The organism is Enterobacter sp. 302C9 (assembly GCF_034106085.1).
GTDB classification, from domain to species: Bacteria; Pseudomonadota; Gammaproteobacteria; order Enterobacterales; family Enterobacteriaceae; genus Enterobacter; species Enterobacter asburiae_B.
Genome location: NZ_JAWNBW010000015.1, coordinates 1 through 101,609 on the forward strand (window position 1 = coordinate 1; position 101,609 = coordinate 101,609).

Annotated in this window: 97 protein-coding genes, 1 pseudogene and 1 other annotated feature; of the genes and pseudogenes, 60 read left to right on the forward strand and 38 right to left on the reverse strand. The window is 56.5% G+C overall.

What is annotated here, in order from left to right; all coding sequences use genetic code 11:
• Positions 1 to 302: 302 nt before the first annotated feature.
• Positions 303 to 1,010 carry a FadR/GntR family transcriptional regulator gene (locus UR289_RS19930; RefSeq protein WP_143347729.1) on the forward strand — a complete coding sequence of 236 codons (708 nt, stop codon included), beginning with the start codon at positions 303 to 305 and terminating at the stop codon, positions 1,008 to 1,010.
• Positions 1,007 to 2,440, forward strand: a complete 1,434-nt coding sequence (mdtD, locus tag UR289_RS19935; RefSeq protein WP_320711398.1) for a multidrug transporter subunit MdtD — start codon at positions 1,007 to 1,009, stop codon at positions 2,438 to 2,440. The genes UR289_RS19930 and mdtD overlap by 4 nt, the downstream gene beginning before the upstream one ends.
• Here mdtD and rbsR read toward each other — a convergent pair.
• From rbsR to kup, 7 genes are all read right to left on the reverse strand, one after another.
• Complete coding sequence (rbsR, locus tag UR289_RS19940) at positions 2,406 to 3,398, reverse strand: ribose operon transcriptional repressor RbsR (RefSeq protein ID WP_320711399.1); 993 nt, start codon at positions 3,396 to 3,398, stop codon at positions 2,406 to 2,408. The two genes, mdtD and rbsR, sit on opposite strands and share 35 nt — an antisense overlap.
• Before the next feature lie 3 nt (positions 3,399 to 3,401).
• Positions 3,402 to 4,331, reverse strand: coding sequence for a ribokinase (gene rbsK, locus UR289_RS19945; RefSeq protein ID WP_196355202.1), 930 nt, complete (start codon positions 4,329 to 4,331; stop codon positions 3,402 to 3,404).
• A 106-nt stretch (positions 4,332 to 4,437) separates the two neighbouring features.
• Positions 4,438 to 5,328 carry a ribose ABC transporter substrate-binding protein RbsB gene (gene rbsB, locus UR289_RS19950; RefSeq protein ID WP_010426610.1) on the reverse strand — a complete coding sequence of 297 codons (891 nt, stop codon included), beginning with the start codon at positions 5,326 to 5,328 and terminating at the stop codon, positions 4,438 to 4,440.
• 27 nt (positions 5,329 to 5,355) lie between these two features.
• Positions 5,356 to 6,321: a ribose ABC transporter permease gene (gene rbsC, locus UR289_RS19955; protein ID WP_006808742.1), complete on the reverse strand. Its 966-nt coding sequence runs from the start codon at positions 6,319 to 6,321 to the stop codon at positions 5,356 to 5,358.
• Positions 6,322 to 6,325: 4 nt separating this feature from the next.
• Positions 6,326 to 7,831, reverse strand: a complete 1,506-nt coding sequence (rbsA, locus tag UR289_RS19960) for a ribose ABC transporter ATP-binding protein RbsA (protein WP_023309779.1) — start codon at positions 7,829 to 7,831, stop codon at positions 6,326 to 6,328.
• Positions 7,832 to 7,838: 7 nt separating this feature from the next.
• Positions 7,839 to 8,258 carry a D-ribose pyranase gene (gene rbsD / locus UR289_RS19965; protein ID WP_003862392.1) on the reverse strand — a complete coding sequence of 140 codons (420 nt, stop codon included), beginning with the start codon at positions 8,256 to 8,258 and terminating at the stop codon, positions 7,839 to 7,841.
• A gap of 197 nt (positions 8,259 to 8,455) precedes the next feature.
• Positions 8,456 to 10,324 carry a low affinity potassium transporter Kup gene (gene kup, locus UR289_RS19970; protein WP_023309781.1) on the reverse strand — a complete coding sequence of 623 codons (1,869 nt, stop codon included), beginning with the start codon at positions 10,322 to 10,324 and terminating at the stop codon, positions 8,456 to 8,458.
• A 222-nt stretch (positions 10,325 to 10,546) separates the two neighbouring features.
• Here kup and ravA point away from each other — a divergent pair, with 222 nt between their 5' ends.
• Positions 10,547 to 12,043 carry an ATPase RavA gene (ravA, locus tag UR289_RS19975; protein WP_318592675.1) on the forward strand — a complete coding sequence of 499 codons (1,497 nt, stop codon included), beginning with the start codon at positions 10,547 to 10,549 and terminating at the stop codon, positions 12,041 to 12,043.
• Positions 12,037 to 13,488: an ATPase RavA stimulator ViaA gene (gene viaA, locus UR289_RS19980; protein WP_320711402.1), complete on the forward strand. Its 1,452-nt coding sequence runs from the start codon at positions 12,037 to 12,039 to the stop codon at positions 13,486 to 13,488. Before ravA ends, viaA begins: the two co-directional genes overlap by 7 nt.
• Here the strand turns inward: viaA and asnA are convergent, their stop codons facing one another.
• Entirely contained in the window at positions 13,489 to 14,481 is a 993-nt protein-coding gene (gene asnA, locus UR289_RS19985; RefSeq protein WP_047646767.1) for an aspartate--ammonia ligase, read from the reverse strand. It lies immediately after the preceding gene.
• Between the two features lie 151 nt (positions 14,482 to 14,632).
• Here asnA and asnC point away from each other — a divergent pair, with 151 nt between their 5' ends.
• The 20 genes from asnC to phoU all read left to right on the forward strand — a co-directional run bounded on the left by asnC (position 14,633) and on the right by phoU (position 34,739).
• Positions 14,633 to 15,091, forward strand: coding sequence for a transcriptional regulator AsnC (gene asnC, locus UR289_RS19990; protein WP_023333916.1), 459 nt, complete (start codon positions 14,633 to 14,635; stop codon positions 15,089 to 15,091).
• Between the two features lie 90 nt (positions 15,092 to 15,181).
• The gene (mioC, locus tag UR289_RS19995; protein ID WP_023309786.1) at positions 15,182 to 15,631 is read left to right on the forward strand and encodes an FMN-binding protein MioC; all 450 of its coding nucleotides are present in this window, start codon (positions 15,182 to 15,184) and stop codon (positions 15,629 to 15,631) included.
• 374 nt (positions 15,632 to 16,005) lie between these two features.
• Positions 16,006 to 17,895, forward strand: coding sequence for a tRNA uridine-5-carboxymethylaminomethyl(34) synthesis enzyme MnmG (mnmG, locus tag UR289_RS20000; protein ID WP_320711403.1), 1,890 nt, complete (start codon positions 16,006 to 16,008; stop codon positions 17,893 to 17,895).
• Positions 17,896 to 18,001: 106 nt separating this feature from the next.
• Positions 18,002 to 18,625, forward strand: a complete 624-nt coding sequence (gene rsmG / locus UR289_RS20005; RefSeq protein WP_023309787.1) for a 16S rRNA (guanine(527)-N(7))-methyltransferase RsmG — start codon at positions 18,002 to 18,004, stop codon at positions 18,623 to 18,625.
• A gap of 616 nt (positions 18,626 to 19,241) precedes the next feature.
• Positions 19,242 to 19,622: a F0F1 ATP synthase subunit I gene (gene atpI, locus UR289_RS20010; RefSeq protein ID WP_008500194.1), complete on the forward strand. Its 381-nt coding sequence runs from the start codon at positions 19,242 to 19,244 to the stop codon at positions 19,620 to 19,622.
• 8 nt (positions 19,623 to 19,630) lie between these two features.
• Positions 19,631 to 20,446 carry a F0F1 ATP synthase subunit A gene (gene atpB / locus UR289_RS20015; RefSeq protein WP_023309789.1) on the forward strand — a complete coding sequence of 272 codons (816 nt, stop codon included), beginning with the start codon at positions 19,631 to 19,633 and terminating at the stop codon, positions 20,444 to 20,446.
• 49 nt (positions 20,447 to 20,495) lie between these two features.
• On the forward strand, positions 20,496 to 20,735 hold the full coding sequence (atpE, locus tag UR289_RS20020) for a F0F1 ATP synthase subunit C (RefSeq protein WP_000429386.1): 240 nt from the start codon (positions 20,496 to 20,498) through the stop codon (positions 20,733 to 20,735).
• A gap of 48 nt (positions 20,736 to 20,783) precedes the next feature.
• Positions 20,784 to 21,254 carry a F0F1 ATP synthase subunit B gene (gene atpF, locus UR289_RS20025; RefSeq protein WP_014072436.1) on the forward strand — a complete coding sequence of 157 codons (471 nt, stop codon included), beginning with the start codon at positions 20,784 to 20,786 and terminating at the stop codon, positions 21,252 to 21,254.
• 14 nt (positions 21,255 to 21,268) lie between these two features.
• Entirely contained in the window at positions 21,269 to 21,802 is a 534-nt protein-coding gene (atpH, locus tag UR289_RS20030; protein ID WP_023309790.1) for a F0F1 ATP synthase subunit delta, read from the forward strand.
• A gap of 12 nt (positions 21,803 to 21,814) precedes the next feature.
• On the forward strand, positions 21,815 to 23,356 hold the full coding sequence (atpA, locus tag UR289_RS20035) for a F0F1 ATP synthase subunit alpha (RefSeq protein WP_006808751.1): 1,542 nt from the start codon (positions 21,815 to 21,817) through the stop codon (positions 23,354 to 23,356).
• Positions 23,357 to 23,407: 51 nt separating this feature from the next.
• Positions 23,408 to 24,271, forward strand: a complete 864-nt coding sequence (atpG, locus tag UR289_RS20040) for a F0F1 ATP synthase subunit gamma (RefSeq protein ID WP_008500191.1) — start codon at positions 23,408 to 23,410, stop codon at positions 24,269 to 24,271.
• 31 nt (positions 24,272 to 24,302) lie between these two features.
• Positions 24,303 to 25,685 (forward strand): F0F1 ATP synthase subunit beta, encoded by a 1,383-nt coding sequence (gene atpD, locus UR289_RS20045; RefSeq protein WP_006177559.1) that lies wholly within the window; start codon positions 24,303 to 24,305, stop codon positions 25,683 to 25,685.
• 20 nt (positions 25,686 to 25,705) lie between these two features.
• Positions 25,706 to 26,125: a F0F1 ATP synthase subunit epsilon gene (locus UR289_RS20050; RefSeq protein WP_006177560.1), complete on the forward strand. Its 420-nt coding sequence runs from the start codon at positions 25,706 to 25,708 to the stop codon at positions 26,123 to 26,125.
• Positions 26,126 to 26,263: 138 nt separating this feature from the next.
• Positions 26,264 to 27,634 (forward strand): bifunctional UDP-N-acetylglucosamine diphosphorylase/glucosamine-1-phosphate N-acetyltransferase GlmU, encoded by a 1,371-nt coding sequence (gene glmU, locus UR289_RS20055; RefSeq protein WP_033144363.1) that lies wholly within the window; start codon positions 26,264 to 26,266, stop codon positions 27,632 to 27,634.
• 362 nt (positions 27,635 to 27,996) lie between these two features.
• Entirely contained in the window at positions 27,997 to 29,826 is a 1,830-nt protein-coding gene (gene glmS, locus UR289_RS20060) for a glutamine--fructose-6-phosphate transaminase (isomerizing) (protein ID WP_023309792.1), read from the forward strand.
• A 321-nt stretch (positions 29,827 to 30,147) separates the two neighbouring features.
• Entirely contained in the window at positions 30,148 to 31,188 is a 1,041-nt protein-coding gene (pstS, locus tag UR289_RS20065) for a phosphate ABC transporter substrate-binding protein PstS (RefSeq protein ID WP_008500186.1), read from the forward strand.
• 128 nt (positions 31,189 to 31,316) lie between these two features.
• Entirely contained in the window at positions 31,317 to 32,276 is a 960-nt protein-coding gene (pstC, locus tag UR289_RS20070) for a phosphate ABC transporter permease PstC (protein ID WP_023309793.1), read from the forward strand.
• On the forward strand, positions 32,276 to 33,166 hold the full coding sequence (pstA, locus tag UR289_RS20075) for a phosphate ABC transporter permease PstA (protein WP_023309794.1): 891 nt from the start codon (positions 32,276 to 32,278) through the stop codon (positions 33,164 to 33,166). The genes pstC and pstA overlap by 1 nt, the downstream gene beginning before the upstream one ends.
• 47 nt (positions 33,167 to 33,213) lie before the next feature.
• The gene (gene pstB, locus UR289_RS20080) at positions 33,214 to 33,987 is read left to right on the forward strand and encodes a phosphate ABC transporter ATP-binding protein PstB (RefSeq protein ID WP_010426574.1); all 774 of its coding nucleotides are present in this window, start codon (positions 33,214 to 33,216) and stop codon (positions 33,985 to 33,987) included.
• Between the two features lie 26 nt (positions 33,988 to 34,013).
• Positions 34,014 to 34,739, forward strand: coding sequence for a phosphate signaling complex protein PhoU (gene phoU / locus UR289_RS20085; RefSeq protein WP_008500182.1), 726 nt, complete (start codon positions 34,014 to 34,016; stop codon positions 34,737 to 34,739).
• 94 nt (positions 34,740 to 34,833) lie between these two features.
• Here the strand turns inward: phoU and yieH are convergent, their stop codons facing one another.
• Positions 34,834 to 35,499, reverse strand: a complete 666-nt coding sequence (gene yieH / locus UR289_RS20090) for a 6-phosphogluconate phosphatase (RefSeq protein ID WP_320711407.1) — start codon at positions 35,497 to 35,499, stop codon at positions 34,834 to 34,836.
• Between the two features lie 164 nt (positions 35,500 to 35,663).
• On the opposite strand from yieH, the gene adeP reads away from it, so the two are divergent.
• Positions 35,664 to 37,001: an adenine permease AdeP gene (gene adeP, locus UR289_RS20095; RefSeq protein WP_147429993.1), complete on the forward strand. Its 1,338-nt coding sequence runs from the start codon at positions 35,664 to 35,666 to the stop codon at positions 36,999 to 37,001.
• A 103-nt stretch (positions 37,002 to 37,104) separates the two neighbouring features.
• Here adeP and UR289_RS20100 read toward each other — a convergent pair whose 3' ends face one another.
• The 9 genes from UR289_RS20100 to rpmH form a co-directional block, all read right to left on the reverse strand.
• The gene (locus tag UR289_RS20100; RefSeq protein WP_023309798.1) at positions 37,105 to 37,671 is read right to left on the reverse strand and encodes an NADPH-dependent FMN reductase; all 567 of its coding nucleotides are present in this window, start codon (positions 37,669 to 37,671) and stop codon (positions 37,105 to 37,107) included.
• A gap of 36 nt (positions 37,672 to 37,707) precedes the next feature.
• Positions 37,708 to 38,454 (reverse strand): 4'-phosphopantetheinyl transferase family protein, encoded by a 747-nt coding sequence (locus UR289_RS20105; RefSeq protein WP_248235625.1) that lies wholly within the window; start codon positions 38,452 to 38,454, stop codon positions 37,708 to 37,710.
• Positions 38,455 to 38,576: 122 nt separating this feature from the next.
• Positions 38,577 to 39,548: an HTH-type transcriptional regulator YidZ gene (gene yidZ / locus UR289_RS20110; protein WP_029741480.1), complete on the reverse strand. Its 972-nt coding sequence runs from the start codon at positions 39,546 to 39,548 to the stop codon at positions 38,577 to 38,579.
• The gene (locus UR289_RS20115) at positions 39,517 to 40,692 is read right to left on the reverse strand and encodes an MFS transporter (RefSeq protein ID WP_320711409.1); all 1,176 of its coding nucleotides are present in this window, start codon (positions 40,690 to 40,692) and stop codon (positions 39,517 to 39,519) included. The genes yidZ and UR289_RS20115 overlap by 32 nt, the downstream gene beginning before the upstream one ends.
• 109 nt (positions 40,693 to 40,801) lie before the next feature.
• Positions 40,802 to 42,166, reverse strand: a complete 1,365-nt coding sequence (mnmE, locus tag UR289_RS20120) for a tRNA uridine-5-carboxymethylaminomethyl(34) synthesis GTPase MnmE (protein WP_182931361.1) — start codon at positions 42,164 to 42,166, stop codon at positions 40,802 to 40,804.
• A gap of 72 nt (positions 42,167 to 42,238) precedes the next feature.
• Positions 42,239 to 43,882, reverse strand: coding sequence for a membrane protein insertase YidC (yidC, locus tag UR289_RS20125; protein ID WP_033144356.1), 1,644 nt, complete (start codon positions 43,880 to 43,882; stop codon positions 42,239 to 42,241).
• 2 nt (positions 43,883 to 43,884) lie between these two features.
• On the reverse strand, positions 43,885 to 44,142 hold the full coding sequence (gene yidD / locus UR289_RS20130) for a membrane protein insertion efficiency factor YidD (protein WP_001307474.1): 258 nt from the start codon (positions 44,140 to 44,142) through the stop codon (positions 43,885 to 43,887).
• Positions 44,106 to 44,465, reverse strand: a complete 360-nt coding sequence (gene rnpA, locus UR289_RS20135) for a ribonuclease P protein component (protein WP_032640303.1) — start codon at positions 44,463 to 44,465, stop codon at positions 44,106 to 44,108. Before rnpA ends, yidD begins: the two co-directional genes overlap by 37 nt.
• A gap of 16 nt (positions 44,466 to 44,481) precedes the next feature.
• Complete coding sequence (gene rpmH / locus UR289_RS20140) at positions 44,482 to 44,622, reverse strand: 50S ribosomal protein L34 (protein WP_000831330.1); 141 nt, start codon at positions 44,620 to 44,622, stop codon at positions 44,482 to 44,484.
• 724 nt (positions 44,623 to 45,346) lie between these two features.
• Between rpmH and dnaA the strand changes: the two genes are divergently transcribed.
• Genes dnaA through gyrB form a run of 4 tightly spaced genes read left to right on the forward strand, consistent with a single transcriptional unit; the run spans position 45,347 to position 51,359 of the window.
• Complete coding sequence (dnaA, locus tag UR289_RS20145; RefSeq protein ID WP_010426558.1) at positions 45,347 to 46,741, forward strand: chromosomal replication initiator protein DnaA; 1,395 nt, start codon at positions 45,347 to 45,349, stop codon at positions 46,739 to 46,741.
• A gap of 4 nt (positions 46,742 to 46,745) precedes the next feature.
• The gene (dnaN, locus tag UR289_RS20150; RefSeq protein WP_014830028.1) at positions 46,746 to 47,846 is read left to right on the forward strand and encodes a DNA polymerase III subunit beta; all 1,101 of its coding nucleotides are present in this window, start codon (positions 46,746 to 46,748) and stop codon (positions 47,844 to 47,846) included.
• Positions 47,846 to 48,919 (forward strand): DNA replication/repair protein RecF, encoded by a 1,074-nt coding sequence (gene recF, locus UR289_RS20155; RefSeq protein WP_023309805.1) that lies wholly within the window; start codon positions 47,846 to 47,848, stop codon positions 48,917 to 48,919. The genes dnaN and recF overlap by 1 nt, the downstream gene beginning before the upstream one ends.
• A 28-nt stretch (positions 48,920 to 48,947) precedes the next feature.
• Positions 48,948 to 51,359, forward strand: a complete 2,412-nt coding sequence (gene gyrB / locus UR289_RS20160; RefSeq protein WP_029741443.1) for a DNA topoisomerase (ATP-hydrolyzing) subunit B — start codon at positions 48,948 to 48,950, stop codon at positions 51,357 to 51,359.
• A 34-nt stretch (positions 51,360 to 51,393) separates the two neighbouring features.
• Here gyrB and UR289_RS20165 read toward each other — a convergent pair whose 3' ends face one another.
• Positions 51,394 to 52,329 carry a LysR family transcriptional regulator gene (locus tag UR289_RS20165; protein ID WP_320711412.1) on the reverse strand — a complete coding sequence of 312 codons (936 nt, stop codon included), beginning with the start codon at positions 52,327 to 52,329 and terminating at the stop codon, positions 51,394 to 51,396.
• Between the two features lie 110 nt (positions 52,330 to 52,439).
• Between UR289_RS20165 and UR289_RS20170 the strand changes: the two genes are divergently transcribed.
• The 3 genes from UR289_RS20170 (at position 52,440) to UR289_RS20180 (ending at position 55,673) form a co-directional block, all read left to right on the forward strand.
• Complete coding sequence (locus UR289_RS20170) at positions 52,440 to 53,465, forward strand: NAD(P)-dependent alcohol dehydrogenase (protein WP_320711413.1); 1,026 nt, start codon at positions 52,440 to 52,442, stop codon at positions 53,463 to 53,465.
• A 115-nt stretch (positions 53,466 to 53,580) separates the two neighbouring features.
• A complete protein-coding gene (yidA, locus tag UR289_RS20175; protein ID WP_094935443.1) occupies positions 53,581 to 54,393 on the forward strand; it encodes a sugar-phosphatase in 813 nt (270 codons plus the stop codon).
• Positions 54,394 to 54,443: 50 nt separating this feature from the next.
• Positions 54,444 to 55,673 (forward strand): DUF3748 domain-containing protein, encoded by a 1,230-nt coding sequence (locus UR289_RS20180; protein ID WP_320711416.1) that lies wholly within the window; start codon positions 54,444 to 54,446, stop codon positions 55,671 to 55,673.
• Here the strand turns inward: UR289_RS20180 and UR289_RS20185 are convergent.
• Entirely contained in the window at positions 55,670 to 56,002 is a 333-nt protein-coding gene (locus tag UR289_RS20185) for a YceK/YidQ family lipoprotein (RefSeq protein WP_039260364.1), read from the reverse strand. The genes UR289_RS20180 and UR289_RS20185 overlap by 4 nt on opposite strands.
• A 248-nt stretch (positions 56,003 to 56,250) precedes the next feature.
• Positions 56,251 to 56,322, forward strand: a sequence feature (ROSE (Repression Of Heat Shock gene Expression) occurs in the 5'-region of heat shock genes and acts as an RNA thermometer to modulate expression.).
• Here UR289_RS20185 and ibpA point away from each other — a divergent pair.
• The 3 genes from ibpA to UR289_RS20200 all read left to right on the forward strand — a co-directional run bounded on the left by ibpA (position 56,316) and on the right by UR289_RS20200 (position 59,118).
• On the forward strand, positions 56,316 to 56,726 hold the full coding sequence (ibpA, locus tag UR289_RS20190) for a small heat shock chaperone IbpA (RefSeq protein WP_008500162.1): 411 nt from the start codon (positions 56,316 to 56,318) through the stop codon (positions 56,724 to 56,726). Its footprint overlaps the feature before it by 7 nt.
• Positions 56,727 to 56,862: 136 nt before the next feature.
• Positions 56,863 to 57,291, forward strand: a complete 429-nt coding sequence (gene ibpB / locus UR289_RS20195; protein ID WP_032662053.1) for a small heat shock chaperone IbpB — start codon at positions 56,863 to 56,865, stop codon at positions 57,289 to 57,291.
• A 165-nt stretch (positions 57,292 to 57,456) separates the two neighbouring features.
• Positions 57,457 to 59,118: a putative transporter gene (locus tag UR289_RS20200; protein ID WP_032662051.1), complete on the forward strand. Its 1,662-nt coding sequence runs from the start codon at positions 57,457 to 57,459 to the stop codon at positions 59,116 to 59,118.
• Here UR289_RS20200 and UR289_RS20205 read toward each other — a convergent pair.
• Positions 59,086 to 59,832, reverse strand: coding sequence for a GntR family transcriptional regulator (locus UR289_RS20205; protein WP_033144348.1), 747 nt, complete (start codon positions 59,830 to 59,832; stop codon positions 59,086 to 59,088). The genes UR289_RS20200 and UR289_RS20205 overlap by 33 nt on opposite strands.
• A 221-nt stretch (positions 59,833 to 60,053) precedes the next feature.
• Here UR289_RS20205 and UR289_RS20210 point away from each other — a divergent pair, with 221 nt between their 5' ends.
• The 4 genes from UR289_RS20210 to UR289_RS20225 all read left to right on the forward strand — a co-directional run bounded on the left by UR289_RS20210 (position 60,054) and on the right by UR289_RS20225 (position 63,772).
• Positions 60,054 to 61,676: an alpha-glucoside-specific PTS transporter subunit IIBC gene (locus tag UR289_RS20210; protein ID WP_045888265.1), complete on the forward strand. Its 1,623-nt coding sequence runs from the start codon at positions 60,054 to 60,056 to the stop codon at positions 61,674 to 61,676.
• Positions 61,673 to 62,995, forward strand: coding sequence for a 6-phospho-alpha-glucosidase (locus tag UR289_RS20215; protein ID WP_320711420.1), 1,323 nt, complete (start codon positions 61,673 to 61,675; stop codon positions 62,993 to 62,995). Before UR289_RS20210 ends, UR289_RS20215 begins: the two co-directional genes overlap by 4 nt.
• A 92-nt stretch (positions 62,996 to 63,087) precedes the next feature.
• Positions 63,088 to 63,435: a YidH family protein gene (locus tag UR289_RS20220; RefSeq protein ID WP_094935447.1), complete on the forward strand. Its 348-nt coding sequence runs from the start codon at positions 63,088 to 63,090 to the stop codon at positions 63,433 to 63,435.
• Positions 63,425 to 63,772: a DUF202 domain-containing protein gene (locus UR289_RS20225; RefSeq protein ID WP_096150940.1), complete on the forward strand. Its 348-nt coding sequence runs from the start codon at positions 63,425 to 63,427 to the stop codon at positions 63,770 to 63,772. The genes UR289_RS20220 and UR289_RS20225 overlap by 11 nt, the downstream gene beginning before the upstream one ends.
• A 34-nt stretch (positions 63,773 to 63,806) precedes the next feature.
• Here UR289_RS20225 and dsdA read toward each other — a convergent pair whose 3' ends face one another.
• Positions 63,807 to 65,093, reverse strand: a complete 1,287-nt coding sequence (dsdA, locus tag UR289_RS20230) for a D-serine ammonia-lyase (protein WP_320711422.1) — start codon at positions 65,091 to 65,093, stop codon at positions 63,807 to 63,809.
• 17 nt (positions 65,094 to 65,110) lie between these two features.
• Entirely contained in the window at positions 65,111 to 66,448 is a 1,338-nt protein-coding gene (gene dsdX / locus UR289_RS20235; RefSeq protein WP_320711424.1) for a D-serine transporter DsdX, read from the reverse strand.
• 204 nt (positions 66,449 to 66,652) lie between these two features.
• Between dsdX and dsdC the strand changes: the two genes are divergently transcribed.
• Together dsdC and UR289_RS20245 are read left to right on the forward strand one after the other, a co-directional pair.
• The gene (gene dsdC, locus UR289_RS20240; protein ID WP_069303447.1) at positions 66,653 to 67,579 is read left to right on the forward strand and encodes a DNA-binding transcriptional regulator DsdC; all 927 of its coding nucleotides are present in this window, start codon (positions 66,653 to 66,655) and stop codon (positions 67,577 to 67,579) included.
• An 84-nt stretch (positions 67,580 to 67,663) separates the two neighbouring features.
• Entirely contained in the window at positions 67,664 to 68,752 is a 1,089-nt protein-coding gene (locus UR289_RS20245) for a cellulase family glycosylhydrolase (RefSeq protein WP_320711427.1), read from the forward strand.
• On the opposite strand, the gene emrD is transcribed toward UR289_RS20245, so the two are convergent.
• From emrD to tisB, 4 genes are all read right to left on the reverse strand, one after another.
• A complete protein-coding gene (gene emrD, locus UR289_RS20250; protein ID WP_029741426.1) occupies positions 68,655 to 69,839 on the reverse strand; it encodes a multidrug efflux MFS transporter EmrD in 1,185 nt (394 codons plus the stop codon). The genes UR289_RS20245 and emrD overlap by 98 nt on opposite strands.
• 175 nt (positions 69,840 to 70,014) lie before the next feature.
• On the reverse strand, positions 70,015 to 70,848 hold the full coding sequence (locus UR289_RS20255) for an EamA family transporter (RefSeq protein WP_320711429.1): 834 nt from the start codon (positions 70,846 to 70,848) through the stop codon (positions 70,015 to 70,017).
• A 62-nt stretch (positions 70,849 to 70,910) separates the two neighbouring features.
• Positions 70,911 to 71,357 carry a GNAT family N-acetyltransferase gene (locus UR289_RS20260; RefSeq protein ID WP_033144339.1) on the reverse strand — a complete coding sequence of 149 codons (447 nt, stop codon included), beginning with the start codon at positions 71,355 to 71,357 and terminating at the stop codon, positions 70,911 to 70,913.
• 64 nt (positions 71,358 to 71,421) lie between these two features.
• Entirely contained in the window at positions 71,422 to 71,511 is a 90-nt protein-coding gene (gene tisB, locus UR289_RS20265; protein ID WP_023309830.1) for a type I toxin-antitoxin system toxin TisB, read from the reverse strand.
• Positions 71,512 to 72,230: 719 nt separating this feature from the next.
• On the opposite strand from tisB, the gene UR289_RS20270 reads away from it, so the two are divergent.
• The 11 genes from UR289_RS20270 to nepI all read left to right on the forward strand — a co-directional run bounded on the left by UR289_RS20270 (position 72,231) and on the right by nepI (position 82,806).
• Entirely contained in the window at positions 72,231 to 72,944 is a 714-nt protein-coding gene (locus UR289_RS20270) for a hypothetical protein (protein WP_232939021.1), read from the forward strand.
• A gap of 196 nt (positions 72,945 to 73,140) precedes the next feature.
• Positions 73,141 to 73,620 (forward strand): Hcp family type VI secretion system effector, encoded by a 480-nt coding sequence (locus UR289_RS20275; RefSeq protein ID WP_033144336.1) that lies wholly within the window; start codon positions 73,141 to 73,143, stop codon positions 73,618 to 73,620.
• 107 nt (positions 73,621 to 73,727) lie between these two features.
• Positions 73,728 to 73,826, forward strand: coding sequence for an ilvB operon leader peptide IvbL (ivbL, locus tag UR289_RS20280; RefSeq protein ID WP_057979964.1), 99 nt, complete (start codon positions 73,728 to 73,730; stop codon positions 73,824 to 73,826).
• Between the two features lie 106 nt (positions 73,827 to 73,932).
• Positions 73,933 to 75,621, forward strand: a complete 1,689-nt coding sequence (ilvB, locus tag UR289_RS20285; protein ID WP_039260372.1) for an acetolactate synthase large subunit — start codon at positions 73,933 to 73,935, stop codon at positions 75,619 to 75,621.
• A gap of 3 nt (positions 75,622 to 75,624) precedes the next feature.
• A complete protein-coding gene (ilvN, locus tag UR289_RS20290) occupies positions 75,625 to 75,912 on the forward strand; it encodes an acetolactate synthase small subunit (RefSeq protein WP_033144334.1) in 288 nt (95 codons plus the stop codon).
• Between the two features lie 98 nt (positions 75,913 to 76,010).
• Positions 76,011 to 76,604 carry a transcriptional regulator UhpA gene (gene uhpA / locus UR289_RS20295; protein WP_022646555.1) on the forward strand — a complete coding sequence of 198 codons (594 nt, stop codon included), beginning with the start codon at positions 76,011 to 76,013 and terminating at the stop codon, positions 76,602 to 76,604.
• Positions 76,601 to 78,106: a signal transduction histidine-protein kinase/phosphatase UhpB gene (gene uhpB, locus UR289_RS20300; protein WP_210867606.1), complete on the forward strand. Its 1,506-nt coding sequence runs from the start codon at positions 76,601 to 76,603 to the stop codon at positions 78,104 to 78,106. The genes uhpA and uhpB overlap by 4 nt, the downstream gene beginning before the upstream one ends.
• On the forward strand, positions 78,099 to 79,418 hold the full coding sequence (locus UR289_RS20305) for an MFS transporter (protein ID WP_033144332.1): 1,320 nt from the start codon (positions 78,099 to 78,101) through the stop codon (positions 79,416 to 79,418). Before uhpB ends, UR289_RS20305 begins: the two co-directional genes overlap by 8 nt.
• Positions 79,419 to 79,558: 140 nt before the next feature.
• Positions 79,559 to 80,950 (forward strand): hexose-6-phosphate:phosphate antiporter, encoded by a 1,392-nt coding sequence (uhpT, locus tag UR289_RS20310; protein WP_023333957.1) that lies wholly within the window; start codon positions 79,559 to 79,561, stop codon positions 80,948 to 80,950.
• Positions 80,951 to 81,060: 110 nt separating this feature from the next.
• The gene (locus tag UR289_RS20315) at positions 81,061 to 81,513 is read left to right on the forward strand and encodes a DUF1198 domain-containing protein (RefSeq protein WP_014830062.1); all 453 of its coding nucleotides are present in this window, start codon (positions 81,061 to 81,063) and stop codon (positions 81,511 to 81,513) included.
• A 102-nt stretch (positions 81,514 to 81,615) separates the two neighbouring features.
• Complete coding sequence (gene nepI, locus UR289_RS20320; protein ID WP_039260374.1) at positions 81,616 to 82,806, forward strand: purine ribonucleoside efflux pump NepI; 1,191 nt, start codon at positions 81,616 to 81,618, stop codon at positions 82,804 to 82,806.
• A gap of 48 nt (positions 82,807 to 82,854) precedes the next feature.
• On the opposite strand, the gene UR289_RS20325 is transcribed toward nepI, so the two are convergent.
• From UR289_RS20325 to UR289_RS20350, 6 genes are all read right to left on the reverse strand, one after another.
• The gene (locus tag UR289_RS20325; protein WP_320711435.1) at positions 82,855 to 83,760 is read right to left on the reverse strand and encodes a DMT family transporter; all 906 of its coding nucleotides are present in this window, start codon (positions 83,758 to 83,760) and stop codon (positions 82,855 to 82,857) included.
• Between the two features lie 148 nt (positions 83,761 to 83,908).
• Positions 83,909 to 85,288: a carbohydrate porin gene (locus UR289_RS20330; protein WP_033144328.1), complete on the reverse strand. Its 1,380-nt coding sequence runs from the start codon at positions 85,286 to 85,288 to the stop codon at positions 83,909 to 83,911.
• Between the two features lie 136 nt (positions 85,289 to 85,424).
• Positions 85,425 to 85,727, reverse strand: a complete 303-nt coding sequence (locus UR289_RS20335; protein WP_029741865.1) for a PTS lactose/cellobiose transporter subunit IIA — start codon at positions 85,725 to 85,727, stop codon at positions 85,425 to 85,427.
• Between the two features lie 5 nt (positions 85,728 to 85,732).
• Positions 85,733 to 87,109 carry a glycoside hydrolase family 1 protein gene (locus tag UR289_RS20340; protein WP_320711436.1) on the reverse strand — a complete coding sequence of 459 codons (1,377 nt, stop codon included), beginning with the start codon at positions 87,107 to 87,109 and terminating at the stop codon, positions 85,733 to 85,735.
• Positions 87,110 to 87,126: 17 nt separating this feature from the next.
• The gene (locus UR289_RS20345) at positions 87,127 to 88,452 is read right to left on the reverse strand and encodes a PTS sugar transporter subunit IIC (protein WP_023309840.1); all 1,326 of its coding nucleotides are present in this window, start codon (positions 88,450 to 88,452) and stop codon (positions 87,127 to 87,129) included.
• Between the two features lie 11 nt (positions 88,453 to 88,463).
• The gene (locus UR289_RS20350; RefSeq protein ID WP_039260376.1) at positions 88,464 to 88,778 is read right to left on the reverse strand and encodes a PTS sugar transporter subunit IIB; all 315 of its coding nucleotides are present in this window, start codon (positions 88,776 to 88,778) and stop codon (positions 88,464 to 88,466) included.
• A gap of 293 nt (positions 88,779 to 89,071) precedes the next feature.
• Between UR289_RS20350 and UR289_RS20355 the strand changes: the two genes are divergently transcribed.
• Positions 89,072 to 90,022: a LacI family DNA-binding transcriptional regulator gene (locus UR289_RS20355; protein WP_063438949.1), complete on the forward strand. Its 951-nt coding sequence runs from the start codon at positions 89,072 to 89,074 to the stop codon at positions 90,020 to 90,022.
• 61 nt (positions 90,023 to 90,083) lie between these two features.
• Here the strand turns inward: UR289_RS20355 and UR289_RS20360 are convergent, their stop codons facing one another.
• The 5 genes from UR289_RS20360 to UR289_RS20380 all read right to left on the reverse strand — a co-directional run bounded on the left by UR289_RS20360 (position 90,084) and on the right by UR289_RS20380 (position 96,815).
• Positions 90,084 to 90,380 carry a YicS family protein gene (locus UR289_RS20360; RefSeq protein ID WP_023309843.1) on the reverse strand — a complete coding sequence of 99 codons (297 nt, stop codon included), beginning with the start codon at positions 90,378 to 90,380 and terminating at the stop codon, positions 90,084 to 90,086.
• A 121-nt stretch (positions 90,381 to 90,501) separates the two neighbouring features.
• A complete protein-coding gene (locus tag UR289_RS20365) occupies positions 90,502 to 91,866 on the reverse strand; it encodes an efflux transporter outer membrane subunit (RefSeq protein WP_320711439.1) in 1,365 nt (454 codons plus the stop codon).
• Entirely contained in the window at positions 91,866 to 94,976 is a 3,111-nt protein-coding gene (locus UR289_RS20370) for an efflux RND transporter permease subunit (protein ID WP_320711440.1), read from the reverse strand. Before UR289_RS20370 ends, UR289_RS20365 begins: the two co-directional genes overlap by 1 nt.
• Positions 94,976 to 96,097 carry an efflux RND transporter periplasmic adaptor subunit gene (locus tag UR289_RS20375; protein WP_320711442.1) on the reverse strand — a complete coding sequence of 374 codons (1,122 nt, stop codon included), beginning with the start codon at positions 96,095 to 96,097 and terminating at the stop codon, positions 94,976 to 94,978. Before UR289_RS20375 ends, UR289_RS20370 begins: the two co-directional genes overlap by 1 nt.
• 148 nt (positions 96,098 to 96,245) lie before the next feature.
• Entirely contained in the window at positions 96,246 to 96,815 is a 570-nt protein-coding gene (locus UR289_RS20380) for a helix-turn-helix domain-containing protein (protein ID WP_320711444.1), read from the reverse strand.
• 186 nt (positions 96,816 to 97,001) lie between these two features.
• On the opposite strand from UR289_RS20380, the gene UR289_RS20385 reads away from it, so the two are divergent.
• The 7 genes and pseudogenes from UR289_RS20385 to UR289_RS20415 form a co-directional block, all read left to right on the forward strand.
• Positions 97,002 to 97,421 (forward strand): GNAT family N-acetyltransferase, encoded by a 420-nt coding sequence (locus tag UR289_RS20385; protein ID WP_320711446.1) that lies wholly within the window; start codon positions 97,002 to 97,004, stop codon positions 97,419 to 97,421.
• Between the two features lie 129 nt (positions 97,422 to 97,550).
• On the forward strand, positions 97,551 to 97,811 hold the full coding sequence (locus tag UR289_RS20390; RefSeq protein WP_320711447.1) for an AbrB/MazE/SpoVT family DNA-binding domain-containing protein: 261 nt from the start codon (positions 97,551 to 97,553) through the stop codon (positions 97,809 to 97,811).
• An 18-nt stretch (positions 97,812 to 97,829) separates the two neighbouring features.
• Positions 97,830 to 98,018: pseudogene (locus UR289_RS20395) on the forward strand (PIN domain-containing protein); the annotation flags it as partial.
• A 140-nt stretch (positions 98,019 to 98,158) separates the two neighbouring features.
• Positions 98,159 to 98,959 (forward strand): lipoprotein NlpA, encoded by an 801-nt coding sequence (nlpA, locus tag UR289_RS20400; RefSeq protein ID WP_126330384.1) that lies wholly within the window; start codon positions 98,159 to 98,161, stop codon positions 98,957 to 98,959.
• Between the two features lie 122 nt (positions 98,960 to 99,081).
• Positions 99,082 to 99,861: an MBL fold metallo-hydrolase gene (locus tag UR289_RS20405; RefSeq protein WP_033144319.1), complete on the forward strand. Its 780-nt coding sequence runs from the start codon at positions 99,082 to 99,084 to the stop codon at positions 99,859 to 99,861.
• A gap of 26 nt (positions 99,862 to 99,887) precedes the next feature.
• Positions 99,888 to 100,841 (forward strand): GlxA family transcriptional regulator, encoded by a 954-nt coding sequence (locus UR289_RS20410; RefSeq protein WP_320711450.1) that lies wholly within the window; start codon positions 99,888 to 99,890, stop codon positions 100,839 to 100,841.
• Positions 100,842 to 101,024: 183 nt separating this feature from the next.
• The coding region (locus UR289_RS20415; RefSeq protein ID WP_320711452.1) for a POTRA domain-containing protein at positions 101,025 to 101,609 on the forward strand (585 nt) is incomplete at its 3' end.

Genomic DNA, 101,609 nt, shown 5'->3' on the forward strand with positions numbered 1-101,609 from the left:
TCGCTTTTCGCAGCGGCGCGGGGTGTGCATATTACGCTTTCCCGCTTCAGAGTCAAGTGATTAATTTCGCTTTTCTCTGCTGACCCGGCGGCGTGTGTGCCGTTGTTCCGTGTCAGTGGAGGCGCATTATAGGGAGTTATTCCGACGTGACAAGAGGAAATTTAAAAAAAGATACCGTCCGCGTTTTTTTTCACCAACAGAGGTGAAATCAAGCTACAAATTGTTCTATTTGATGTATCTGCAACCACAATCACATTCGAGGTGGCATAATTATCAGCATGAATCTTTAAGGAATAAAAGCGATGCCATTAAGCGCACAACAGCTGGCCGCCCAAAAAAACCTGTCGTACGTGCTGGCAGAAAAGCTGGCTCAGCGGATTTTAGCGGGAAAATATGCCCCAGGTAGCATTCTGCCCGGTGAAATGGAGCTGGGTGAGCAGTTTGGGGTGAGCCGTACCGCCGTGCGCGAAGCGGTGAAAACCCTGACGGCAAAAGGTATGGTGCTTCCACGTCCTCGTATTGGCACACGCGTGATGCCACAGAGTAACTGGAATTTTCTCGATCAGGAGCTGCTCTCCTGGTGGATGACGGAAGATAACTTTCATCAGGTCGTCGATCACTTTCTGGTGATGCGCAGCAGCCTTGAACCTCAGGCATGTCTGCTTGCCGCCACGCTAGGAACAGCAGAGCAGAAAGCGCAGCTTAACGCGCTGATGGAAGAGATGGTGTTCCTGAAAAAAAACTTCAACCGCGAACGCTGGGTTGAGGTCGATATGGCCTGGCATGAACACATCTATATGATGAGCGCCAATCCGTTCCTCACCTCTTTTGCCTCTTTATTTCATTCGGTGTATCACACCTACTTTACCTCTATTACACAAAACGAAGTGGTAAAACTGGATTTGCACCAGGCGATAGTTGATGCCATCCAGGAAAGCGACGGGCAGCGAGCCCTGAGTGCGTGCCAGGCATTGCTGGCCGCGCCAACCCACCAGCAGGTAAATAAATGACAACGAAAAAAGCGCGCAGCATGGCCGGATTGCCGTGGATTGCAGCCATGGCGTTTTTTATGCAGGCACTGGATGCCACCATCCTCAACACAGCGCTTCCCGCTATAGCGCAAAGCCTTAACCGCTCCCCGCTGGCGATGCAGTCCGCCATCATCAGCTATACCCTGACGGTCGCAATGTTAATTCCGGTCAGCGGCTGGCTGGCCGACCGCTTTGGCACCCGCAAAGTTTTCATGCTGGCCGTCACGCTCTTTACGCTCGGTTCGCTGGCCTGTGCGCTCTCCTCATCCTTAACGGAGCTGGTTATCTTCCGCGTATTGCAGGGCATTGGCGGTGCGATGATGATGCCGGTGGCGCGCCTTGCCTTGCTGCGGGCCTACCCCAGGAGCGAACTGCTTCCCGTGCTCAACTTCGTCACCATGCCGGGCCTGGTTGGTCCGATTCTTGGCCCGGTACTCGGTGGCGTGTTTGTCACCTGGGCAAGCTGGCACTGGATCTTCCTGATTAATATTCCAATTGGCGTTGCGGGGCTGCTGTATGCCCGCAAATATATGCCGAACTTCACCACGCCAAGGCGCAGCTTCGATATGGGCGGCTTTTTCCTGTTTGGCCTGAGCCTGGTGTTATTCTCCAGCGGGATGGAGCTGTTTGGCGAGAAGATCGTCGCGACGTGGTTAGCGCTCGCCGTGATCCTCGGCGGTATTCTGTTATTCCTTCTTTATATACGTCACGCGCGCCGTCACCCGACGCCGTTAATCTCCCTGGGGCTCTTTAACACCCGAACGTTTTCCGTTGGGATTGCAGGGAACATTGCGTCTCGTCTGGGGACGGGTTGTGTACCGTTCCTGATGCCATTGATGCTGCAGGTGGGTTTCGGCTACCCGGCCCTGATTGCTGGCTGCATGATGGCGCCCACGGCGATGGGCTCGATTCTGGCAAAATCAACCGTTACACAGGTGCTGCGCTGGTTTGGCTATCGTAAGACGCTGGTTGGCGTGACGGTCTTTATCGGTCTGATGATTGCGCAGTTCTCGCTGCAATCCGCCGCGTTACCCGTCTGGATGCTGATCCTGCCGCTGTTTGTGTTGGGCATGGCGATGTCGACGCAGTTCACGTCGATGAACACCATCACCCTCGCCGACCTGACTGACGAGAACGCCAGCAGCGGCAACAGCGTGCTGGCGGTAACGCAACAGCTGTCGATCAGTTTAGGGGTTGCCGTGAGTGCAGCGGTGCTGAGGTTTTATGAGGGTTTTGACAGCGCGAATACCGTTGAGCAGTTCCACTATACCTTTATCACCATGGGCGCACTTACCGTGGTATCGGCGCTGGTCTTTATGCTGTTAAAACCAAAAGACGGCCGAAACCTGATTAAAGAGCGTCACAAAGAGAAAGCTAAACCGAACCGCGTTCCATCAGAACAGGAGTAAGCTGCAGCCGTTGCTGTTGCAGCGTGGGCTGCGCCATACGGTGGATCAACACATCGATGGCCAGCTCGCCCAGTTCATCCTTCGGCTGATGAATAGTGGTCAGCGGCGGCGTCATGTAGCTGGCCAGCTCGATATCGTCATAGCCAATCACCGCCATATCGTCCGGCACGCGTAGCCCCGCCTGATACAACGCCTGGTAGGCACCAAACGCCATCGCGTCGTTACCAATAAAGACCGCATGCGGACGCGGCTTTTGCGCCAGCAGTTTCTGCATCGCCTCGAAGCCGCCGTTAAATTCAAAGTCGCCGGTGATCCGGTAACCATCAGGAATGGCAAGCCCTGCTCGCTCCATGGCGGAGAGATACCCTTCCAGACGCAAACGCGCCGGCGTTTTATCCAGCGGCCCCGTAATACAGGCAATGCGAGTGTGTCCTTTATCAATCAGGTACTGAGTCGCCATATCACCGCCCAGCAGGGAGTTATCCTGAATGAGATCGCTGGTTCCGTCGAACGGCGCCCAGTCCATCATCACGGTGGGAATCGAAGGATAGCGCTGGATGATCTCTTTCGAGGGCTGGTGCGTTTCGGTGCAGAGCAGCAGTAGCCCGTCGACGCGTTTTTGCATCAGCGTTTCCAGGTTACGATTCATGCGCTGCTCGTCACCCTCGGTATTGCACAGCACCAGGCTGTAGCCACGCTCGAAGCAGCTGCGCTCCACGCCGCGAACCAGTTCTGAATAAAAGGGGTTGGTACTCGCGGTGATCAGCATACCGATGGTGCGCGTCTGGTTGAGCTTAAGGCTGCGCGCCAGCGCAGACGGCGCATAGTTGAGTTCTTTTACCGCAGCTTCGACTTTCTCACGAATCGCCTCGCTGACGAAGCGATCGTTGTTTATAACGTGGGAGACCGTCGAGGTAGAAACGCCCGCCATGCGGGCGACATCTTTCATTGTGGCCAAGCGTTACCCCTGCTGACTTAAGAATTCATCGATCTCTTTACGCCACGGAACGGAAGGCTGGGCGCCTTTGCGCGTCACCGCAATCGCGGCAGCAGCGTGTGCGAAGCGAATAGCCTCATCCATTCTCTTGCCTTCCAGCAGCGCGGTGACCAGTGCACCGTTGAAGGTATCTCCCGCTGCGATGGTATCAATCGCTTTGACCTTAAAGCCCGGCACGCGACGGCCTTCGCCATTGACGCTTGCCCACACCCCACGGCTACCAAGGGTGATAATCACGGTACCGATGCCCTTATCATGCAGTGCACGGGCGGCTCGCGCGGCATCGTCATCATTTTCTACGCGGATGCCCGTCAGCTTTTCGGCTTCGGTTTCGTTCGGCGTAATGATGTCCACCAGCGCCAGCAGCTCGTCTGATAATACACGGGCCGGGGCCGGGTTAAGTACGACAGTGGTATGATTTTCATGCGCAATTTTCGCGGCAGCCAGCACGCTTTCAACCGGTGACTCCAGTTGCATGAGCAGGGCTTCCGCTCCGGCGATGATGGCACGTTGCGCTTCCACGCGCTCCGTCGTCAGCGCAGCGTTAGCACCCGCATGAATACCGATGACATTCTCACCTTCAGCGTTGACGAAAATCAGCGCCACGCCGGTCGATTCCCCTGCAACCACGCTGACCGGTGCGACATCAATGTTGTCGCTCGCCAGCTGTTTGCGTACGCGCTCACCGGTATCGTCATCACCCGTGCAGGCGATAAACGCAATATTCGCCCCGCTGCGACCGGCGGCGACGGCCTGGTTGGCACCTTTACCGCCAAATGCCACCTGATACTGGTTACCCGTGACGGTTTCGCCCGGTGCAGGGAACGATTCAAGGTTAAGAATGTGATCGGCATTGATACTGCCAAGGACGACGAGGTTGCCTGCGGTTTTCATGGTTGGGTTGTCCATCTGAGAGCGCCACCGGTGTTACCCGGTGGCGTATGCCACACTTTTCTTTATTGGTGTCCCTCAGGCAGCCAGCGACTGCCTGATTCGCCTTTTACTGCTTGATGACCAGCTTCAGGTCAACTGGGTATTTAGCCTGAACTTTTTCGCCCTTCAGCACTTTGTCGGCAGTTTCAACGCCAGTGGCGCCAATCTGCTCAGGCAGCTGAGCGATGGTCGCAGCCAGTTTGCCATCGTTTACTGCTTTTTCACCATCCGGCGTGCCGTCAAATCCGACAACCATCACATCAGATTTACCTGCGGTCTGCAGGGCACGCAGCGCGCCGAGCGCCATTTCGTCGTTCTGCGCGAATACCGCCTGCACGTCAGGGTGCGCTGTCAGCAGGTTCTGCATAACGTTCAGACCTTTAGTACGGTCAAAGTCGGCTGGCTGGCTCGCCAGCACGTTAAATTTGTGCGCAGCCACAGCCTGCTGGAAGCCTTCACCACGCTCGCGGGCTGCAGACGTACCGGCAATCCCCTGCAGTTCGATAACTTTCGCGCCTTCACCGGCTTTCTTCGCGATGTAATCACCCGCGATTTTGCCGCCCAGCACGTTATCAGACGCAATGTGGCTAACAACTTCGCCTTTCGTTGCCTGGCGGTCCAGAGTAATCACCGGAATTTTCGCCTGGTTTGCCATTTTAACGGCGTTACCGACGGCGTCAGAATCGGTTGGGTTGATCAGCAGAATTTTGGTGCCGCGAACGGTTAAGTCCTGAACGTTAGCCAGCTCTTTCGCCGGGTTGTTCTGTGAATCCAGCACCACCAGGTTGTAGCCCAGTTTGTCCGCTTCTTTCTGCGCACCGTCCTTCAGGGAGACGAAGAACGGGTTGTTCAGGGTAGAGACAACCAGCGCGATGGTATCTTTCGCCATGGCGTTAGCACTTACGGTTGCGCTCAGCGCGACAGCAGAAACCAGGGTAGCCAGTTTTTTCATGTTCATATCTAAGATGTCCTGTAGTGTCGTCAGTTACTGTTTTTTGTTGTCTACCAGTACCGCCAGCAAAATTACCACTGCCTTAACGATCATCTGGTAATAGGAGGAAACACCTAACAAATTCAAACCATTATTCAGGAAACCGAGAATCAGTGCGCCGATCAATGTCCCAACAATGCGACCTTTACCGCCCGCAAGACTCGTACCGCCCAGAACCACTGCTGCGATAGCATCCAGCTCATACCCCGTACCCGCCGTCGGCTGCGCAGAAGAGAGGCGCGCCACTTCGATGATACCTGCCAGCGATGCCAGCAGACCGCACAGGGAGTAAACGATAATTTTGACTTTATTAACGCTGATACCGGACAGGCGCGTTGCCGCTTCGTTACCGCCCAGCGCGTAAATATAACGGCCCAGACGGGTGTGGTGCAGCATGTACCACGCCGCCAGGAAGACGATAGCCATGATCCAGACCGGGGTCGGAACACCCAGCGGGCGACCGATACCGAACCAGCCAAACAGATCCGCGTTATCGGTAAAGCCGGTATTAACCGGGCTACCGTTGGTGTATACCATGGTCACACCGCGCAGCAGCAGCATCATCACCAGCGTGGCGATAAACGCCTGAACGCGGCCCTTTGCCACAATCACGCCGGTTACGGCACCAATCGCCGCGCCTGCCGCCAGGGCAGCGGCCACGGCCACCAGCGCGTTGACTTCAATGCCGACAATCGAAGCGGCGATCGCGCCGGTGAGCGCCAGCAGGGAACCGACGGACAGATCGATACCTGAGGTCAAAATCACCAGCGTCATGCCGACCGCCATAATGGCGTTCACCGATGTTTGCTGCAGAATGTTGAACAGGTTATTAACGGTGAAAAAGTTCGGGCTCATGGTCGATACAATCGCGATCAGCACCAGCAGGGCAATCAGCGATTTTTGTTCCATCAGCCATGCCTTTGTGAAATAGCGGCGACCAGAAACAGCCTGGGTAGTCATCTTCTTACTCCTGATTCACGCGATTAAGCTTGCCCACAGCGGCAGCCATCAGAACTTCCTGGGTGGCCTGCTCGCGAGTGAATTCACCGCCGAGATGCCCTTCATGCATGACGATAATGCGATCGCTCATGCCTAATACTTCTGGCATCTCGGAAGAGACCAGAATGATGCTCAGACCGTCGGCCTTGAACTGGTTAATCAGCTGATAGATCTCTTTCTTCGCGCCCACGTCTACGCCGCGGGTTGGCTCGTCGAGGATTAACACTTTCGGGCGCGTCATCAGCCCGCGCGCAATCGCCACTTTCTGCTGATTACCGCCGGACAACAGGCCAATCGCCTGCTCCATCGACGGGGTTTTGACGTTAAAGAGACGGATAAAATCGCTGACCGCCTGCTGCTCATCTTTATGCTTCAGGCTACCGCCGCTATGGCTGAAATAGCGCAGCGCGGTCAGGGACATGTTCTCTTTAACCGACATCCCCAGCACCAGGCCGTCGCGTTTGCGGTCTTCGGATATATAAACGATGCCGTTCGCCAGACCATCCTGCGGAGAACGGGTGACCACTTCATGACCGTCGAGGGTGACATAACCGCTGGTGCGCGGCAGTGCGCCGTACAACACTTTCATCAGCTCGGTACGTCCGGCCCCCATCAGGCCCGCCACGCCCAGGATCTCGCCCTGGCGCAGGGTAAAGGTCACGTCGTTCACACCCGGACCGCAGAGGTTGTCCACCTTCAGGCGGATCTCACCCGGCGCTTTCTCCAGATGCGGATACTGATCTTCGAGCTTGCGTCCCACCATCATTTCGATGAGCGTATCTTCGGTCAGCGTGGCGACTTCGCGCTCGGCAATAAACTGCCCGTCGCGGAAGACGGTAACGTCATCGCAGATTTCGAAGATCTCTTTCATGCGGTGAGAGATATAGACAATCCCGCGCCCCTGCGATTTCAGCTCGCGGATCACGCGGAACAGGGATTCCGTTTCGGTATCGGTCAGGGCGTCGGTCGGTTCATCCATAATGATGACCTTCGACTCAAAGCTCAGCACCTTCGCGATTTCCACCATCTGCTGATCGCCAATGGACAGATCGCCGACCAGGCGATCGCTCTTAAAGCGCAGGTTCAGCTTCGCCAGCAGCTTGTCCGCTTCGGCGTACATGGTTTTCCAGTCGATTTTGCCGAACCGGTTAACAAACTCGCGGCCGAGGAAGATGTTTTCCGCAATGGTAAGCTGAGGAATGAGGTTCAGCTCCTGGTGAATAATACCGATACCCGCTTCCTGAGAAGATTTTGGGCCATTGAAGGTAGTCTCTTTACCCAGCCAGACGAGTGAACCGGCATCGCGTTGATAGATACCGGTCAGCACTTTCATCATGGTGGATTTGCCGGCACCGTTTTCGCCCACCAGCGCCATCACGCGCCCGGGGTAGACGTTCAGCGCCGCGCCGGAGAGGGCTTTTACGCCCGGGAACGACTTATCGATCCCTTTGAGTTGCAGTAATGCGTCCATGATGGCCTCAGAAGGTGACGCCAGCACAGAGAATGATATTCGCATACGGGGAACACTCCCCGCTGCGAATCACCGCCTGACTGTCTGCGGTTTGTTGTTTGAACTGTTCGTGCGTCGTGTAACGAATTTCTATGGTGTTTCCCTGGTGTTGTTGCAGTTGCTCAATATGACTGAGCAACGTTTCGTGGAGTTGCGGATTATGTTGTTTGATTTCCGCCGCGAGAATGGCCGCCTCAACCTGCATCTCCGCCGTCACAACTTCCAGTACCTGCATAAACGAGGGTACACCCTGCGTTAACGCCATATCGATACGGGTTGTGCTGCGCGGAACCGGTAAGCCTGCATCGCAAACCACCAGCGTATCGGTATGCCCAAGACGGGAAATAACCGATGAGATTTCTGAGTTGAGTACCGTGCCTTTCTTCATTTTCTTGCTCCACTAGCGAAACGTTTCGCTGACATCAGTTTAATCTCAAGAATGTTCAGAAAACCATCATGACGTAACAGATTTGTGATCGACGTCGAAACGTTTCGCTAAGTGAAATGCAGAGACAATTATTGTGGGTTGGCGGGGGGTTTGGTAGGCCGGGTAAGCGAAGCGCCACCCGGCATTTTCAGAAGGGATTAGATCTCGACCTGCGTCCCCAGCTCAATCACGCGGTTAGGCGGGATCTCAAACTGGTCAGGCGCGCGCAGGGCGTTACGCTGCAGGATGAGGTACAGCTTGCCGCGCAGGCGCAGATACCACGGGCGCTTGCCGATGATCAGCGACTCGTGCGACATAAAGAACGACGTCTCCATCATCCGGCAGCTCAGTCCTTCCAGGCCGCAGCGGTGGAACACCTCTTCCACGTTTGGCGTTTCGCGCCAGCCGTAGCTTGCCACCACGCGCCAGAAGGTCGGCGACAGCTGCTCAATCTGCACGCGACGGACGTTATGAACATACGGCGCATCTTCCGTGCGCAGCGTCAGCAGGATCACCCGCTCGTGCAGCACCTTGTTGTGCTTGAGGTTATGCATCAGCGCGAACGGAATGACGTTCAGCGCGCGTGACATATATACCGCAGTACCCGGCACGCGGACCGGCGGGGATTTCTCCAGAGAAGCGATCATCGCCTCCAGAGAGTTCCCGTGCTCGTGCATGCGGCGCAGCAGGCGGAAACGCTCGCTTTTCCATGTGGTCATGACGATGAACATCACCAGACCCAGCGTCAGCGGCAGCCAGCCACCGGAGACAATTTTATCGAGGTTCGCTGAGAACAGCGGTACGTCGATACACAGGAAGCCCACCAGAATCATCGCCACGAGGAATTTATTCCAGTGCCAGTTTCGGTACGCCACCGTGGTGGAGAGAAGCGATGTCAGCACCATCGTACCGGTTACCGCAATACCGTACGCCGCCGCCAGGTTACTGGAGTGCTCGAAGCTGACGATAACAATAACAACAGCGAAATAGAGGAGCCAGTTAACGAACGGGATGTAGATTTGGCCTGACTCCATCTCTGAGGTATGGATGATGCGCATCGGTGACAGATACCCCAGACGCACGGCCTGGCGCGTCAGAGAAAACACGCCGGAAATCACCGCCTGGGAGGCAATGACGGTCGCCAGCGTCGCCAGGATCAGCATCGGCACCAGCGCCCAGTCGGGCGCCAGCAGGAAGAACGGGTTCTTGATCGCTTCCGGGTTTTTAAGCAACAGCGCGCCCTGACCGAAATAGTTCAGCACCAGCGACGGCAGCACCACAATAAACCATGCCACGCGGATAGGCAGTTTCCCGAAGTGGCCCATGTCAGCATACAGCGCTTCCACACCGGTGATGGAGAGCACGACGGCCCCCAGCGCCACGAAGGAAACCACTTTGTATTCAAGGAAGAAATGCACCGCCCAGTAAGGGTTCAGCGCATGCAGCACTTCCGGGTTCGCAATAATGCTGCGCAAGCCAAGCGCCGCCAGGATCAGGAACCAGGCCAGCATAATCGGCGCGAACAGTTTGCCCACCAGCCCTGTACCGTGCTTCTGGATCATGAACAGCAGCGTCAGGACAATAATGGCCAGCGGAACCACCCATGAATCGAGCTGCGGAGCGATAATCTCCAGCCCCTCAATCGCCGACAGCACCGAGATAGCCGGCGTTATCACCACTTCCCCGTAGAAGAAACTGCCGCCAATCAGGCCGATAATGACCAGCACAGAGGTCATCCTGGCCGAGGTATTACGCCCGGCAAGAGACATCAGGGTCAGGATCCCACCTTCACCTGCGTTATCAGCACGCATAACGAAGGAGAGATATTTAACGGAAACCACCAGGATCAGCAGCCAGAAAATGAGGGACAGGAAGCCAAACACGGCATCGCGTTCAACACCAAAACCAAACTGGCCGGACAGACATTCACGAAGCGTATAAAGCGGGCTGGTGCCGATATCACCGTAGACAACCCCGATCGCCGCAAGCGTTATTGCGGGTAATGATTGCTTATTATCAGTGCTCATAGACTAGTCTTTTCGTTTAAATAACAAATGTGTTCCCGGTCCCTTGGCCCACAAAAAGCGCACAGTATGCACGATTCATTGCAAAATCGTACCCCTAAATGCAACCGCATTAATGTAGCGCAAAGAAAATTGCGCCGCACTTCAGTCTATTACCAGCCCTGACTGAAACGTCTATACTCGCTTCAATTGGCCGCCACGACGGCGAAAGGATGCAAAACTATTATGGCTCACTCACATTTATTAGCAGAAAGAATTTCCCGCCTCAGCAGCGCGCTGGAAAAAGGCCTTTACGAGCGTAGCCACGCCATCCGCCTCTGCTTACTGGCGGCGTTGAGCGGTGAGAGCGTGTTTTTGCTGGGACCGCCGGGCATTGCCAAAAGCCTGATTGCCCGCAGGCTGAAATTTGCTTTTCAGAACGCCCGCGCCTTCGAATATCTCATGACCCGGTTTTCCACCCCAGAAGAAGTTTTTGGTCCGCTCTCCATTCAGGCATTGAAAGATGAGGGGCGCTATCAGCGTCTGACAGAAGGGTATCTTCCGGAGGCTGAGATTGTTTTTCTCGATGAGATCTGGAAAGCGGGGCCGGCTATTCTGAACACCCTGCTCACGGCGATAAACGAACGTCGGTTCCGTAACGGCGCCAGTGAAGAGAAAATCCCGATGCGCCTGCTGGTGGCCGCCTCTAACGAACTGCCTGAAGCCGACAGCAGTCTGGAAGCGCTGTATGACCGTATGCTTATCCGCCTGTGGCTGGACAAAGTGCAGGATAAATCCAACTTCCGCTCCATGCTGGTCAGCCAGCAGGATGAAAGTGAAAACCCGGTATCCGCTTCGCTGCAGGTAACGGATGAGGAGTATCACCAGTGGCAGCAGGATATCGGCAAAATCAAACTGCCAGACGCCGTCTTCGAGCTGATCTATCTCCTGCGCCAGCAGCTTGATCTCATTCCTTCAGCGCCCTATGTCTCCGATCGCCGGTGGAAAAAAGCAATCCGCCTGCTGCAGGCCAGCGCCCTGTTCAGCGGGCGTGACGCCGTTGCGCCAATTGACCTGATCCTGCTCAAAGACTGCCTCTGGCACGATGCAGAAGGCATGAACCTGATGCAGCAGCAGCTTGACGTTTTGATGACCGGGCACGCCTGGGGACAGCAGGCAATGCTCAACCAGCTGGGGGCGATTGCCCAGCGGCGCATCCAGCTCCAGCAGCAGCAAAGTGATAAAACCGCGCTGAAAGTGAATCGCCTTGGGGGCATGTTCGCCCGCAAACCGCACTACGAGCTTCCCGCGGATCTGACCGGCGCAACGCTAACGTTGCTGCTCCAGCAGCCGCTTAAACTGCATGATATGCAGGTGGTGCACATTACGATTGAGCGCGAGGCGCTGGCGCAGTGGCTGGATAAGGGCGGAGAGATCCGAGGAAAACTCAACGGCATTGGTTTCGCGCAGCCGCTGAATATGGAAGTGGACAGCAGCCAGCACCTGGTGATCCGCGACGTCAGCCTCCAGGGATCGCGTCTTGCGCTTCCGGGCACCGCCTCTGACAGCGTCCCCGAAGAGATTAAGCAGCAGCTGGAAGCGCTGGATACCGAATGGCATCAGCAGCACACCCGCTTTAGCGAGCAGCAAAAATGCCTCTTTATTCATAGCGACTGGTTAGGCCGCATCGAAGCCAGCCTGCAGGACGTCAGCGCGCAGATCAAACAGGCGCGTCAATGCTAACGCTGGATACGCTTAACGTCATGCTGGCCGTCAGCGAGGAGGGGTTGATCGAAGAAGTGGTCATTACCCTTCTGGCGTCGCCGCAGCTGGCGGCGTTTTTTGAAAAATTTCCAAAGCTTAAAAAGGCGATGACGGACGATCTTCCGCGCTGGCGGGAAAATTTGCGTCAGCGGTTCAGGGAGACCGAAGTTCCGCCTGAGTTAACGGAAGAGGTGGCCTGCTATCAGCAGTGCCAGCGGCTCTCCACGTCGCAGTTTATCGTCCAGCTCCCGCAAACCCAGACGTTGCTCGATAACGTCCACTCTCCGTTTGCCAGCCAGGCCCGGGCGCTGGTCACGGATAACGCCACCTTTACCCCCGCACTGCATACCCTCTTCTTACAGCGCTGGCGCCTCAGCCTGGTGGTTCAGGCCACAACGCTGAACCAGCAGCTGCTGGACGAAGAGCGTGAACAGCTGCTCAGTGAAGTTCAGGAACGGATGACGCTGAGCGGCCAGCTAGAACAGGTGCTGGTGGAGAATGAAAACGCCGCAGGGCGTCTGTGGGATATGAGCGCCGGCCAGCTCCGGCGCGGGGATTATCAGCTGATCGTCAAATACGGCGATTTTCTGGCGCAGCAGCCCGAGCTGATGAAGCTTGCAGAACAGCTGGGTCGCTCAAGGGAGGCAAAGTCGGTCCCAAAGAAAGATGCCCCGATGGAAACCTTCCGCACCCTGGTGCGCGAACCGGCTACCGTGCCGGAGCAGGTCGACGGGCTCCAGCAGAGCGATGACATTTTACGCCTGCTGCCCACGGAACTGAGCACGCTGGGGATGACCGAGCTGGAGTATGAGTTCTATCGTCGGCTGGTGGAAAAACAGCTTCTCACCTACCGACTGCACGGCGAAGCCTGGCGCGAGAAAGTCAGCCAACGGCCGGTCGTCCATCAGGATTTTGATGAACAGCCGCGCGGGCCATTCATTGTTTGCGTGGATACGTCCGGTTCGATGGGCGGGTTTAACGAGCAGTGCGCGAAGGCGTTCTGTCTGGCACTGATGCGCGTGGCGCTGGCCGATCGTCGTCGCTGCTTCATCATGCTCTTCTCCAGCGAGGTGGTGGGCTATGAGCTGACGAATCAGCAGGGTATCGAGCAGGCAATCCGCTTCCTGAGCCAGCGCTTTCGCGGCGGCACGGATCTGGCCAGCTGCTTTCGCAGCATTGTGGAGCGTATGCAGGGAGGCGACTGGTACGACGCTGACGCGGTGGTGATTTCCGATTTTATTGCCCAGCGGCTGCCGGATGACGTAGTGAATAAGGTAAAGGAGTTACAGCGGGTACACCAGCACCGATTTCATGCGGTGGCGATGTCAGCCCATGGAAAACCCGGCATCATGCGCATCTTCGATCATATCTGGCGCTTTGATACCGGGCTGCGTAGCCGCCTGCTCAGACGCTGGCAGCGTTAATTACAGAAGAGAACCGACGCTTTCACGTACCTGCTGCGGCCAGACGCCACACTGAACCTGACCGATATGGGGTAATTGCAGCAGCAGCATGGTCAGACGGGACTGGCCGATACCGCCGCCGATCGTCTGAGGCATTTCACCGCGCAGCAGCGCCTGGTGCCACTCGAGTTTGAGACGATCTTCATCGCCGGTGACCGCCAGCTGGCGCTTCAGCGCGTCAGCATCCACGCGGATCCCCATAGAAGAGAGCTCGAATGCGTCTTCCAGTACCGGGTTCCACACCAGAATATCGCCGTTCAGCCCGGCAAATTCGCCCTCACCCGCAGTGCTCCAGTCATCATAATCCGGCGCGCGAACGTCGTGGCGTTTGCCATCAGACAGCTTGCCGCCGATACCGATCAGGAATACTGCACCTAATTCTTTTGCGATCGCACGCTCCCGGCCTTTAGCATCGAGATCCGGAAAGCGGCTCAGCAATTCCTGACTGTGAACAAAGTGGATCGTATCCGGCAGGAACGGTGCCAGACCAAACTCTTTGCTCACGGCCGCTTCGGTCGCTTTGATCCCGGCGTAGATCGCTTCAACGGTAGATTTCAGCGTGCCGACGTGACGTTCACCATCACCCATTACGCGCTCCCAGTCCCACTGGTCAACGTAAACGGAATGAATCGGAGAAAGGCGGTCTTCATCGGGACGAAGGGCTTTCATGTGCGTGTAAAGCCCTTCGCCCGCGCTGAAGTCGTGCTGTCCCAGGGTTTGACGCTTCCACTTCGCCAGGGAATGAACCACTTCGAACTGAGCGTCTGGCAGTGTTTTCACTTTCACCTGTACCGCTTTTTCGCATCCAGAGAGGTTATCCTGCGTCCCGTCACCCACGCGGCTCAGAATCGGCGCCTGAACTTCAATAAGGCCAAGCTTCTCTTCCAGCTGGCGGGAAAAATGGGATTTTACGAAACTGATCTGGCGTTGTTTTGCGATGTAAGCGGTTTTCATTATTTATACTCCTGCGTCCTGTTGATATTGATTAAGCAACAGAAATGGCATCATATTCAATAACTCATCAACAAAAAGCCACCTTCACTTTTGATTCGATAAAATTAAACGCTAGAATAGAGTGATTCATTAATCTTCATAAGAAAAAGCTATGGAAAATTATCAGATCGACAATCTCGACCGCGGCATTCTGGAGGCGTTAATGGCCAATGCCCGCACCGCCTACGCCGAACTGGCGAAACAGTTTGGCGTCAGCCCCGGGACCATTCACGTTCGCGTAGAGAAGATGAAACAGGCGGGGATCATTACCGGCGCACGCATTGACGTCAGTCCTAAACATCTGGGTTACGACGTATGCTGCTTCATCGGCATCATTCTTAAAAGCGCCAAAGACTACCCTTCCGCTCTGGCGAAGCTGAACGCGCTGGATGAAGTCACCGAGGCGTATTACACCACCGGGCATTACAGCATCTTTATTAAAGTCATGTGCCGATCCATCGACGCCCTCCAGCAGGTACTTATCAACAAGATCCAAACAATCGATGAAATTCAGTCCACCGAGACGCTGATCTCCCTGCAAAACCCGATCATGCGTACCATCCGCCCGTGATCGGGCAAATTCATTCCCACATTTTCCACAGGTAGATCCCAGCTCGTTCACAGCGTACAATGGCCGTCTCTTTATCTGGGCGAGCGATCAATGGCGGACATTACCCTTATCAGCGGCAGCACCCTTGGTGGTGCGGAATACGTAGCGGAACACCTGGCTGAAAAGCTGGAAGATGCGGGCTTTTCTACTGAAACCCTGCACGGTCCGTTGCTTGAAGATCTCCCGACTGACGGGGTCTGGCTGCTGATCACCTCCACGCACGGCGCGGGCGATCTGCCGGATAACCTGCAACCTTTATATGACGAACTGCTGGAACAGCAGCCCGACCTGTCAAACGTCCGTTTTGGCGCGGTGGGGATCGGCAGTCGTGAATATGACACCTTTTGCGGGGCAATAGAGAAAGTTGAAGCCGCTGTTACCTCTTGTGGAGCAAAACAGCTGGGTGAAACGCTCAAGATCAACATCCTCGATCATGACATTCCGGAGGATCCAGCTGAGATCTGGCTCGCGGAATGGAAAAATTTACTCAAAAACGATTAAAGATCGCGCGAACAGATGTGGATAACTCTGGTTAAAAGCTCGTATTAACCCGTAGTTATCCAAAGAGCAACTGTTGTATCGTTTTTGACCTGTGCATAAAGTCGCGATCTGATCCCAGCTTATACTGTCCAGGATCACCGATCATTCACAGCAAACGATCCTTTCTAACTGCATGATCTTCTTTGTGAGATCGGACTTATCCACACAGGTTCGCGATCCTAATAAGAGATCACAATAGAACAGATCTCTAAATAAGAAGATCTTCTTTTTAATAGCCCAGGATCCCAATGCTTTCTCGAAAGACTAAAGTTGAGTAGAATCCACGGCCCGGGCTTCAATCCATTTTCATACCGCTTTACGCGAGGCAGACCACCATGTTTTATCAGGATCCTTTTGACGTCATCATCATTGGCGGGGGTCATGCAGGCACTGAGGCCGCAATGGCCGCAGCGCGTATGGGTCAGCAGACCCTGCTTTTGACACACAATATCGACACGCTGGGACAAATGTCCTGTAATCCGGCGATTGGCGGCATTGGGAAAGGACACCTGGTAAAAGAAGTGGATGCACTTGGCGGCCTGATGGCGAAAGCGATCGATCATGCTGGCATCCAGTTTAGGATACTAAACGCGAGTAAAGGTCCCGCTGTGCGTGCGACCCGTGCCCAGGCAGACCGCGTGCTTTACCGTCAGGCTGTGCGTACCACGCTGGAGAACCAGCCGAACCTGATGATCTTCCAGCAGGCGGTTGAAGATCTTATCGTTGAGAACGATCGCGTTGTGGGCGCCGTGACCCAGATGGGCCTCAAATTCCGCGCGAAAGCCGTGGTGCTGACCGTGGGCACCTTCCTGGACGGTAAAATTCATATCGGTCTGGATAACTACAGCGGTGGCCGTGCCGGCGATCTGCCGTCTATTCCACTGTCTCGCCGTCTGCGTGAACTGCCGCTGCGCGTCAGCCGCCTTAAAACCGGTACTCCGCCGCGTATTGATGCGCGCACCATTGATTTCAGCGTGCTGGCGCAACAGCACGGTGATAACCCCATGCCGGTTTTCTCGTTCATGGGCAATGCGGCACAGCATCCTCAGCAGGTACCGTGCTACATCACGCATACCAACGAGAAAACCCATGACGTGATCCGCAATAACCTCGATCGCAGCCCTATGTATGCCGGCGTGATCGAAGGGATCGGCCCACGCTACTGTCCGTCGATCGAAGATAAAGTGATGCGCTTCGCCGATCGTAACCAGCACCAGATCTTCCTGGAGCCGGAAGGACTAACCTCAAACGAAATTTACCCGAACGGCATCTCCACCAGCCTGCCGTTCGATGTACAGATGCAAATTGTTCGCTCAATGCAGGGGATGGAGAATGCGAAAATCGTTCGTCCCGGCTACGCTATTGAGTACGATTTCTTCGATCCGCGCGACCTGAAGCCAACCCTGGAAAGCAAATTCATCCACGGTCTGTTCTTCGCGGGGCAGATTAACGGCACTACCGGCTACGAAGAAGCGGCTGCACAGGGCCTGCTTGCCGGTCTGAACGCCGCGCGCTTCTCCGCTGAGAAAGAGGGCTGGGCACCAGGCCGTTCTCAGGCGTATCTGGGCGTGCTGGTTGACGATCTCTGCACGCTGGGTACCAAAGAGCCGTACCGTATGTTTACCTCTCGCGCGGAATATCGCCTGATGCTGCGTGAAGATAACGCCGACCTGCGCCTGACCGAAATGGGCCGCGAGCTGGGTCTTGTCGATGACGAGCGCTGGGCGCGCTTCAACGAAAAGCTGGAGCGCATTGAACAGGAACGTCAGCGCCTGAAAACCACCTGGGTGAATCCGCAGGCGGAAACCGCTGCCGAAGTAAACGCTCACTTAACAGCGCCGCTGTCGCGTGAAGCCAGCGGGGAAGATCTGCTGCGCCGTCCTGAAGTCACCTACGAGAATCTGGTCAAACTGACCGCGTTTGCGCCTGGCCTGGAAGACGCTGAAGCGGCAGAGCAGGTTGAGATCCAGGTGAAGTACGAAGGTTACATCGCGCGTCAGCAGGATGAGATCGAAAAACAGCAGCGTAACGAAAACACGCTGCTGCCGGAAATGCTGGACTACCGCCAGGTGACGGGCCTTTCCAACGAAGTGATCGCCAAGCTGAACGATCACAAACCGGTATCGATCGGCCAGGCATCCCGTATCTCCGGCGTCACGCCTGCGGCGATTTCCATTCTCCTGGTCTGGCTGAAAAAGCAGGGCATGCTGCGCCGCAGCGCATAATGCCAGAACATTGTCCGGTGGCGCTGCGCTTACCGGGCCTGATGAACCCGTAGGGCGGGTAAGCGAAGCGCCACCCGCCATCTAAGTTTTCCAACAGGTATTCACCGTGCTCAACAAACTCTCTCGTCTGCTGGATCAGGCAGGTATTTCGCTCACCGATCACCAGAAAAATCAGCTGGTGGCCTATGTCGATATGCTGAACAAATGGAACAAAGCGTACAACCTGACCTCAGTACGTGACCCCAACGAGATGCTGGTACGCCATATTCTCGATAGCATCGTGGTTGCCCCCTGGCTGAAAGGTGAGCGTTTTATCGACGTGGGGACGGGACCGGGTTTACCGGGCGTTCCGCTGTCGATTGTTCGCCCTGAGAGCCACTTCACGCTACTGGACAGCCTTGGCAAGCGCGTGCGCTTTTTACGTCAGGTACAGCATGAGCTGAAGCTTGAAAACATCACGCCCGTGCAGAGCAGGGTAGAGGAGTTCCCGGCAGAGCCGCCGTTTGACGGGGTTATCAGCCGCGCGTTTGCTTCACTCAATGACATGGTGAGCTGGTGTAAGCACTTGCCTGCAGAGAATGGCCGCTTTTATGCGCTGAAAGGGCAGTTGCCAGGCGATGAAATTGAACAGCTCCCGGACGGTTTTGCTGTTGAATCCATCGAGAAATTACACATTCCTCAGCTCGATGGGGAGCGTCATCTGGTGATAATTAAGCCAAACAATTTTTAAAAAATTAATAAAAAATGTGGAATTTGTGCTGTTCTTCGCATGTTAAAAAACAGCACAAAGACAGAGGATTTACCGTCGGGCTTTTAACCTCTTTTTCACTAAGGTTTTTCTTATGGTTAACCTGGCGACTTTTATTCACCGAGAAGATAGTCATCTGTGAAAATATAAGTCTGCTAAAAGTGGAAGGCAGTAACCAGAACGCAATGTTAATTATTTATTAAGAATGTCAATAAAACGTTTTTATTGTGTACTGGGCTGTTTTGAAAATAGTTACGACATTTTGCGTTTAATTTCATAAAGATAAATTTGCGCGATTTGCGCCTTTGATAAATACAACCTTATCGCAAATGTGTGTTTTGTGATCTCGTGCACGCTTTATCGCCAACGTTTTCGCGCTGTTTGCAGTTTTGGTCGAAGGTTGACGCTTTCAGCGAAAGTTAAAAAATAGCGGTGGGGAAAAATATTTAAACATTTATTCACCTTTTCGCTACTTAATGTTTGAAATCACGGGTGCGCACCGTATAATTTGACCGCTTTTTGATGCTTGACTCTGAGCCTTAAAGGACGTTTTATACGACACGCGGCATACCTCGAAGGGAGCAGGAGTAAAAACGTGATGTCTGTGTCGCTCTTGAGTAGAAACGTTGCTCGTAAGCTTCTGTTCATTCAGTTTCTGGCTGTGATAGCAAGTGGACTGCTGTTTAGCCTCAAAGACCCCTTCTGGGGCATCTCCGCCGTGTGCGGGGGTTTGGCGGTTGTGCTGCCAAACGTGTTGTTTATGATTTTTGCCTGGCGTCATCAGGCGCATACACCTGCCAAAGGCCGCGTGGCCTGGTCCTTCGCCCTCGGCGAAGTGTGTAAGGTGTTGCTGACCTTTGCTCTACTGGTGATGGCGCTGGCGGTTTTGAAAGTGGTCTTCATGCCGCTGATAGCAACGTGGGTTTTGGTGCTGGTGGTACAAGTTCTGGCTCCAGCTGTAATCAATAACAAAGGGTAAAAGGCATCATGGCTTCAGAAAATATGACGCCGCAGGATTACATAGGTCACCATCTGAATAACCTTCAGCTGGACCTGCGTACATTCTCGCTGGTGGATCCACATAACCCCCCGGCCACCTTCTGGACGATCAACATCGACTCCATGTTCTTCTCGGTGGTTTTGGGTCTTCTGTTCCTGGCCATGTTCCGCGGTGTTGCTAAACGAGCGACCAGCGGTGTACCAGGGAAATTCCAGACTTTCATCGAAATGATCATCGGCTTCGTCCATGGCAGCGTCAAAGACATGTACCATGGTAAGAGCAAGCTGATTGCTCCGCTGGCCCTGACCGTGTTCGTTTGGGTCTTCCTGATGAACCTGATGGACCTGCTGCCAATCGATCTGCTGCCGTTTATCGGCGAGCACATCTTCGGCCTGCCTGCGCTGCGTGTTGTACCGTCTGCGGACGTGAACATCACCCTGTCGATGGCGCTGGGCGTATTTATCCTGATTCTTTTCTACAGCATCAAAATGAAAGGCGTAAGCGGCTTTGTGAAAGAGCTTACCTTGCAGCCGTTCAACCACTGGGCGTTTATTCCGGTCAACCTGATCCTGGAAGGCGTTAGCCTGCTGTCCAAACCTGTTTCACTGGGTCTGCGACTGTTTGGCAACATGTATGCGGGTGAGCTGATTTTCATTCTGATCGCGGGTCTTCTGCCGTGGTGGTCACAGTGGATTCTGAATGTGCCATGGGCCATTTTCCACATCCTGATCATTACGCTGCAAGCCTTTATCTTCATGGTTCTGACGATCGTCTATCTGTCGATGGCGTCTGAAGAGCACTGATTTTTTACCAACACTACTACGTTTTAATTGAAACAAACTGGAGACTGTCATGGAAAACCTGAATATGGATCTGCTGTACATGGCTGCCGCTGTGATGATGGGTCTGGCGGCTATCGGTGCTGCGATCGGTATCGGCATCCTCGGGGGCAAATTCCTGGAAGGCGCAGCGCGTCAACCTGATCTGATTCCTCTGCTGCGTACTCAGTTCTTTATCGTTATGGGTCTGGTGGATGCTATCCCAATGATCGCTGTAGGTCTGGGTCTGTACGTGATGTTTGCTGTCGCGTAGTAGTAGTTTTAAAACCCTAAGCCACAGAAATTAAAGAGGTATTGTGCTGTGAACATGAACGCAACAATCCTCGGCCAGGCCATCGCGTTTATTCTCTTTGTCTGGTTCTGCATGAAGTATGTATGGCCGCCTTTAATGGCTGCCATCGAAAAACGTCAGAAAGAAATTGCTGACGGTCTGGCTTCCGCAGAACGCGCTAAGAAAGATTTGGACCTTGCACAGGCCAACGCGACAGACCAGCTGAAAAAAGCGAAAGCTGAAGCTCAGGTAATCATTGAACAGGCTAACAAACGCCGTTCTCAGATCCTGGACGAAGCCAAAGCTGAAGCAGAACAGGAACGTACTAAGATCGTGACACAGGCTCAGGCAGAAATTGATGCTGAGCGTAAACGTGCTCGTGAAGAACTGCGTAAGCAGGTTGCGATTCTGGCTGTTGCTGGCGCCGAGAAGATCATCGAACGTTCCGTGGATGAAGCTGCTAACAGCGACATCGTGGACAAACTTGTCGCTGAACTGTAAGGAGGGAGGGGCTGATGTCTGAATTTGTTACGGTAGCTCGCCCCTACGCCAAAGCAGCTTTTGACTTTGCTGTCGAACACCAAAATGTCGATCGCTGGCAGGATATGCTGGCGTTTGCCGCTGAGGTGACGAAAAACGAACAAATGGCTGAGTTGCTTTCCGGTGCGTTAGCACCTGAAACTCTCGCCGCGTCGTTTATCGCCGTGTGCGGAGAGCAACTGGATGCCAACGGCCAGAACCTGATTAAGGTGATGGCAGAAAATGGTCGTCTCCGTGTGCTCCCGGATGTTCTCGAGCAGTTTGAGCACTTACGTGCCCTTAGTGAAGCAACCGCTGAAGTCGAAGTGACTTCTGCGACTGAACTGAGTAATGAACAGCTTGCGAAAATCACCGCCGCGATGGAAAAACGTCTGTCACGCAAAGTTAAGCTGAATTGCAAAATCGATAAGTCTGTAATGGCAGGCGTAATCATCCGTTCGGGTGATATGGTCATTGATGGCAGCGTACGCGGCCGTCTTGAACGCCTTGCAGACGTCTTGCAGTCTTAAGGGGACTGGAGCATGCAACTGAATTCCACCGAAATCAGCGAACTGATCAAGCAGCGCATTGCTCAGTTCAGTGTTGTGAGTGAAGCTCACAACGAAGGTACTATTGTTTCTGTAAGTGACGGTGTTATCCGCATCCACGGCCTGGCCGATTGTATGCAGGGTGAGATGATTTCCCTGCCGGGTAACCGTTACGCTATCGCACTGAACCTGGAGCGCGACTCCGTAGGTGCAGTTGTGATGGGTCCATACGCTGACCTCGCCGAAGGCATGAAGGTTAAGTGTACTGGCCGTATTCTGGAAGTGCCGGTTGGCCGTGGCCTGCTGGGTCGCGTTGTTAACACCCTGGGTGCGCCAATCGACGGTAAAGGTCCGGTTGAGCACGATGGCTTCTCCCCAATCGAAGTTATCGCACCAGGCGTTATCGACCGTCAGTCCGTAGATCAGCCTGTTCAGACAGGTTATAAGTCCGTTGATGCCATGATCCCAATCGGTCGTGGTCAGCGTGAACTGATCATCGGTGACCGTCAGACCGGTAAAACCGCGATGGCTATCGACGCCATCATCAACCAGCGTGACTCCGGCATCAAATGTGTGTACGTGGCCATCGGCCAGAAAGCGTCCACCATTTCTAACGTGGTTCGTAAACTGGAAGAGCACGGCGCACTGTCTAACACCATCGTTGTGGTAGCAACTGCGTCTGAATCTGCTGCACTGCAATACCTGGCGCCATATGCCGGTTGCGCAATGGGCGAATATTTCCGTGACCGCGGTGAAGATGCACTGATCGTATACGATGACCTGTCTAAACAGGCTGTTGCTTATCGTCAGGTTTCCCTGCTGCTCCGTCGTCCACCTGGACGTGAAGCGTTCCCTGGCGACGTATTCTACCTCCACTCTCGTCTGCTGGAGCGTGCTTCCCGCGTTAACGCGGAATACGTCGAGAACTTCACCAAAGGTGAAGTGAAGGGTAAAACGGGCTCTCTGACCGCTCTGCCGATCATTGAAACCCAGGCGGGTGACGTTTCTGCGTTCGTTCCGACCAACGTAATCTCCATTACCGATGGTCAGATCTTCCTGGAAACCAACCTGTTTAACTCCGGTATTCGTCCGGCGGTTAACCCGGGTATCTCCGTATCCCGTGTTGGTGGTGCTGCTCAGACCAAGATCATCAAGAAACTGTCCGGTGGTATCCGTACCGCGCTGGCACAGTATCGTGAACTGGCTGCGTTCTCTCAGTTCGCATCCGATCTGGACGAAGCAACCCGTAAACAGCTGAGCCACGGTCAGAAAGTGACCGAGCTGCTGAAGCAGAAACAGTACGCACCAATGTCTGTTGCTCAGCAGGGCCTGGTACTGTTCGCGGCTGAACGCGGTTACCTCGAAGATGTGGAACTGGCGAAAATCGGTAGCTTCGAAGCCGCTCTGCTGGCTTACGTCGACCGTGATCACGCTCCGCTGATGCAAGAGATCAACCAGACCGGTGGCTATAACGACGAAATCGAAGGCAAGCTGAAAGCTATCCTCGATTCCTTCAAAGCAACCCAATCCTGGTAATCGTCCGGCGGCTTGTCTCAGGACAAGCCGCCTGGCATTGAGGAGAAGCTCATGGCCGGCGCAAAAGAGATACGTAGTAAGATCGCAAGCGTCCAGAACACGCAAAAGATCACTAAAGCGATGGAGATGGTCGCCGCTTCCAAAATGCGTAAATCGCAGGATCGCATGGCGGCCAGCCGTCCTTATGCAGAAACCATGCGCAAAGTGATTGGTCACCTTGCAAACGGTAATCTGGAATATAAGCACCCTTACCTGGAAGAACGCGACGTTAAGCGCGTGGGCTACCTGGTGGTGTCGACCGACCGTGGTCTGTGTGGCGGCTTGAACATTAACCTGTTCAAAAAACTGCTGGCGGATATGAAAGCATGGTCTGAAAAAGGCGTTCAGTGCGATATCGCAATGATCGGCTCTAAAGGCGTCTCTTTCTTTAACTCCGTTGGTGGCAACATTGTCGCTCAGGTGACCGGTATGGGTGATAACCCGTCCCTGTCCGAACTGATCGGCCCGGTTAAAGTGATGTTGCAGGCCTATGATGAAGGCCGTCTGGACAGACTGTACGTTGTCAGCAACAAATTCATTAACACCATGTCTCAGGTTCCAACGCTCACTCAGATGCTGCCGTTACCGGCATCAGAAGATGACGAGCTGAAGCAAAAAGCCTGGGATTACCTGTATGAACCCGATCCGAAACCGCTGCTGGATACCCTGCTGCGTCGTTACGTTGAATCTCAGGTTTATCAGGGCGTTGTAGAAAACCTGGCCAGCGAGCAGGCCGCACGAATGGTGGCGATGAAAGCCGCGACCGATAATGGCGGCAGCCTGATTAAAGAGCTGCAGTTGGTTTACAACAAAGCTCGTCAGGCCAGCATTACTCAGGAACTCACCGAGATCGTCTCGGGGGCCGCCGCGGTTTAACCAGGTTTACGAATTACGTAGAGGATTCAAGATGGCTACTGGAAAGATTGTCCAGGTAATCGGCGCCGTGGTGGACGTCGAGTTCCCTCAGGACGCCGTACCACGCGTGTACGACGCGCTTGAGGTACAGAATGGTAACGAGAGCCTGGTGCTGGAAGTTCAGCAGCAGCTCGGCGGCGGTATCGTGCGTACCATCGCTATGGGTTCTTCCGACGGTCTGCGTCGTGGTCTGGAAGTAAAAGACCTTGAGCACCCGATCGAAGTCCCGGTAGGTAAAGCAACACTGGGTCGTATCATGAACGTATTGGGTCAGCCAATCGACATGAAAGGCGACATCGGTGAAGAAGAGCGTTGGGCTATCCACCGCGCAGCACCTTCCTACGAAGAGCTGTCAAGCTCTCAGGAACTGCTGGAAACCGGTATCAAAGTTATCGACCTGATGTGTCCGTTCGCGAAGGGCGGTAAAGTCGGTCTGTTCGGTGGTGCGGGTGTTGGTAAAACCGTAAACATGATGGAGCTGATCCGTAACATCGCGATCGAGCACTCCGGTTACTCCGTGTTTGCGGGCGTAGGTGAACGTACTCGTGAGGGTAACGACTTCTACCACGAAATGACCGACTCCAACGTTCTGGACAAAGTATCCCTGGTTTACGGCCAGATGAACGAGCCACCTGGAAACCGTCTGCGCGTTGCGCTGACCGGTCTGACGATGGCTGAGAAATTCCGTGACGAAGGCCGTGACGTTCTGCTGTTCGTTGATAACATCTACCGTTACACCCTGGCCGGTACGGAAGTATCTGCACTGCTGGGTCGTATGCCTTCAGCGGTAGGTTATCAGCCTACGCTGGCGGAAGAGATGGGTGTTCTTCAGGAACGTATCACCTCTACCAAAACCGGTTCTATCACCTCCGTTCAGGCGGTATACGTACCTGCGGATGACTTGACTGACCCATCTCCAGCAACCACCTTTGCGCACTTAGATGCAACCGTGGTACTGAGCCGTCAGATCGCGTCTCTGGGTATCTACCCGGCCGTTGACCCGCTGGACTCCACCAGCCGTCAGCTGGATCCACTGGTTGTTGGTCAGGAACACTACGACACCGCGCGTGGCGTACAGTCCCTGCTGCAGCGTTACCAGGAACTGAAAGACATCATCGCCATCCTGGGTATGGATGAACTGTCTGAAGAAGACAAACTGGTGGTAGCACGTGCGCGTAAGATCCAGCGCTTCCTGTCCCAGCCGTTCTTCGTTGCGGAAGTATTCACCGGTTCTCCGGGTAAATACGTTTCCCTGAAAGACACCATCCGTGGCTTTAAAGGCATCATGGAAGGCGAATACGATCACCTGCCGGAGCAGGCGTTCTACATGGTTGGTTCCATCGACGAAGCCGTGGAAAAAGCCAAAAAACTTTAACGCCTTAATCGGAGGGTGATATGGCAATGACTTACCACCTGGACGTCGTCAGCGCAGAGCAACAAATGTTCTCTGGTCTGGTCGAGAAAATCCAGGTAACGGGTAGTGAAGGTGAACTGGGTATTTTCCCGGGTCACGCACCGCTGCTCACCGCCATTAAGCCTGGTATGATCCGCATCGTTAAACAGTTCGGTCACGAAGAGTTTATCTATCTCTCCGGCGGCATTCTTGAAGTGCAGCCTGGCAGTGTGACCGTTCTGGCCGATACCGCTATCCGTGGACAGGATCTCGACGAAGCGCGAGCCCTGGAATCGAAGCGTAAGGCTGAAGAGCACATTAGCAGCTCTCATGGTGACGTGGATTACGCTCAGGCGTCTGCGGAGCTGGCCAAAGCGATCGCGAAACTGCGCGTTATCGAGTTGACCAAAAAAGCGATGTAACACCGGCTTGAAAAGCACAAAAGCCAGTCTGGATACCAGGCTGGCTTTTTTTTTCGGCCTTAATTCATGATGAAAAAGATGTAGAATTTTAAGCATCAAACGTTTTTACTTCACACTCAAACTACCGTCAGGATGCGTATGTCAAACAGTGCGATGAGCGTGGTGATCCTTGCCGCTGGCAAAGGGACCCGCATGTATTCCGATCTGCCTAAGGTGCTCCACACGCTTGCAGGAAAGCCAATGGTGCAGCATGTCATTGATGCAGCGAACGAACTGGGTGCCGGTCAGGTCCACCTGGTCTACGGCCACGGCGGCGATCTGCTTAAAAAGACGCTGAGCGATGACAAGCTCAACTGGGTGCTTCAGGCCGAACAGCTGGGCACAGGCCATGCGATGCAGCAGGCTGCGCCTTTCTTTGCGGATGACGAAGACATTTTGATGCTCTACGGCGATGTCCCGCTGATCTCCGTTGAAACCCTGACTCGCCTGCGTGAAGCCAAACCGCAGGGCGGTATCGGTTTGTTGACCGTCGTGCTGGACGATCCAAGCGGTTATGGCCGCATCACCCGTGAAAACGGCAACGTCACGGGTATTGTTGAGCATAAAGATGCCAGCGACGAACAGCGCCAGATTCAGGAGATCAACACCGGTATTCTGATTGCCAGTGGCGCGGACATGAAGCGCTGGCTGTCTCAGCTCAACAACAACAACGCACAGGGTGAATTCTACATCACCGACATCATTGCGATGGCGTACCAGGAAGGACGTGAGATTGCGGCGGTTCATCCGGCGCGCATCAGCGAAACCGAAGGGGTGAATAACCGTCTTCAGCTTTCCCGCCTGGAGCGCGTTTATCAGTCCGAGCAGGCCGAAAAACTGCTGCTGGCGGGCGTGATGCTGCGCGATCCGGCGCGTTTCGATCTGCGTGGTTCGTTATCTCACGGTCGTGACGTTGAAATTGATACGAACGTTATCCTCGAAGGTCACGTCACGCTGGGCAATCGCGTCAAAATTGGCGCCGGCTGCGTGATTAAAAACAGCGTCATCGGCGACGACTGCGAAATCAGCCCGTACAGCGTGGTAGAAGATGCTCGTCTGGATGCGGCCTGTACCATCGGCCCGTTTGCGCGTCTGCGCCCGGGCGCTGAGCTGCTGGAAGGCGCTCACGTGGGTAACTTCGTGGAAATGAAAAAAGCGCGTCTGGGTAAAGGCTCGAAAGCCGGTCATCTGACCTATCTGGGCGACGCGGAAATTGGCAATAACGTGAATATTGGTGCAGGGACTATTACCTGTAACTATGACGGTGCGAATAAGTTTAAAACCATCATCGGTGACGACGTGTTCGTTGGCTCCGATACGCAGCTGGTGGCGCCTGTTACCGTGGGTAACGGAGTGACTATCGCCGCCGGAACAACCGTTACGCGCGATGTGGCCGAGAACGAGCTGGTGTTAAGCCGCGTGCCGCAGGTCAGCAAGCAGGGCTGGAAACGCCCGGTGAAGAAAAAGTAACGGATTTACCCCTCACCCTAACCCTCTCCCCATAGGGGAGAGGGGATCGTTCGGTGCGGTGTTTTTCTCCCTCGCCCCTTTGGGGAGAGGGCCGGGGTGAGGGGATAATATAATCCTCCCCCCACGAGCAGTACCCATAAAAATAACCCCACTCTCTACAAGGCTCGGGGTGCCCGGAAAGGGCGTTACCCAAAGGATTTCGCGTTGTGGCAAGGCGGCAAGCGTATGAGTCCATGGGAGCTTACTTAAGTAAGTGACCGTGGCGAGTACGAGAAGCCAACGCAGCCGCAGCGTGAAAGACGCAGGGAAAATACAGGTCAGCGACAACGCAGGCATAATGCCTAAATTCGGAATCTAAAATTATGTGTGGAATTGTTGGCGCAGTTGCGCAGCGTGATATTGCTGAAATCCTTCTCGAAGGTTTACGTCGTCTGGAATACCGTGGTTACGACTCTGCCGGTCTGGCTGTCGTCGATGCAGAAGGTCATATGACCCGTCTGCGTCGTCTCGGTAAAGTGCAGATGCTGGCCCAGGCCGCGGAAGAACATCCGCTGCACGGTGGTACCGGTATTGCGCACACCCGCTGGGCGACGCACGGCGAACCGTCTGAAGGTAACGCGCACCCGCATGTGTCTGAACACATCGTGGTCGTGCACAACGGCATTATCGAAAACCACGAACCGCTGCGCGAAGAACTGAAAGCGCGCGGCTACACCTTCGTCTCTGAAACTGACACCGAAGTGATTGCTCACCTGGTGCACTGGGAGCTGGAGCAGGGCGGTACACTGCGTGATGCGGTGCTGCGTGCTATCCCTCAGCTGCGCGGTGCGTACGGTACGGTGATCATGGATTCCCGCGATCCGTCCACATTGCTGGCCGCGCGTTCCGGTAGCCCGATGGTTATCGGTCTGGGCATGGGCGAAAACTTCATCGCTTCTGACCAGCTGGCGCTCCTGCCGGTCACTCGTCGCTTTATCTTCCTCGAAGAGGGTGATATCGCGGAAGTGACCCGTCGCAGCGTGACCGTCTTCGATACCAAAGGCGAGCAGGTGAAACGTCAGGAGATCGAATCGAATCTGCAGTACGACGCGGGCGACAAAGGCGCTTACCGTCACTACATGCAGAAAGAGATTTACGAGCAGCCAAACGCCATCAAAAATACGCTGACCGGGCGCATCAGCCACGGTGAAGTGGATCTGAGCGAGCTGGGCGCAAACGCGAACGAACTGCTTGGCAAGGTCGAGCATATTCAGATCGTGGCCTGCGGCACCTCTTACAACTCCGGTATGGTTTCTCGCTACTGGTTTGAATCCCTGGCGGGCGTGCCGTGCGATGTGGAAATCGCGTCTGAATTCCGCTATCGCAAATCCGCGGTGCGTCGCAACAGCCTGATGATCACCCTTTCCCAGTCCGGCGAAACGGCGGATACGCTGGCAGCGCTGCGTCTGTCTAAAGAGCTGGGTTACCTGGGCTCGCTGGCTATCTGTAACGTTCCTGGCTCATCGCTGGTGCGTGAGTCCGATCTGGCGCTGATGACCAAAGCGGGCACAGAAATCGGTGTGGCCTCCACCAAAGCGTTTACCACTCAGCTGACCGTTCTGCTGATGCTGGTGGCGAAGCTGGCGCGTCTGAAAGGTGAAGATGCGTCCGTTGAGCACGACATCGTTCACGGCCTGCAGGCGCTGCCGAGCCGTATTGAGCAGATGCTGTCTCAGGACAAACGCATTGAAGCGCTGGCGGAAGATTTCTCTGACAAACATCACGCCCTGTTCCTGGGTCGTGGCGATCAGTATCCGATTGCGCTGGAAGGCGCGCTGAAGCTGAAAGAGATCTCCTACATTCACGCTGAAGCCTATGCGGCTGGCGAGCTGAAGCACGGCCCGCTGGCGCTGATTGACGCGGATATGCCGGTCATCGTTGTGGCACCAAACAACGAACTGCTGGAAAAACTGAAGTCTAATATCGAAGAAGTGCGCGCCCGCGGCGGCGTTCTGTACGTCTTCGCCGACAAAGATGCCGGTTTTGTCAGCAACGACAACATGCATATCATCGAGATGCCGCATGTGGAAGAGGTGATTGCACCAATCTTCTACACCGTTCCGCTGCAGCTGCTGGCCTATCACGTTGCGCTGATCAAAGGCACCGACGTTGACCAGCCGCGTAACCTGGCGAAATCGGTTACCGTAGAATAATCCCTTCAGGCTCCACCTTCGGGTGGAGCTTTTTTATCCTGCCCGGCTTGTTTTTAATCAATCCTTTCTCGTTTTTAATAATGACAATTTGTCATCTTCAGCTACTTTTTTCAGTGTCACATAAAGAAAATATTTCAGAAAACGTCTTGTCATAAAAGCGGCTAACACGATGAAAAATAAGCTTTCTTTTGCTGGTTTTTAAGTGAAATTTACGTTGTCATAAAACTGTCATAATTCGTACATTTATCTGTCACCTGTTTGTCCTATTTTGCTCATCGTAGCCACTAAACAACGATTTACGAAAATCTTGCAGGAGACATTATGAAAGTTATGCGTACCACTGTCGCAACTGTTGTCGCCGCGACCTTATCTCTGAGCGCGTTCTCTGTATTTGCAGAAGCAAGCCTGACTGGCGCTGGTGCAACCTTCCCTGCGCCGGTGTATGCCAAATGGGCGGATACCTACCAGAAAGAAACCGGTAACAAGGTTAACTATCAGGGTATCGGCTCCTCCGGTGGCGTTAAACAAATTACCGCGAACACTGTTGATTTCGGCGCATCAGACGCTCCGCTGTCTGATGACAAGCTGGCTCAGGAAGGCCTGTTCCAGTTCCCTACCGTGATCGGCGGTGTGGTTCTGGCCATCAACCTGCCGGGCGTGAAGTCGGGTGAGCTGGTGCTGGACGGCAAAACGCTGGGTGACATCTACCTGGGCAAAATCAAAAAATGGGATGACGAAGCGATCGCTAAACTCAACCCAGGCCTGAAGCTGCCTTCTCAGAACATCGCCGTGGTTCGCCGCGCGGATGGTTCCGGTACCTCTTTCGTGTTCACCAGCTACCTGGCAAAAGTGAACGAAGAGTGGAAATCTAAAGTCGGCTCCGGCTCTACCGTTAACTGGCCAACCGGTCTGGGCGGTAAGGGTAACGACGGTATCGCCGCGTTCGTACAGCGTCTGCCTGGCTCAATTGGTTACGTAGAGTATGCGTACGCTAAGCAGAACAACCTGTCCTACACCAAACTGGTTTCAGCCGACGGCAAACCGGTTAGCCCGACCGAAGAGAACTTTGCTAACGCGGCGAAAGGCGCTGACTGGAGCAAATCCTTCGCGCAGGATCTGACTAACCAGAAAGGCGAAGGTGCATGGCCAATCACCTCTACCACCTTCATCCTGGTTCACAAAGAGCAGAAGAAACCTGAGCAGGGCGCCGAAGTGCTGAAGTTCTTCGACTGGGCGTACAAAAACGGCGGCAAACAGGCTAACGCCCTGGATTACGCCACCCTGCCGGACAACGTGGTTGAGCAGATTCGCGCTGCATGGAAAACCAACGTGAAAGACAGCAGCGGTAAAGCGCTGTACTAACAGGATATATTTAACGAAGATGGCGGGTGGCGCTGCGCTTACCCGCCCTACGGTTTAAGCTGTAGGCCCGGTAAGCGTCAGCGCTACCGGGCATATTCGTAAAAACGTCTCAAACAGAAGAGTAATTTATGGCTGCAACCAAGCCTGCATTTAACCCTCCGGGTAAAAAAGGTGACATGATTTTCAGCGCGCTGGTGAAACTGGCTGCGCTGATTGTGCTATTGCTGCTGGGCGGCATTATCGTGTCTCTGATTTTCTCCTCATGGCCGAGCATCCAGAAATTCGGTTTTTCCTTCCTGTGGACCAAAGAGTGGGACGCGCCGAACGATATCTACGGTGCCCTGGTACCGATTTACGGCACGCTGGTGACCTCGTTCATCGCCCTGCTGATTGCGGTTCCGGTGAGCTTTGGTATTGCCCTGTTCCTGACGGAGCTGGCGCCGGGCTGGCTGCGACGCCCGCTGGGTATTGCCATCGAACTGCTGGCGGCCATTCCAAGTATCGTTTACGGCATGTGGGGCTTGTTCATCTTTGCTCCGCTGTTCGCCACGTATTTCCAGGAACCGGTCGGTAACGTGCTTTCCGCCATTCCGTTTGTGGGGGCCCTTTTCTCTGGCCCGGCTTTCGGTATCGGCATTCTGGCGGCAGGTGTGATCCTCGCCATCATGATTATTCCTTACATTGCGGCGGTTATGCGCGATGTCTTCGAACAAACGCCGGTGATGATGAAAGAGTCGGCCTACGGTATCGGCTGCACCACCTGGGAAGTTATCTGGCGCATTGTCCTTCCGTTCACCAAAAATGGGGTGATCGGGGGCGTGATGCTGGGCTTAGGTCGTGCACTGGGTGAAACCATGGCGGTCACCTTTATCATCGGTAACACCTACCAGCTCGACAGCGCGTCGCTCTACATGCCGGGTAACAGTATTACCTCGGCGCTGGCGAATGAATTTGCGGAAGCGGAATCCGGGCTGCACGTGGCGGCGCTGATGGAGCTGGGTCTGATTCTGTTCGTTATCACCTTCATTGTTCTGGCGATTTCCAAGCTGATGATTATGCGCCTCGCTAAAAATGAGGGGGCACGCTAATGGCAACTCTCGAAATGCAAGCTACCGCTGAACTGGCGGAATCCCGCCGCAAAATGCAGGCCAGACGCCGCATGAAAAACCGTATTGCCCTGTCGCTCTCTATGGCGACAATGGCGTTCGGCCTGTTCTGGCTGGTCTGGATCCTCTTCTCGACGGTCGTTCGCGGGATTGACGGGATGTCACTGTCGCTTTTCACCGAAATGACGCCGCCGCCGAACACGGCGGGTGGTGGCCTGGCGAATGCTCTGGCGGGCAGCGGCTTGCTGATCCTCTGGGCGACGGTCTTCGGCACGCCGCTGGGCATCATGGCGGGCATCTACCTGGCAGAATACGGGCGTAAATCCTGGCTGGCCGAAGTCATTCGCTTCATCAACGACATTCTGCTGTCTGCACCTTCTATCGTTGTGGGTCTGTTTGTTTACACCGTGGTGGTGGCGCAGATGGAACACTTCTCCGGCTGGGCGGGTGTGATTGCCCTGGCGCTGCTGCAGGTGCCGATTGTTATTCGTACCACCGAGAACATGCTGAAACTGGTGCCGGACAGCCTGCGCGAAGCGGCCTATGCGCTGGGTACGCCGAAATGGAAGATGATCTCTGCAATTACGCTGAAGGCGTCTGTTTCCGGGATCATGACCGGTATCCTGCTGGCGGTTGCGCGTATCGCGGGTGAAACGGCGCCGCTGCTGTTTACGTCTCTCTCCAACCAGTTCTGGAGCACGGACATGATGCAGCCGATCGCCAACCTGCCGGTGACGATCTTTAAATTTGCGATGAGCCCATTCGCGGAATGGCAGCAGCTGGCCTGGGCCGGAGTGCTGATCATTACCCTTTGCGTACTGTTGCTGAACATTCTGGCGCGCGTCATTTTCGCGAAGAAGAAACACGGTTAATTTTTTACGGCGCGGCAGCTCGCGGCGCCGAATGAGGAAATGAGTCAATGAGTATGGTTGATACTGCCCCGGGTAAGATTCAGGTTCGTGATTTGAACTTCTACTACGGCAAATTCCATGCCCTGAAGAACATCAACCTGGATATCGCGAAGAACCAGGTCACGGCATTTATTGGTCCGTCCGGCTGTGGGAAATCCACGCTGCTGCGCACCTTTAACAAAATGTATTCGCTCTATCCGGAGCAGCGCGCTGAGGGTGAAATCATCCTGGACGGTGAAAACATTCTGACCCAGGCTCAGGATATCGCCCTGCTGCGCGCCAAAGTGGGGATGGTGTTCCAGAAACCAACGCCGTTCCCGATGTCCATTTACGACAACATCGCGTTTGGCGTGCGTCTGTTTGAAAAACTCTCCCGTGCCGATATGGACGAGCGCGTGCAGTGGGCTTTGACCAAGGCCGCATTATGGAACGAAACCAAAGATAAGTTACACCAGAGCGGTTACTCTCTCTCCGGTGGTCAGCAGCAGCGTCTGTGCATTGCGCGCGGTATTGCTATTCGCCCGGAAGTGTTGCTGCTGGATGAGCCATGTTCAGCTCTGGACCCGATCTCAACCGGCCGTATTGAAGAGCTGATCACCGAGCTGAAGCAGGATTACACCGTGGTTATCGTGACCCATAACATGCAGCAGGCTGCGCGTTGTTCCGATCACACGGCGTTTATGTACCTGGGCGAGTTGATTGAGTTCAGCGATACGGACGCGCTGTTCACCAGGCCCGCGAAGAAACAAACCGAAGATTATATTACTGGCCGCTACGGTTGATTTGCCTTAGTGCATGTGGAGAAACCATGGACAACCTCAATCTTAATAAACACATTTCCGGCCAGTTCAACGCAGAGCTGGAAAGCATTCGCACCCAGGTAATGACCATGGGCGGCATGGTCGAGCAGCAGCTTTCTGATGCGATTACGGCAATGCACAACCAGGACAGCGAGCTGGCGAAGCGCGTCATTGAAGGCGACAAAAACGTCAACATGATGGAAGTCGCTATCGACGAGGCCTGCGTGCGCATTATCGCGAAACGTCAGCCGACGGCGAGCGACCTGCGTCTGGTGATGGCGATCATCAAAACCATCGCCGAGCTGGAGCGTATTGGTGACGTTGCGGATAAAATCTGCCGCACCGCGCTGGAGAAGTTCTCTCAACAGCACCAGCCGCTGCTGGTGAGCCTGGAGTCGCTGGGCCGCCACACCGTGCAGATGCTGCACGATGTGCTGGATGCCTTTGCGCGTATGGACCTGGACGAAGCGGTGCGTATCTACCGTGAAGACAAGAAGGTCGACCAGGAGTATGAAGGCATCGTGCGTCAGCTGATGACCTACATGATGGAAGATTCACGTACGATCCCAAGCGTACTGACCGCCCTGTTCTGCGCGCGCTCTATTGAGCGTATCGGCGACCGCTGCCAGAACATTTGCGAATACATCTTCTACTTCGTGAAAGGTCAGGACTTCCGTCACGTGGGCGGCGACGAGCTGGACAAGCTGCTGGCGGGTAAAGATCCGAAAGAGTGATTTTTACCCTCACCCTAACCCTCTCCCACAGGGAGAGGGGACAATTCGGTTTTCTCCCTCTCCCCTGGGGAGAGGGTCGGGGTGAGGGGAAAACTCAGCGAGTAATATCCCACCCGCGCGCCTTCCACAGCGCTGGCAGCTGCGCCAGATCGGTAAAGGTCGTGACATTGGGATGATCGATCGGCTTGTTGTGCGGGTCGGCGCAGAAGTAAAACACCTCCATCCCCGCATCAATCCCCGACTGCGCGCCCGCAGACGAGTCATCCACCAGAATACAGTTCTCTACGTTGACGTTCATCGCTTTTGCCGCATGGAACATCAGCGCCGGGTCTGGCTTCCAGCGCTGGATATCGTAGCCGCTGAACAGTTTTTCCGGGAAATGGTGCAACATCTCAAGCTTGCCCAGCGAGTGCTGCATTTTGCTGACCGGGCCGTTAGAAACGACGCAGACTGGCACCGTCATCGCATCCAGCAACGCGTTAGCTCCGGAGATAACCTCCAGCTCGGAGTCGAAAAGGTGTGCGACCTCGGCGCGGTACACCGGTTCCAGATCGGCTTTCGCCAGATTCACACCGTGTTCTTCGTTAATGATGTCGATGATCTCGTAGAGCTTTACGCCCTTAAAGCGTTTAAACACCTCTTCGAGTTCCAGCGTAATGCCAAATTCCTGGAACATGGTGACATACGCGCGGGAACAAATGACCTCACTGTCGACCAGCGTACCGTCGCAGTCGAAAAATACCGCTTCAATTCCGGACATGCCTTTCCCTTTTAACAAGTTTAACGTTTACGTACGGCAGTTCGCCGGCACGCAATCGTTGCCGTATAAGCAAAATCAATGAAAAAAGTATCACGTAACCGCCACTATTGTCGCATTTTGGTATAGGATAGCGACGAATTTTCCCTCCTTGTTCGGAATTGATGATGAGTCAACAACACACTACCCAGACATCTGGTCAGGGTCTGCTTGAGCGCGTTTTTAAACTGCGCGAGCACGGCACAACGGCACGCACCGAAGTGATCGCTGGTTTCACCACCTTCCTGACGATGGTCTATATCGTTTTTGTGAACCCTCAAATTCTGGGCGTCGCTGGCATGGATACCAGCGCCGTCTTCGTGACAACCTGTCTGATCGCGGCTCTTGGCAGCATCCTGATGGGTGTGTTCGCTAACCTGCCTGTTGCGCTGGCACCGGCAATGGGCCTGAATGCGTTCTTCGCGTTCGTGGTTGTTCAGGCGATGGGTCTGCCGTGGCAGGTTGGCATGGGCGCCATCTTCTGGGGCGCGGTTGGCCTGCTGCTGCTGACCATTTTCCGCGTGCGTTACTGGATGATTGCAAACATTCCCGTGAGCCTGCGCGTGGGCATTACCAGCGGTATTGGTCTGTTCATCGGTATGATGGGGCTGAAAAACGCCGGCGTTATCGTGGCGAACCCGGACACGCTGGTGAGCATCGGTCACCTGACTTCTCATAACGTGCTGCTGGGCGTGCTGGGCTTCTTTATCATCGCGATCCTGGCTTCCCGCAATATTCACGCGGCGGTGCTGGTGTCCATCGTTGTCACCACCCTGCTGGGCTGGATGCTGGGCGATGTTCACTATAACGGTATCGTCTCCGCGCCACCGAGCGTCTCTACCGTGATTGGTCACGTCGATCTGGCGGGTTCTCTGAACCTGGGCCTGGCGGGCGTGATTTTCTCCTTCATGCTGGTCAACCTGTTTGACTCCTCCGGCACGCTGATTGGCGTGACCGACAAAGCGGGCCTGGCGGATGAAAAAGGGAAATTCCCGCGCATGAAGCAAGCGCTGTTTGTGGACAGCGTCTCCTCTGTGACCGGTGCTTTTATCGGAACCTCGTCCGTTACCGCGTACATTGAATCGTCTTCCGGCGTGTCCGTGGGCGGCCGTACCGGCCTGACGGCGGTGGTTGTGGGTATTCTGTTCCTGCTGGTGATCTTCCTCTCTCCGCTGGCGGGTATGGTTCCTCCGTATGCGGCAGCCGGCGCGCTGATCTATGTGGGGGTGCTGATGACCTCCAGCCTGTCACGCGTGAAGTGGGATGATTTAACCGAAGCGGTGCCGGCGTTTATTACCGCCGTGATGATGCCGTTCAGCTTCTCGATTACCGAAGGTATCGCGCTGGGCTTTATCTCTTACTGCGTAATGAAGATCGGTACCGGCCGCTTCCGCGACCTCAGCCCTTGCGTCATCGTTGTGGCGCTGCTGTTTGTGCTGAAGATTGTGTTTATTGATGCACACTAAGATGCTGGTGGTGTCAGGTGGCGCTTCGCTTACCTGACCTACGGGCAAAGTTCCCTCTCCCTGTGGGAGAGGGTTAGGGTGAGGGCATCAGGCTGCAATAAGCTTAAGCCTTCACCCGCTTAATATAATCCCCAAACGCCGTCAGCTGGCCAGACAGATGATCGCGCGTGCTCTGATCCACCACTTCACCCGTTTGCGGGTCGACCTTGTTCTGAATCACACCACCCATAAATTCCGGCTTGTTCATGACCATCGCATCCAGGAACACCAGGATCTGGCGCAGATGATACTGGCAGCGCGCGCCGCCAATCGCGCCCATTGAGCTGGTCTGGATCAGCACCGGCTTGCCTGCCAGCGGCTGCTCAGGTAAGCGGGACAGCCAGTCGATGGCATTCTTCAGACCACCCGGAACCGAATAGTTGTACTCTGGCGTCACGATGACCACGCCGTCGGCCTGGCGGATCTGCTCTGCCAGCGCCTCAACGCTTTGCGGGAAACCCTCTTCCTGCTGTACGTCAGCGTCATAGAGCGGAATATCGCCAATAGACGGCAGGGCGCTAATTTCCATTCCTGCCGGTGCCAGCTGTGGCAGCGTGCGGGCAACCATCCCGTTAAATGAACCTTTGCGCAGGCTTCCCAGTAACGTAACTACTTTCAACGTATCAGACATGATTACTCCTGTTTCATCATGATGACCCTGATTGGATCAGCTAAGGGTGAATGCTTTTTCTGCCGGTAAACTGGTTAAACGCATCAGGCGTGCGGCGGGCTCGTTGGCACGCTCGGGCACATCAGGAAGGCTACGCCATCCCTGTTGGCTGTCAAATTCCCAGATTTTCATGCGTTCGATGGCGGGGGTAACCGCAATGGACCAAATGAGCACATCCTCTGCGTCACTGAGCGCCTCTACCAGCGTGGCCTGGGCGGCACGCAGACGTCCGGAGCCTGGCAGCAGCTGCAGCAGGCTGGCGTCGTCTGAGGCGCATCCACAGAGCTTGCGGATGCTCTGGCGCAGGGTAATGAGCTGGGCTCGGGCTTCGACAGGATCGTTCTGGTTGCGTACCCACAGCCTCTCATTGCTGGAGAGCGGATAGTCTTCATGCGCATTACCGCCATGGAAGCTACGTGTCGCGCGCTGAAGTTCCATATCCAGCCCACAATCCCCTTCGGTGGTCAGCGCGACGCCAATGATATTGCCCGCGTAGGCAATCGAAAAACGAGGGAGATCCGGGTCGGCAAAGACCGGGCGACCTTCGGGTTGGGTAATGATGTCCGGCAGCTCGCTGGTGCCGTACAGCATAAACAGCAGTTCTGCGAGAAGCGCCCGGGAAGCTAAAAACCGCGTTCTGCGGTGTTCCGGGAGAGTGAGTGCTTCACTGTGACAGGCTGAAGAAATTCTTGCCGATACGAGACGTCCTTCCGTAAGTATCCCTCTTGCAAAGTGCGTAGCCATTTTTCGCTCCTTGATAATGGTCGTAATCGGTTAAACGGTTACATGATTATCGCTTAACTTGACTCCTGTTTTAATCAGTAAATGGGAGTAAGAGAAGCCTCAGGACCGAACTTTACATTTTCTTAGGCAAAAATTGGATCGCTGGCACCGTACAGCGCCTTGATGGTTTCCCGCAGCCAGAGGATTTTCGGATTATGGCTGTTTCGTTTATGCCAGATCAGCGTGAAGGGAACGGTAAGCTTTTCAGCCTGCGCTTCGTCAATGGGAATGGGCAGCGCGATCAGCTTCCGCTGGTGGAGTTGATTGTAGTGATGGCAGTAGTGCGGAGCCGTGGCGATATAGTTATGGCCGGGCTGCGCCGCCATAAACATCGACTGCTCAAAACCCGGCACGCTCATGGCAATGTTTCTCTCCCGACCCATCTCCTTTAGCACTTCGTCCAGTGCCCAGGTGTCGCTGCGTTCCCAGAAGATGCTGATGTGCGGGTAGCGCAGGAAGGTCTCGAGGTTCCATTCGTCCTGTAGCGCGGGGTGATCCTCACGCAGATACACGCACGGACGGTCGCTGAACAGGATCTCATAGTCGATGAACCACGGCATTAGCTTCAGCAATTCACGCGAGCGCGGGTGCGTTTCGCGTCCGGTGAATCCCAGATCCACCTCTCCACGCGTAATGGCGTCCAGCGAGTCGTAATCCCAGTGACGCATCTTCACCGTAGCCTGCGGATAGCGCTGGTTCACCTGCTCCAGCAGGGCGTTAAAGCGGATCAGCATCAACGGCGTTTCGGCGGCCAGCACGAACGTTAGCCCGCCCGGGGAATCATGGTGGAATTTATCGAGGATCTGGTTGCCGATTTGCATCCAGTCAGCCAAATCCTGCTCGAGGCTTACCGTCAGCGGGGTCGGCAGCAGCCCCAACGGCGTTTTGACAAACAGCGGGTCGTCAAACCAGTCACGCAGCTTGGCCAGCGATTTACTCACCGCAGACGGCGTCACGTTCATCCGCTTCGCCGCTTTGGTGACGCTGCGCTCCTGCAGCAAAAGCTGCAGGCACAGCAACAGGTTAAGATCGAGACTGCTGATGGGCTTCTTCATAATGCGCCGCGGGCTGGATGACCATAAGTAAGGTGATGCACAGTATGCTACAGCCAATCAGAACCCCGATCAGCATATTCAGCGCGTTAAGCCCGATGACCGCCGCCAGCCAAATCCACAGCGACGAGCCGCAGACCTGCGCAATTCCCAGCACCGAGCTTGCTACGCCTGCCCGCAGCGAGAAGGGACCAAGCGCCTGACTCATCGCCACGCCAAAGCCAACCGAGAACCCGGCGCAAATGAGGGTAATGCCGGCCAGCATTACCGCATGCGAGCTGGCGGTTGCCAGGATCGCGCCTGCCGTGAGGAATAAAACCTGTGAGGTCAGCATCAACGTACGCTGGCTAAAAACATTTAGCGCAAACGGGGTAGAAAACGACACTGCCATACTGACCATGGCGGTTAATGCCATCACCGTTGAATACTCACCCCGATCGAAGCCCATGGTTTCCATCAGTAAAACCGGGGAAACGTTTACATAGGTCAGAATCACCGCCACGCTTAACGTGGTCACGGCCAGACGACTGAGAAAAAAGCGGTTAAGCAGCTTCTCGGCTGGGTGAATGGCTGCGGTATGACTGGTATTCTGCGAGCCCGGGTGGGTCTCTTTCAGCACGGCGATGGACAGGACAAACACCAGCGCGCCCATCGCCGCCATGGTCCAGAACAGGCTCTGCCACGGGAATTTCAGCATGATCAGATATCCCACGACCGGGGCCAGCACCGGGATGATGCAGGTAATACCGTTCAGCATCGAAAGCACTTTGGCGCGACGCTGGGCGCTTAAGGTGTCGCGCAAAATGGCAAACGCGACGACGTAGCAGCCACCGGCTCCAATGCCCTGAATAAACCGTCCGGCCAGGAACAAGGGGCTGTTTTGCGCCTGTGAGCAGAGAAGAGAGGCCAGGGCAAAAATGATGGCGCCGGTTATCGCGACGGGCTGACGGCCTGCCTTATCCGCGATCTTCCCGGCAAAGACCATCGACGACGCCATCCCCGCGAGGTAGGCCGAAAACGCGATGTGCAGCTGCGCTTCGCTGGCGCCCAGATCGCGGGCGATGTGCGGCAATCCCACCAGATACATATCAATGCCGGACGGATAAAGCAGAACTAATGCGAAACTACAAAACAGAAAACGCGCCATAAACCCCCCATAGATGCAGGCATGCAGGATAGGGGGTGAAAAGGGATTAGGCGAGTTGCCATTTGGACAATGGTGATTTCCCGGGAGGAAATCACCATCAAAGCGGGCCTTACTTACCGATACAGAAGCTTGAGAAAATTCGTCCCAGCAGATCGTCCGACGTAAACTCCCCGGTGATTTCGCTCAGATTCTGCTGCGCCAGACGCAGCTCTTCCGCCAGCAGTTCGCCCGCCCACGCGCCGATAAGCTGCGCTTTACCCTGAACAAGGTGGTTTGCCGCCTCTTCCAGCGCCTGCAGGTGACGACGACGCGCGAGGAAGCCGCCTTCCATGCTGGTGTCAAAGCCCATGCTCTGCTTGAGATGGTTGCGCAGGTCTTCAACGCCTTCACCGGTACGCGCCGACAGGCGAATCAGTGAGTGACCATTCACATCGCTGATGCCCAGCGTTTCGCCGGTGACGTCCGCTTTGTTGCGTACCACGGTGATGGGCAGTTTCGCCGGCAGACGGGCGATAAAGTCTGGCCAGATTTCTGCCGGGTCAACGGCGTCGGTCGTGGTGCCGTCCACCATAAACAGCACGCGGTCTGCCTGCTCGATCTCCTGCCAGGCGCGTTCGATACCGATGCGTTCAACCTCGTCGCTGGCATCGCGCAGGCCGGCGGTATCAATGATATGCAGCGGCATCCCGTCGATGTGGATATGCTCGCGCAGCACGTCGCGGGTGGTGCCGGCAATGTCGGTGACGATTGCCGCTTCACGGCCCGCCAGGGCGTTCAGCAGGCTCGATTTCCCGGCGTTAGGACGTCCGGCAATGACAACCTTCATCCCTTCGCGCAGCAGGCTGCCCTGGCGCGCTTCGGCGCGCACGGCGTCGAGATCGTTCATTACCTGGTTGAGCTGGGCTTCGATTTTACCGTCAGAGAGGAAGTCGATCTCCTCATCCGGGAAGTCGATAGCCGCTTCCACGTAGATCCGCAGGTGAGTAAGTGCTTCCACAAGGTGATTTACGCGGGCGGAGAATGCCCCCTGCAGCGAGTTCAGGGCGGAGCGGGCCGCCTGTTCAGAACTGGCGTCGATCAGGTCTGCAATCGCTTCTGCCTGCGCCAGGTCGAGCTTGTCGTTGAGGAAGGCACGCTCGGAGAACTCGCCCGGCTTCGCAATGCGCAGGCCCGGCAGGGTCAGGATACGTTTTAACAGCAGGTCGAGGATAACCGGGCCGCCGTGGCCCTGCAGCTCCAGCACGTCTTCACCGGTAAAGGAGTTCGGGCCGGGGAACCACAGCGCAATGCCCTGGTCCAGCGGCGTGCCGTCGGTATCTTTAAACGGCAGGTAATCAGCGTAGCGCGGCTTTGGCAGTTTACCCAGCACCGCTTCGGCCACCTCGCGCGCCTTCAGGCCGGAGATACGCAGAATGCCTACACCACCGCGTCCCGGTGGGGTTGCCTGGGCGACGATAGTGTCGTTATGGCTCATGGTTGGTCTCGTTCAATACAAATAAAAAAGGCGGTCAATCGACCGCCCTTATTTTAGCGTTAACTTACCGAATCAGGACTTTTTCTTTTCGCGGCTATGCAGGCCACGTTTTTCCAGACCACGGTAAATCAGCTGCTGCTGGATGATGGTCACCAGGTTGCTGACGATATAGTACAGCACCAGACCTGACGGGAACCACAGGAAGAACACGGTGAAGATGACCGGCATAAAGGTCATGATCTTCTGCTGCATCGGGTCGGTCACGGTGGTCGGCGACATCTTCTGGATGAAGAACATCGTCACGCCCATCAGGATCGGCAGGATGTAGTACGGGTCCTGTGCGGACAGGTCATGGATCCACAGTGCGAACGGCGCGTGGCGCAGCTCAACGGAACCCATCAGCATGTAGTACAGCGCAAGGAAGATTGGCATCTGAATCAGCAGCGGGAAGCAACCACCCAGTGGGTTTACTTTCTCTGCTTTATACAGGGCCATCATTTCCTGGCTCTGACGCTGTTTGTCATCGCCCAGACGCTCACGCATCGCCGCAATTTTCGGCTGCAGCATACGCATCTTCGCCATGGAGGTGTACTGCGCTTTAGTCAGCGGGTACATGATGCCACGAACGATGAAGGTAATAACGATGATGGAGAAGCCCCAGTTACCCAGGAAGCTGTGGATGAACTTCAGCAGCTTAAACAGCGGCTGAGAGATGAACCACAACCAGCCGTAATCGACGGTCAGATCCAGGTGCGGCGCAACAGCGGCCATTTTGTCCTGAATTTCCGGGCCGACCCACAGGGTGCTTGCCATCTTACCGGTTTGACCCGGCTGAACCAGAACCGGCTGGGATTTGTAGCCGATGGCTGCAAGACCGTTACCCAGATTCGCGGTATAGAAGTTATTCGTACCGTCGTTGTTTGGGATCCAGGCCGTTGCGAAATACTGTTGCAACATCGCAACCCAACCGCCTTTGGAACTAACGTTCAGGTTTTCGTTATCGGCAATGGTGTCGAATTTGTATTTCTCATACTTCGCGTCTGGCGTGGAGTACGCCGCGCCACGGAAGGTATGCAGCGCAAAGTTGCTGCTTCCGGTGTCACGGTGAGACGGCAGATTGATGGACTGCTTCAGCTGGCCAAAGGTCGACAGCTCCAGTGGTTTCGCACTGGCGTTCTGTACGCTGTAGCCCACGTTCACCGCATATTCACCGCGTTTCAGGGTGAAGGTTTTAGTGAAGGTGTTGCCTGCGGCGTCGGTGTACGTCATCGGGATCGCGAGTTCGTTCTGACCATCAGCCAGTACAAAGGTGTCGCTCTCGACGTTATACAGTGGACGCGCACCGTTAGCCGGGTTATCCGGGCCATCACGACCGGTCAGGCCGCTCTGCGCCTGGTAGATAAACTCAGGCGTGGTTTCCAGTAACTGGAACGGTTCGTTAGACTTCAGCTCTTTCGGGTAGGTCAACAGCAGCGCCTGCTCAACATCACCACCACGGGTGTTGATTGTCAGCTCAAGCACATCGGTCTTAACCGTAATCTGTTTCCCCTGGCCACTGGCCGGTACGCCCTGGTCGGCGGCGCTACCCGCTGCGGTGGTCGTAGTCTGCGTGGTCTGCTGCTGGGGTTGAGGATTTTTATCCTGCTCCCATGCCTGCCAGATCATGAAAGACACGAACAACAAAGCGATGATAAGAAGATTGCGTTGCGAATCCATCGTTAGTGTTCTCTGGTATCAAAGGGTCCTGGGGGGACGGGGTCGTCTCCACCGGGGTGTAAAGGGTGGCATTTTAATACGCGTTTCACCGTCAACCAACTGCCTTTTATCACTCCAAACCTGCGCAATGCCTCAATTCCGTAGCTTGAGCATGTTGGTGTGAAACGGCAGTGCGGCCCGAGTAGCGGACTAATCAGGCGTTGATAGACCCGAATGAGGGCTATCAGGACCCGTGAGCCAGGCGACAGTGGCGGCGCCATAATTTTTCCAACGCTTCCGAGAGAGCACGGTTATCGAGGTCGGCAACCCCTTTTTTAGCCACCACCACGAAATCCATTGAAGGCAGTTCGTGCTGACGTAAACGGAAGCTTTCACGCGTCAGACGTTTAATCCGATTGCGTTCATGCGCACGCTTAACATTTTTCTTGGCGACTGTGAGACCGATACGGGGATGCCCCAGCGAATTTTGGCGGCCGAGGATGGTGATTTGCGGCGTGCCAGCCCGTAGTGGCTGCTGGAAGACGAAAGTGAAATGAGCGGGAGTTAACAAACGTAACTCCCTGGGAAATGCTAGCTTAACCACTCAGGGGTTAGCTTTATTACTTGGAAACGGTCAGACGAGCGCGGCCTTTAGCACGACGACGTGCCAGAACCTGACGACCATTTTTAGTAGCCATACGAGCACGGAAGCCGTGAGAACGGTTGCGCTTCAGTACAGACGGTTGAAAAGTGCGTTTCATGGCGATTTCTACCTAAACTTGAATAAATTCACTGACTTTTGCGTATACCCGAACGAGTTTCGAACGACTAACGCCTCAGCGTGGGTGATTAAAGAGGCCGGATTGTAATAATTGTACACTCCGGAGTCAATTCTCTTTCCTTATTTCCCGCGTATTTCCGCACGTTTTCGCGTGGAAAATGAGCAACGGACGACGCAGGAAGATGAGCATCACGCGCCGGGTCGAGGATTATACGGCCTCGCCAACAAAGCGCAAGGATCGTCCCGGATCTTCGTTAGATCATTTAAGCAATAAATTGTCTGTGCTCATTAATTTTTCCAATATGCGGACTAAATCGTGGGGCACTGGCGCCAGGATCGTTTACACTTATCCGGTTCCGGATCTTCCTGTGGATAAATCGGGAAGAATCTGTGAGAAACAGAAGATCTCTGGCTCAGTTTAGGCTATGATCCGCGGTCCCGATCGGGATCCAGCGATCCTGGCCGGGTATGACACAAATTCGTTCACGCTGTATCAAGGCGGCAAAGGAGCGAGCCCTCTGGAGCGTACACAAGAACGTGACTGGGGCGAGCGAGTGCAGCCAACGCAGAGACGGCTTGAACGATGAAGTGTATAACCGCAGATAGCGGTTCGCACATCACCCTTTTGCACAGGGTCATGTCGATGTGCGCCAACAATCATGAATATTCAATAGTTTTCTTTTATTGTTCGAGTGGAGTCCGCCGTGTCACTTTCGCTTTGGCAGCAGTGTCTTGCCCGATTGCAGGATGAGTTACCAGCCACAGAATTCAGTATGTGGATCCGCCCATTGCAGGCGGAACTGAGCGATAACACGCTGGCTTTGTATGCGCCAAACCGTTTTGTGCTCGATTGGGTAAGGGACAAGTACCTTAATAACATCAATGGACTGCTGAACGATTTCTGCGGGTCAGATGCCCCGCAGCTGCGCTTTGAAGTGGGCACAAAGCCGGTGACCCAAACCGTCCGTGAAACCGTGAACGTAGCAGCGCCCGCTCAGGCCGCGCCTGCTCCGGCCCCTCGCGTCGCACCCGCTCGTCAGGGCTGGGATAATGTCCCCGCACCGGCTGAGCCAACCTACCGCTCTAACGTTAACGTGAAACACACGTTCGATAACTTCGTTGAAGGTAAGTCGAACCAGCTGGCGCGCGCGGCGGCTCGTCAGGTTGCTGATAATCCCGGTGGGGCCTACAACCCGCTGTTCCTTTACGGCGGCACGGGTCTGGGTAAAACGCACCTGCTGCATGCAGTGGGTAACGGCATTATGGCGCGCAAGCCCAATGCCAAAGTGGTGTATATGCACTCCGAGCGCTTCGTTCAGGACATGGTAAAAGCCCTGCAAAACAATGCGATCGAAGAGTTTAAACGCTACTATCGTTCCGTTGACGCGCTGCTCATCGATGACATCCAGTTCTTTGCGAATAAAGAACGATCGCAGGAAGAGTTTTTCCACACCTTCAATGCCCTGCTGGAAGGCAATCAGCAGATCATTTTGACCTCGGATCGTTATCCAAAAGAGATCAACGGCGTTGAAGATCGTCTGAAATCCCGCTTCGGCTGGGGCCTGACCGTGGCGATCGAGCCACCGGAGCTGGAAACCCGCGTCGCGATCCTGATGAAGAAAGCCGATGAAAACGACATTCGCCTGCCGGGCGAAGTGGCGTTCTTCATTGCCAAGCGTCTGCGCTCCAACGTGCGCGAGCTGGAAGGGGCGCTGAACCGCGTTATCGCCAATGCCAACTTTACCGGTCGTGCGATCACCATCGATTTTGTGCGTGAAGCGCTGCGCGATTTGCTGGCATTGCAGGAAAAACTGGTCACTATCGACAATATTCAAAAGACGGTGGCTGAGTACTACAAGATCAAAGTGGCAGATTTACTGTCTAAACGTCGTTCCCGCTCGGTGGCGCGTCCGCGTCAGATGGCGATGGCGCTGGCAAAGGAGTTAACCAACCACAGTCTGCCGGAAATCGGGGATGCGTTTGGTGGCCGTGACCATACGACCGTGCTGCACGCTTGTCGTAAGATTGAGCAGTTACGCGAAGAAAGCCACGACATAAAAGAAGATTTTTCCAATTTAATCAGAACATTATCATCGTGACGCTATGAAATTTACCGTTGAACGTGAACATTTATTAAAACCGCTGCAACAGGTGAGTGGCCCATTAGGTGGCCGCCCAACGCTGCCTATTCTCGGAAACCTGCTGCTTCAGGTCGCGGACGGTACGCTGTCGCTGACCGGTACAGATCTGGAAATGGAAATGATCGCGCGCGTTACGCTGACGCAGCCGCACGACGCGGGCGCGACCACGGTTCCGGCACGTAAATTCTTTGATATCTGCCGCGGGCTGCCGGAAGGCGCTGAAATCGCCGTGCAGCTGGAAGGCGACCGTATGCTGGTGCGCTCTGGCCGCAGCCGTTTCTCGCTCTCCACGCTGCCTGCTGCGGACTTCCCGAACCTGGACGACTGGCAGAGCGAAGTTGAATTCACCCTGCCGCAGGCGACGATGAAGCGTCTGATTGAAGCCACGCAGTTCTCCATGGCGCATCAGGACGTCCGTTACTACTTAAACGGCATGCTGTTCGAAACCGAAGGTGAAGAGCTGCGTACCGTAGCCACCGACGGCCACCGTCTGGCGGTCTGTTCTATGCCGATTGGCGACGCGCTGCCAAACCATTCGGTGATCGTGCCGCGTAAAGGGGTGATTGAGCTGATGCGTATGCTCGACGGCGGCGACACGCCGCTGCGCGTGCAGATCGGCAGCAACAACATCCGCGCACACGTGGGCGATTTTGTTTTCACTTCGAAGCTGGTTGACGGTCGTTTCCCGGATTATCGCCGCGTATTGCCGAAGAATCCGGACAAAACGCTGGAAGCGGGCTGCGATAGCCTCAAGCAGGCCTTTGCCCGTGCAGCCATTCTCTCCAACGAGAAATTCCGCGGCGTGCGCCTGTACGTGAGTGAAAACCAGATCAAAATCACCGCTAACAACCCGGAGCAGGAAGAGGCAGAAGAGATTCTGGACGTCACCTACGCCGGCGCTGAGATGGAAATCGGCTTTAACGTCAGCTACGTACTGGATGTGCTGAATGCGCTGAAATGCGAAAACGTACGCATTCTGCTGACCGACTCCGTTTCAAGCGTACAGATTGAAGATGCCGCATCACAGTCGGCTGCCTATGTTGTTATGCCAATGAGACTGTAATGTCGCTCACCCGTCTGTTGATCCGCGACTTTCGCAATATCGAAAGCGCGGATCTCGCTTTATCTCCTGGCTTTAACTTCCTGGTTGGCGCAAACGGCAGCGGCAAAACCAGCGTGCTTGAGGCCATCTATACGCTCGGCCACGGTCGGGCGTTTCGCAGTTTGCAGATTGGTCGCGTCATTCGCCACGAGCAGGAATCCTTTGTTCTGCACGGGCGTTTGCAGGGGGCGGAGCGGGAAACCGCTATCGGCCTGACCAAAGACAAGCAGGGCGACAGCAAGGTGCGCATCGACGGCACCGACGGCCATAAAGTGGCGGAGCTGGCGCTGCTGATGCCAATGCAGCTGATTACGCCGGAGGGGTTTACTTTACTCAACGGCGGCCCCAAATACAGAAGAGCGTTCCTCGACTGGGGATGCTTTCACAACGAAGCCGGTTTCTTTAACGCCTGGAGCAACCTGAAGCGTCTGCTCAAGCAGCGTAACGCTGCACTGCGCCAGGTTACCCGTTACGCCCAGCTGCGTCCGTGGGACATGGAGTTAATCCCTCTCGCGGAACAAATCAGCAACTGGCGTGCCGAATACAGCGCAGGTATCGCCGAAGACATGGCCGACACCTGCAAACAGTTTTTACCCGAGTTCTCTCTCACCTTCTCTTTCCAGCGCGGCTGGGAGAAAGAGACGGATTATGCCGAGGTGTTAGAGAGAAGCTTCGAGCGTGACCGCATGTTGACCTACACCGCGCACGGCCCGCACAAGGCGGATTTCCGCATTCGTGCCGACGGTGCACCGGTGGAAGACACGCTGTCGCGCGGGCAGCTCAAGCTCCTGATGTGTGCGCTGCGCCTGGCACAGGGAGAGTTTCTCACACGCGAGAGCGGAAGACGCTGCCTGTACCTGATAGATGATTTTGCCTCGGAACTTGACGACGCGCGGCGCGGGCTGCTTGCCAGCCGCTTAAAAGCCACTCAGTCGCAGGTTTTCGTCAGCGCCATTAGCGCTGAACACGTTATAGACATGTCGGACGAAAATTCGAAGATGTTTACCGTGGAAAAGGGTAAAATAACGGATTAACCCAAGTTGAAATGAGCGAGAAACGTTGATGTCGAATTCTTATGACTCCTCCAGTATCAAAGTCCTGAAAGGGCTGGATGCGGTGCGTAAGCGCCCGGGTATGTATATCGGCGACACGGATGACGGCACCGGTCTGCACCACATGGTATTCGAGGTGGTAGATAACGCTATCGACGAAGCGCTCGCGGGTCACTGTAAAGACATCGTGGTCACCATCCATGCGGACAACTCCGTCTCCGTCACCGATGATGGTCGTGGCATCCCAACCGGTATTCACCCGGAAGAGGGCGTCTCTGCTGCGGAAGTGATCATGACCGTGCTGCACGCAGGCGGTAAGTTTGACGATAACTCCTATAAAGTTTCCGGCGGCCTGCACGGCGTAGGCGTCTCCGTGGTTAACGCCCTGTCGCAGAAGCTGGAGCTGGTTATCCAGCGCGAAGGCAAAATTCACCGTCAGCTCTATACGCACGGCGTGCCGCAGGCACCGCTGGCCGTTACCGGCGATACCGACAAAACCGGTACCATGGTGCGTTTCTGGCCGAGCCATGAAACCTTCACCAACGTCACCGAATTCGAGTACGACATCCTGGCGAAACGCCTGCGTGAACTGTCGTTCCTGAACTCCGGCGTCTCTATCCGCCTTAAAGACAAGCGTGACGGTAAAGAAGACCACTTCCATTACGAAGGTGGTATCAAAGCGTTCGTTGAGTATCTGAACAAGAACAAAACGCCTATTCACCCGAATATCTTCTATTTCTCCACCGAAAAAGACGGTATCGGCGTGGAAGTGGCGCTGCAGTGGAACGATGGTTTCCAGGAAAACATCTACTGCTTCACCAACAACATTCCACAGCGTGACGGCGGTACGCACCTTGCAGGCTTCCGTGCGGCGATGACCCGTACCCTGAACGCCTACATGGACAAAGAAGGCTACAGCAAGAAAGCGAAAGTCAGCGCCACCGGTGACGATGCCCGTGAAGGCCTGATTGCCGTTGTCTCCGTGAAGGTGCCGGATCCGAAGTTCTCCTCACAGACCAAAGACAAGCTGGTCTCTTCCGAGGTGAAATCGGCGGTTGAACAGCAGATGAACGAACTGCTGAGCGAATACCTGCTGGAAAACCCGTCCGACGCGAAAATCGTTGTGGGTAAAATTATCGATGCGGCGCGTGCCCGTGAAGCGGCGCGTAAAGCCCGTGAAATGACCCGTCGTAAAGGCGCGCTGGACTTAGCAGGCCTGCCGGGCAAACTGGCTGACTGCCAGGAACGTGACCCGGCGCTGTCCGAACTGTACCTCGTGGAAGGGGACTCCGCGGGCGGTTCTGCGAAGCAGGGCCGTAACCGTAAGAATCAGGCTATCCTGCCGCTGAAGGGTAAAATCCTCAACGTTGAGAAAGCCCGTTTCGACAAGATGCTCTCTTCTCAGGAAGTGGCGACGCTCATCACCGCGCTGGGCTGCGGCATCGGCCGTGATGAGTACAACCCGGACAAACTGCGCTACCACAGCATCATCATCATGACCGATGCGGACGTCGACGGCTCGCACATTCGTACGCTGCTGTTGACCTTCTTCTATCGTCAGATGCCTGAAATCGTTGAGCGTGGTCACGTCTACATTGCACAGCCGCCGCTGTACAAGGTGAAGAAAGGCAAGCAGGAACAGTACATTAAAGACGACGAAGCGATGGATCAGTACCAAATCGCGATCGCCCTTGATGGCGCGACCCTGCACGCGAACTCGCACGCCCCTGCACTGGCCGGTGAGCCGCTGGAGCGTCTGGTTTCCGAGTTCAACGCCACGCAGAAAATGATTACGCGTATGGAACGCCGTTATCCGAAAACGCTGCTGAAGGAGCTGGTTTATCAGCCAACCCTGACCGAAGCCGATCTGAGCGACGAGCAGACCGTGACCCGCTGGGTGAATGCCCTGGTGACCGATCTGAACGAAAAAGAGCAGCACGGCAGCATGTGGAAATGCGATATCCAGCAGAACGCCGATAAGCAGTTCGAGCCTATTATTCGCGTGCGTACCCACGGCGTTGACACCGACTATCCGCTGGAGCACGAGTTTGTGACCGGTCCGGAATACCGTCGTATCTGCACGCTCGGCGAGACGCTGCGCGGCCTGATCGAAGACGATGCGTTCATCGAACGTGGCGAACGTCGTCAGCCGGTAGCCAGCTTCGAGCAGGCGCTGGACTGGCTGGTGAAAGAGTCTCGTCGTGGTCTTGCGATCCAGCGCTATAAAGGTCTGGGCGAAATGAACCCGGACCAGCTGTGGGAAACCACCATGGATCCGGAAAGCCGCCGCATGCTGCGCGTCACCGTTAAGGACGCGATTGCTGCGGACCAGCTGTTCACGACCCTGATGGGCGATGCGGTTGAACCACGTCGTGCCTTCATCGAAGAGAACGCCCTGAAAGCGGCAAATATCGATATCTAATCGACGTTATACCGCACGATAACTGGCCGCGCTTTTAGCGCGGCTTTTTTGTGGGCGCAGGCATATCCAGCGACATCACGGATGGTAAACGGCTCGCCAGCGTATCTATCGCTATTCTTACCCTCAGCGGCAGATGCGGCGTCTGCTGCCACACCGCATGAACGTTGAAATGCACATCCGGTGCCTGCTTCAGGAGCGGCACGAGTTTACCCTGGTGAATATCTTTGACGACCATCCAGCAGGGCAGCCATGCAATGCCGTGTCCGGCCAGCACAGCGTCGCAGATCGCCTGCAAATCATCCATATTGAGTGACGATCGGGGCGTAAAGGAGTGCGACGTTCCTTCGTTATCCATCAGCTGCCAGGACAACACTCTGCCTGCGCTCAAATAGTTAATGGCCTTATGCTGGGATAAATCATTAACGCTTTGTGGCTGGCCTTTCTTCAGCAGATACTCCGGCGCGGCGCACAGCACCATCCGGTGTTCTCCCAGCTTTCTGGCGACCAGCACGCTGCTGTCCTGAAGCGTGCCGTTACGCACCGCCATATCAAACCCTTCCTCGACGAGATCCACCACGCGGTCGCTGAATGACATTTCCAGTTCAAGCCCGGGGTGTTCCTGCGCCAGCGCTATCAGCAAGGGGGCGACGCACTGGCGACCAAACAGCACCGGCATGGCAACGCGCAGGCGGCCACTGACCTGCTGTTTCCCCGTTTCAAGCAGCGATTCCGCACCCCGAATCTCCTCCAGCGCGCGCAGACAGCGTTCATAAAAAAGGGCGCCGTTATCGGTCAGACTCTGGCTGCGGGTGGTGCGCTGAAAAAGACGTACCCCCAGCCGCTGTTCGAGGCGAGCGATGCTTTTTCCGACCGCCGAACGTGACAAATGCAGGCGAATCGCGGCCTGCGCGAAACTTCCCGCCTCAACGGCGGCCACGAAAACAGGAATATCCTTCAGCGTATCGGTCATGGATTGTATCTATTCTGGCGTCAATAAAGAGAAAACTTATCGCCACTGGCGACCTTTAGTCAACGGTAGACTGTCAGGACTAAAGCTCATCTGATGGCAGGAGAAATAAAATGACAGAGACAATGCAACGCTGGTCCATGGATGCCCTCGGGCGCGAGAACCTCAAGCTGACTCAGGCGCCCGTTCCACAGCCAGGTCCGGGTGAAGTGCGCGTGCGCGTAAATGCCGTTGCGCTTAACTATCGCGATAAAATGGTTGTTGAAGGCACAATGCCGATCCCGCTTTCCTTCCCGTTTACCCCGGCGTCTGACATGGCGGGCGTGGTGGACAGCATTGGTGAAGGCGTTACGCGCTTCCAGCCCGGCGCGCGCGTCATCTCAACCTTCTTCCCGGAGTGGATCGACGGTAAGCCGCAGGCGGACGCGCGCAATCTGCCCTATAAAACGTCCGGCGGATACTTCCAGGGCATGCTGTCTGAGTATGTGATTGTAAAGGAAGACGCGCTGGTGGCCTCTCCGGAGACCCTGGATGACGCCGAGGCCAGCACCTTACCCTGCGCAGGGCTTACCGCCTGGTTTGCGCTGGTGGAGCGCGGCCAGCTGCGCGCCGGGCAATCGGTGCTGGTGCAGGGCACGGGCGGCGTGGCGATCTTCGCCCTTCAGATTGCAAAAGCGCACGGCGCGGAGGTGTTTGTCACCTCGGGGAGCGATGAGAAACTGGCGCTGGCCAAAACGCTGGGGGCCAGCCACGGCATCAACCGCCTGAAAAGCGACTGGGCTGAAAATACGCTGGCGCTCACGCAGGATCGCGGTATCGACCATATTATCGAAACCGTCGGTGGAGAGAACCTGAAGCATTCCCTGCGCGCCGTTGCCGTTCACGGACGTCTCTCCGTCATTGGCGTGCTCGCCGGGACGGAGATGACCCTCTCTGCTGGCGAACTGCTGCTGAAATCCCCCGTCATTCAGGGGATTGGCGTGGGGCATCGCCGGGCGCTGGAAGATTTTGTCCGCGCTGTTGACGTCACGGGGCTGAAGCCGGTGATTGAGCATCGCTATCGTTTTAACGAGCTTGAACAGGCGTTTGAACATCTGGATCGCGGCGCGTTCGGTAAAATTGTGCTCACCCGCGAGTAAGCCTTCGTTCCCCGGAATAAGCGTAAAAGGGGCATTCCTGTTGCGCAATATAGCTCTATTTTTGTGTGCTTAATCGCGTTAGCATGAGGCAGCACTCATTTATTCCGGGGAACTCATGGCTATCAAACTCATTGCAATCGACATGGACGGCACGCTGCTGCTGCCAGACCACACCATCTCTCCAGCTGTTAAAAACGCGATCGCCGCGGCGCGCGCTAAGGGCGTGAATGTGGTCCTGACCACGGGGCGTCCGTATGCGGGCGTACACAGCTACCTGAAAGAGCTGCACATGAATCAGCCGGGCGACTACTGCATCACCTATAACGGCGCGCTGGTGCAGAAAGCCGCAGATGGCAGTACGGTTGCGCAAACCGCGCTGAGCTACGAAGACTATCTGTTCCTGGAAAAACTGTCCCGTGAAGTGGGTTCCCACTTCCACGCGCTCGATCGCAATACGCTCTATACCGCCAACCGCGATATCAGCTACTACACGGTACATGAATCCTACGTTGCGACCATTCCGCTGGTGTTCTGTGAAGCGGAGAAAATGGACCCGGCGACGCAGTTCCTGAAAGTGATGATGATCGACGAGCCGGAGATCCTGGATAAAGCGATTGCGCGCATTCCGGCGGAGGTAAAAGAGAAGTACACCGTGCTGAAAAGTGCGCCGTACTTCCTCGAAATCCTCGATAAACGCGTCAATAAAGGCACCGGTGTCAAATCGCTGGCCGATGCGCTGGGCATTAAACAGGACGAGATCATGGCGCTGGGCGACCAGGAAAATGACATCGCGATGATTGAATTCGCCGGTATGGGCGTGGCGATGGATAACGCGATCCCATCGGTGAAAGAGGTGGCCAACTTCGTGACCAAATCCAACCTCGAAGACGGCGTGGCTTATGCCATTGAGAAGTTTGTGCTGAACTAAAAACCCGCTTGCGATACCCTGATGCGATAACTGCGCATCAGGGTATCCTCATGAAACAAATCACCTTCGCTTCCCGCAACCACCAGCTGACCAACATCAATACCTGGACGCCGGACAGCCAGTGGCTGGTCTACGACGTGCGCCCGTCCGGTGCGTCGTTCACCGGTGAAACCATCGAGCGGGTCAATGTCGCGACGGGTGAGGTAGAGGTGGTTTATCGCGCGACTGACGGCGCGCATGTCGGCGTGGTGACCGTTCATCCTGCAGAAGAGAAATATGTCTTTATCCACGGCCCGAAAAACCCGGATGCCGACTGGCGCTACGATTTTCATCATCGCCAGGGAGTGATTGCGCAAAACGGTCAGGTGAGCAACCTGGACGCGATGGATATCACCGCGCCTTACACCGCAGGCGCGCTGCGCGGGGGTAGCCACGTCCATGTCTTCAGCCCGAACGGGCAGCTCGTCAGCTTTACCTATAACGACCATGTCCTGCACGAGCGCGATCCTAAACTCGATTTACGCAACGTCGGCGTGGCTGCGCCTTATGGCCCGGTGAATCCGCAGGGGAACCATCCCCGTGAATATTCGGGAACCTTCTGGAGCGTGCTGGTTAGCCGTACCACGCCCAACCCTCGGCCGGGCAGCGATGAAATCAACCGCGCTTACGAAGAGGGCTGGGTGGGCAACGACAGGCTGGCGTTTATCGGCGATACCCTCTCCGCGCAGGGCGAAAAAGTCCCCGAACTGTTTATCGTCGACCTGCCGGAAGACGAGCAGGGCTGGAAGCGTGCGGGCGATGCGCCGCTACAGGGCACGACGGAGACCCTGCCAGCCCCGCCTGCAGGAGTGAACCAGCGTCGTTTGACCTTTACGCATCAGAGGGCGTACCCGGGCCTGGTGAACGTGCCGCGTCACTGGGTTCGCAGCAACCCGCAGGGGACGCAGATTGCGTTTCTGATGCGGGATGATAACGGCATTGTGCAGCTGTGGCTGATCTCTGCTGAAGGCGGCGAGCCGCGCCAGTTGACGCGTACCGGGAGCGATATTCAGTCAGCATTTAACTGGCATCCTGAGGGCGACAGTCTGGGGTTTGTGCTCGAAAATCGGATCGCCTGCTGCGACGCACGGACCGGAGAGGTGACGTTTTTGACGTCCGATCATGGCAACCCACCGTCTGCTGATGCGGTCGTGTTTTCCCCGGACGGGCGCGTTATTGCGTGGATGGAGGAGACAGCCGGTTTCCGTCAGCTTTGGGTAACGGAAACCGCGCAGTACTAGCGTGGAGGCATGTCCGCGGGCGGGATGACGGCGTTTGTCGCCAGATTTTCCTGCTCGCTTTTCTCTACCCGCGAGCGCACGGAGTTATCCTTACGAAACATATCCCACGGCAGCAAAAGCGTATCCGCCACGGCCGTAAACGGCATATCCAGGATAACCAGGGATTTGGTGCCCCAGTTTGTATCGTCATCGGAGAGCATCGCCGCGCTGGCGCGCGTCCCCGGATATGTTCCTTCTTTACCGCCGGTGTGAGACATCACGCTCGAACACCCGCAAAGTAAAACTACCCCGCTGAACGTCGTCAGCTTTATCAGAACATTTTTCATCATCACTCAGTCATCGTTAATGGCACTGCATAGACCTGCAACTCAGGGTTATAGCGAGCCTTATCCAAAATGGATAGCCCTATAACCCCGCACTGTGGCAGCCATCGCAATTTAACCCTTTGTGCTGTTGTCCCAGTCTATGCGAGATGCAGGAAAGTGCAAAAAAAAGTGCAGCTGTCGTTCTTGAAAAGCCCGATTGCAGACCCATTTTAAGAATGTAGCCCGATAACGAACTCGCCTGATGGGTGTTCGGGGGCGCAAAGGCCTGTCCATGGTGGAAGGCTACAATTTCTCGCTGATTTCAGGAGTTTTATTTATGCGTAACTTCGATCTTTCTCCGCTATACCGTTCTGCAATTGGTTTTGACCGCCTGTTTAACCATTTAGAAAATAACCAAAGCCAGAGCAACGGCTACCCTCCATACAATGTTGAACTGGTTGACGAAAATCACTACCGCATCGCTATTGCCGTCGCCGGTTTTGCAGAAAACGAACTGGAGATCACCGCGCAGGACAACCTGCTGGTGGTGAAAGGTTCCCATACGGCCGAGCAGAAAGAACGTACCTATCTTTATCAGGGCATCGCCGAGCGCAACTTTGAACGCAAGTTCCAGTTAGCCGAGAACATTCACGTTAAAGGCGCGAACCTGGTTAACGGCCTGCTGTTTATCGAACTGGAACGTGTGATTCCGGAAGAGAAAAAACCGCGTCGTATCGAAATTAACTAATTACGCGGGTCGCGTAAGCGGCCCATCCAGACGTGCTTGCCGTAACGGGAGCATATGCGAATCCATCAGGATTTGCAGGAACAACTGTGCACAAAATTAGACTGTGCCGAACTCGCTTCTCAGAAGGAGATTTAGTATGCGTAACTATGATTTATCCCCTCTGCTGCGTCAGTGGATTGGTTTTGACAAACTGGCTAACGCCCTGCAAAGCACCACCGAGCAACAGACGTTTCCGCCGTACAACATCGAAAAGAGCGACGATAACCACTATCGCATTACCCTTGCGCTGGCCGGTTTCCGCCAGGACGATCTGGACATCCAGCTTGAAGGCACTCGCCTGACCGTGAAAGGCACGCCGGAAAAACAAGAGACCGAGACCAAATGGCTGCATCAGGGGCTGGTTAATCAGCCGTTCAGCCTGAGCTTTACCCTGGCAGACCATATGGAAGTGTCCGGCGCAACGTTTACCAACGGTCTGCTGCATATCGACCTGATCCGCAACGTGCCGGAAGCTATCGCGCCGCAGCGTATCGCCATTAGCGAGCGGCCTGCGTTGAATAGCTAATAGCGTGCGGGCTGATGCCATCACCCCGGCCCTCTCCCTACAGGAGAGGGTGAAAAGATAAAGCCCTGCCCCGGCAGGGCTTTTTTGTGCGCCATCACCCATACAACCGCCTCCGGCTCTGAGAGAATCCTTAGCATAACTAAGGTTATGCTAAGGAAGTGGGTCATGAGTGATATCGCGTTAACCGTCAGCGTGTTGGCCCTGGTCGCTGTTGTTGGCCTGTGGATAGGTAATATCAAAATCCGTGGCGTCGGGTTTGGGATAGGCGGGGTACTGTTTGGCGGCATTTTTGTCGGGCACTTCGCCGACAAGCTCGGGCTGGTCCTCAGCGCCGAAATGCTCCACTTTACTCAGGAGTTCGGCCTGATCCTCTTCGTTTATACCATCGGTATTCAGGTGGGACCGGGCTTTTTCGCCTCACTTCGGGTCTCCGGATTACGGCTCAACCTGTTTGCCCTCGGCATAGTGGTAATGGGCGGGCTGGTCACCGCAATTCTGCACAAAATCTTCGATATCCCGCTCCCCGTGGTGCTGGGCATTTTCTCCGGGGCGGTTACCAACACGCCTGCGCTCGGTGCCGGGCAGCAAATCCTGCGCGATTTGGGCATTGAACCCGGCATTGTCGACCAGATGGGGATGAGCTACGCCATGGCCTACCCGTTTGGGATTTGCGGCATTCTGCTTTCCATGTGGCTGGTACGCGTCCTGTTTCGCATTAACGTCGACAAAGAGGCAAAGGACCACGAAACCACGCTCACCAACGGCCATATGCCAATTAAAACCATCAACATTCGGGTCGATAACCCCAACCTGAACAATATGGCGATTCAGGACGTGCCGATCCTCAACAGCGCCAATATCATCTGCTCCCGCCTCAAGCGTGACGATATGCTGATGGTGCCCGCGCCCGGCACCGTCATTCAGCAGGGCGATCTGCTGCATCTGGTCGGCCAGCCCGGAGATTTAAACAACGCGCGGCTGGTGATTGGCCAGGAAGTGGATACCTCGCTCTCAACCCGCGGCACCGATATGCGCGTGGAACGCGTTGTGGTGACTAACGAACACGTTCTTGGCAAGAAAATACGCGATCTGCAGGTAAAAGAGCGCTACGACGTGGTGATCTCTCGCCTTAACCGTGCGGGTGTTGAACTGGTCGCCAGCCCGGAGGCCAGCCTGCAGTTCGGGGATATCCTCAACCTGGTCGGGCGCCCGTCGTCCATCGACGCCGTGGCGGATATGGTGGGTAACGCCCAGCAAAAGCTGCAGCAGGTGCAGATGCTGCCGGTGTTTATCGGTATTGGGCTTGGCGTGCTGCTCGGTTCTATTCCTGTGTACGTGCCGGGCTTCCCGGTGGCGCTCAAGCTGGGCCTGGCGGGCGGGCCGCTGATTATGGCGCTGATCCTCGGGCGTATCGGCTGTATCGGGAAGCTCTACTGGTTTATGCCGCCGAGCGCCAACCTGGCGCTGCGCGAGCTGGGTATCGTGCTGTTCCTGGCGGTGGTCGGCCTGAAATCCGGCGGTGATTTTGTCGATACCCTGGTCAAGGGCGAAGGGATGAGCTGGGTCGGATACGGCATCTTTATCACGGCGATCCCGTTGTTGACGGTGGGAATACTGGCGCGGATGTTCGCCAAAATGAACTACCTGACGCTGTGCGGGATGCTGGCGGGCTCCATGACCGATCCGCCCGCGCTGGCTTTTGCCAACAACCTGCACGCCACCAGCGGTGCGGCCGCGCTCTCCTATGCCACCGTCTATCCGCTGGTGATGTTCCTGCGCATCATCACACCGCAGCTACTGGCGGTGCTGTTCTGGGGGATGAGCTAGCAGGTCATCCGGGTGGATGCGCCGCAGATGGTAGTCCACCTGGTAATCACTGGTATTTCGGAACATCACGGAATAATTGAGGAACTCGCCGCTGTCGCTGTAGGAGAGAGAGGTAATTCGCAGCAGCGGCGTCTGTTCCGGCAGGTTCATATAACCGGCCAGCGTTTTATCTGCCAGCACCGGCGTCAGGCTCTCGTAGTTGCCGCTGATGGTGATCCCGCACTCCTTCTCGATGTAATCAAACTTAGACCCCTCAAGATGCGCCAGCGACAGATTGCGGAACAGCTTCACCGGCATAAAGCTGTCCTCCAGCATCAGCGGCTTCCCGTCCACGTAGCGCACCCGCCGGGAAAAGTAGATCCGCTCATCCACCTGAATCCGCAGCTGGCTTGCGATGGCGGGCGGGGCGGGCATCACTTCAAACTGTAAGACCTTACTCTGCACCTCTTTTCCCTGTTGACGCAGCACCTCCACCAGCCCGGTCAGGTTGGTGGTTTCGTGGTGAACGTCTTTGCGTGAGACAAAGGTTCCGCTGCCGTGCCGCCGCTCAACCAGCCCCCAGCTCACCAGCAGATCCAGCGCCTTGCGGATGGTCATTCGCGCCACGCCGAACTCCTGCGCCAGCGCTTTTTCGCCGGGCAGCGGGCTGCCGACGTTGTAGTCCGACGAATTCAGCCGCAGCCGCAATCTGTCAGCAATAGATTTGTAGATCACCAGTAGACCTCTCTGCCGTTATCAGGGCGTGGATTGCGTTCTGACATGTCCATATTTACCGCAAAAAGTAGACCTGATTGGTCAAAATAAAACCATGAATGCGATCACGAATCGCAGCGGCACGCCATGTTCGCGCATCAGTAACTTCTTATGCTCACCTCAGGCCAGCAAAAAACCATAAAGGCCTCTACCCCTACAGGTTGTTTCATGAGGATTTAAAAATGCTCAGTCAAATACAACGTTTTGGCGGTGCCATGTTTACCCCGGTGTTGCTGTTTCCGTTCGCCGGGATCGTGGTGGGAATCGCCATCATGCTTCGCAACCCGCTGTTTGTCGGCGAAGCCTTAACGGCCCCCGATCATCTTTTCGCGCAGATTGTCCATATCATTGAAGAGGGCGGCTGGGCGGTGTTTCGCAATATGCCGCTGATTTTTGCCGTTGGCTTACCGATTGGCCTGGCGAAGCAGGCGCAGGGCCGCGCCTGTCTTGCGGTGCTGATTAGCTTCCTGACCTGGAACTACTTTATTAACGCGATGGGGATGACCTGGGGCCACTTCTTCGGCGTCGACTTCTCCGCAGAACCGACGGCGGGAAGCGGGCTGGCGATGATTGCCGGCATCAAAACGCTCGATACCAGCATCATCGGCGCCATTGTGATCTCAGGCATCGTCACCGCCATCCACAACCGCTACTTCGACAAGCCGCTGCCGGTGTTTCTGGGGATTTTCCAGGGCAGCTCGTTTGTCGTCATCCTCGCGTTCTTCGTCATGATCCCCTGCGCCTGGCTGACGCTGCTGGGCTGGCCGAAAGTGCAGATGGGCATCGAGTCCCTGCAGGCGTTCCTGCGGTCCGCCGGTGCGCTGGGCGTGTGGGTGTATACCTTCCTGGAACGCATTCTGATCCCAACTGGATTGCACCACTTCGTCTACGGTCCGTTCATCTTCGGCCCGGCGGCGGTGGAAGGCGGCATTCAGGTCTACTGGGCACAGCACCTGCAGGAATTCAGCCAGAGCACCCTGCCGCTGAAAACCCTCTTCCCGGAAGGCGGATTCGCGCTGCACGGCAACTCAAAAGTGTTTGGCTCGGTCGGGATTGCGCTGGCGATCTGGTATACCGCGTCGCCGGAAAACCGCGTCAAGGTGGCGGGGCTGCTGGTCCCGGCCACGCTCACCGCCGTGCTGGTGGGCATCACTGAACCGCTTGAGTTCACCTTCCTGTTTATCTCGCCGCTGCTGTTTGCCGTGCACGCCGTGCTGGCGGCGACTATGGCAACGGTGATGTACGCCTTTGGCGTGGTCGGGAACATGGGCGGCGGCCTGCTGGACCAGTTCCTGCCGCAAAACTGGATCCCAATGTTCCACAACCACGCCTCGACGGTATTCACCCAGATCGGCATTGGCGTCTGCTTCACCGGGGTTTACTTCGTGGTCTTCAAAACGCTGATCGAACGTCTGAACCTGAAAACGCCGGGCCGGGAAGAGAGCGAAATCAAACTTTACAGCAAGGCCGACTATAAGGCGGCGCGCGGGCAAACCACCGCCCCGGCGGCGGCCAGCCAGCAGGTAGGGCAGGCCGCCGGATTCCTGCAGGCGCTCGGCGGCGCGGCCAACATCGAAAGCATCAACAACTGCGCCACCCGCTTGCGCATTGCGCTGGTGGATATGGCGAAAACCCAAAGCGATGACGTCTTCAAAGCCCTCGGCGCCCACGGCGTGGTGCGACGCGGCAACGGCATTCAGGTGATTGTCGGCCTGCACGTTCCTCAGGTGCGCGACCAGCTGGAATCGCTGATGAAAACCCCTTTAACGAATGAACAAACCACCCTGACAGAGGCTATATCATGAAAAAATTCTCAGTTGTTATTGCAGGCGGCGGCAGCACCTTTACGCCTGGTATCGTCCTGATGCTGTTAGCCAACCGCGACCGTTTCCCGCTGCGCGCGCTGAAGTTCTATGACAACGACTGCGCACGTCAGGAAACCATCGCCGAAGCGTGCAAAATCATCCTCAGGGAGCAGGCGCCGGAGATTGAATTCAGCTACACCACCGACCCTAAAGCGGCGTTTACCGATGTGGATTTTGTGATGGCGCATATCCGCGTGGGCAAATACCCGATGCGTGAAAAAGATGAAAAAATCCCGCTGCGCCACGGCGTGCTGGGCCAGGAAACCTGCGGGCCGGGCGGCATCTCCTACGGCATGCGCTCTATCGGCGGCGTGCTGGAGCTGGTGGATTATATGCAGCAGTACTCCCCGAACGCGTGGATGCTGAACTACTCCAACCCGGCGGCAATTGTTGCGGAAGCCACGCGCCGCCTGCGTCCGAACGCCAAAATCCTCAACATCTGCGATATGCCGATCGGCATTGAAGGGCGCATGGCGCAGATTGTCGGCCTGAAAAACCGCAAAGAGATGCGCGTGCGCTACTACGGCCTGAACCACTTCGGCTGGTGGACGTCGATTGAAGATCTCAACGGCAACGATCTGATGCCGAAACTGCGCGAATACGTGGCGAAAAACGGCTATGTGCCGCCTTCGGAAGATGCGCATACCGAAGCGAGCTGGAACGATACCTTTGCCAAAGCCAGAGACGTACAGGCGCTTGATCCGGATACCATGCCAAACACCTACCTGAAGTATTACCTGTTCCCGGACTACGTGGTCGCGCACTCCAACCCGGAACGCACCCGCGCCAATGAGGTCATGGATCACCGTGAAAAGCACGTGTTCAGCGCCTGCCGGGCAATTATTGAAGCCGGTCACTCCGCCGCCGGTGAGCTGGAAATCGACGAACATGCGTCGTACATCGTCGATCTGGCGACGGCGATTGCCTTCAACACTCAGGAGAGGATGCTGCTGATTGTGCCAAACAACGGGGCCATCCATAACTTTGATGCCGACGCGATGGTGGAGATCCCGTGCCTGGTAGGCCATAACGGCCCAGAGCCGCTTACGGTGGGCGATATTCCACACTTCCAGAAAGGGCTGATGAGCCAGCAGGTGGCGGTGGAAAAACTGGTGGTGGATGCCTGGGAGCAGCGCTCGTACCAGAAACTCTGGCAGGCGATCACCCTGTCGAAAACCGTGCCGAGCGCGTCCGTCGCGAAAGCGATTCTGGATGACCTGATCGAGGCCAATAAGGACTTCTGGCCAGCGCTGCACTAATCGTCCTGACCGGCATCGCCCGATGCCGGTCTCCTTGTCCTTGTCGATTTACGCTATGCTGAAGCCTGCCTGGAGCACGACAAGGAACCCTCATGAAAATTTCCCGCCTCGGCGAAGCGCCGGACTACCGCTTCTCTTTGGCTAATGAACGCACTTTTTTAGCGTGGATCCGCACCGCGCTGGGCTTTCTTGCCGCCGGCGTCGGCCTCGACCAGCTCGCGCCCGATTTCGCCACGCCGCCGATCCGTGAAGTGCTGGCGCTGCTGCTGTGCCTGTGCGCGGGCGTGCTGGCGATTTACGGCTACCTGCGCTGGCTGCGCAATGAGAAGGCGATGCGCCTGAAGCAGGATCTGCCCTATACGCGCGGGCTGCTGATCGTCAGCACGATTCTGCTGACGGTGGCGGGCGTGGTGATGGTGCTGGTGTTCTATGGCGGATAGCCGCAAAGCGCGGCGCGAAGCGGACCCCGGCCTGCAGCCGGAGCGGACGTCGCTGGCCTGGCTGCGTACGCTGCTGGGGTATGGCGCGCTGATTGCCCTGGCGATTAAGCACAACTGGCACCGCACGGGGGTGCCATTCTGGATTTCAATTGTTGCGCTGGCGCTGGTGGCGATCGTTTTATGGCGCTATACCCGCAGCCGTAACCTGATGGACGTGGCGCAGAACGACTTTGTGCAGCCGAAAGCGGTGCGGGATAAGTTCCTGATCGCGCTCGCTGTTCTCTCCCTGTCGCTGCTGTTTGCGGTAACCCATATTCAGCAAATTTTGAGCCTGTAAGCCCGGTGGCGGCTACGCCTTACCGGGCCTACGATTAACGGCCTTTTGCTAAATACTTCGCCATCTCGTCTTCCGGCACCATTCCGCCGCCGGTCGCCCACACCAGGTGGGTAACGTTGGTATGCGAATGAACGCGCACCGGCCCAGCCATGCCCGCCAGCGCCGACGGCTCCAGGCGGATCCCTTCCTCCTGCGCGAGCCAGCCGAGCATGTCATACATGCTCTGGTCGGAAAGGGTGTAGAACCCGTCGAGCAGGCGCTCCATCGCGCGGCCCACGAAGCCGGAGGCGCGTCCTACCGCCAGACCGTCCGCCGCCGTGACGTTATCAATGCCCAGATCCTGCACCGCGATCTCATCGTGCAGGCCGGTGTAGACGCCGAGCAGCATGCACGGGGAGTGCGTCGGCTCCGCGAAGAAGCAGTGGACGTTATCGCCAAAGGCCAGCTTCAGGCCAAACGCCACGCCGCCGGGGCCACCGCCGACGCCGCACGGCAGGTAGACGTACAGCGGATGCTCCGCATCCACCACGCGGCCCTGTTCGGCAAACTGCGCCTTCAGGCGCTCGCCCGCCACCGCATAGCCCAGGAACAGGGTGCGTGAATTTTCATCGTCAATGAAGAAGCAGTTCGGATCGCTTTCCGCCGCTTTTCGTCCCTGCTCCACCGCCACGCCGTAATCCTGCTCATATTCCACGACGATGACGCCGTGGCTGCGCAGTTTGGCTTTCTTCCACTCGCGGGCGTCGGCGGACATATGCACCGTCACCTTAAAGCCGATGCGGGCGCTCATAATGCCGATGGACATCCCGAGGTTGCCGGTTGAGCCTACCGCAATGCTGTACTGGCTGAAGAAGTCCTTAAAGCGCGGCTCCAGCAGAATGCTGTAGTCGTCGTCGATGCTCAGCAACCCGGCTTCCAGCGCCAGTTTTTCCGCATGGGTCAGCACCTCATAGATGCCGCCGCGCGCTTTAATCGAGCCGGAAATCGGCAGATGGCTGTCTTTTTTCAGCAGCAGCGTGCCGGGAATAGGCTTACCAGATTCTCTCTCCAGCCGCTTTTGCATCGCCGGGATCGCGACCAGTTCGGATTCGATAATCCCGCCCGTTGCCGCCGTTTCCGGGAAGGATTTCGCCAGATACGGCGCGAAGCGGTTGAGGCGCGCGTGCGCGTCGTCCACGTCGGCTTTGGTCAGCCCGACGTACGGCAACCCTTCTGCAAGCGTCGTGGTGCGCGGGTTAAGCCAGGTGGTTTCTTTCAGTGCGATCAGATCCTCAACCAGAGGAAACTGTGCGGTTAAAGTAGTGATAGTTGCGTTTTCCATAATACGTCTCTTCGCGCTCAGATAATGAAGGAAAGCAGGAATGTGCCGCCAAGTGCAAGCACCGAGGCGATAAACGTCGCCGTCGTATAGTATTTGAAGGTCTCATTCAGGGTCGCGCCGCAGTATTGCTTCACCAGCCAGAAGAGGGAATCGGTCACGATCGTGCAGCCAATGGCGCCGGAACCGATGGCAATGGTGATGATCTCCGGGCTCACGTTCGGATAGAGCGGCAGCATCGGCGCGACTATCGCCGTCGCGCCCATCATCGCCACCGTCGCGGAGCCGACGGCGGCATGCAGCACTAGCGCCACCAGCCAGGCGAGCAGGATAGGGTGCATGTGCAGGTTCGAGAGAATATGCGCCAGCGAGTCCGCCAGTCCGCTGGTTTTCAGGATGGCGTTAAACGCGCCGCCCGCGCCGATAATCAGCAAAATGTTGGCGATAGAGCCGAAGCCGTGCTCGGTGTGCGTCAGCATCGTGCCCATGCCCATATGCTGGCGTATCCCCAGCAGGTAGTAGGCGACAAACACGGCGATAAACATGGCGGTGATCGGGTTGCCGATAAACTCCAGCAGCGTATACAGCGTGCCTTCTTTTGCCATATTCAGCTCGGCAATGGTTTTCACCAGCATCAGGGCAATCGGCAGCAGCACCGTGAACAGCGTGGCGCCCAGCGACGGCAGGGTGTGCTCTTCCCGCACCTTCAGGTCTGAAAATTCCGCCGGAACCGGTTTAAACGGCAGACGGTTGCCGAGCAGTTTCAGGAACAGCGGGCCGCCGACCAGCGAGGCCATCAGGCCTACCATCAAACCGTAGACAATGACCGTTCCGACGTCCGCGCCTAATTTATTGGTCACAAACAGCGCGGCCGGATGCGGCGGCACCACGCAGTGCACCGCCATCAGCGCGGTACAGAGCGGAATGGCCAGCTTGAGCAGCGACGTGTTGGTCTTTTTGGCGATGGAAAACGCCAGCGGGATCAGCAGTACCACACCCACTTCCACGAACAGCGTGATCCCGCAGATAAGACCCACCAGCACCATAATCACGTCTGCGGATAGCCAGCGGCAGCGCTGCAGTGCGATCCCGATGCGCTCGGCCGCGCCGGAGACTTCCATCATCTTGCCGAGAATGGTGCCCAGACCAATCACCGCCGCCAGGAAGCCCAGCGTACCGCCAATTCCGCTCTCAATGGCGTTCACCATATCCAGCGGGCTCATCCCCATCATCGTGCCGACGAAAAAGCTCGCCAGCAGCAGCGCGAGGAACGGGTGAAACTTCAGCTTAACGATGGTTAAAACAATCAACACAATGCTGACCAGCAGCGTTGCCACAACCCAGACCTGAGATCCCATATCTCACCTCACCCTTATGTCATCTGTGGGTATTGGACGAAAAAACGGCGTGGGCTGACAAACGATATAAATTGGCGTTCAGGTGAGCCAGATTGGATCAAATGAGTGACTGCGCTCTAAAAAGCGCACTTAATTCGTATTAGGTTCACATAAATTCACCCTTGAGCGGTATGCTGAGCGCAGAAATCCCGCGTGAGAATTGTGATGACCGATGCGAATGAAGCCAGAAACCGCCTGTTAAACGGCTGGCAGCTGTCGAAAATGTACACCTTTGAAGTGGCCGCCCGGCATGAGTCTTTCGCCCTGGCGGCGGAGGAGCTGTCGCTCAGCCCAAGCGCGGTGAGCCACCGCATCAACCTGCTGGAAGAGGAGCTGGGTATTCAGCTGTTTGTCCGCTCGCACCGTAAAGTTGAGCTGACGCAGGAGGGAAAGCGCGTTTACTGGACGCTTAAGTCGTCCCTCGACACCCTGAATCAGGAGATCCTGGACATCAAAAACCAGGCGCTGTCCGGCACGCTGACGGTCTACTCCCGGCCGTCGATCGCTCAGTGCTGGCTGGTGCCCATGCTGGGGGACTTTACCCGCCGCTATCCGTCGATTTCACTCACCATCCTGACCGGCAATGATTACGTTAATATGCAGCGAACGGGCGTCGATCTGGCGCTCTATTTCGACGATACGCCGCCAAACCACCTTTCTCATCACTTCCTGATGGACGAGGAGATTTTGCCCGTCTGCTCGCCGCAGTATGCCCGCGAGCATGAACTGCTGAAAAACCCCGATAACCTCAGCCACTGCACGCTGCTGCACGATCGTCAGGCCTGGAGCAATGATTCCGGTACGGATGAGTGGCTGAGCTGGGCGCAACACTTTGCGGTGAATATGCCGCCATCGTCGGGCATTGGTTTCGATCGTTCCGATTTAGCGATTATTGCGGCCATCAACCACGTCGGCGTCGCGATGGGCAGAAAGCGGCTGGTGCAGAAACGGCTCGAACGGGGCGAGCTTATCGCCCCGTTTGGTGAAAAGACCCTGAAATGCCATCAGCACTACTATATCTCGACGCTCTCTGGCCGACAGTGGCCGAAAATAGACGCCTTTATCGGCTGGCTGAGAGAACTGGCAGGTTGAAGAATTATTACGCTTTCGCTCTACACGAAATGTGAAAAAGCGTGCTAAATACAGGTAATGCTTTCGATTTATCCAGGGTAAACCGTGTTAAAGCCTTTTATTGCCTGTGCATTACTGATCTCTTCCGGCTGGGCGATTGCCGCTGAGCCGCCGCTGACGGCTGCCCGTTATGCGCAACAGCTGGGCGTCGGGATGGATGTGGACTGGGCGCGCACCGAGCGCGGCATACGCGAATTCGACCCGCTGGTGGTGCGCGATTTTCGTGCAAAAGGCATTACCCACGTGCGCATTCGCGTCGCCGATGAGCCGACGGAAGCGCGGCTAATTCACCTGCGCAAGCTGGTGGAAGCCTGCGAACAGTATGGCGTGATCCCGATTATCGCTTATCAGGCTGATGAATATAAAAACGACCCGAAAGCCGATAACGAGAAAGAGACGATTAACTGGTGGATTGCCGTGGCGCACTATTTCGGTCAGAGCTATCCGCTGCTGGGTTTTGATCTCATTTATGAGCCCGCCGACAAGCTTAACCACAACCTCGTGTCGCTAAACCGCGTGTATGAAAAAACCATTAAAGCGATCCACGACATGGACCCGCAGCGCATGATCTTTATTGCGCCACGCCTGCGCGCCGCGCCGGAGGATTTATCCAGCCTGAAGCTGCCCGCGCACAGCCAAAACTACCTGCTGGCGGAGTGGCATATTTTCCCGTGGGGGCCGCTGAAAAATAGCGGTAAATACCCGTGGACGTCCGGCACGGCGTCGGAGAAAGCGGCAATCCATAATCGCATCACTACCGCCCTGCGCTGGCAGCAAAAAACCGGGCACGTGAGCTGGGTCGGGGGCTGGGGAGTGGGAGAGTCAAACCACCTTACGCCAACCGCTTCGCAAATGGCGTTCTCCACCTTTATGGCCTGCGAGCTGCAAAAGGCGAAAATCCCGTATGCGCTGAACGCGGATTTCCAGTTTTACGACGGGGAAGAGGGGGCCTGGCGGCCCGCGCCGGAGCCGTTGTTGCAGGCGATGATTGCGCCCGTTTGTGAAAAGCCCGGCGAGAAGCCGGGCCATCATGCGGTTAAACCGGCTGCTCGTGATGCGGAACACGCGACGCCAGCGGCAGCCAGCACAGTAAAATCAGCAGCCCCATCAGCGTCATCAGCAGGCCCAAACTAGCCTGCCCGGTCTGCGGCATCATCGCCGAGAGCCAGGCCAGCGCGCCGGAGCCGATATTCTGCAAACCGCCCACCAGCGCGCCAGCCGTGCCTGCGAGAAACGGGAACGGCTCCATCGCGCCGCTGGTCGCCAGCGGGAACAGCATCCCCGCGCCGAAGAAGAACAGCGCTGCCGGGATGAGCAGCGTCCAGACCGTCATCACGCCAAACAGCCCCGGTATCCACATCATCAGACCCGCCAGCAGACAGCTGATCACCGACTGCCACATCAGGGTGGAGAAGCGTTTATTTGGGCGTCCGGCAAACCACGCGCCGAAGAACGCCGCCGGGATCGGCAGAATAAACAGAATACTCACCACCATGCTGCTCAGGCCCAGCCCCGCGCCCAGCAGCACGCCGGAACAGGCTTCAAACACCGCAATGCCCGCCAGGCCGCCGATCAGCATCAGCAGGTAGCAGGTAAACGACCCGTTGCCGAACAGCGTTTTATAGCTGGTGATAAGCTTCGTGCGCGGCGCGTCCTGCGGGCGCGTTTCCGGCATCCAGCGCGCCATGCTGAAGGTGACAATGACGCACAGCACCAGCAGGAAGGCGTAGCAGGCGCGCCAGGACCACATCGTGTCCAGCAGGCCGCCAATCAGCGGGGCGAGAAGCGGGCTGACCAGAATACCCATATTCAACAAGCTGTTGGCATGACGGAGCTGGGTGCCCTGATACATATCGCGCGGTAAGGTTCGCGCCATCACCCCACCGACGCCGGTCCCGACGCCCTGCAGGGCGCTGGCGGCAATCAGTACGGTCAGGCTGTGCGTGGTAATGGCAATCACCGTCGCCACCATGAAAATGCTCATGCCCACCAGGATCACCGGGCGACGCCCGACGCGGTCAGACAGCGGGCCGTAGAAGAGCTGCGAAACGCCATAGGTCAGCAGGTAGGCTGCCATCACGCTCTGCACCGCGCCCTCGCGGACGTTCAATTCCTTTGCCATGTCGGCAATCGCCGGAATGTAGATGGTTTGCGCCATCTGACCGACGGCCACCAGTAACACCAGCATCAACAATAAGTTAACGTTCCTTTGTTTTTTCATGTCGCTGAATACTTTTGCCAAAAGAGAAAAATGAAGAATAAGTGACTGCGCATTCCCGTAAATGCGCGAGGAATCTACCACAGAGAGATGACAATTTAAGCATTGTCGTGGTGAATGAAAAAACCGGGAAAGGCAGGATTTGTAAACAAGAACGGCAACTAATGTTGCCAGTGATTTACGCCAGGCGCAGCAGAATGGCGCCGCCAGCAATACCCAGCGCCGCCGCGATGCGCAGGCCCGCAACCTTCTCTTTTAAAAGGACAAACGCGATCAGCGCCCCGAAAAGAATCGAGGTTTCACGCAGCGCCGCGACCACCGCCAGCGGTGCCTGCGTCATGGCCCAAAGCGCCAGACCGTAAGAGCCCATGGTGCCCACCCCGCCGAGTAACCCCTTTTTCCAGTGCAGGCGCAGGTAGCCGGACGCCTCGCGCCGACGCGCCACCATCGCCCAGCCCAGCAGGCAGAAGCCGTTCATAAAGAAGGTCCACAGCGTGTAGCCCAGCGCGGTGTCCGACAGCCGCACGCCGGTGCCGTCCACCAGCGTATACCCGGCAATGAAGCAGGCGTTCAGCAGCGCCAGCCAGATCCCTTTGCGTGACTGCATGCGGCCATGCATCGCCATCGCCAGAATCGAAAGGCAAATTACCCCGATGCCGGACCAGGCGAGCCAGGAGAGACGATCGCCGAGCGCCAGCACGCCGATCAGCGCCACCAGCAGCGGGGCGGTGCCGCGCATCAGGGGATAGGTCTGGCTCATATCGGAGACCTGATAGGTCTTCGCTACCAGCACGGTGTACACCACCTGTAAGGCGCAGGAGACGATCAAAAACGGCCAGCTTGCAGCAGATGGCTGTGGGGAAAACGGCAGTAAGACCAGAGCGATAAGCGTGGCGGATCCGCTGACGCTTATCGCGGAATAGAGCTTGTCCGTTCCGGCCTTAACGATGGCGTTCCAGCTGGCATGCAGCAGCGCGGCGAAGAGCAAAATGCAGAAAACGGTGGTGGTCATGGCGTATCGGGTGATGAATTGTCACTCAACTGTAACATTCACACCCTGATGCTGCCAGCCGGTTACACGGCACAAAAAAGGCGGTGCGTCACCCGCGGTTCGTCCGAGACCAGCGTAAAACCCGCCCGATTATAAAACCCGTAGGCACTGTCCGGCGCGTGGGTATTCAGAAAATCAAACCAGATGCTGGCATCGGCCATCACCACGGTTAAAAGCTGTTTGCCAATGCCCAGCCCGCGGCACTTCTCGCTGACGTAGAGATGGCGAATACGTCCGGCGCGCGGCTGCTGGCTGAACGGATCGCGGTTGAGGCCGCATACGCCGACCAGCTTGCCGTTAAGAAACGCGCCCAGCAGCTTTTCTCCCGGCGCGTTAAAGCGGTTCTCGCCGCGCTGCCAGTTCTCTTCCAGCCTGCGCAGCATGTTGAAATTCAGTGCGATACTTTCAGCCTTCAGGGCGATATACCCCGGTTCATCCGGTGTGACGGGCTCAATTAACAGACGCGACATAGCATTCCCTCGTTATTAAAGAGGGGCGGTTGCCCGCCCCTCTCAGGTGCGACTTGAACCTGAATTACCGAAGGAATTTCAGGACAGCATCAAGCAGTTGCAGTACTGCAACAATGAGTTTGAGGATAAGTATCACCATATCCACTACGCTCATACGCGTCTCCTTTTGGTTAAAAGGAGCACGATGCTGGCGTACCTTTCCGCCGCCTGTTGCCAGCACCTGGATTGACGTAACACAGTGTGCTCACTTCAGGGGTTAAGGCACTGACGGCACCACCCGTTTCAGCCAGGACTTCGTTGCGCCGGTAAAACTGCGGCCCCCTCGCTCACTGCGAACACCCTCAGTATAGATAAATACTGTATGTATGAACAGTATTTTTTGGACAAAATCAGGAAGGCGATCCATACTCAAAAACGTCAAAATCCGTGCCTGAATTGCGCGTTCGTCTTCGATCGCGTATACTTTTTGCGTTGACGTAACACAGTGTGTTCTGCGGCGACCAACCGCAAAACCCTGATAAAAACCTCGCTCCGGCGGGGTTTTTTGTTTTCTGATGTGCCTCATAAAAAACTGCTGGATGAGCGAGGGTTCTGCTGTTTGGCTTCGATGTGGGCTAGCCGGATTGCTTAAGCCGCTCTGTTTAATGGAGAGGTATTAGATTCATTTTGTAAGATAACACCACTTAATATGTAAACTAATATAACTTACTAATACCTCTCAAGTAATTTAATTACTTCGCGTATAACACTAATAAATAAAAGTGAGCCAACTTATTTTTTACGTGAATGTTTAGTTGAAATAATTTCACTTGTTTGAAACTCAGCGCTTTCCAATGTATATTCCAGGAGTCGCAAATATTGTATGGATACATTATGCAAGCATCTGATTATTTAAAGATGAAGTTCCAGAGTGACAGGCAGTTGGCTATTTATGGACAGCAAGGCGTTGCAGGGACATGGAGAGCATTAAAGGGGATCGGTTCTGATATTTACTCAGGAATCGAGCGTGTAAGCTGGTACTCATCATGCTTAATCCCCAGCTATCACGATGTGTGTGATGAGCTTCTCTCAGAAGAAAAGAGGATGTATCTCTCAATTCTCTCGCTTTACCGTTATCGCGATGTAATAGAACACATGCTCTATCTTTATTTTGAACGTGTTATTACCGATTCTGAAAATGGAAATGAACAAAATCGCGTTCGTAAGATGGATTCAAAAGTCACCGGGCTTGTTAAAAACATACCAACAAACAAGGCCGCGCGTTTAGCGATAGCATTGGGGCTGGCCAAATCCCTTTCCGAATCTGGCCTGCTCTCTGAAATCGTCGTCGAACGGCTTGCACGCCGCGTACCTAACGTTGTCATGGCGCTTCAATTGATTGGAACGGAACAGAAGTGCGCTTTTGCTGCCCGTCGCCTGAAAACGTTGGACCCGAGGTATTACGCGACCCTGTATGCCGCACAACTGGAGATGCTTTACTACTTTTTTGAGCCTTTCCTGTCTGAACTCATTAAGAAGGTGCAAATGGGATTCTATAAGGATTTCGATGCAATTTATGACGACTTAAAGGACAAGGAGCATGTTTAAGAGTCTGCTATCAATTCTGTTTTCGGATGTTTTATTCCCCGTTTATATTTTTGCGTGCGCCTCTTTGTTCCTGTGGTTGATGCCTGACCACTGGGTATTACTAACATTCATTTCTATTGTTGTATTTATTATTGTGCATCCGATAATTTTCGGCCGCTTTGATAAGTACGATTAAATTTTATAAAAAGGATTTTATATGTCAAACCCAGCTTATTTGTTTCTAACAGATGAAAATGGTTCTCCCATGGTTGGACCTTGCCTTGTGTCAGGGCGTGAAGGTGCAATTGAACTCAAATCGTTCACTCATAATGTTAACATTCCAGTCGACGGGAATACCGGAAAATTGACGGGGACGCGCATACACATGCCCGTCATGTTTCAGAAGGAATTTGATCGTGTAACCCCGATTTTATTTCGGGCGCTGAGTACAGGAAGAACGCTCCAGTCAGCCACCATTAAGATGTACCAGATTAATGAGGCGGGTTTAGAACAGGAATATTTTAATATCCTCCTCGAGAATGTGAAAATCACCTCAATCACACCAGACCTGTACCCAGGCGCAAACACCGGAACACACCTTGAGACGGTTCTCATCCGCTACGAGAAAATCACCTGGAAGCATTGCGACGGCAATGTCATCTATAGTGACTCCTGGAATGAGCGAGCAACTTACTGAAACGTGATCCCTGGCGCATTTTTGCGCAGATGAAAATATTTCCATTGTCACGCCCGAAAACCTGTGTTTGTATAAATTCCATCAATGATTCCAAACACAGGTCCCCAATGACTTCATCCATCTTCACTTCGACCCTACTAAAAACTGCGCAACCAGCCGCAGTGGTCGTCGTGCGTGTGGTGGTGGTCGTCGGCAATGCGCCGTAGGGACTGGATCAACACACGAATCCAAAACCCCGCCGGCGCAAACCGGGCGGGGTTTTTCGTTTAAGACCCTCCCCGGAACGTCGGCCCAGAAGAAAAGGACTGGAGCATGGCAAGTTCGGGCACAACATCCACCACGACGCGTTTTACTGGCGCGCAGCTGATCGTTCATCTGCTGGAACGGCAGGGCATCACCACGGTTGCGGGCATCCCGGGCGGCACGGTACTGCCGCTGTACGATGCGTTAAGCCAAAGCACGCAGATCCGCCACGTGCTGGCGCGCCACGAGCAGGGGGCAGGCTTTATTGCTCAGGGCATGGCGCGTACGCAGGGCAAACCGGCGGTCTGTATGGCCTGCAGCGGCCCTGGCGCAACCAACCTGGTGACCGCCATCGCCGACGCGCGCCTCGACTCCATTCCGCTGATCTGCATTACCGGCCAGGTACCGTCCTCAATGATCGGCACCGATGCGTTCCAGGAAGTGGACACCTACGGCATCTCTATCCCCATCACCAAACATAACTATTTAGTTCGCGACATCAGCGAGCTTCCTCAGGTTATCAGCGATGCGTTCCGCATTGCGCAGTCCGGCCGCCCGGGCCCGGTGTGGATAGACATTCCTAAGGATGTCCAGACCGCTGAGATCGAGATCGACGTCCTGCCGGAGCCGGGCGAGCGTGCCCCCGCGCCGGAATTCAGCGCTGAGAGCGTGCGCGACGCCGCCGCCATGATTAACGCCGCCAAACGCCCGGTGCTCTATCTGGGCGGTGGGGCCATCAACGCTGCGGATGAAATCCGCCAGTTTGCAGAGAAAGCCAACCTGCCGACCACCATGACCCTGATGGCGCTGGGAATGTTGCCTAAAGCGCACCCGCTCTCTCTCGGCATGCTGGGCATGCACGGCGCGCGCAGCACCAACTACATCCTGCAAGAGGCTGATTTGCTGATTGTTATGGGCGCGCGTTTTGATGACCGGGCGATCGGCAAAACCGAGCAGTTCTGCCCGAACGCCAAAATCATTCACGTGGATATCGACCGCGCCGAGCTGGGTAAAATCAAGCAGCCGCACGTGGCGATTCAGGGCGACGTGGCCGAGGTTCTGGCGCAGCTGATCCCGCAGACGGACGCAGCCGACCGCGCCGACTGGCGCCAGCTGGTGGCCGATCTGCAGCGCGAGTTCCCGGGCGCCATCCCAACCGAAGGCGACCCGCTGAGCCACTACGGACTGATCAACGCCGTGGCAGCCTGCGTGGACGACAGCGCAATTATCACCACCGACGTCGGCCAGCATCAGATGTGGACCGCCCAGGCCTACCCGCTGAACCGTCCGCGCCAGTGGCTGACCTCCGGCGGTCTGGGAACCATGGGCTTTGGTCTGCCCGCAGCTGTGGGTGCGGCGCTCGCCAACCCGGACCGCAAGGTCATCTGCTTCTCCGGCGACGGCAGCCTGATGATGAACATTCAGGAAATGGCGACCGCGGCCGAAAACCAGTTAGACGTGAAAATCATCCTGATGAACAACGAGGCGCTGGGGCTGGTGCACCAGCAGCAGAGCCTGTTCTACAAGCAGGGCGTGTTTGCCGCGACCTACCCGGGGATGATTAACTTCATGCAGATTGCCGCCGGCTTTGGCCTGCACACCTGCGATCTGAACGCCGAAGAGGATGCCCACGCGGCGCTGCAGGACGCGATTTCTCGCCCCGGCCCGGCGCTGATCCACGTGCGTATCGACCCTGAACAAAAAGTGTATCCGATGGTGCCGCCGGGAGCGGCAAATACTGAGATGGTGGGAGAATAAGCCATGCAGAAACAACATGATAACGTCATTCTGGAACTCACCGTCCGCAACCACCCTGGCGTCATGACCCACGTCTGCGGGCTCTTTGCCCGCCGGGCGTTTAACGTGGAAGGCATTCTCTGTCTGCCGATTCAGGGCAGCGAGCACAGCCGCATCTGGCTGCTGGTCAACGACGACCAGCGTCTGGAGCAGATGATGGCGCAGATCGACAAGCTGGAAGACGTCACCAGAGTGGCGCGCAACCAGTCCGATCCCACCATGTTTAACAAAATTGCGGTGTTTTTCGAATAAATCGCTTAAGGTAAGCGCCCTGGTCGGCCTGCAGGCGTCGCGCTTGCAGGCCGGATAAGCGCAGCGCCATCCGGCGTTTTCAGACCGCAGGAAGACACATGACCACCATCGCTCTCATCGACGACCACCTTATCGTCCGCTCCGGCTTTGCCCAGCTTTTAAACCTCGAACCGGATTTTCAGGTCGTGGCCGAGTTTGGCTCCGGTCGCGAGGCGCTGGCGGGCCTGCCGGGGCGCGGGGTGCAGGTCTGTATCTGCGACATCTCGATGCCGGATCTCTCCGGGCTGGAGCTGCTAAGCCAGCTGCCGAAAGGGATGGCGACGATCATGCTGTCGGTCCACGACAGCCCGGCGCTGGTCGAGCAGGCCCTCAACGCGGGCGCGCGCGGTTTTCTCTCCAAGCGCTGTAGCCCCGACGAACTGATCGCCGCCGTGCGAACCGTCTCCACCGGCGGCTGCTATTTAACGCCGGATATCGCCATCAAGCTGGCGGCCGGACGTCAGGATCCGCTCACCCGGCGCGAGCGCCAGGTGGCTGAGAAGCTCGCGCAGGGGATGTCGGTAAAAGAGATTGCCGCCGAGCTGGATCTGTCCCCGAAAACCGTGCACGTCCACCGCGCCAACCTGATGGAAAAACTCAACGTCAGCAACGACGTCGAGCTGGCGCGCCGCATGTTTGACAGCTGGCAATGAGTTCCGCTTTTTCACGGCTGATCGCCGTTGTCGCCAGCTTTTTTATCTTCTCCGCCGCCTGGTTTTGCCTGTGGAGCATCAGCCTGCACCTGGTGGAACGCCCGGAGCTGGCGGTGCTGCTGTTTCCCTTCGGCCTGCGTCTGGGGTTAATGCTCCAGTGTCCGCGCGCCTACTGGCCCGTTTTGCTCGGTGCTGAATGGCTGATGCTGGTCTGGCTGGCGCAGGAGGTTGCCCTCGCGCACCTGCCCTTATTGATGACCGGAAGCCTGCTCACGCTTCTCCCGGTTGCCCTCATTTCCCGCTACCGCCACCAGCGCGACTGGCGCACGCTGCTGCGGCAGGGGGCGGCGCTGATGGCCGCCGCGCTGCTGCAGTCGCTTCCGTGGATCGGCGAGAAGGAGATGCTCAACGCCCTGCTGCTGACCCTGACCGGCGGCCTGACGCTCGCGCCAACCTGTCTGGTGATCTGGCACTACCTCACCAGCACCGTCTGGCAGCCTCTCGGCCCGGCGCTGGTTTCCCAGCCGGTGAACTGGCGCGCCCGGCACCTCATCTGGTATCTGCTGCTGTTTGTGGTGAGCCTGTGGCTCCAGCTTGGCCTGCCCGCCGAGCTTTCTCGCTTCACGCCGTTTTGTCTGGCGCTGCCGATTATCGCCCTGGCCTGGCACTACGGCTGGCAGGGGGCGCTGATCGCCACGCTGATGAACGCCATCGCGCTGATCGCCAGCCAGACCTGGCACGATCACCCTGTGGATTTACTGCTCTCCCTGCTGGCCCAGAGCCTGACCGGGCTGCTGCTCGGCGCGGGCATTCAGCGCCTGCGCGAGCTGAACCAGTCCCTGCAAACCGAGCTGGCGCGCAACCGCCGTCTGGCGGAGCGTCTGCTGGAAACCGAAGAGAGCGTGCGGCAGGAGGTCGCCCGCGAGCTGCACGACGATATCGGCCAGACCATCACCGCTATCCGCACCCAGGCGGGCATTGTCCAGCGCCTGGCGGCGGAAAACGCAGGCGTGAAGCAGGGCGGGGCGCATATCGAACAGCTTTCGCTGGGCGTCTATGACTCCGTTCGTCGCCTGTTAGGACGACTGCGCCCGCGCCAGCTTGACGACCTGTCGCTGGAGCAGGCGGTGCGTTCTCTGATGCGCGAGATGGAGCTGGAAAGCCGCGGAATAGTCAGCCATCTCGACTGGCGCATTAACGAATTTACGCTCAGCGAAGGCCAGCGCGTGACGCTGTTCCGCGTCTGTCAGGAAGGGCTGAACAACATCGTCAAGCACGCCAGCGCCAGCGCGGTTACCATCCAGGGCTGGCAGCAGGACGACAGCCTGAAGCTGATAATTGAAGACGACGGCTGCGGCCTGCCGCCGGGCTCCGGCCAGCAGGGTTTTGGCCTGGCGGGCATGCGCGAGCGCGTCAAGGCGCTGGGCGGCACGCTGAACCTCTCCTGCACCCACGGGACGCGCGTCAGCGTCAGCCTGCCGCTACGGAGTTACCATGTTTAAAACCCCTGCCAGCGCCGCGCCGATTGGCGATAAAGCGGAAATCGACGCCCGCTACCGCTACTGGCGTCGCCATATCCTGATGACCATCTGGCTCGGCTACGCGCTGTTCTACTTCACCCGCAAAAGCTTCAACGCCGCCGCACCGGAAATCCTCGCCAGCGGCGTGATGACGCGCACCGATATCGGCCTGCTGGCGACGCTGTTTTACATCACCTACGGCCTGTCGAAGTTCTTCTCCGGCATCGTCAGCGACCGCTCCAACGCGCGCTATTTCATGGGCGTTGGGCTGATCGCCACCGGGGTGGTGAATATCCTGTTTGGCTTCTCGACGTCGCTTTGGGCCTTTGCCCTGCTGTGGGCGCTGAACGCCTTTTTCCAGGGCTGGGGCGCGCCGGTCTGCGCCCGCCTGCTCACCGCCTGGTATTCGCGCAACGAGCGCGGCGGCTGGTGGGCAATCTGGAACACCGCGCATAACGTCGGCGGGGCGCTGATCCCGATGGTGGTGGGGGCGGCGGCGCTGCACTACGGCTGGCGCGCGGGGATGATGATTGCCGGTGGCCTGGCGATAATTGCCGGGCTGTTTCTCTGCTGGCGCCTGCGCGACCGGCCGCAAACCGTCGGCCTGCCTGCGGTGGGCGACTGGCGGCACGACGAAATGGAGATTGCCCAGCAGCAGGAGGGTGCGGGGCTGACCCGCAGGGAGATCCTCACCAAGTACGTGCTGAAAAACCCGTACATCTGGCTGCTGTCGCTCTGCTATGTGCTGGTCTACGTGGTGCGCGCGGCCATCAACGACTGGGGCAACCTGTACATGTCCGAGACGCTCGGCGTGGATCTGGTGACCGCCAACTCGGCGGTGACGATGTTCGAACTGGGCGGGTTTATCGGCGCGCTGGTGGCGGGCTGGGGCTCGGACAAGCTGTTCAACGGCAACCGTGGACCGATGAACCTGATTTTCGCCGCCGGGATTTTGCTCTCCGTCGGCTCGCTGTGGCTGATGCCGTTCGCCAGCTACGTGATGCAGGCGGCGTGCTTCTTCACCACCGGCTTCTTCGTGTTTGGCCCGCAGATGCTGATCGGCATGGCGGCGGCAGAGTGTTCCCACAAAGAGGCGGCAGGCGCGGCGACGGGCTTTGTCGGGCTGTTTGCCTACCTCGGCGCATCGCTCTCCGGCTGGCCGCTGGCGCGGGTGATCGACGTCTGGCACTGGAGCGGATTCTTTGCGGTGATCGCCATCGCGGCGGGGATTTCCGCGCTGCTGCTGCTGCCCTTCCTGCATGCGCAGGCGCCGCGCGAGGTGAGCGAAGCGTGATGCGTCTCACCTTTTCGCCCCGAGTGGCGCAAAACCAGGAAATTTTCCCGGTTTTACCTGGACGCTGTCTCAGGCATCTCTCCCGGCTGATTTTTACAATGCCTGCCATTCGCAGGTAAAAATCAGCTCAGGAGCAAACCATGCTGGCCTTCCTCAACCAGGTGCGCAAGCCGACCCTGGATCTGCCGCTCGACGTGCGGCGCAAGATGTGGTTCAAACCGTTCATGCAGTCCTATCTGGTGGTCTTCATCGGCTACCTGACCATGTACCTGATCCGCAAAAACTTTAACATCGCGCAGAACGACATGATCTCAACCTACGGGCTGAGCATGACGCAGCTGGGGATGATTGGCCTGGGCTTCTCCATCACCTACGGCGTGGGTAAAACCGTCGTTTCCTACTACGCGGACGGCAAAAACACCAAGCAGTTCCTGCCGTTTATGCTGATCCTCTCCGCCATCTGTATGCTCGGCTTCAGCGCCAGCATGGGCGCGGGCTCCGTCAGCCTGTTCATGATGATCGCCTTCTACGCCCTGAGCGGCTTCTTCCAGAGTACCGGCGGGTCGTGCAGCTATTCCACCATCACCAAATGGACCCCGCGCCGCAAGCGTGGTTCGTACCTCGGCATGTGGAACATCTCCCACAACCTCGGCGGGGCGGGGGCGGCTGGCGTAGCGCTGTTTGGCGCAAACTACCTGTTCGACGGCCACGTGATCGGCATGTTTATCTTCCCGTCGATTATCGCCCTGATTGTCGGCTTTATCGGCCTGCGCTACGGCAGCGACTCCCCGGAATCTTACGGCCTCGGCAAAGCCGAAGAGCTGTTCGGCGAGGAGATCAGCGAAGAGGACAAAGAGACCGAAGAAAACGAGATGTCCAAATGGCAGATCTTTGTTGAGTACGTGCTGAAAAACAAAGTGATCTGGCTGCTGTGCTTCTCAAACATCTTCCTCTACGTGGTGCGTATTGGCATCGACCAGTGGTCGACCGTATATGCCTTCCAGGAGCTGAAGCTCTCTAAAGAAGTGGCGATTCAGGGCTTCACTCTGTTCGAAGTGGGCGCCCTGGTCGGCACCCTGCTGTGGGGCTGGCTCTCGGATCTCGCCAACGGCCGTCGTGCGCTGGTGGCCTGCGTCGCGCTGGCGTTGATTATCGCCACGCTCGGCGTCTACCAGCATGCCAGCAACCAGTACGTTTACCTGGCGTCCCTGTTCGCGCTCGGCTTCCTGGTGTTTGGTCCACAGCTGCTGATCGGCGTGGCGGCAGTCGGCTTCGTACCGAAAAAAGCGATCGGCGCCGCCGATGGGATTAAAGGCACCTTCGCCTACCTGATCGGCGACAGCTTCGCCAAGCTGGGTCTGGGGATGATCGCCGACGGCACGCCGATTTTCGGCCTCACCGGCTGGGCGGGCACCTTCGCGGCGCTGGATGCGGCGGCCATCGGCTGTATCGTCCTGATGGCGATGGTAGCGGTGCTGGAAGAACGTAAAATTCGCCGTGAGAATCGCGCGCAGAAATTAAAAACAGCCTGAGTATGCAGGTAACTTCTTTGCCCGGTGTGTGATGCCGGGCTTTTTTATGCCTGTCGCTGTCGACGCCGTGTGTTTCCCGCTATGATGAGCGGCAATTCATAGGAGAACGCATGGTCTGGATAATGCTGGCAACGCTTGCCGTGGTGTTTGTGGTGGGATTTCGCGTCCTGACCTCAGATTCCCGCCGCGCCATCAAACGTTTGAGCGAGCGTCTGGGGATCACCCCGATGCCGGTCGAGTCGATGATCGACCAGTTCGGTAAAACGCCCGGCAATGAGTTTATCCGCTACCTTGAGCGGCCGGACGAGGCGCATCTGCAAAACGCTGCGCAGGTGCTGCTGATCTGGCAGGTTTGCATCGTCGACGGCAGCGAGGAGAATCTGCACACCTGGCACCGCATGCTGCGTAAAGCCCGCCTTGCCGCACCCATTACCGATGCGCAAATTCGTCTGGCGCTTGGCTTCATGCGCGAGATGGAGCCCGATCCGCAGGAGCTAAACGCTTTCCAGCTTCGCTATAACCAGCTCTTCCTGCCGGAAGAGGGCGTGTTTTACCTGCACTGATCCCCTGTAAAAACGACAAAAGTTGTCAAATCGTTAAATCCGTCACACTTTTGATGATAAACTGCGCGACTTTTCCGCACGTTTTTATCTTCAGGTGACGCCATGACAGAACATATCCAGCCCACGACCAGACCGCAGACCAAAGAGGTTTCTCGCCCCAACTGGTCGGCCGTTTTCGCCGTGGCGTTCTGCGTCGCCTGCCTGATTACCGTTGAGTTTCTGCCGGTGAGCCTGCTGACGCCGATGGCGCAGGATTTGGGCATTTCCGAGGGCGTGGCGGGGCAGTCCGTCACCGTTACCGCCTTCGTGGCGATGTTCGCCAGCCTGTTTATCACCCAGGTGATTGGCACCATCGACCGCCGCAAGGTGGTCATTCTGTTCAGCGTGCTGCTGACGCTCTCCTGCCTGCTGGTCTCCTTCGCGGAAAGCTTCACCCTGCTGCTGCTGGGGCGCGCCTGCCTGGGGCTGGGATTAGGCGGTTTCTGGGCGATGTCGGCCTCGCTCACGATGCGACTGGTGCCCGCGCGGACGGTGCCAAAAGCGCTTTCCGTTATCTTCGGTGCGGTCTCTATCGCGCTGGTGATTGCCGCGCCGCTCGGCAGCTTCCTCGGCGGGATTATCGGCTGGCGTAACGTCTTCAACGCCGCGGCGGTGATGGGCCTGCTCTGCATCATTTGGGTGTGGAAAGCACTGCCGTCGCTACCGGGCGAAGCGGCGCACCACAAACAGAACATGTTCGCGCTGCTGAAGCGCCCCGGCGTGCTGGCGGGGATGACCGCCATCTTTATGTCCTTTGCCGGGCAGTTTGCCTTCTTTACCTATATCCGCCCGGTGTTTATGACCATGGCGGGCTTTGACGTGGACGGCCTGACGCTGGTGCTGCTGAGCTTTGGTATCGCCAGCTTTGTCGGCACCTCGCTGTCTTCCCAGTTCCTGAAACGCTCCCTGAAGGTGGCGCTGGCGGGTGCGCCGCTGGTGCTGGCAGCGAGCGCAGCGGTGCTGGTGCTGTGGGGCAGCGATAAGTGGGTGGCGTCTGCCATCGCGATTATCTGGGGGTTGGCCTTTGCGCTGGTACCGGTGGGCTGGTCGACGTGGATCACCCGCTCGCTTGCCGATCAGGCGGAAAAAGCCGGGTCGATTCAGGTGGCGGTGATCCAGCTGGCGAACACCTGCGGCGCGGCCATTGGCGGCGTGGCGCTCGACCATTTGGGGCTGACGTCACCGCTGGTGATCTCCGGCACGCTGATGCTGCTGACCGCGCTGCTGGTGGCGGGGAAGGTTAAGGCGAAGTAGCGTTTTTCTCCCTCTCCCGTGGGAGAGGGTTGGGGTGAGGGCATCAGGCTACACCGATGTCTGAACCCGTCTTCTCGAATCCATCGAAATCAACACCACCGACGACACGATCAATAGCGTGCCCAGCCAGTCCGGCAGGGTAAACGCCACCCCCAGCAAAATCACCGACAGCAGCGCACTGCTCAGCGGCTCGGCGCAGCTCAGAATGCTCGCCTTCGGCCCGCCAATCATCTGCGCGCCTTTCAGATACAGGCTGAACGTCAGCGCGGTGCCAATCACCACCAGGTAGAAAAACGCCAGCAGCAGGCTGCCGTCAATCACAAAGGTGGTCCCGCGTCCGGCGTAGAACGGCGTCAGCATTAGCCCGGCGATCAACATGCTCCAGCCGACAATCGGCAGCGTGCCGTAGCGGGCGATCAGCGTTGACGGATACGTCGTGTAAAACGCGGCGGCAAACGCCGATGCGATGCCGAAGAACAGCGCGGCAGGCGAGATAGAGAGCGAGGTTGGGTCGCCGTGGGTGACCAGCAGAAACGTACCGACAAGCGACGTCATGATGGCCGACAGCACAAACACGCCGGGGCGCTTTTTCCGCGCCAGGGCGAACCAGGCCACGATAATGGTCGGCGAGAGAAACTGCAGCACGGTAGCGGTGGCTGCGTTGGATTTCTCAATCGTCAGCAGGAAGGTGAGCTGCACGGTGAGCGCGCCGACGAGTGAGAAAATCAGCAGGCTGAGGGCGTCTTTGCGATGTTTGATGACCGAGAAAATCTTATCGCCGTGCACGAAGGAGAGCGTCAGCAGGATCACGCCGGTAAACAGCAGGCGAACCATGGTCAGGTAAGGCGAAGAAATGTGGCTTTTCTCCATGATGTACTGCGCGCAAACGCCGGAACTGCCCCATAAAACGGCGGCGATCAGGACGTTTAGCATCCCTTTACGTGTGGAACCCATGTTCTCCCCTGCGATGTTGTCGTTAATTCGGTCAACAGCATAGCATGGTTGCGTGCGGCCTGATGCCCTCACCCCGGCCCTCTCCCACGTGGAGAGGGAGCAAACACTAAAAACGGCAACTTGCGTTGCCGTTTTGCTTCTACCTTGCCTAGAACCACGCCTCCCACATCGCGCCGACGTTGAAGTCGTCGAGCGTTTCGTCTTTGGTGTTGTTCACGCGCGCGGTGCGTTCGTTATCCACTTTGCCGCCGGTCACGTAGAAGCGCAGCATCGGGCGGAACTCCGGCCCCATGGCGATAGACATGTTCTGCGACAGGGTCAGCTTCCAGCCCTTGTTGTCGCCACCGTTGTCGTAATCCACGTGCTGCCAGCCCGCTTCCAGCCAGGTGGAGTGAACGTCGTTCCACCAGTGCATCGGTCGCACGATGGCGTTGTAGTTTTTGCGGTTGTCGGTCTTATCGCGGCTGTTGTCGTAGTCGTGGAAGGCGAGGATGTACTCCACCTGCGTGGCCTGGGTGAATTTATACAGCCCTTCGAAGCTGGCGTAGACCGTGGTCAGATCCTCGGTTTTGTTGAACACGCTGTTGTCCGCGTTATCGGAGTAGCGGGCGATCACCTTGTTCACGCCGCTGTCGTTGGTGTGGCTCAACACCACGCCGCCCTGCCACGCGTTCAGACGCTCGTCGCTCTCCACCGCTTTGGAGTCAAAGCCGTAGTTGGCGTACAGCTCCATGTCGATCGGGCCAAGCTTCATGCCGTGGATTTTTGAGGTCGCGGCGTAGTTGCCTTTGTCGCCCGTGCCGGAACCGCCGGTACAGGTGATGCGCGACGGGTTGGCTTCATCTTCCATCACTTCCGGGCTACAGGATTCCACCGCCGCCACGGCGGCCACGTCGAACTGCACGCCGCCGATGTCGAAGTTCTTCACCCCGGCGCCCTGGCCGTCGTGGTTCATCCAGAAGTAATCGTTGATGCCCTGCTGCGGACGCTGGTGGAAGTCACGGCCTGCCCAGAAATAGGCGTTCGGGTTGGAGGCCATAATGTTGGTCACCCCCGCGTAGGCTTTTTTCAGGTTAACTTCGTCGCCCCAGTGGTCGATCATCACGTTAACGTCCCAGATGGCGCCGTTTTCACCCTTGAAGGCCTTGGAGAGCTGGAATTCCCCGCCGTTGCCTTCGTTGCCCAGACGACCAATGGCGGACGCGCCGTTGTACGAGCCGTCCACCGCCACGTATTTCTGATCGGCGGCCTGGAAGTGCGCGCCGTAGCGGGCGTAGCCGGTAAATTTAATTCCGAACGGGATCGCCATATCCGGAGATTGCGCCGCGCTTTGCGGCTCGGTCACCACGTCCGCTTTTTTCGCGACCGCCGCATCCATTTTAGCCTGACGTTCGGCCAGGGCTTTATCCACCGCTTTCGCCACAATGGCGTCGATTTGCTCCTGGGTGAATTCCTGCGCGAGCACGGAAATTGGGCAAAGCGCGGCGATAACCGCCATGGTTAATGGAAGTTTTTTAATCGTATTCATGGTTATCTCAATATAGTTTAATTTTATTCAGACAATAACCATCCCGCTCCGATCTGACAGAGTATGTCGCTATCATCAGAACAAGTGGATCTCTATTTAGGGTACAGAGGTATTACAATAATTATTTCGCCATAGACTATCTCTGATATAAATGAATAATTTCTTCGGACAGTTCACGCGCTAATAAGGAGTTCATTAAATGATCCTGCGCGTGCACCATAATTAACGTCATCGGCTGGCGGCCTTCGCCCGCATCCTGCTCGATCAGTTTGGTCTGCATCTTGTGCGCCTGGCGCGCGTAGCCGTCGGCTTCGCGCAGCAGGCTTTTGGCTTCGTCAATGTTGCCCTGACGCGCCGCGTGCAGCGCTTCAAAGCACAGGCTGCGGGACTGTCCGGCATTGACGATAATTTCCATTACGGCTTCTTCTAATGCGATCATCATCATTACTCTTTTTCAAAACTATTATTTAACGCGGTAGCGGCAAACCACTCTCCGCTTTTCTTAATGGTGCGTTTCTGCGTCTCTAAATCGAGCTGGATAAATCCGTAGCGATTTTTATACGCGTTGCACCACGACCAGTTATCAATAAACGTCCACATATGGTAGCCGAGACAATTGCACCCTTCGCTAATACCCTTATGCAGCCAGGCTAAATGTTCGGAAATAAACTCGATGCGGTATTGATCGTTAATCTGGCCATTTTCAATAAAACGCTGCTCGTTTTCGACGCCCATGCCGTTTTCAGAAATAAAGCAGCGTGGGTTGCCGTAATTGTCGCGCAGGTTAACCAGAATATCGTAAATACCCGGCTCGTAGATTTCCCAGCCGCGGTACGGGTTCATCTTGCGGCCCGGCATCTCGTAATTATCGAAGAACCACTCCGGCATAAACGGCGCCTGCGGGTTCACCGCGCTGTCGCGACACTTCACGCGACGCGGCTGATAGTAATTCACGCCGAGCAGGTCGATTTTCCCTTCCGCAATCAGGAAGCCGTCTTCCGGTTTACAGGCGGGTAATTGATCGCAGGATTTCAGCAGCGCTACGAGATCTGCCGGGTATTCGCCGCGCAGGACCGGGTCAAGGAAGCTGCGGTTAAACATCAGATCCGCGATGTGCGCCGCCTTCACGTCTGCCGGGTTCTGCGAGCGCGGGTACGACGGCGTCAGGTTCAGCACGATGCCAATCTCCCCCGCGTAATGTCCGGCGCGGTAGGCCTGGACCGCCTTCGCATGGGCCAGCACGGTGTGGTACGCCACGGTGGCTGCCCGACGAAAATCCACCACGTTCGGGTAGTGGAAGTCGTACAGATAACCGCCTTCCACCGGCACGATCGGCTCGTTGAAGGTAAACCAGTGCAGCACGCGATCGCCGAACAGCTCAAAGCAAATCTGCGCATAGCGGGCGTAGGCCTCCACCACGTCGCGGTTTTCCCAGCCGCCGATCTCCTGCATCGCCATCGGCATGTCGAAATGGAACAGGGTAATAAACGGCATGATGCCCTGTTCATTCAGCTCATCAATGACCTGATTATAAAAATCGACCGCTTCCGGGTTCACTTCACCGATACCGTCGGGGATCAGGCGCGCCCAGCTAATCGAGGTGCGAAAGCTGTTGTGGTTCAGCTGCTTTAACAGCTGAATATCCGTTTTCCAGTGCTGATAAAACGTGGAGGTCTGCTGCGGCCCCACGCCGTTGTGAAAACGGTTCGGCTCGCGGGAAAACCAGTAATCCCACGTGGTTTCCCCCTCTCTTGCCCCTTCCGTCTGGAGAGCGGAGCTTGCGCTGCCCCACCAGAAGTTATCGGGAAATGCGTATTTCATGACTCTTCCTCTTTGACTTAATTGCTGGCGGTCTCGGCGGCGCCGACGGTTGCCTGGGCCTTCTGCTCTTCGTTTTTGATGAGCGTACGCTCATAGGCGCGCAGGAACGGCAGGTACATCAGCGCGGACATCACCATACAGACCAGGCACATCACCACCGGGCTCAGCGCCCAGTTTGCCGCCCACGAGGCGCCAATCGGTGCAGGGGTGGTCCACGGGGTCAACGAGACGACCTGCGCCAGCCAGCCGAGTTTGGTTGCCGCGTACGCCAGGCAGGCGTTGACCAGCGGAACGAACACGAACGGGATAAACAGCATCGGGTTCATGATGATCGGCGCGCCGAACAGAATCGGTTCGTTGATGTTGAAGAAGCTTGGCACCACGCCCATTTTGCCGATGGTGCGCAGGTGGGTAACGCGGCTGCGCAGCAGCAGGAACGCCAGCGGCAGCGTGGAGCCTACGCCGCCAATCAGCAGGTAGTGATCCCAGAAGCCCTGGAGGTAAACGTGCGGCAGCGCCGCGCCGGCCGCCAGCGCCGCCTGGTTTGCGGAGAGGTTTGCCATCCAGAACGGGTTCATGATGCCGGTGACGATCAGCGAGCCGTGAATACCGGCGAACCAGAAGATCTGGCACAGCAGCACGGAGAGCAGAATGGCGGGCAGGGAGTCAGAGGCGGACACCAGCGGCTCAAGCAGGTGCATGATCGCCTGCGGGATAATCATCCCGGTCTGCGCTTCGATGAAAAGGTTTAGCGGGTGCAGCGTGCCGATCACCACCATCACCGGGATCAGGATTTCAAACGAGCGCGCCACGCCGGTTGGCACTTCCTTCGGCAGGCGAATGGTCACGTTGTTCTGCTTCAGCCACGCGTAAACGCGGGTGGCGTAAATTGCGGTGATCAGGGCGGTGAAGATGCCCTGGCCGGAGAGATACTGGGTCGAAATTTTGCCGTCGGCATAGGGGGCGGCGACCAGCAGGAAGGCCATAAAGGCCAGCAGGCCGGACATCACCGGGTCGAGGTTGAACTGACGCCCCAGGCTTGCCCCAATCCCCACCGAAATGAAGAAGGTCATCACGCCCATGCTGAGGTTAAACGGCAGCATCAGCTGTTCGCGATAGGTCTGGGAGAAATCCAGCCAGCCGCGGGCAAAGCTGTTAGTGGTATCCGCCGAGAACGGCGGGAAGATGAACACCAGCATAAACGAGCCGATGATCATAAACGGCAGCGCGGCGGTAAAGCCGTCGCGGATGGCAATCACATACTTTTGCTGGCCCAGCTTGGCGGCCAGCGGGGTAATTGACTGCTCAATCACCGCGACCATGGATTGATATAACGAACTCATGTGAACACCTTTTAGTGTGCCGCTTCGATGAGCGACAGAGCATAGTCCAGTACTTTATCGCCACGCTGCATGCCGTAGTCCATCATATCGATGGGCTGCACCGGAATGCCTTTCGTAGCCGCCTTGTCTGAGAGTGTCTTTAACATGTATTTCACTTGCGGTCCGAGAAGGACAACCTGGTATTGCGGAAACTGCGTATCAAATTCGGAAACACCGTACGCATCAATCTTCACCGGCAAACCACGTTCTTTCGCGACATCGACCATTTTGCTGACCAACAGGCTGGTGGACATCCCGGCAGAGCAGCACAGCATAATCTTGAACATCGACAACCATCCTCTAAATGTAAAAAGTTATTGCGAGGATGATTGGACATTATACGGAAACCGGTTTCCATTCATAAAAGACAGAAGTGTGATACCCATCAAGATCCCTTACTTATGAGGCTAATTAACCGGATGTGGGTCACATAATTTGGCTGTTTTGACATCATTTTGAGTGGAAACGGAAAATCGGTTTCCATGGAAAACGGAAACGGATATACTCCGTTCTGGCTATAATGTGAGCCGAAGCGGTGATGGAATTTGCAGGCGCGAGGTAAGCCTGCCAGGGGAAAGAGATGTCGACAATCAATGATGTATCACGTCTTGCCGGGGTGTCTAAAGCCACGGTATCGCGAGTGTTGAGCGGGTCGCGTGGCGTTAAGGAAGCCAGCCGTCAGGCCGTTCTGAAGGCCGTGGATGAGCTGAACTATCGTCCCAACGTGATTGCCCAGTCGCTGCTGAGCCAGTCGACGGGCTGCATTGGAGTCATTTGCGCGCAGGAAAATATTAACCAGACCACCGGATATCTCTACGCGCTGGAAAAACAGCTCAGCCAGCATCAAAAACACCTCCTGCTGCGCTTCGCGCACAGCAAGGCGGAAGTGATGCACGCCCTTGAAGAACTCTCCTGCGGACTCTGCGATGATATCCTGGTGATTGGCGCCCGTTTCCCGCTGGACGTGGAGATGGACAACGTCATTCTGGTGGACTGCATGGAGTCTGATAATTCCAACAGCATTCAGTTCGATCACGCCTTTGCCGCCGAAACCGCCTGTAACTACCTCACCAGCCAGGGGCGTCGCCAGATTGCGCTGATCCACCCCCACGGCAGCGGTTTTGCTGACCAGGTGCTGCTCGGCTACAAGCACGCGCTGGAGAAAAATTTCCTCCCCTTTAATCGCAGCCTGGTCTTTATGGACGCGACTTCTTCGTCCGTTGCGCTGCAGGAGCTGCTTAACAACGCCAGCACGCTGAACTTCAACGCGCTGCTGGTGGCGGACGAGCAGGAAGCCCAGCGGGTGATCCCGCAGCTGCAGGCGTTTAATAAATCGGTGCCGGACGACATTATGGTCTTCAGCCTTGCCGGATCGCTGCACCTGCCGGGTATTCCGGTGATCCCGGCGATTGAATATTCCATGGACGCGATGGCGGCGCGCATTGTGAGCTGGCTGACGGAGAAAACGCAGATGCTCGGGTCCTATGTTCTGCGCGGGGATTTGATCATTCCAGACGTGCGTAAGCGTTAAACATGTTGTGTAGGCCGGGTAAGGCGCAGCCGCCACCCGGCGAGAAGCACGTTTCCAGCTCTCAATAATCTTCCATACAATCCACCTGACCAATCGCCCCCCAGTAGGCATCCAGGTTGTCGCGCTTCACGGCGGTGATGGCATTTTTAATCAGCAGCTGATTGGCCTCGGACGACAAAATCATCTCCTGCCAGGCTTTATCGCTCTGCTTTTTCTGTGGCGTACAGGTTTTCTTAATATCTTTAAGGACCTGCTGCTTTATTTGCGCCTCTTTCGCGGGGTCATCCTTTTCCTGAGCATGGACAAACGCGGCGAAGAGCAGACAAACCAGCAGGCAGACCAGGTGCGCAGCTTTCATCAACAACCCCCTTTAGAAGTCACATGCTTCCCATGAAATATATCGTTACATTCAGTGTAGCGACGCCAGCCGAAAGTATGAATTTTCTCTTCACCGCCTGTCATGAACTTCCCGGCAAGCGCTACTGAATACCGCCCCCCAGCGACTGCCACAGCGTGATGCGGTTTTCCAGGTCGGTTTGCTGCAGCGCGATCAGCGATTCCTGCGCCGACCACAGCGACCGCTGCGCGGTCAGTACCGTCAGATAATCTCCCGCGCCCGCCTTATAGCTGCGCGTTGCCACATCCAGCGTTTTTTGCTCCGCCGCGACGTATTCGCGCTGGGCGTCGAGCTGCTCGCTCAGGGTTTCACGCCGCGCCAGCGCGTCGGCCACGTCCTTAAACGCGCTCTGGATGGCTTTCTCATAGGTGGCGATCAGCCCCTTCTTCTCCGCTTCCGCGTAGCGCAACTGCGCCAGATTGTTCCCGCCGCTGAACAGCGGCAGGGTGATGGACGGCGCGAACGACCAAACCTTCATCCCGTGGCTGAACAGGGAGGAGAGTGAATCGCTGCCGACGCCGGCGCTGGCGGTCAGCGAAATCGTCGGGAAGAAGTTGGCGCGAGCCGCGCCGATGTTGGCGTTGGCGCTCAGCAGGTTATGTTCCGCCTCCTGAATATCCGGGCGGCGCAGCAGCGTGCTGGAGCTGACGCCCGCCGGGATCAGCGTGATGGCGTTGTCGCTCAGGCTCTCCAGCGTGCCGGGAAGCAGGTTGTCCGGCACCGTATCGCCCGCCAGCAGATTAAGGGCATTTTTGTCCTGCATCACCAGCGTCCGGTAGCTTGCGACGCTGGCGCGCGCCTGCTGGTACACCGCTATTGCCGAGCTGACGTCCGTCGCCGCCGCCACGCCCACTTCCTGCTGGCGCTTCACAATCTTCAGCGAGTTTGCCGCGCTCTCCATGGTGGATTTTGCCAGCGCCAGGTTGCTGTTATCCGCCGCCAGCGTCACCCAGGCCGTGGTCAGCTCGCTGACCATCGTCAGGCGCGTGTTCTGCGCGGTGAACTCGCTGGCAAGCCAGGTTTCACGCGCGGCGCGGGAGAGGCTCTGGTTGCGGCCAAACAGATCCAGCTCGAAGCTGGAGACCGCGCCGTTGGCTTCATCGCTTGTCGCGACGCCGCTTGCCAGCGTGCGGCTGCGGGTGTGGCTCAGCTCGGCGTCCACCGTCGGGAACAGGGACGAGCGCGTTTCACCGAACTGGGCGCGGGCGGCGTCGATATCGGCAATCGCTTTTTGCACGTCGCGGTTGCTGTTAAGCGCCATCGTCACCACGCTTTTCAGCCGCGCATCGTTCATTAACTGCTGCCACTGGCTCACCATGGCGGTGGCTTCGCCGTGCGCGCCGGGCAAGGTTGCCGGGACGGGCGCGTCCGGGCGTTGATACGTTGGATCTAACGACACACAACCCGCGCTCAGCAGGGCTAGCGCTAAAACAGATACACGAAACATTATGACCTCCGGTTCGCGTGTTTACCGGAGAACAGTCGTTTCACCAGTACAAAGAATAAGGGAACGAAGAAGATCGCCAGCAGCGTCGCGGCCAGCGTCCCGCCGATAATGCCGGTACCAATTGCCACGCGGCTGTTGGCGCCTGCACCGGTTGCCACGGCCAACGGCGTAACCCCTGCGATAAACGCCAGCGAGGTCATGATGATCGGACGCAGGCGCGTCTGGGCGGCACGCAGGGCGGCGCGCGTCAGAGAGTACCCTTCAGCGACTTTGGCTTCGGCAAACTCGACAATCAGGATGGCGTTCTTCGACGACAGGCCGATGGTGGTGAGCAGCGCCACCTGGAAATAGACGTCGTTGTTCAGCCCGCGCAGGGAGGCGGCGATGGCCGCGCCCAGCACGCCAAGCGGGATCACCAGGATGACCGAAATCGGCACCGACCAGCTCTCATACAGCGCTGCCAGGCACAGGAACACGACGAGGATGGAGAGGGCATACAGGCTCATCGCCTGACCGCTCGCCAGTTTTTCCTGCAACGACAAACCGCTCCACGCCCAGGTGCTGCCGGACGGCAGGCTGTTTGCCAGCTGCTCCATTTTGCCCATCGCCGTGCCGGAGCTCGCGCCGCTAGCGTTTTCTCCCTGAATCTCATACGCCGCCGAGCCGTTGTAGCGCACCAGACTTTCCGGGCCATACTCCCAGCGGGTGGTGGCGAAGGCGGAGAACGGGGTCATGGTGCTGTCGCTGCCGCGCACAAACCATTTGTTGAGATCCGACGGTACGGCGCGGGTGTCGCTGTCGCCCTGGATGTAGACCTTTTTCACGCGGCCGCGGTCGATAAAATCGTTCACGTAAGTCCCGCCCCAGGCGCTGGAGAGGGTATCGGTAACGTCGCTCAGGGACAGCCCCAGCGACACGGCCTTGTTGTTATCGATATCCACCTGAAGCTGCGGCATCTGCGGCAGATCGTTGGCGCGCACGGCGTGCAGCGAGCTGTCCTGATTGGCCTCGCCAATCAGCTGGTTACGCAGCTTCAGCAGCGCGTCGCGGTCGGTGCCGCCGCTTGCCATCAGCTCAAAGGTAAAGCCGTTGCTCTGGCCCAGGCCGTCCACCGCGGGCGGCGTCATGGCAAAGATGGTCGCATCGCGGATGGTGCTCAGCTCCTGCGTGGCGCGCAGGGCGATGGCCTGCGCGGTATTCTCATCGCCTTTACGTTCGGACCAGTTTTTCAGGGAGACAAACGCCATCCCGGCGTTCTGGCCGCTGCCGCTGAAGCTGAAGCCTTCAATGGTGAAGATCACGTTGGTATTGGCTTTTTCTTTCGTGAGGAACCACTCGCGCACCTGGCGGCTGACTTCGGCGGTACGTACCGTCGTTGCGCCCGCTGGCAGGGTGTACTGCACCATGATTTCGCCCTGATCTTCCGTTGGCAGGAAGCTGCCCGGCAGCTTAAGCATGGCGAAGCCCATCGCGCCGCAGAGCAGGGCATAGATAACCAGCATGCCGCCGGAACGGCGCAGGGCGCGCAGCACCTTGTTCTGATAGCCGCGCTCGGTCCTGCTGTAGAAGCGGTTAAACGCGCCGAAGAAGCCCTTTTTGTGCGGCGCCGTGTGGCTCAGAATCGAGCCGCAGAGTGCCGGCGTCAGGGTCAACGCCACCACCACGGAGAGGAACATCGCCGAAATAATGGTGACCGAGAACTGACGGTAAATCACCCCGGTGGAGCCGCCGAAGAAGGCCATCGGCAGGAATACGGCAGAAAGCACCAGCGCAATGGCAACCAGCGCGCCGGAGATTTCGCCCATCGATTTTTCGGTGGCTTCCCGCGCGGGCAGGCCTTCGTCGCGCATAATACGCTCGACGTTTTCCACCACCACGATCGCGTCATCCACCAGGAGCCCGATCGCCAGCACCATCGCAAACAGCGTCAGGGTATTGATGGAGTAGCCGAACAGCGCCAGCACGCCAAACGTGCCCAGCAGAACGACAGGTACCGCCAGCGCCGGGATCAGCGTCGCGCGGATGTTTTGCAGGAACAGGTACATCACCACCACCACGAGGATAATGGCTTCGAACAGGGTCTGAATCACGTCCTCAACGGAGATCTTGATGAACTCGGTACTGTCTTTCGGGTAGGCCACGTCGTAGCCTTCCGGCATCGACTTTTTGAACTCGGCAATTTTGTCTTTTACCGCCGTCGCCGTGTTGAGCGCGTTCGCACCCGGTGAGAGCATGACCGCCATACCCGCCGCCGGGTGGCCGTTGAGCTTCGCGGTGGCGGTGTAATCTTCGCTGCCCATCTCCACGCGGGCGACGTCGCTGATGCGCACGATAGCGCCGCTGGACTGGCTCTTCACGATGATGTTTTTAAACTGATCGACCGTTTGCAGGCGCGACTGGGCGCGGACGGTGGCGGTGAGTTGCTGGGCGTTCGACGAGGGCAGCGCGCCGATTTTACCGGCGGAAACCTGCACGTTCTGCGCTTCAATCGCGCTCTGCACGTCGGACGGCATCAGCGAGTAGGACGCCAGCTTCGCCGGGTCAAGCCAGATGCGCATGGCGTATTCCGCCCCAAACACCTGCAGGCTGCCGACGCCCTCCACGCGCGCCAGCGGGTCCTGCATGTTACTGACCAGCCAGTCGGCGATATCCGAGCTGCTGGCGGCGTCGGTTTTGTCGTACACGCCCATGATCAGCAGGAAGTTGCTCTGCGATTTCTCGACGGTAATGCCGGACTGCTGCACCTCGGTCGGCAGGCGCGATTCTGCCTGCTGAACCTTGTTCTGCACCTGCACCTGGGCGGTGTCCGGGTCGGTTCCCTGCTCGAAGGTGACGGTAATGCTCACCGACCCGTCCGAGCTGCTGGTGGAGGTGAAGTAGAGCAGGTTATCCAGCCCGGTCAGCTGCTGCTCGATCACCTGCGTCACGCTATTTTCCAGCGTCTGCGCGGAGGCACCGGTGTAGGTGGCGGAGATTTTGATCGACGGCGGGGCGACGTCCGGGTACTGCGCGACCGGCAGCGTGCGGATCGCCAGCATCCCGGCGAGCATGATGAGAATGGCGATAACCCAGGCAAAGACCGGGCGACGCACGAAGAAACGAGAAAACATCAGGCTTTTCCTCCCGCAGCTTTCATCTCTTCGGCCTTCACTTCCTGCCCGGCGGTCACTTTGTCGGTACCTTCCACAATCAGCCTGTCGCCCGCCTTCAGGCCGCTCAGCACCAGCCATTTGTCGCCGTAGGTGTCGCCCGTCTCCAGCTGACGCTGCTCGACCTTATTGCTGGCATTCACCACCAGCGCGGTGGCGGTGCCTTTGGCGTCGCGGGTGATGCCCTGTTGCGGCGCGAGGATCGCGTCGTTCATGATGCCTTCATCCACCCTGGCGCGAACGAACATCCCCGGCAGGAGCTGATGCTGCGGGTTCGGGAAGACGGCGCGCAGCGTGACCGAGCCGGTTGATTCATCCACCGCCACTTCGGTTAACGCCAGGCGGCCTTTCTCACCGTAGGTGCTGCCGTCTTCGAGGATTAAGGACACGCTTAGCGTATCGCTATTTGTGGCAAGGGTTTGCCTGCGTAAACGCAGCAGATCGGCGCTGGAACGGGTTAAGTCGACGTACATACTGTCCAGTCCGCGAACGGTGGCAAGCGCGGTATCCTGCTGGGCGGTCACCAGCGCGCCGGGCGTGACGGAGGAGATGCCGATGCGTCCGGCAATCGGCGCGGTAACGGTGGTCCAGTTGAGGTTAATGCGCGCGCTCTCCTGCGCGGCCTTCTTTGACTCGACGCTGGCCTTGTCCTGCGCGCAGGTGGACTTCGCGTCCTCTGCGTCCTGGCGCGACACGCCGTCGTCTTTCACCAGCTGCGCATAGCGCCGGGCCTTCTGGCAGTCGGCCGCTACCAGCGCCTGAGCCTGCTTCAGCGCCGCGGCGGCTTCATCAAACGCCGCGCGGTAGCTGGAAGGGTCAATTTGATACAGCGCCTGTCCGGCTTTCACGGCATCGCCTTCGGTGAACAGCCGCTTCTGGATAATGCCGCCCACCTGCGGGCGCACTTCGGCGCTCATGGCGGCGGTGGTGCGGCCGGTCAGCTCGCTGACGACGGACACCGGCTGGCTCAAGAGGGTGACAATCCCCACATCCGGAAGAGGACGCTGGGGAGCAGATGTTTGCGCATTATCGCACCCGGTCAGGAGAAATAATGCCGCGATGGAGGTTGTTATGTTTTTCATAATCTTTTTCCAGGGTGAACGACACCAGCCCCGTTAATGGCTTAACGGGGAGGAGGGCTATTTAAAGGCACAGCGATACCGCATCTCTGGCTGAGCCAGAAATGTAAAAAAGGGGAATTACTTATTCCCGCTAATTATTCATATGCGATTACTTCGTAGAGAAAAGCATATTTAAAATATCCTGATAAAGGGGTTCTAATTGTTCTGACGGGACTTTTAAGGGGGTTAATTGACGATAAATCGTCCCCTCAATCATCACGGCGGTAATCTCCACGCAGCAGCGAATATGCTCGTCGCTCAGGTGGGGAAACTGCTTTTTCAGGTGCGCGCAGGCGTTGGCGAACATGCGCGATTCGGCTTCGATCAGCATCGTCGCCACCTGCGGATTACGCGTGGCCTCAGCGGACATTTCCAGCATCAGGGCATCATCATCTTCGTTGAGGGTCTGTCGCCAGGCGAGCGCCTGCGGCATCCCTTCCACCAGGGTTTTACCCTGCATCTCCTCAATGCGTGAGTCGATGATTCGGCGGATCATCTCTTCGATAATCGCGTCTTTGTTGCTGAAATAACGGTAAATTTGCCCGACGCTGAGCTTCGCTTCGCTGGCTATCTGCGACATGCTGGCGGCGTGAAATCCGCTGGCGCGAAAGCAGCGACGCGCGGCGGTGATGATCTCGTCCTGACGTTGTTTTTGTCGTTCTTCCAGTTTCGTACTCATCGTCGGCTACCGTGTAAAAGTGAGAATGATCGTTCTCAGTATACGTTTTGGGTGCGTATTGGAAAGGCCTTTTTTATTTAGATATTGAGGGAATGTTTCCGTATTTAAAAAATGGAGGGAATGAGGAGTTTTTGTGGAGGTTAAGCTGTGAGATATTCAGATTGCATAGAAAATAAGGAGAGAAAAATGCACCTGAGCATAACAAATAATGTAACGCCCGCTGAAAAAGAAGAGTTATTTGTGGGGTTAAGAGCCTATAACGGGCAATTTTTGGATATGGCGACCTTTAGCGGCGACATTGGCGTTTACGTACGAGACGATAAAGGTATCATGCTCGGCGGGCTAATTGGGGTGCGTAAAGGCGACTGGCTGAATATCGACTATCTCTGGGTCTGCGAGACCGTGCGCGGATCCGGCGTGGGCAGCCAGCTCATCAAAACGGCCGAAGAGGAAGCCAGACGCAAAGGCTGCAAGCACGCGCTGGTCGATACCGCCAGCTTCCAGGCGCGCCCGTTCTATGAAAAACAGGGCTACCGGCTGCAGATGTCTTTGCAGGATTATCCTTATCCGGGCATGCAGCGGCATTATCTGGCGAAAGCGCTTTAAATCCGTTTCTGTGATTAGGGATTCAGCTATTTATTGCGAGTCGCATTCCTAATTTGAAGCGTGTTGCTTGTCTTCTTTTCAGGCCCTGGCGCATGCTTTGGCCTGGTCAAGTAAACCATGGAGATGGAAATGGAACGCACAGCAAAACTCTTCAAAAAGGGGCGGAATCAGGCCGTAATGCTGCCTGCTGAATTCGCGTTTGATACGGAGAGCGTCTACATCCGGCGGGATGAGGAGGGGAATGTCGTTTTGACTGCGAGATCGGAGAAAGAGCGGCATCGAGATAACTTTTTACGTTTATTGAAGCAGACCCATGTTCCTGGTTCATTCCTCAGCAAAGAGGAACGTAATCAGAGCTATACAACAAGAGATCCCTTTGAAGGACTCTAGAATATGCTGCATATGTTGGACAGTGACGCCGCCGCAACGTACGGCGAACTCCGCGCAGCAATGGAGAAGAGAGGAAAAGTGATGGGCGATCTCGATCAACTGATCGCTGCGCATGCTATCAGTCGGAGAACAACGATTGTGACTAACGATCGTGCATTCAGAATGGTGCAGGAGCTTACCGTCGAGGACTGGACGACAACGTCGTGATCCCTCATGCCGGGTAAGCGCAGCGCCACCCGGCAAAACCCGCATATAACTTATCCTTCTTATTGATTCTTTTTCGGTTTTTATTTCACCGCCTCGTTGTCGATATAGTCACTACAACATTTAGCAAAAGGAACTGTCTTGTGAAACGTCGATTGGGTGCTCTGGTACTTGCTGGCCTGCTGCTGGCAGGGTGCGATCAAAGTGGCAGCGATGCCAAACACATTAAAGTGGGCGTCATCAACGGCGCTGAACAGGACGTGGCGGAAGTCGCCAAAAAGGTGGCAAAAGAGAAATATGGCCTGGACGTGGAGCTGGTCGGCTTCAGCGGCTCGCTGTTGCCCAACGATGCCACCAACCAGGGAGAACTGGATGCCAACGTCTTCCAGCATCGCCCGTTCCTCGCTGAGGATAACAAGGCGCATGGCTACAAGCTGGTGGCCGTGGCGAACACCTTTGTTTTTCCGATGGCCGGCTATTCCCGCAAAATTAAATCCGTCTCTGACCTGAAGGATGGGGCGACGATTGCCATTCCAAACGACCCGACCAATCTTGGCCGCGCGCTGTTGCTGCTGCAAAAGGAGAAGCTCATTACCCTGAAGCCGGGCACCGGGCTGCTGCCGACGGCGCTGGATATTACCGCCAACCCTAAACAGCTGAAAATTATGGAGCTGGAAGGGGCGCAGCTGCCGCGCGTGCTGGACGATCCGAAAGTGGATGTCGCCATTATCAGCACCACCTATATTCAGCAAACCGGGCTGTCGCCGGTGCATGACAGCGTCTTTATTGAAGACAAAAACTCGCCGTACGTGAACATCGTGGTGACGCGCGAAGACAACAAAGACGCGGAGAACGTGAAGGAATTTATCCAGTCGTATCAGTCGCCTGAGGTAGCGAAAGCGGCGGAGACGATCTTTAACGGCGGGGCGGTGCCGGGCTGGTAAACGATCTGACGGAAAACGGGTTGCTTAAATTGGCCCGATTCCATCGGTAATCGCCCTTTAACCCACTGCGCCAAGTGCGACGGCTGGCTATCCTCCTTATCACACCCACCGGAGGATAGCCCATGAACATTACCCACATTCGCAACGCCACCCAGCTGATTTCCTACGCCGGAAAACGTCTTTTAATCGACCCGATGCTGGCCCCGAAGGGGGCTTATCCGGGCTTTCCCGGCACGGCGTATGCCGAACGCCGTAACCCGACGGTCGAACTCCCCGTTGACGTCAACACGCTGCTGGATACCGACGCGGTGATCGTCACCCATACCCATGACGATCACTGGGATCGCACCGCGGCGGAGCTGATCGCCAAAGACAAACCGATCTACGTGCAAAACGATCGTGACGCCGCGCTGCTGCGAAGCCAGGGATTCAGCAACCTGACGGTCATGACCGACGCGACCTTCTTCGGCGATATTCAGATTACGAAAACCCACGGCGGGCAGCACGGCACCGATCGCGCTTACGCCGTGCCGGAGCTGGCGGAGCGTCTGGGCGAGGCCTGCGGCGTGGTGCTGCGTCATCCCGATGAGAAGACGCTCTATCTTGCCGGGGATACCGTCTGGCGTGACGAGGTGGCGGCCGATCTGCAAAAGCACCAGCCGGACGTGGTGGTGCTGAACGCTGGCTATGCCCACGTTATTGGTTTTGGGCCCATTATTATGGGGCAGGAGGATGTGCTCAATGTTCATTTCCTGCTGCCGCAGGCCAGCATTGTGGCGATCCATATGGAGGCGATTAACCACTGCCTGTTGACCCGCAGCGCGCTGCGTGAGTACGTTGAAGCCAATCAGGTGAGTGACGCAGTGAGCATTCCCCAGGATGGCGAAACCGTTATATTCTGAGTGCGTTAAAGGGAAAGGAGGAACTGATGTCGCTAATCAACGTCGCGATTGTCGCGGTAGACGGGTTCAGCCCGTTCCACTACTCCGTTCCCTGCATTCTGTTTGGCGATTCGGTCTCCGGCGAAAAGCGCTTTAACGTGACGATCTGCGCCGAAACGCCGGGTTTTCTCACCTCAAAAGACGGATTTGCCCTCAACGCCACGCAGGACTACACCGCCATTGGTCAGGCCGATATTGTCGTCGTTCCCTACTGGCAGCACGTCCTTGAACGCCCGCCCCAGACGCTGCTCGACAGCCTGGTGCAGGCGAGAGACAACGGCGCGGAAATCGTCGGGCTGTGTCTGGGGTCGTTTGTGCTGGCCTGGGCGGGGCTCCTCGAGGGCAAACGTGCGGCCACCCACTGGGAGTTCGAGCATCAGTTCCAGTCCCTTTTCCCGCACGTTCAGCTGGATATCAATGCGCTCTACGTGGATGACGGCAATATCATCACCTCCGCCGGAACCGCGGCGGCGCTGGACTGCTGCCTGTATATCATTCGTCAGCGCTTTGGCAGCGTGGTCGCCAACCAGATTGCCCGTCGGATGATTGTTCCGCCCCACCGCGAGGGCGGTCAGGCGCAGTTCATCGCCCAGCCGGTACCCAAAGATACCCGCGACGGACGCATTAACTGCCTGATCGACTATCTGCAGCAGCACATCACCGAACCGCATAGCCTGGACTCGCTGGCGGAGGTGGTCTCAATGAGCCGCCGCACCCTGACCCGTCATTTTGTTAACGCTACTGGGATGAGCGTCGCCGACTGGCTGACCGCCGAACGCCTGCGGCGCAGCCAGATCCTGTTGGAAGCCGGAAATATGCCGATTGAGCGCGTGGCCGAACTGGTGGGATTTAATTCCGCCGTCACCTGGCGACAGCAGTTTAAGGCGCGTTTTGGGGTGAGCCCTGCGGAATGGAGAAAAACGTTTCGTCTTCACAGCTAGTGTATTACGGCTAACTCAAGATTTAAGGGGTAGTTAAATCACTTCTTATTTTTTCTTAATCCACCTCTCATTTTTCTGAAAAAATATTTTATTTGCTTCGCCCTAACGCAAATTAGATATACTCGCATTAAGAATGCTCTTATATTTCGAAAATATTAATTGCGAATAAATTTTGTGGCATGGATGAATAGCAATAAAATAGAAAGAAGAATAATTTCATTAGCAAATTATATTATTTTTATCTTATCGGGTGCGCTTTTTTCAGCAAGCATTAACGCTGCGCCCTTGTCGCCAGCCGATCGCGATACTATTCAGCAGCAACAGCAGCAGCTTTTATTACAGAACCAGCAACAGCGTGAAGAGCTGGAGCGGAGTATCCCTCGCCCCGCGCCTGACAGGCCTCTGCCTGCAGCCGGCGCCGGGCCCTGCTTCACCATTGATAGCATTACCCTTTCCGGCACGACCCTCATTTCCCCGAAAACCCGGCAGGCCCTTGTCGCGCCGTGGCAGGGCCGGTGTCTGGATATGGCGAAAATAACGGAGCTTCTCGCCCGTATTTCTGACTGGTATATCAGCCGGGGATATATCACCAGCCGCGCCTTTCTCACCGAGCAGGATCTCTCCGGCGGTCAGCTGAATATTGTGGTGCTGGAAGGGCGGCTGGAAGCGATCCGTCTGGAAGGTGAAACGCCGCGCATGCTGAAAATGGCGTTTCCGGGACGGACAGGCGGTATCCTTAATTTACGCGATATCGAACAGGGGATGGAG

What these genes read in the sequence shown, in the direction of transcription:
- UR289_RS20325 (WP_320711435.1), bottom strand. Translation starts at nt 83,760, where the DNA reads ATGGGTTCCACACGTAAAGGGATGCTAAACGTCCTGATCGCCGCCGTT.
- uhpT (WP_023333957.1), top strand. Translation starts at nt 79,559, where the DNA reads ATGCTGGCCTTCCTCAACCAGGTGCGCAAGCCGACCCTGGATCTGCCG.
- UR289_RS20330 (WP_033144328.1), bottom strand. Translation starts at nt 85,288, where the DNA reads ATGAATACGATTAAAAAACTTCCATTAACCATGGCGGTTATCGCCGCG.
- mnmE (WP_182931361.1), bottom strand. Translation starts at nt 42,166, where the DNA reads ATGAGCCATAACGACACTATCGTCGCCCAGGCAACCCCACCGGGACGC.
- UR289_RS20260 (WP_033144339.1), bottom strand. Translation starts at nt 71,357, where the DNA reads ATGTCGCGTCTGTTAATTGAGCCCGTCACACCGGATGAACCGGGGTAT.
- UR289_RS20185 (WP_039260364.1), bottom strand. Translation starts at nt 56,002, where the DNA reads ATGATGAAAAATGTTCTGATAAAGCTGACGACGTTCAGCGGGGTAGTT.
- recF (WP_023309805.1), top strand. Translation starts at nt 47,846, where the DNA reads ATGTCGCTCACCCGTCTGTTGATCCGCGACTTTCGCAATATCGAAAGC.
- nepI (WP_039260374.1), top strand. Translation starts at nt 81,616, where the DNA reads ATGACAGAACATATCCAGCCCACGACCAGACCGCAGACCAAAGAGGTT.
- UR289_RS20275 (WP_033144336.1), top strand. Translation starts at nt 73,141, where the DNA reads ATGTCAAACCCAGCTTATTTGTTTCTAACAGATGAAAATGGTTCTCCC.
- UR289_RS20210 (WP_045888265.1), top strand. Translation starts at nt 60,054, where the DNA reads ATGCTCAGTCAAATACAACGTTTTGGCGGTGCCATGTTTACCCCGGTG.
- pstC (WP_023309793.1), top strand. Translation starts at nt 31,317, where the DNA reads ATGGCTGCAACCAAGCCTGCATTTAACCCTCCGGGTAAAAAAGGTGAC.
- UR289_RS20360 (WP_023309843.1), bottom strand. Translation starts at nt 90,380, where the DNA reads ATGAAAGCTGCGCACCTGGTCTGCCTGCTGGTTTGTCTGCTCTTCGCC.
- UR289_RS20385 (WP_320711446.1), top strand. Translation starts at nt 97,002, where the DNA reads ATGCACCTGAGCATAACAAATAATGTAACGCCCGCTGAAAAAGAAGAG.
- UR289_RS20375 (WP_320711442.1), bottom strand. Translation starts at nt 96,097, where the DNA reads ATGAAAAACATAACAACCTCCATCGCGGCATTATTTCTCCTGACCGGG.
- UR289_RS20100 (WP_023309798.1), bottom strand. Translation starts at nt 37,671, where the DNA reads ATGTCTGATACGTTGAAAGTAGTTACGTTACTGGGAAGCCTGCGCAAA.
- dsdA (WP_320711422.1), bottom strand. Translation starts at nt 65,093, where the DNA reads ATGGAAAACGCAACTATCACTACTTTAACCGCACAGTTTCCTCTGGTT.
- yieH (WP_320711407.1), bottom strand. Translation starts at nt 35,499, where the DNA reads ATGTCCGGAATTGAAGCGGTATTTTTCGACTGCGACGGTACGCTGGTC.
- UR289_RS20335 (WP_029741865.1), bottom strand. Translation starts at nt 85,727, where the DNA reads ATGATCGCATTAGAAGAAGCCGTAATGGAAATTATCGTCAATGCCGGA.
- rbsD (WP_003862392.1), bottom strand. Translation starts at nt 8,258, where the DNA reads ATGAAGAAAGGCACGGTACTCAACTCAGAAATCTCATCGGTTATTTCC.
- viaA (WP_320711402.1), top strand. Translation starts at nt 12,037, where the DNA reads ATGCTAACGCTGGATACGCTTAACGTCATGCTGGCCGTCAGCGAGGAG.
- UR289_RS20050 (WP_006177560.1), top strand. Translation starts at nt 25,706, where the DNA reads ATGGCAATGACTTACCACCTGGACGTCGTCAGCGCAGAGCAACAAATG.
- UR289_RS20115 (WP_320711409.1), bottom strand. Translation starts at nt 40,692, where the DNA reads ATGGCGCGTTTTCTGTTTTGTAGTTTCGCATTAGTTCTGCTTTATCCG.
- UR289_RS20370 (WP_320711440.1), bottom strand. Translation starts at nt 94,976, where the DNA reads ATGTTTTCTCGTTTCTTCGTGCGTCGCCCGGTCTTTGCCTGGGTTATC.
- UR289_RS20365 (WP_320711439.1), bottom strand. Translation starts at nt 91,866, where the DNA reads ATGTTTCGTGTATCTGTTTTAGCGCTAGCCCTGCTGAGCGCGGGTTGT.
- UR289_RS20180 (WP_320711416.1), top strand. Translation starts at nt 54,444, where the DNA reads ATGAAACAAATCACCTTCGCTTCCCGCAACCACCAGCTGACCAACATC.
- pstA (WP_023309794.1), top strand. Translation starts at nt 32,276, where the DNA reads ATGGCAACTCTCGAAATGCAAGCTACCGCTGAACTGGCGGAATCCCGC.
- asnC (WP_023333916.1), top strand. Translation starts at nt 14,633, where the DNA reads ATGGAAAATTATCAGATCGACAATCTCGACCGCGGCATTCTGGAGGCG.
- glmS (WP_023309792.1), top strand. Translation starts at nt 27,997, where the DNA reads ATGTGTGGAATTGTTGGCGCAGTTGCGCAGCGTGATATTGCTGAAATC.
- rpmH (WP_000831330.1), bottom strand. Translation starts at nt 44,622, where the DNA reads ATGAAACGCACTTTTCAACCGTCTGTACTGAAGCGCAACCGTTCTCAC.
- UR289_RS20170 (WP_320711413.1), top strand. Translation starts at nt 52,440, where the DNA reads ATGACAGAGACAATGCAACGCTGGTCCATGGATGCCCTCGGGCGCGAG.
- UR289_RS20380 (WP_320711444.1), bottom strand. Translation starts at nt 96,815, where the DNA reads ATGAGTACGAAACTGGAAGAACGACAAAAACAACGTCAGGACGAGATC.
- tisB (WP_023309830.1), bottom strand. Translation starts at nt 71,511, where the DNA reads ATGAGCGTAGTGGATATGGTGATACTTATCCTCAAACTCATTGTTGCA.
- UR289_RS20215 (WP_320711420.1), top strand. Translation starts at nt 61,673, where the DNA reads ATGAAAAAATTCTCAGTTGTTATTGCAGGCGGCGGCAGCACCTTTACG.
- UR289_RS19930 (WP_143347729.1), top strand. Translation starts at nt 303, where the DNA reads ATGCCATTAAGCGCACAACAGCTGGCCGCCCAAAAAAACCTGTCGTAC.
- uhpA (WP_022646555.1), top strand. Translation starts at nt 76,011, where the DNA reads ATGACCACCATCGCTCTCATCGACGACCACCTTATCGTCCGCTCCGGC.
- glmU (WP_033144363.1), top strand. Translation starts at nt 26,264, where the DNA reads ATGTCAAACAGTGCGATGAGCGTGGTGATCCTTGCCGCTGGCAAAGGG.
- rbsB (WP_010426610.1), bottom strand. Translation starts at nt 5,328, where the DNA reads ATGAACATGAAAAAACTGGCTACCCTGGTTTCTGCTGTCGCGCTGAGC.
- UR289_RS20390 (WP_320711447.1), top strand. Translation starts at nt 97,551, where the DNA reads ATGGAACGCACAGCAAAACTCTTCAAAAAGGGGCGGAATCAGGCCGTA.
- UR289_RS20165 (WP_320711412.1), bottom strand. Translation starts at nt 52,329, where the DNA reads ATGACCGATACGCTGAAGGATATTCCTGTTTTCGTGGCCGCCGTTGAG.
- ravA (WP_318592675.1), top strand. Translation starts at nt 10,547, where the DNA reads ATGGCTCACTCACATTTATTAGCAGAAAGAATTTCCCGCCTCAGCAGC.
- adeP (WP_147429993.1), top strand. Translation starts at nt 35,664, where the DNA reads ATGAGTCAACAACACACTACCCAGACATCTGGTCAGGGTCTGCTTGAG.
- mioC (WP_023309786.1), top strand. Translation starts at nt 15,182, where the DNA reads ATGGCGGACATTACCCTTATCAGCGGCAGCACCCTTGGTGGTGCGGAA.
- asnA (WP_047646767.1), bottom strand. Translation starts at nt 14,481, where the DNA reads ATGAAAACCGCTTACATCGCAAAACAACGCCAGATCAGTTTCGTAAAA.
- dsdC (WP_069303447.1), top strand. Translation starts at nt 66,653, where the DNA reads ATGACCGATGCGAATGAAGCCAGAAACCGCCTGTTAAACGGCTGGCAG.
- rbsA (WP_023309779.1), bottom strand. Translation starts at nt 7,831, where the DNA reads ATGGACGCATTACTGCAACTCAAAGGGATCGATAAGTCGTTCCCGGGC.
- atpG (WP_008500191.1), top strand. Translation starts at nt 23,408, where the DNA reads ATGGCCGGCGCAAAAGAGATACGTAGTAAGATCGCAAGCGTCCAGAAC.
- UR289_RS20355 (WP_063438949.1), top strand. Translation starts at nt 89,072, where the DNA reads ATGTCGACAATCAATGATGTATCACGTCTTGCCGGGGTGTCTAAAGCC.
- UR289_RS20345 (WP_023309840.1), bottom strand. Translation starts at nt 88,452, where the DNA reads ATGAGTTCGTTATATCAATCCATGGTCGCGGTGATTGAGCAGTCAATT.
- atpB (WP_023309789.1), top strand. Translation starts at nt 19,631, where the DNA reads ATGGCTTCAGAAAATATGACGCCGCAGGATTACATAGGTCACCATCTG.
- yidZ (WP_029741480.1), bottom strand. Translation starts at nt 39,548, where the DNA reads ATGAAGAAGCCCATCAGCAGTCTCGATCTTAACCTGTTGCTGTGCCTG.
- UR289_RS20105 (WP_248235625.1), bottom strand. Translation starts at nt 38,454, where the DNA reads ATGGCTACGCACTTTGCAAGAGGGATACTTACGGAAGGACGTCTCGTA.
- atpE (WP_000429386.1), top strand. Translation starts at nt 20,496, where the DNA reads ATGGAAAACCTGAATATGGATCTGCTGTACATGGCTGCCGCTGTGATG.
- rbsK (WP_196355202.1), bottom strand. Translation starts at nt 4,331, where the DNA reads ATGAAAACCGCAGGCAACCTCGTCGTCCTTGGCAGTATCAATGCCGAT.
- UR289_RS20220 (WP_094935447.1), top strand. Translation starts at nt 63,088, where the DNA reads ATGAAAATTTCCCGCCTCGGCGAAGCGCCGGACTACCGCTTCTCTTTG.
- emrD (WP_029741426.1), bottom strand. Translation starts at nt 69,839, where the DNA reads ATGAAAAAACAAAGGAACGTTAACTTATTGTTGATGCTGGTGTTACTG.
- uhpB (WP_210867606.1), top strand. Translation starts at nt 76,601, where the DNA reads ATGAGTTCCGCTTTTTCACGGCTGATCGCCGTTGTCGCCAGCTTTTTT.
- kup (WP_023309781.1), bottom strand. Translation starts at nt 10,324, where the DNA reads ATGAGCACTGATAATAAGCAATCATTACCCGCAATAACGCTTGCGGCG.
- UR289_RS20410 (WP_320711450.1), top strand. Translation starts at nt 99,888, where the DNA reads ATGTCGCTAATCAACGTCGCGATTGTCGCGGTAGACGGGTTCAGCCCG.
- UR289_RS20340 (WP_320711436.1), bottom strand. Translation starts at nt 87,109, where the DNA reads ATGAAATACGCATTTCCCGATAACTTCTGGTGGGGCAGCGCAAGCTCC.
- UR289_RS20405 (WP_033144319.1), top strand. Translation starts at nt 99,082, where the DNA reads ATGAACATTACCCACATTCGCAACGCCACCCAGCTGATTTCCTACGCC.
- UR289_RS20270 (WP_232939021.1), top strand. Translation starts at nt 72,231, where the DNA reads ATGCAAGCATCTGATTATTTAAAGATGAAGTTCCAGAGTGACAGGCAG.
- dnaN (WP_014830028.1), top strand. Translation starts at nt 46,746, where the DNA reads ATGAAATTTACCGTTGAACGTGAACATTTATTAAAACCGCTGCAACAG.
- ilvN (WP_033144334.1), top strand. Translation starts at nt 75,625, where the DNA reads ATGCAGAAACAACATGATAACGTCATTCTGGAACTCACCGTCCGCAAC.
- atpA (WP_006808751.1), top strand. Translation starts at nt 21,815, where the DNA reads ATGCAACTGAATTCCACCGAAATCAGCGAACTGATCAAGCAGCGCATT.
- phoU (WP_008500182.1), top strand. Translation starts at nt 34,014, where the DNA reads ATGGACAACCTCAATCTTAATAAACACATTTCCGGCCAGTTCAACGCA.
- yidC (WP_033144356.1), bottom strand. Translation starts at nt 43,882, where the DNA reads ATGGATTCGCAACGCAATCTTCTTATCATCGCTTTGTTGTTCGTGTCT.
- atpH (WP_023309790.1), top strand. Translation starts at nt 21,269, where the DNA reads ATGTCTGAATTTGTTACGGTAGCTCGCCCCTACGCCAAAGCAGCTTTT.
- mnmG (WP_320711403.1), top strand. Translation starts at nt 16,006, where the DNA reads ATGTTTTATCAGGATCCTTTTGACGTCATCATCATTGGCGGGGGTCAT.
- atpI (WP_008500194.1), top strand. Translation starts at nt 19,242, where the DNA reads ATGTCTGTGTCGCTCTTGAGTAGAAACGTTGCTCGTAAGCTTCTGTTC.
- yidA (WP_094935443.1), top strand. Translation starts at nt 53,581, where the DNA reads ATGGCTATCAAACTCATTGCAATCGACATGGACGGCACGCTGCTGCTG.
- yidD (WP_001307474.1), bottom strand. Translation starts at nt 44,142, where the DNA reads ATGGCGCCGCCACTGTCGCCTGGCTCACGGGTCCTGATAGCCCTCATT.
- mdtD (WP_320711398.1), top strand. Translation starts at nt 1,007, where the DNA reads ATGACAACGAAAAAAGCGCGCAGCATGGCCGGATTGCCGTGGATTGCA.
- ilvB (WP_039260372.1), top strand. Translation starts at nt 73,933, where the DNA reads ATGGCAAGTTCGGGCACAACATCCACCACGACGCGTTTTACTGGCGCG.
- pstB (WP_010426574.1), top strand. Translation starts at nt 33,214, where the DNA reads ATGAGTATGGTTGATACTGCCCCGGGTAAGATTCAGGTTCGTGATTTG.
- pstS (WP_008500186.1), top strand. Translation starts at nt 30,148, where the DNA reads ATGAAAGTTATGCGTACCACTGTCGCAACTGTTGTCGCCGCGACCTTA.
- UR289_RS20315 (WP_014830062.1), top strand. Translation starts at nt 81,061, where the DNA reads ATGGTCTGGATAATGCTGGCAACGCTTGCCGTGGTGTTTGTGGTGGGA.
- UR289_RS20225 (WP_096150940.1), top strand. Translation starts at nt 63,425, where the DNA reads ATGGCGGATAGCCGCAAAGCGCGGCGCGAAGCGGACCCCGGCCTGCAG.
- ibpA (WP_008500162.1), top strand. Translation starts at nt 56,316, where the DNA reads ATGCGTAACTTCGATCTTTCTCCGCTATACCGTTCTGCAATTGGTTTT.
- UR289_RS20200 (WP_032662051.1), top strand. Translation starts at nt 57,457, where the DNA reads ATGAGTGATATCGCGTTAACCGTCAGCGTGTTGGCCCTGGTCGCTGTT.
- UR289_RS20305 (WP_033144332.1), top strand. Translation starts at nt 78,099, where the DNA reads ATGTTTAAAACCCCTGCCAGCGCCGCGCCGATTGGCGATAAAGCGGAA.
- rbsC (WP_006808742.1), bottom strand. Translation starts at nt 6,321, where the DNA reads ATGACTACCCAGGCTGTTTCTGGTCGCCGCTATTTCACAAAGGCATGG.
- UR289_RS20255 (WP_320711429.1), bottom strand. Translation starts at nt 70,848, where the DNA reads ATGACCACCACCGTTTTCTGCATTTTGCTCTTCGCCGCGCTGCTGCAT.
- dsdX (WP_320711424.1), bottom strand. Translation starts at nt 66,448, where the DNA reads ATGGGATCTCAGGTCTGGGTTGTGGCAACGCTGCTGGTCAGCATTGTG.
- ibpB (WP_032662053.1), top strand. Translation starts at nt 56,863, where the DNA reads ATGCGTAACTATGATTTATCCCCTCTGCTGCGTCAGTGGATTGGTTTT.
- ivbL (WP_057979964.1), top strand. Translation starts at nt 73,728, where the DNA reads ATGACTTCATCCATCTTCACTTCGACCCTACTAAAAACTGCGCAACCA.
- gyrB (WP_029741443.1), top strand. Translation starts at nt 48,948, where the DNA reads ATGTCGAATTCTTATGACTCCTCCAGTATCAAAGTCCTGAAAGGGCTG.
- UR289_RS20350 (WP_039260376.1), bottom strand. Translation starts at nt 88,778, where the DNA reads ATGTTCAAGATTATGCTGTGCTGCTCTGCCGGGATGTCCACCAGCCTG.
- atpD (WP_006177559.1), top strand. Translation starts at nt 24,303, where the DNA reads ATGGCTACTGGAAAGATTGTCCAGGTAATCGGCGCCGTGGTGGACGTC.